General features: G+C 71.3%; 111 protein-coding genes and 1 tRNA gene (2 of these 112 only partly in view). 66 read left to right on the top strand and 46 right to left on the bottom strand.

Features of this window, described 5'->3' with window-relative positions; translation table 11 throughout:
• Positions 1-53, top strand: partial view of an NAD(P)H-binding protein gene (locus JAP66_RS06505; protein WP_199430694.1) — the end only. Its footprint begins 598 nt before the window's first position; only the last 53 of its 651 coding nucleotides appear in the window; the start codon falls outside the window, past its left edge; it ends in the stop codon at positions 51-53.
• Positions 54-56: 3 nt separating this feature from the next.
• On the opposite strand, the gene JAP66_RS06510 is transcribed toward JAP66_RS06505, so the two are convergent.
• A complete protein-coding gene (locus JAP66_RS06510; RefSeq protein ID WP_235998826.1) occupies positions 57-515 on the bottom strand; it encodes a GNAT family N-acetyltransferase in 459 nt (152 codons plus the stop codon).
• A 60-nt stretch (positions 516-575) separates the two neighbouring features.
• Here JAP66_RS06510 and JAP66_RS06515 point away from each other — a divergent pair, with 60 nt between their 5' ends.
• Positions 576-1181, top strand: coding sequence for a TetR/AcrR family transcriptional regulator (locus JAP66_RS06515; protein WP_199430695.1), 606 nt, complete (start codon positions 576-578; stop codon positions 1179-1181).
• On the opposite strand, the gene JAP66_RS06520 is transcribed toward JAP66_RS06515, so the two are convergent.
• Positions 1174-2481, bottom strand: a complete 1308-nt coding sequence (locus JAP66_RS06520; protein ID WP_199430696.1) for a D-arabinono-1,4-lactone oxidase — start codon at positions 2479-2481, stop codon at positions 1174-1176. The genes JAP66_RS06515 and JAP66_RS06520 overlap by 8 nt on opposite strands.
• A 103-nt stretch (positions 2482-2584) precedes the next feature.
• Here JAP66_RS06520 and JAP66_RS06525 point away from each other — a divergent pair, with 103 nt between their 5' ends.
• Entirely contained in the window at positions 2585-3754 is a 1170-nt protein-coding gene (locus tag JAP66_RS06525; RefSeq protein WP_199431098.1) for an alanine racemase, read from the top strand.
• 6 nt (positions 3755-3760) lie between these two features.
• Here JAP66_RS06525 and JAP66_RS06530 read toward each other — a convergent pair whose 3' ends face one another.
• Positions 3761-4399, bottom strand: coding sequence for a TetR/AcrR family transcriptional regulator (locus tag JAP66_RS06530; protein WP_199430697.1), 639 nt, complete (start codon positions 4397-4399; stop codon positions 3761-3763).
• 121 nt (positions 4400-4520) lie between these two features.
• Here JAP66_RS06530 and JAP66_RS06535 point away from each other — a divergent pair, with 121 nt between their 5' ends.
• Both JAP66_RS06535 and JAP66_RS06540 read left to right on the top strand, forming a co-directional pair.
• On the top strand, positions 4521-5834 hold the full coding sequence (locus JAP66_RS06535) for a GH1 family beta-glucosidase (protein ID WP_199430698.1): 1314 nt from the start codon (positions 4521-4523) through the stop codon (positions 5832-5834).
• The gene (locus JAP66_RS06540) at positions 5827-7098 is read left to right on the top strand and encodes an MFS transporter (protein WP_307849462.1); all 1272 of its coding nucleotides are present in this window, start codon (positions 5827-5829) and stop codon (positions 7096-7098) included. Before JAP66_RS06535 ends, JAP66_RS06540 begins: the two co-directional genes overlap by 8 nt.
• A 272-nt stretch (positions 7099-7370) precedes the next feature.
• On the opposite strand, the gene JAP66_RS06545 is transcribed toward JAP66_RS06540, so the two are convergent.
• Both JAP66_RS06545 and JAP66_RS06550 read right to left on the bottom strand, forming a co-directional pair.
• The gene (locus tag JAP66_RS06545) at positions 7371-7799 is read right to left on the bottom strand and encodes a hypothetical protein (RefSeq protein ID WP_199430699.1); all 429 of its coding nucleotides are present in this window, start codon (positions 7797-7799) and stop codon (positions 7371-7373) included.
• 13 nt (positions 7800-7812) lie between these two features.
• Positions 7813-8079, bottom strand: a complete 267-nt coding sequence (locus tag JAP66_RS06550) for a hypothetical protein (protein WP_443706206.1) — start codon at positions 8077-8079, stop codon at positions 7813-7815.
• A 390-nt stretch (positions 8080-8469) separates the two neighbouring features.
• On the opposite strand from JAP66_RS06550, the gene JAP66_RS06555 reads away from it, so the two are divergent.
• Together JAP66_RS06555 and JAP66_RS06560 are read left to right on the top strand one after the other, a co-directional pair.
• Positions 8470-9834, top strand: coding sequence for a helix-turn-helix transcriptional regulator (locus JAP66_RS06555; protein ID WP_199430701.1), 1365 nt, complete (start codon positions 8470-8472; stop codon positions 9832-9834).
• 23 nt (positions 9835-9857) lie between these two features.
• Positions 9858-10745, top strand: coding sequence for a phosphotransferase enzyme family protein (locus JAP66_RS06560; RefSeq protein ID WP_199430702.1), 888 nt, complete (start codon positions 9858-9860; stop codon positions 10743-10745).
• A gap of 209 nt (positions 10746-10954) precedes the next feature.
• On the opposite strand, the gene JAP66_RS06565 is transcribed toward JAP66_RS06560, so the two are convergent.
• From JAP66_RS06565 to JAP66_RS06580, 4 genes are read right to left on the bottom strand one after another with little or no spacing between them, the layout of a single operon-like run.
• Positions 10955-11974, bottom strand: a complete 1020-nt coding sequence (locus tag JAP66_RS06565; protein ID WP_199430703.1) for a CopD family protein — start codon at positions 11972-11974, stop codon at positions 10955-10957.
• On the bottom strand, positions 11971-12546 hold the full coding sequence (locus JAP66_RS06570) for a copper resistance CopC family protein (RefSeq protein WP_199430704.1): 576 nt from the start codon (positions 12544-12546) through the stop codon (positions 11971-11973). The genes JAP66_RS06565 and JAP66_RS06570 overlap by 4 nt, the downstream gene beginning before the upstream one ends.
• Positions 12543-13244, bottom strand: coding sequence for a YcnI family copper-binding membrane protein (locus JAP66_RS06575; protein WP_199430705.1), 702 nt, complete (start codon positions 13242-13244; stop codon positions 12543-12545). Before JAP66_RS06575 ends, JAP66_RS06570 begins: the two co-directional genes overlap by 4 nt.
• 46 nt (positions 13245-13290) lie before the next feature.
• Positions 13291-13824 (bottom strand): hypothetical protein, encoded by a 534-nt coding sequence (locus JAP66_RS06580; protein ID WP_307849463.1) that lies wholly within the window; start codon positions 13822-13824, stop codon positions 13291-13293.
• Positions 13825-13963: 139 nt separating this feature from the next.
• Here JAP66_RS06580 and JAP66_RS06585 point away from each other — a divergent pair, with 139 nt between their 5' ends.
• From JAP66_RS06585 to JAP66_RS06605, 5 genes are all read left to right on the top strand, one after another.
• Positions 13964-14611, top strand: coding sequence for an ABC transporter permease (locus tag JAP66_RS06585; protein WP_199430706.1), 648 nt, complete (start codon positions 13964-13966; stop codon positions 14609-14611).
• The gene (locus tag JAP66_RS06590; protein ID WP_199430707.1) at positions 14604-15767 is read left to right on the top strand and encodes an ATP-binding cassette domain-containing protein; all 1164 of its coding nucleotides are present in this window, start codon (positions 14604-14606) and stop codon (positions 15765-15767) included. Before JAP66_RS06585 ends, JAP66_RS06590 begins: the two co-directional genes overlap by 8 nt.
• On the top strand, positions 15764-16543 hold the full coding sequence (locus JAP66_RS06595; RefSeq protein WP_199430708.1) for an ABC transporter permease: 780 nt from the start codon (positions 15764-15766) through the stop codon (positions 16541-16543). The genes JAP66_RS06590 and JAP66_RS06595 overlap by 4 nt, the downstream gene beginning before the upstream one ends.
• Positions 16540-17526 (top strand): glycine betaine ABC transporter substrate-binding protein, encoded by a 987-nt coding sequence (locus tag JAP66_RS06600; RefSeq protein WP_199430709.1) that lies wholly within the window; start codon positions 16540-16542, stop codon positions 17524-17526. The genes JAP66_RS06595 and JAP66_RS06600 overlap by 4 nt, the downstream gene beginning before the upstream one ends.
• 142 nt (positions 17527-17668) lie before the next feature.
• Positions 17669-18601, top strand: coding sequence for a TauD/TfdA dioxygenase family protein (locus tag JAP66_RS06605; protein ID WP_199430710.1), 933 nt, complete (start codon positions 17669-17671; stop codon positions 18599-18601).
• A gap of 7 nt (positions 18602-18608) precedes the next feature.
• Here the strand turns inward: JAP66_RS06605 and JAP66_RS06610 are convergent, their stop codons facing one another.
• The gene (locus tag JAP66_RS06610; RefSeq protein ID WP_307849464.1) at positions 18609-19310 is read right to left on the bottom strand and encodes a DUF6474 family protein; all 702 of its coding nucleotides are present in this window, start codon (positions 19308-19310) and stop codon (positions 18609-18611) included.
• Here JAP66_RS06610 and JAP66_RS06615 point away from each other — a divergent pair.
• Positions 19242-20879, top strand: coding sequence for a TM0106 family RecB-like putative nuclease (locus JAP66_RS06615; protein WP_199430711.1), 1638 nt, complete (start codon positions 19242-19244; stop codon positions 20877-20879). The genes JAP66_RS06610 and JAP66_RS06615 overlap by 69 nt on opposite strands.
• Positions 20880-20947: 68 nt before the next feature.
• Here JAP66_RS06615 and JAP66_RS06620 read toward each other — a convergent pair whose 3' ends face one another.
• Positions 20948-21706, bottom strand: coding sequence for an SDR family NAD(P)-dependent oxidoreductase (locus JAP66_RS06620; RefSeq protein ID WP_199430712.1), 759 nt, complete (start codon positions 21704-21706; stop codon positions 20948-20950).
• A 135-nt stretch (positions 21707-21841) separates the two neighbouring features.
• Between JAP66_RS06620 and JAP66_RS06625 the strand changes: the two genes are divergently transcribed.
• Together JAP66_RS06625 and JAP66_RS06630 are read left to right on the top strand one after the other, a co-directional pair.
• Positions 21842-23149 carry a UDP-glucose dehydrogenase family protein gene (locus tag JAP66_RS06625; RefSeq protein WP_199430713.1) on the top strand — a complete coding sequence of 436 codons (1308 nt, stop codon included), beginning with the start codon at positions 21842-21844 and terminating at the stop codon, positions 23147-23149.
• Between the two features lie 33 nt (positions 23150-23182).
• A complete protein-coding gene (locus tag JAP66_RS06630; RefSeq protein ID WP_199430714.1) occupies positions 23183-24958 on the top strand; it encodes a gamma-glutamyltransferase family protein in 1776 nt (591 codons plus the stop codon).
• Positions 24959-24999: 41 nt separating this feature from the next.
• Here the strand turns inward: JAP66_RS06630 and JAP66_RS06635 are convergent, their stop codons facing one another.
• Genes JAP66_RS06635 through JAP66_RS06645 form a run of 3 tightly spaced genes read right to left on the bottom strand, consistent with a single transcriptional unit; the run spans position 25000 to position 26793 of the window.
• Positions 25000-25362, bottom strand: coding sequence for an ester cyclase (locus tag JAP66_RS06635; protein WP_199430715.1), 363 nt, complete (start codon positions 25360-25362; stop codon positions 25000-25002).
• A 20-nt stretch (positions 25363-25382) separates the two neighbouring features.
• Positions 25383-26276 (bottom strand): VOC family protein, encoded by an 894-nt coding sequence (locus tag JAP66_RS06640; protein WP_199430716.1) that lies wholly within the window; start codon positions 26274-26276, stop codon positions 25383-25385.
• The gene (locus tag JAP66_RS06645) at positions 26269-26793 is read right to left on the bottom strand and encodes an RNA polymerase sigma factor (protein ID WP_199430717.1); all 525 of its coding nucleotides are present in this window, start codon (positions 26791-26793) and stop codon (positions 26269-26271) included. Before JAP66_RS06645 ends, JAP66_RS06640 begins: the two co-directional genes overlap by 8 nt.
• 74 nt (positions 26794-26867) lie before the next feature.
• On the opposite strand from JAP66_RS06645, the gene JAP66_RS06650 reads away from it, so the two are divergent.
• The 7 genes from JAP66_RS06650 to JAP66_RS06680 all read left to right on the top strand — a co-directional run bounded on the left by JAP66_RS06650 (position 26868) and on the right by JAP66_RS06680 (position 34685).
• Positions 26868-28973, top strand: a complete 2106-nt coding sequence (locus JAP66_RS06650; RefSeq protein ID WP_199430718.1) for a molybdopterin oxidoreductase family protein — start codon at positions 26868-26870, stop codon at positions 28971-28973.
• 78 nt (positions 28974-29051) lie between these two features.
• Positions 29052-29963: a hypothetical protein gene (locus JAP66_RS06655; RefSeq protein WP_199430719.1), complete on the top strand. Its 912-nt coding sequence runs from the start codon at positions 29052-29054 to the stop codon at positions 29961-29963.
• A 21-nt stretch (positions 29964-29984) separates the two neighbouring features.
• Positions 29985-31100, top strand: coding sequence for a sensor histidine kinase (locus JAP66_RS06660; protein WP_307849465.1), 1116 nt, complete (start codon positions 29985-29987; stop codon positions 31098-31100).
• Complete coding sequence (locus JAP66_RS06665; protein WP_199430720.1) at positions 31097-31762, top strand: response regulator; 666 nt, start codon at positions 31097-31099, stop codon at positions 31760-31762. Before JAP66_RS06660 ends, JAP66_RS06665 begins: the two co-directional genes overlap by 4 nt.
• 255 nt (positions 31763-32017) lie before the next feature.
• A complete protein-coding gene (gene gmd / locus JAP66_RS06670; protein WP_199430721.1) occupies positions 32018-33013 on the top strand; it encodes a GDP-mannose 4,6-dehydratase in 996 nt (331 codons plus the stop codon).
• The gene (locus JAP66_RS06675) at positions 33010-33948 is read left to right on the top strand and encodes an FkbM family methyltransferase (protein WP_199430722.1); all 939 of its coding nucleotides are present in this window, start codon (positions 33010-33012) and stop codon (positions 33946-33948) included. The genes gmd and JAP66_RS06675 overlap by 4 nt, the downstream gene beginning before the upstream one ends.
• Positions 33949-33959: 11 nt before the next feature.
• Positions 33960-34685 (top strand): class I SAM-dependent methyltransferase, encoded by a 726-nt coding sequence (locus tag JAP66_RS06680; protein ID WP_199430723.1) that lies wholly within the window; start codon positions 33960-33962, stop codon positions 34683-34685.
• 12 nt (positions 34686-34697) lie between these two features.
• Here JAP66_RS06680 and JAP66_RS06685 read toward each other — a convergent pair whose 3' ends face one another.
• The 6 genes from JAP66_RS06685 to JAP66_RS06710 all read right to left on the bottom strand — a co-directional run bounded on the left by JAP66_RS06685 (position 34698) and on the right by JAP66_RS06710 (position 44663).
• A complete protein-coding gene (locus JAP66_RS06685; protein WP_199430724.1) occupies positions 34698-37049 on the bottom strand; it encodes a glycosyltransferase family 4 protein in 2352 nt (783 codons plus the stop codon).
• Positions 37040-38188 carry a class I SAM-dependent methyltransferase gene (locus JAP66_RS06690; protein ID WP_199430725.1) on the bottom strand — a complete coding sequence of 383 codons (1149 nt, stop codon included), beginning with the start codon at positions 38186-38188 and terminating at the stop codon, positions 37040-37042. The genes JAP66_RS06685 and JAP66_RS06690 overlap by 10 nt, the downstream gene beginning before the upstream one ends.
• Positions 38189-38238: 50 nt before the next feature.
• Entirely contained in the window at positions 38239-39498 is a 1260-nt protein-coding gene (locus JAP66_RS06695) for an alginate O-acetyltransferase AlgX-related protein (protein WP_199430726.1), read from the bottom strand.
• A complete protein-coding gene (locus JAP66_RS06700; protein ID WP_199430727.1) occupies positions 39485-42283 on the bottom strand; it encodes a glycosyltransferase in 2799 nt (932 codons plus the stop codon). Before JAP66_RS06700 ends, JAP66_RS06695 begins: the two co-directional genes overlap by 14 nt.
• Positions 42276-43487: a flagellar basal body protein FliL gene (locus JAP66_RS06705; RefSeq protein WP_199430728.1), complete on the bottom strand. Its 1212-nt coding sequence runs from the start codon at positions 43485-43487 to the stop codon at positions 42276-42278. The genes JAP66_RS06700 and JAP66_RS06705 overlap by 8 nt, the downstream gene beginning before the upstream one ends.
• A gap of 144 nt (positions 43488-43631) precedes the next feature.
• On the bottom strand, positions 43632-44663 hold the full coding sequence (locus JAP66_RS06710) for a hypothetical protein (protein ID WP_199430729.1): 1032 nt from the start codon (positions 44661-44663) through the stop codon (positions 43632-43634).
• A gap of 92 nt (positions 44664-44755) precedes the next feature.
• On the opposite strand from JAP66_RS06710, the gene msrA reads away from it, so the two are divergent.
• Complete coding sequence (gene msrA / locus JAP66_RS06715) at positions 44756-45430, top strand: peptide-methionine (S)-S-oxide reductase MsrA (RefSeq protein ID WP_199430730.1); 675 nt, start codon at positions 44756-44758, stop codon at positions 45428-45430.
• Between the two features lie 46 nt (positions 45431-45476).
• On the opposite strand, the gene JAP66_RS06720 is transcribed toward msrA, so the two are convergent.
• Positions 45477-46082, bottom strand: a complete 606-nt coding sequence (locus JAP66_RS06720) for a lytic polysaccharide monooxygenase auxiliary activity family 9 protein (protein ID WP_199430731.1) — start codon at positions 46080-46082, stop codon at positions 45477-45479.
• 218 nt (positions 46083-46300) lie between these two features.
• Positions 46301-46373, bottom strand: a tRNA-Gly gene (locus JAP66_RS06725).
• A gap of 185 nt (positions 46374-46558) precedes the next feature.
• On the opposite strand from JAP66_RS06725, the gene JAP66_RS06730 reads away from it, so the two are divergent.
• From JAP66_RS06730 to JAP66_RS06775, 10 genes are all read left to right on the top strand, one after another.
• Positions 46559-48265, top strand: coding sequence for a sigma-70 family RNA polymerase sigma factor (locus JAP66_RS06730; protein ID WP_199430732.1), 1707 nt, complete (start codon positions 46559-46561; stop codon positions 48263-48265).
• Between the two features lie 76 nt (positions 48266-48341).
• Complete coding sequence (locus tag JAP66_RS06735) at positions 48342-48782, top strand: DUF983 domain-containing protein (RefSeq protein WP_199430733.1); 441 nt, start codon at positions 48342-48344, stop codon at positions 48780-48782.
• A gap of 3 nt (positions 48783-48785) precedes the next feature.
• Positions 48786-49655, top strand: coding sequence for an Fpg/Nei family DNA glycosylase (locus tag JAP66_RS06740; RefSeq protein ID WP_199430734.1), 870 nt, complete (start codon positions 48786-48788; stop codon positions 49653-49655).
• Positions 49656-49773: 118 nt separating this feature from the next.
• Entirely contained in the window at positions 49774-51063 is a 1290-nt protein-coding gene (locus JAP66_RS06745) for a sensor histidine kinase (RefSeq protein ID WP_199431103.1), read from the top strand.
• Between the two features lie 31 nt (positions 51064-51094).
• Positions 51095-51931, top strand: coding sequence for a S49 family peptidase (locus JAP66_RS06750; protein ID WP_199430735.1), 837 nt, complete (start codon positions 51095-51097; stop codon positions 51929-51931).
• A 52-nt stretch (positions 51932-51983) separates the two neighbouring features.
• Positions 51984-52814 carry a LytR/AlgR family response regulator transcription factor gene (locus JAP66_RS06755; protein ID WP_199430736.1) on the top strand — a complete coding sequence of 277 codons (831 nt, stop codon included), beginning with the start codon at positions 51984-51986 and terminating at the stop codon, positions 52812-52814.
• A 6-nt stretch (positions 52815-52820) separates the two neighbouring features.
• Positions 52821-53324 (top strand): hypothetical protein, encoded by a 504-nt coding sequence (locus JAP66_RS06760; protein WP_199430737.1) that lies wholly within the window; start codon positions 52821-52823, stop codon positions 53322-53324.
• 7 nt (positions 53325-53331) lie between these two features.
• On the top strand, positions 53332-55095 hold the full coding sequence (locus JAP66_RS06765; protein WP_199430738.1) for a sodium/solute symporter: 1764 nt from the start codon (positions 53332-53334) through the stop codon (positions 55093-55095).
• 66 nt (positions 55096-55161) lie between these two features.
• Entirely contained in the window at positions 55162-55515 is a 354-nt protein-coding gene (locus JAP66_RS06770) for a rhodanese-like domain-containing protein (RefSeq protein WP_199430739.1), read from the top strand.
• A 54-nt stretch (positions 55516-55569) separates the two neighbouring features.
• Entirely contained in the window at positions 55570-56484 is a 915-nt protein-coding gene (locus JAP66_RS06775; RefSeq protein ID WP_235998854.1) for a DUF4328 domain-containing protein, read from the top strand.
• A 70-nt stretch (positions 56485-56554) separates the two neighbouring features.
• On the opposite strand, the gene JAP66_RS06780 is transcribed toward JAP66_RS06775, so the two are convergent.
• Positions 56555-57721: a cytochrome P450 gene (locus JAP66_RS06780; RefSeq protein WP_199430741.1), complete on the bottom strand. Its 1167-nt coding sequence runs from the start codon at positions 57719-57721 to the stop codon at positions 56555-56557.
• A gap of 86 nt (positions 57722-57807) precedes the next feature.
• On the opposite strand from JAP66_RS06780, the gene JAP66_RS06785 reads away from it, so the two are divergent.
• The 4 genes from JAP66_RS06785 (at position 57808) to JAP66_RS06800 (ending at position 60542) form a co-directional block, all read left to right on the top strand.
• Positions 57808-58683, top strand: coding sequence for a DUF5926 family protein (locus JAP66_RS06785; RefSeq protein WP_199430742.1), 876 nt, complete (start codon positions 57808-57810; stop codon positions 58681-58683).
• Positions 58680-59039, top strand: a complete 360-nt coding sequence (locus JAP66_RS06790; protein WP_199430743.1) for a DUF952 domain-containing protein — start codon at positions 58680-58682, stop codon at positions 59037-59039. Before JAP66_RS06785 ends, JAP66_RS06790 begins: the two co-directional genes overlap by 4 nt.
• 163 nt (positions 59040-59202) lie before the next feature.
• Positions 59203-59712, top strand: coding sequence for a SigE family RNA polymerase sigma factor (locus JAP66_RS06795; protein WP_199431104.1), 510 nt, complete (start codon positions 59203-59205; stop codon positions 59710-59712).
• Positions 59709-60542, top strand: a complete 834-nt coding sequence (locus tag JAP66_RS06800) for a hypothetical protein (protein ID WP_199430744.1) — start codon at positions 59709-59711, stop codon at positions 60540-60542. Before JAP66_RS06795 ends, JAP66_RS06800 begins: the two co-directional genes overlap by 4 nt.
• Before the next feature lie 84 nt (positions 60543-60626).
• Here JAP66_RS06800 and JAP66_RS06805 read toward each other — a convergent pair whose 3' ends face one another.
• From JAP66_RS06805 to JAP66_RS06820, 4 genes are all read right to left on the bottom strand, one after another.
• On the bottom strand, positions 60627-61178 hold the full coding sequence (locus JAP66_RS06805) for a ferritin (protein ID WP_199430745.1): 552 nt from the start codon (positions 61176-61178) through the stop codon (positions 60627-60629).
• Positions 61179-61345: 167 nt separating this feature from the next.
• On the bottom strand, positions 61346-62590 hold the full coding sequence (locus JAP66_RS06810) for an arginine deiminase (RefSeq protein WP_307849467.1): 1245 nt from the start codon (positions 62588-62590) through the stop codon (positions 61346-61348).
• A gap of 254 nt (positions 62591-62844) precedes the next feature.
• Positions 62845-63039, bottom strand: a complete 195-nt coding sequence (locus JAP66_RS06815) for a hypothetical protein (protein WP_199430746.1) — start codon at positions 63037-63039, stop codon at positions 62845-62847.
• A gap of 89 nt (positions 63040-63128) precedes the next feature.
• The gene (locus JAP66_RS06820; protein WP_199430747.1) at positions 63129-63941 is read right to left on the bottom strand and encodes a CPBP family intramembrane glutamic endopeptidase; all 813 of its coding nucleotides are present in this window, start codon (positions 63939-63941) and stop codon (positions 63129-63131) included.
• 146 nt (positions 63942-64087) lie between these two features.
• On the opposite strand from JAP66_RS06820, the gene JAP66_RS06825 reads away from it, so the two are divergent.
• On the top strand, positions 64088-65797 hold the full coding sequence (locus JAP66_RS06825; protein ID WP_199430748.1) for a BCCT family transporter: 1710 nt from the start codon (positions 64088-64090) through the stop codon (positions 65795-65797).
• A 98-nt stretch (positions 65798-65895) separates the two neighbouring features.
• On the opposite strand, the gene JAP66_RS06830 is transcribed toward JAP66_RS06825, so the two are convergent.
• Positions 65896-66684: a DUF2470 domain-containing protein gene (locus tag JAP66_RS06830; protein ID WP_307849468.1), complete on the bottom strand. Its 789-nt coding sequence runs from the start codon at positions 66682-66684 to the stop codon at positions 65896-65898.
• A gap of 83 nt (positions 66685-66767) precedes the next feature.
• Here JAP66_RS06830 and JAP66_RS06835 point away from each other — a divergent pair, with 83 nt between their 5' ends.
• The 3 genes from JAP66_RS06835 (at position 66768) to JAP66_RS06845 (ending at position 69002) form a co-directional block, all read left to right on the top strand.
• Complete coding sequence (locus JAP66_RS06835) at positions 66768-67403, top strand: LysE family translocator (RefSeq protein ID WP_199430749.1); 636 nt, start codon at positions 66768-66770, stop codon at positions 67401-67403.
• Between the two features lie 115 nt (positions 67404-67518).
• A complete protein-coding gene (locus JAP66_RS06840; protein ID WP_307849495.1) occupies positions 67519-68373 on the top strand; it encodes a hypothetical protein in 855 nt (284 codons plus the stop codon).
• The gene (locus JAP66_RS06845) at positions 68370-69002 is read left to right on the top strand and encodes an IclR family transcriptional regulator (protein WP_199430750.1); all 633 of its coding nucleotides are present in this window, start codon (positions 68370-68372) and stop codon (positions 69000-69002) included. The genes JAP66_RS06840 and JAP66_RS06845 overlap by 4 nt, the downstream gene beginning before the upstream one ends.
• Before the next feature lie 11 nt (positions 69003-69013).
• On the opposite strand, the gene JAP66_RS06850 is transcribed toward JAP66_RS06845, so the two are convergent.
• Positions 69014-69619: a TMEM165/GDT1 family protein gene (locus tag JAP66_RS06850; protein ID WP_199430751.1), complete on the bottom strand. Its 606-nt coding sequence runs from the start codon at positions 69617-69619 to the stop codon at positions 69014-69016.
• 245 nt (positions 69620-69864) lie between these two features.
• Between JAP66_RS06850 and JAP66_RS06855 the strand changes: the two genes are divergently transcribed.
• From JAP66_RS06855 to JAP66_RS06870, 4 genes are read left to right on the top strand one after another with little or no spacing between them, the layout of a single operon-like run.
• Positions 69865-71364 carry a cytochrome ubiquinol oxidase subunit I gene (locus JAP66_RS06855; RefSeq protein ID WP_199430752.1) on the top strand — a complete coding sequence of 500 codons (1500 nt, stop codon included), beginning with the start codon at positions 69865-69867 and terminating at the stop codon, positions 71362-71364.
• A 12-nt stretch (positions 71365-71376) separates the two neighbouring features.
• Positions 71377-72387, top strand: coding sequence for a cytochrome d ubiquinol oxidase subunit II (gene cydB, locus JAP66_RS06860; RefSeq protein WP_199430753.1), 1011 nt, complete (start codon positions 71377-71379; stop codon positions 72385-72387).
• Positions 72384-75728 carry a thiol reductant ABC exporter subunit CydD gene (cydD, locus tag JAP66_RS06865; RefSeq protein ID WP_199430754.1) on the top strand — a complete coding sequence of 1115 codons (3345 nt, stop codon included), beginning with the start codon at positions 72384-72386 and terminating at the stop codon, positions 75726-75728. Before cydB ends, cydD begins: the two co-directional genes overlap by 4 nt.
• A 14-nt stretch (positions 75729-75742) precedes the next feature.
• Positions 75743-76942: a GAF domain-containing sensor histidine kinase gene (locus tag JAP66_RS06870; RefSeq protein WP_199430755.1), complete on the top strand. Its 1200-nt coding sequence runs from the start codon at positions 75743-75745 to the stop codon at positions 76940-76942.
• On the opposite strand, the gene JAP66_RS06875 is transcribed toward JAP66_RS06870, so the two are convergent.
• Positions 76939-77724: an NAD(P)-dependent oxidoreductase gene (locus JAP66_RS06875; RefSeq protein ID WP_199430756.1), complete on the bottom strand. Its 786-nt coding sequence runs from the start codon at positions 77722-77724 to the stop codon at positions 76939-76941. The two genes, JAP66_RS06870 and JAP66_RS06875, sit on opposite strands and share 4 nt — an antisense overlap.
• 93 nt (positions 77725-77817) lie before the next feature.
• Between JAP66_RS06875 and JAP66_RS06880 the strand changes: the two genes are divergently transcribed.
• The 7 genes from JAP66_RS06880 to JAP66_RS06910 all read left to right on the top strand — a co-directional run bounded on the left by JAP66_RS06880 (position 77818) and on the right by JAP66_RS06910 (position 83502).
• Complete coding sequence (locus JAP66_RS06880) at positions 77818-78495, top strand: GntR family transcriptional regulator (protein ID WP_199430757.1); 678 nt, start codon at positions 77818-77820, stop codon at positions 78493-78495.
• An 87-nt stretch (positions 78496-78582) separates the two neighbouring features.
• Entirely contained in the window at positions 78583-79536 is a 954-nt protein-coding gene (locus JAP66_RS06885) for a DUF6282 family protein (protein ID WP_199430758.1), read from the top strand.
• Complete coding sequence (locus JAP66_RS06890; protein ID WP_199430759.1) at positions 79533-80249, top strand: PIG-L deacetylase family protein; 717 nt, start codon at positions 79533-79535, stop codon at positions 80247-80249. Before JAP66_RS06885 ends, JAP66_RS06890 begins: the two co-directional genes overlap by 4 nt.
• Positions 80246-80875, top strand: a complete 630-nt coding sequence (locus JAP66_RS06895) for an RraA family protein (protein ID WP_199430760.1) — start codon at positions 80246-80248, stop codon at positions 80873-80875. Before JAP66_RS06890 ends, JAP66_RS06895 begins: the two co-directional genes overlap by 4 nt.
• The gene (locus tag JAP66_RS06900; protein WP_199430761.1) at positions 80872-81636 is read left to right on the top strand and encodes an ABC transporter ATP-binding protein; all 765 of its coding nucleotides are present in this window, start codon (positions 80872-80874) and stop codon (positions 81634-81636) included. Before JAP66_RS06895 ends, JAP66_RS06900 begins: the two co-directional genes overlap by 4 nt.
• Positions 81633-82481, top strand: coding sequence for an ABC transporter permease (locus JAP66_RS06905; RefSeq protein WP_199430762.1), 849 nt, complete (start codon positions 81633-81635; stop codon positions 82479-82481). The genes JAP66_RS06900 and JAP66_RS06905 overlap by 4 nt, the downstream gene beginning before the upstream one ends.
• Positions 82474-83502 (top strand): ABC transporter substrate-binding protein, encoded by a 1029-nt coding sequence (locus JAP66_RS06910; protein ID WP_199430763.1) that lies wholly within the window; start codon positions 82474-82476, stop codon positions 83500-83502. The genes JAP66_RS06905 and JAP66_RS06910 overlap by 8 nt, the downstream gene beginning before the upstream one ends.
• Here JAP66_RS06910 and JAP66_RS06915 read toward each other — a convergent pair.
• Positions 83489-84139, bottom strand: a complete 651-nt coding sequence (locus JAP66_RS06915; RefSeq protein ID WP_199430764.1) for a response regulator — start codon at positions 84137-84139, stop codon at positions 83489-83491. The genes JAP66_RS06910 and JAP66_RS06915 overlap by 14 nt on opposite strands.
• Positions 84140-84325: 186 nt before the next feature.
• Here JAP66_RS06915 and JAP66_RS32015 point away from each other — a divergent pair, with 186 nt between their 5' ends.
• The 4 genes from JAP66_RS32015 (at position 84326) to JAP66_RS06935 (ending at position 90308) form a co-directional block, all read left to right on the top strand.
• Positions 84326-84823, top strand: coding sequence for an excalibur calcium-binding domain-containing protein (locus tag JAP66_RS32015; RefSeq protein ID WP_307849469.1), 498 nt, complete (start codon positions 84326-84328; stop codon positions 84821-84823).
• Positions 84824-84828: 5 nt separating this feature from the next.
• Entirely contained in the window at positions 84829-85470 is a 642-nt protein-coding gene (locus tag JAP66_RS06925) for a class F sortase (RefSeq protein WP_199430765.1), read from the top strand.
• 64 nt (positions 85471-85534) lie between these two features.
• Positions 85535-88627 (top strand): DEAD/DEAH box helicase, encoded by a 3093-nt coding sequence (locus JAP66_RS06930; RefSeq protein WP_199430766.1) that lies wholly within the window; start codon positions 85535-85537, stop codon positions 88625-88627.
• A gap of 172 nt (positions 88628-88799) precedes the next feature.
• On the top strand, positions 88800-90308 hold the full coding sequence (locus JAP66_RS06935; RefSeq protein ID WP_199430767.1) for a 3'-5' exonuclease: 1509 nt from the start codon (positions 88800-88802) through the stop codon (positions 90306-90308).
• Between the two features lie 84 nt (positions 90309-90392).
• Here the strand turns inward: JAP66_RS06935 and JAP66_RS06940 are convergent, their stop codons facing one another.
• From JAP66_RS06940 to JAP66_RS06965, 6 genes are all read right to left on the bottom strand, one after another.
• Positions 90393-91124 carry an ESX secretion-associated protein EspG gene (locus JAP66_RS06940; protein ID WP_199430768.1) on the bottom strand — a complete coding sequence of 244 codons (732 nt, stop codon included), beginning with the start codon at positions 91122-91124 and terminating at the stop codon, positions 90393-90395.
• Entirely contained in the window at positions 91124-92473 is a 1350-nt protein-coding gene (locus JAP66_RS06945; protein ID WP_199430769.1) for a PPE domain-containing protein, read from the bottom strand. Before JAP66_RS06945 ends, JAP66_RS06940 begins: the two co-directional genes overlap by 1 nt.
• On the bottom strand, positions 92473-93108 hold the full coding sequence (locus JAP66_RS06950) for a DUF3558 domain-containing protein (protein WP_199430770.1): 636 nt from the start codon (positions 93106-93108) through the stop codon (positions 92473-92475). Before JAP66_RS06950 ends, JAP66_RS06945 begins: the two co-directional genes overlap by 1 nt.
• Positions 93109-93540 (bottom strand): PE domain-containing protein, encoded by a 432-nt coding sequence (locus tag JAP66_RS32020; protein ID WP_199430771.1) that lies wholly within the window; start codon positions 93538-93540, stop codon positions 93109-93111.
• Positions 93541-93584: 44 nt separating this feature from the next.
• Complete coding sequence (locus JAP66_RS06960; protein ID WP_307849470.1) at positions 93585-95075, bottom strand: carboxylesterase/lipase family protein; 1491 nt, start codon at positions 95073-95075, stop codon at positions 93585-93587.
• Positions 95076-95165: 90 nt separating this feature from the next.
• Positions 95166-95486 (bottom strand): nucleotide pyrophosphohydrolase, encoded by a 321-nt coding sequence (locus JAP66_RS06965; protein WP_199430773.1) that lies wholly within the window; start codon positions 95484-95486, stop codon positions 95166-95168.
• 102 nt (positions 95487-95588) lie between these two features.
• Between JAP66_RS06965 and JAP66_RS06970 the strand changes: the two genes are divergently transcribed.
• From JAP66_RS06970 to JAP66_RS06980, 3 genes are read left to right on the top strand one after another with little or no spacing between them, the layout of a single operon-like run.
• Positions 95589-97850 carry an AAA domain-containing protein gene (locus tag JAP66_RS06970; protein WP_199430774.1) on the top strand — a complete coding sequence of 754 codons (2262 nt, stop codon included), beginning with the start codon at positions 95589-95591 and terminating at the stop codon, positions 97848-97850.
• Complete coding sequence (locus JAP66_RS06975; RefSeq protein ID WP_199430775.1) at positions 97847-99013, top strand: DUF6880 family protein; 1167 nt, start codon at positions 97847-97849, stop codon at positions 99011-99013. The genes JAP66_RS06970 and JAP66_RS06975 overlap by 4 nt, the downstream gene beginning before the upstream one ends.
• Positions 99010-100566, top strand: coding sequence for a hypothetical protein (locus tag JAP66_RS06980; protein ID WP_199430776.1), 1557 nt, complete (start codon positions 99010-99012; stop codon positions 100564-100566). Before JAP66_RS06975 ends, JAP66_RS06980 begins: the two co-directional genes overlap by 4 nt.
• A gap of 113 nt (positions 100567-100679) precedes the next feature.
• On the opposite strand, the gene JAP66_RS06985 is transcribed toward JAP66_RS06980, so the two are convergent.
• The 4 genes from JAP66_RS06985 to JAP66_RS07000 all read right to left on the bottom strand — a co-directional run bounded on the left by JAP66_RS06985 (position 100680) and on the right by JAP66_RS07000 (position 103621).
• A complete protein-coding gene (locus JAP66_RS06985; protein WP_199430777.1) occupies positions 100680-100838 on the bottom strand; it encodes a hypothetical protein in 159 nt (52 codons plus the stop codon).
• 152 nt (positions 100839-100990) lie between these two features.
• Positions 100991-101806 (bottom strand): alpha/beta hydrolase, encoded by an 816-nt coding sequence (locus tag JAP66_RS06990; RefSeq protein ID WP_199430778.1) that lies wholly within the window; start codon positions 101804-101806, stop codon positions 100991-100993.
• A 16-nt stretch (positions 101807-101822) separates the two neighbouring features.
• The gene (gene coaA / locus JAP66_RS06995; RefSeq protein WP_199430779.1) at positions 101823-102755 is read right to left on the bottom strand and encodes a type I pantothenate kinase; all 933 of its coding nucleotides are present in this window, start codon (positions 102753-102755) and stop codon (positions 101823-101825) included.
• Between the two features lie 251 nt (positions 102756-103006).
• Positions 103007-103621 (bottom strand): macro domain-containing protein, encoded by a 615-nt coding sequence (locus JAP66_RS07000; RefSeq protein WP_199430780.1) that lies wholly within the window; start codon positions 103619-103621, stop codon positions 103007-103009.
• A gap of 89 nt (positions 103622-103710) precedes the next feature.
• On the opposite strand from JAP66_RS07000, the gene pheA reads away from it, so the two are divergent.
• The 3 genes from pheA (at position 103711) to JAP66_RS07015 (ending at position 106006) form a co-directional block, all read left to right on the top strand.
• A complete protein-coding gene (gene pheA / locus JAP66_RS07005; RefSeq protein WP_199430781.1) occupies positions 103711-104619 on the top strand; it encodes a prephenate dehydratase in 909 nt (302 codons plus the stop codon).
• Positions 104616-105239, top strand: a complete 624-nt coding sequence (locus JAP66_RS07010; RefSeq protein ID WP_199430782.1) for a histidine phosphatase family protein — start codon at positions 104616-104618, stop codon at positions 105237-105239. The genes pheA and JAP66_RS07010 overlap by 4 nt, the downstream gene beginning before the upstream one ends.
• A gap of 107 nt (positions 105240-105346) precedes the next feature.
• The gene (locus JAP66_RS07015) at positions 105347-106006 is read left to right on the top strand and encodes a DUF4232 domain-containing protein (RefSeq protein WP_235998828.1); all 660 of its coding nucleotides are present in this window, start codon (positions 105347-105349) and stop codon (positions 106004-106006) included.
• A gap of 73 nt (positions 106007-106079) precedes the next feature.
• Here the strand turns inward: JAP66_RS07015 and JAP66_RS07020 are convergent, their stop codons facing one another.
• The 4 genes from JAP66_RS07020 to JAP66_RS07035 form a co-directional block, all read right to left on the bottom strand.
• Positions 106080-107330, bottom strand: coding sequence for an MFS transporter (locus tag JAP66_RS07020; RefSeq protein WP_199430783.1), 1251 nt, complete (start codon positions 107328-107330; stop codon positions 106080-106082).
• Positions 107331-107413: 83 nt separating this feature from the next.
• On the bottom strand, positions 107414-108379 hold the full coding sequence (locus JAP66_RS07025) for an SDR family NAD(P)-dependent oxidoreductase (protein ID WP_199430784.1): 966 nt from the start codon (positions 108377-108379) through the stop codon (positions 107414-107416).
• A gap of 47 nt (positions 108380-108426) precedes the next feature.
• Positions 108427-108777: a metallopeptidase family protein gene (locus JAP66_RS07030; protein WP_199430785.1), complete on the bottom strand. Its 351-nt coding sequence runs from the start codon at positions 108775-108777 to the stop codon at positions 108427-108429.
• Positions 108777-109868 carry a septum formation family protein gene (locus tag JAP66_RS07035; protein WP_235998829.1) on the bottom strand — a complete coding sequence of 364 codons (1092 nt, stop codon included), beginning with the start codon at positions 109866-109868 and terminating at the stop codon, positions 108777-108779. Before JAP66_RS07035 ends, JAP66_RS07030 begins: the two co-directional genes overlap by 1 nt.
• Before the next feature lie 83 nt (positions 109869-109951).
• Here JAP66_RS07035 and JAP66_RS07040 point away from each other — a divergent pair, with 83 nt between their 5' ends.
• The 4 genes from JAP66_RS07040 to JAP66_RS07055 are packed head-to-tail and all read left to right on the top strand — an operon-like array spanning position 109952 to position 113184.
• A complete protein-coding gene (locus JAP66_RS07040; RefSeq protein WP_199430786.1) occupies positions 109952-110539 on the top strand; it encodes a hypothetical protein in 588 nt (195 codons plus the stop codon).
• A gap of 21 nt (positions 110540-110560) precedes the next feature.
• Entirely contained in the window at positions 110561-111727 is a 1167-nt protein-coding gene (locus JAP66_RS07045; RefSeq protein ID WP_199430787.1) for a glutathionylspermidine synthase family protein, read from the top strand.
• Between the two features lie 42 nt (positions 111728-111769).
• Positions 111770-112219, top strand: coding sequence for a DUF350 domain-containing protein (locus JAP66_RS07050; RefSeq protein WP_199430788.1), 450 nt, complete (start codon positions 111770-111772; stop codon positions 112217-112219).
• A 53-nt stretch (positions 112220-112272) separates the two neighbouring features.
• Positions 112273-113184 (top strand): haloalkane dehalogenase, encoded by a 912-nt coding sequence (locus JAP66_RS07055; protein WP_199430789.1) that lies wholly within the window; start codon positions 112273-112275, stop codon positions 113182-113184.
• A 39-nt stretch (positions 113185-113223) separates the two neighbouring features.
• Here JAP66_RS07055 and JAP66_RS07060 read toward each other — a convergent pair whose 3' ends face one another.
• On the bottom strand, positions 113224-113407 hold the 3' portion of the coding sequence (locus tag JAP66_RS07060; protein WP_199430790.1) for an ArsR/SmtB family transcription factor. Its footprint extends 161 nt past the window's final position; 184 of the gene's 345 nt are visible here — the last part of the coding sequence; its start codon lies off the right edge, out of view — the gene reads right to left on this strand; it ends in the stop codon at positions 113224-113226.

Raw genomic sequence — 113407 nt, forward strand, 5'->3', positions numbered from 1 at the left:
TCGAACTGACCTCCGGCAACACGCCGATCGACGAGGCCCTTTCGCGTCTCTAGCGTTCAGCCGAGGTGCCGCGCGAAACAGCGCGACAACGGTTCCCTGCGGTACACACCGAAGTTCGCGATGCGCCGGTATCCCTCGCGCTCGTAGAACCGGATGGCGTCGGGTTGCGCGGGGCCGGTCTCCAGTTTCAGGATGCGGACACCGAGCCGGAGCGCCGCCGCCTCCAGTTCACGGAGCACGGCGACCGAGACGCCCGCCCCGCGTGCCTCCGGCACGACGTACATCCGCTTGATCTCGGCGGACGCCGCGCCGAGCAGGCGAAGACCACCGCAGCCGACGGCTCGCCCGCCACGGTCCCGCGCGACGAGGAACACGGCGATGTTCTCGGCCGAAGGGCCGGCACCGGGCTCGTGATCGTCGCAGCCGTACCGGGCGTCGAGTTCGGCTCGCTGCTCCTCACGCAGCCGCATGCCGTCGGCCGAGTCCCAGTCCTCGATCTTCACCTCGATGAGCAACGCGCCTCCCAGTGGCCGTAACAGGTGTTACCGTAACATACGTTACGGGAGGTGTGTCCTATGTCGAGGACCGCGGACAGGGCCGCGCAGGCCGAACGGATCTCCGAGGCCGTGTGGCGGATCATGGCCGAGTCCGGGCCACAGGGCCTGACGCTGCGGGCGGTAGCCGCGGAGGCAGGCTGCACCACCGGTCTCGTGCTGCATCGCTTTCCCGGCAAGCGGTCCCTCCTGGCCCACGCGCGGGACCTGCTGCACGAGCGAACGGGCGAGGTGATGGACCGGCTCGAGGCGGGTGACGGGGCTCCGGCCGACGTGCTACGGGACGTGCTCGCCCACGCGGCCTCACTCGATCCGGTCAAGCGTCAGGAGGCCCGCGTCTGGCTGGGGTACCTGGCCGCCGCGCTGGCGGACGAGGATCTCGCGGTGCGGCACACGAGGGCGAACCGCTCGTTTCTCGCCAGGGTCGGGCGGCTCGTCGCGGCTGTCCGGCCGGACTGGGACGGGCGGGAGGTCGCTGTCGTGAGCACCGCGCTCGTGGCGCTGGTCGAGGGGGTGAACGCCCTCGCCGTCGCCGACGCGGAGACCTACTCCGCCGAGGCTCAGGGCGCGGTGCTCGACCGCGCCCTCGGCTCGTTCGGACTTGCCGGAAGGGCCGCCGCTACCTGACCGGGCCGAGTACCCGGTCCAGGTAGGCGTTGGTGAAGACCCCTTCCGGGTCGACCTCGGCGCGCAACCGCAGGAAGTCGCCGAAGCGCGGATACCGCTCGCGCAGCACGGCGGCGTCCAGCCCGTGCATCTTGCCCCAGTGCGGCCGCCCGCCGACGGCACCGGCGATCTCCGCGAACGCCGCGAAGTACTGCCGGTACGGCATCCCGGCGTACTGGTGGATCGCGATGTATGCCGAGTCCCTTCCGTACGCCGTGGAGAGCCAGATGTCGTCGGCCGCCGCCACCCGCACCTCGACCGGGAACGCCACCGGACACTCCAGGCGGGGCACGAGCGCGCGCAGTTCGGCGAGCACCTCGTGGACCGACTCCCTCGGTACCGCGAACTCCGACTCCACGAACCGCACCGCCCGCCGGGTGACGAACACCCGGTGCGAGGTGTCGCTGTACTCCCGCGCGGACAGCGCCGCCGCCGAGATCCGGCCGAGTGCGGGCACCAGCCGGGGCACCGTCCGCCCGAGCCGGCACAGCGCGCCGAACGCCACGTTCTCCGTCACCGTGTAGTCGAGGAACTGCCGGGCTCTCGACAGTGGGCGCGCCGCCGTGCCCACCGGCACCCGGTTGTTGCGCTTGACCAGCGCGTCGCGGCCGTAGGGAAACCAGTAGAACTCGAAGTGATCGGATCCGGCGGCGAAGTCGTCGAAGCCGTCCAGTACCTGCTGCAGCGGCTCGGGCCGTTCCTGCGCGGAGAGCACGTAGGCAGGCTCGCAGCGCAGCGTCACCGTGCTGAGCACGCCGAGTGCGCCGAGGCCGACCCGCGCGGCGGCGAACAGGTCTGCTCGCCGATCCGGCGAGCACGCCACCACCGAGCCGTCGGCGAGCACGATCTCCAGCGCCGCGATCTGGGTGGCGAGGCCGCCGAAACGCGCGCCGGTGCCGTGCGTGCCGGTGGAGACCGCGCCCGCGATCGTCTGCGCGTCGATGTCGCCGAGGTTGGTCATCGCGAGGCCCAGCGCGTCGAGTTCGGCGTTGAGCGCCCGCAGCGTGGTGCCGGAGCGCACCGTGACCAGTCCGGTGTCGATGTCCGCCGAGACGATCCCGGTCCAGCGACCGAGGTCGATCGCGTCGGAGTCGGCCACCGCGATGGCGCTGAACGAGTGGCCGCTGCCGAGGGGGCGCACGCGGCGCTCCCGCACGGCGGCGTCCGCGACGATCTTCGCGATCTCGGCGGCGCTGCCCGGCCGGTGCAGCCGGCGCGGCGTCGCCGACTCGGTACCGGCCCAGTTGGTCCAGGTAGCCACGGCGGTCCCCCACACTGGTAGTCGTCCGGAAACAATAGGTGAATGTAATTCGCGTTTCAAGCCAGGCTGACGTACCGTACTGCTTGTGACCTCTGTGAACGCGATGGCGTACGACGTGGCGACCAAGGATCTCGACCCGCCACTGGCCATTGTCGACCTCGACGCCTTCGACGCGAACGCCGCCGATCTGGTGCGCCGCGCGGCGGGCCGGCCGCTGCGGGTGGTGAGCAAGTCGGTGCGCTGCCGGGCGTTGCTGGAGCGCGCGCTGGAGCGTCCCGGTTTCGCCGGGCTGATGTGCTACTCGCTCGCCGAGGCGCTGTGGCTGTTCGAAGAGGGCACCAGTGACGACATCGTGGTGGCCTACCCGACCGTCGACCACGGCGCGCTGCGCGCGCTGGCGGCTGATGACGCCGCCCGCGCCGCCATCACGATCATGGTGGACTCGCCCGAACACCTGGACGTCGTCGACGCGGCGCTCGGGCTCGGCCATCCGGAGATCCGGGTGTGCATCGAGGTCGACGCGTCGTGGCGGCCGCTGCCCGGCGTGCACGTCGGCACCCGGCGGTCTCCGGTGTTCACCCCGAGGCAGGCGGGCGCGCTCGCGCGCACGATCGCCGCGCGGAGCGGGTTCCGGGTGGTCGGTGCGATGGCCTACGAGGGCCAGATCGCCGGGGTGCCGGACGCGGTAGGCGGCCTGCGGGGCGGGCTGACCCGCTGGATGCAGCGCCGGTCCGCGGCCGAGCTGGCCCGGCGCCGGGCGGCCGCTGTGGCGGCGGTGCGCGCGGTGACCGATCTGGAGTTCGTCAACGGCGGCGGCACCGGCAGCCTGGAGTCGACGCGGGCCGACCGCGCGGTCACCGAGATCGCCGCCGGATCCGGGTTGCTCGGCCCGGCGCTGTTCGCGCGGTACTCGCGGTTCACCCCGCGACCCGCGGCGCTGTTCGCGCTGCCGGTGGTGCACAAACCGGTGCGCGGCATCGCCACCCTGTTCGCGGGCGGGTACATCGCCTCCGGGGCCGCGGGACCGTCGCGGCTGCCCTCGCCGTACCTGCCCGAGGGACTGCAACTGCTCGGCGTCGAGGGTGCGGGCGAGGTGCAGACACCGGTCACCGGCAAGGCGGCCCGTGCGCTGCGCCTCGGCGACCGGGTGTGGTTCCGGCACGCCAAGGCGGGCGAGCTCGCCGAGCGGTTCGCCGGCTACCACCTGATCAGTGGTGACCGGGTGGAACGCACCGTGCCCACCTATCGCGGTGAGGGCAAGGCGTTCGGCTGAGCCGCCCTACTCGCCGAGCCTGCTGGCGAGGTAGCCCTTGATCAGGTACTTCGTCTCGGCGACCACGTCCGGGTCGCCCTGCGGGTTGCGGCGGAAAGCGAGGTTCAGCAGGCCGTCGGCGGCCTGCACCGCGATCGTGATCGGCAGCGCCACCTGCTCGGCGGAAAGGTCGAGCCGGCTCGTGATCAGGCTCGTCAGCGAGTCGGCGATCACGCGGTTGTTGTCGCGCCGGTCGTCGAGCAGCCGCACGTCCACCACGTCCCCGAAGTGCACCTTCGAGAACCCGGGCACCTCGCGGTGCATCCGCAGGTAGATGTCGAGCAGCGAGTCGACCACGTCCCACCAGTGCTGGTGGTCGATGCCGCCCAGCCGCTCACCGACCCCCGCCATGAACCGTTCGAGGTTTCGCTGGGTCAGCGCCTGCACGACGGCGCGCTTGTCCGGGAAGAACTGGTAGAGCGAGCCCACGGCGACGCCGGCGCGCTTCGCGATCAAGGTCGTGGTGAGCGACTCGTAGCCCACCTCGTCGAGCAGTTCGGCGGCCGCGTCCAGCATCCGCTCGACGCGCTGCGCGCTTCGCTGCTGGACGGGCTGGCGGCGGAGGGGGGTCGCCTCCGGCGAGGCCGGGGCTTGGTTCTCGGACACGTCGTGCTCCTTGCTGTGCAGGTCAGCGACTTTATCGTGTCGATGACCTTCTCCCCTGTCGAGTGACGGCCTAGTATGTGAGAACTATTCATATTTTTCGGATGTCGAGGGAGAACCGCCGGTGCACAGCCTGAACTTCCCGCCCGGCTTCCGCTGGGGAGCCGCGACGTCCGCGTTCCAGATCGAGGGCGCCACCCGTACGGGTGGGCGTGGCCCCTCCATCTGGGACACCTTCACCGCGACCCCGGGCAAGGTCGCGCGGGGCGAGCACGCCGACGTCGCCGCCGATCACTACCACCGCCATGCCGAGGACGTCCGGCTGCTGGCCACGCTCGGTGCGCACGCCTACCGGTTCTCCCTCGCGTGGCCGCGCATCCAGCCCACCGGCAAGGGCGCCGCCAACCCCGAGGGGCTCGCCTTCTACGACCGCCTCCTCGACGAGCTGTGCGCGGCCGGGATCGAGCCGGTGGCCACCCTGTACCACTGGGATCTGCCGCAGCCGCTCGAGGACGCGGGCGGCTGGCTCGCCCGCGACACCGCCGAGCGCTTCGCCGAGTACGCCGCGATCGCAGGGGAGCACTTCGCCGACCGGGTGGCGATGTGGATCCCGGTCAACGAGCCGATGGTCACGACCGTCTACGGCTACGCGACCGGTGAGTACGCCCCGGGCCGGGCATTGCTGCTCGGTGCCGTGCCGACCGCGCACTACCAGCACCTCGCCCACGGCCTCGCCGTGCGGGCACTGCGCGCGGTGGGGGCGCGCAGTGTCGGCACGGCGAACAACCACAGCCCGGTCTGGCCGGTCACCGAGGCCGACCGCCCGGCGGCAGGCAGGCTCGACGCACTGCTCAACCGGCTCTACGCCGATCCGGTACTGCTCGGCAGCTACCCGGACGAGTTCGCGGAGTACCTTCCCCAAGGGCACGCCGACGACCTGCCCGTCATCTCCGCGGCGATCGACTTCTACGGCGTCAACTACTACGAGCCGCAGGCGGCCGCCGCACCCGGCGAGGGCAACCCGTTGCCGTTCGAGCCGCGACCGGTCGAGGGGTACCCGATGACGGCGAACGGCTCGCCGATCGTGCCGGACGCCTTCCGCGAGCTGCTGGTGTCCCTCGATGGCCGCTACGGTGCCGCGCTGCCGCCTGTTTACGTGACGGAGAACGGCTGCGCCTTCGCCGACGAGGTCGGTGCCGACGGCGCGGTGCACGACCGGGCCCGCATCGACTTCCTCGCGAGGCACCTCGCGGCCCTGCGCGAGGCGATGGAAGCGGGCGTCGACGTGCGCGGCTACTTCGTGTGGTCGCTGCTCGACAACTTCGAGTGGGCCAAGGGTTACGGGCCGCGCTTCGGCCTGGTGCACGTGGACTACGAGACGCAGCGCCGCACGCCGAAGGACTCCTTCGCCTGGTACCGCGCGGTGATCCGTGGATAGCCGGGAGGGTGCCAGGCGGGCCGGTGTTCCGCTGCCGCCCGCGCTCGCCGAGCCGGTCGTCCCGGTGCGCCCCGGCTGGACCACGCTGCTGTTCCTCACCAACCTCGGGCTCTGGCTGGCGATCTACGCGCCGATCCAGGTGCTGCTGCCCCGGCAGGCGGCGCTGCTGGACGCGGCGGACAAGGAGGTGGTCTTCGGGACTGTCACCGGAGCCGGAGCGCTCGTGGCGCTGGTCGCCAACCCGGCGATCGGCCTGCTCTCGGACCGGACGTCGTCCCGGTTCGGCCGCCGCCATCCCTGGACGGTCGCCGGTGCGCTGCTCGGCGCCTGCGGGCTCGGCATCCTCTCGCTCGCCGGTGACGTCGTGGTGATGACGCTCGGCTGGTGCCTCGTGCAGGCGGGCCTCGGCGGCATGCTTGCCACGCTGACGGCCGCGCTGCCGGACCGCGTGCCGGTCCGGCAGCGGGCGCGGGTCGGCGGGTTCGTGGGGATCAGCCAGATGCTGGGCACCGTCGCCGGGGCCGTGCTCGTGACCGTCGTGGTGACCAGCCTGTCCGGCGGCTACCTCGCGTGCGCGTTCGTCGTGCTGACCGGGGCCGTGGTGTTCGCGGTCCGCACGCCCGATGCCGTGCTGCCGAGGGCGTTCCGCCCCGCCGGCCGGTGGTGGACGGCGATCGCCGGTCTCTGGGTGTCCCCCCGGCGGCAGCCGGACTTCGCGTGGGCCTGGGGCTGCCATTTCCTGATCGGTCTCGGCAACGCGCTCGGCACGCTGTACCTGCTGTTCTTCCTCGGTGACGCCGTCCGGCACCCCGATCCGGACACCGGCCTGCTGGTGCTGATGGGCCTCTACGGCGCCGCGCTGACCGTGGGCGCCCTCGTGACCGGCCGCCTGTCGGACTCCTCGGGGCTGCGTAAGCCCTACGTGCTGGTGTCCTGCGGGCTGATGGCGACGGCGGCGCTGCTGCTGGTCGTCTCGCAGACCTGGACTGCGGCTCTCGTGGCGGCACCGCTGCTGGGAGTCGGCTTCGGTACGTACTGGGCGGTGGCGCTGGCGATTCTCACGCAGGTGCTGCCCGCCGCCGCCGACCGGGGCAAGGATCTGGGGGTGGTGAACGTCGCGAACGCCCTGCCGCAAGTGGTGGCGCCGCTGCTCGCGACGGTGATTCTCGCGCGGACGGGAGGCTATCCGGGCCTCTTCACCGCCTCCGCCGCCGCGACCCTGTGCGCGGGTGTGCTCATCACGCGGGTGCGTTCGGTGCGGTGAGTTCGCTCTGGTTGGGGACCGCGGACCGGTGCCGGTCGGGGGAGGGGGAGTGCAACGGCACCGGCCCGCGGGGTATCGGGGCCGCACTGCGGGCGGGGATCTTCCACAGTTCGCGATCTGCAGTTATGCGGCTTGCTTCGTGATCAACCTAACGGCGGATTAGCGCTCCCGCTAGGGGTTGAGTCACATTTATTCGATTAATCGGAGTAGGCCGGCGGTTGGCTCGTCACGCTCGGGGGTACGCACGAGCCAACCGCCGACGTCCGGGGCCATTACCGGGCGGGGGTCCCGGCAATGGCTCGGTGTGTGGCAGGCGGGGGGACCAGGGCGTGTTTGCCTGCCTGCTGTTGGGGGACCGGCTGGGCCTCGGCCGGCTCGGTGGCCGCGGACCGGCGGCGTCCCAGCCGCCGGGTGTTCTGCTGAGGCGCCAGCCCTCCGGCGACGAGGTGCTCGTGCGCGACCTGCCATACGGAGCAGGGCGCCTTGCACCGGTGCCATCGGGTGGAGCAGGTGGGGCAGTCGCCGCGCTCGTCCGGTTCGTGAGCGCGGAGCATGGCCCGCCAGCCCTCGGTCAACCGGGGGAGTTCGGAGCGGGCCACCGACACCAGCGATGCAGAGTCCGCACGTTCGGCCAGGTCGGAGAGCATGTCGAGGCGTTCCCATACCGCGTTGCGGAGGACCTGCCCGAGGATCTGATCCACTTGAAACTCACCGTCACCTTTCCGCCAGCCTGGCGGCTTCGTTGAGTGCGGCCCTGAGCTGGCCGAGCTGGCCGCCCGTCAGCCGCGCGGTCTCACCGGGGGGACCGACGAGGACCACTTCGCCCTCGTCCACGAACACCGTCACGCAGCGCTCTCGGCTGATCATGTCGCCGCACTGCACCCGCCACACCGGCTGCCCGCCCTCGTACCTGCGGACGTCGCTGGTGGCGCGAGGGTCGATGGCCGACGATGACGACGATGACGACAGTGCCGAGCGCACCTTTCCGGTGACCGGCGACCGGCGCACGGACGTCGTGCCGGTCGTGCCGGTCGCAGCACGCTCTGCTGTGATCGAGTGCACGAACTCCACGTCGTTCTCCGCTCTGTCCGGGCGGCTGTGCGCCGGGGGAATCTCAAGCCTGTCTTCGGTTGCTCTCCGTGACTGCGGACCGTGTCGGTGCGGCCACGGAGATCTGCGAACTACATTGCGACGAAAAGAACGCGGAAAGAAGCCTCGGTGGCCGTCATAGCGGCGACCGGCGCGGGTTCCACGTTAAACGGTCACGCGAGTTCGCCCGGGCCGATCAGGCGGCACAATCGGTGTTTCGCGCGGTTGAATGGAAGTTGCCTACGCTGCTGATCGACGCCCGATGGACTGTGGAGGGGCGCAATGGACACAGGCGATACCAAGCAGGGTCGCATCCCGCTGAAGACCTGGGACGACCGGGAGATGCGGGACGCGCTCGCGAACCGGAACGTCAGCGAGGTCTACCGGCAGCTGCGCAAGCACGGTGTCTCCCAGCGTCAGATCGCCGCGATGACCGGCCAATCCCAGTCCGAGGTGTCGGAGATCCTGAAGGGTCGTCAGGTCATGGCCTACGACGTCCTCTCCAGGATCTCCGAAGGCCTCGGGATCCCCCGCGGGTACATGGGCCTCGCCTACGACGAGGCCACGGAGATACAGGTCGTCGGCGCGGCCGACGAGCAGCAGGCTGAGGAGGACGAGTCCGTGAAACGGCGGAAGTTCCTCGCGCACGCCGCGCAGGTCACGATGGGGGCCGCGGTCTTCGGGCCGGCCTCGGAGGCCTGGGCGGCAAGCCCCGCGAGGACGCCCGCACCTGGGCGGATCGGGGTGACCGACGTCCGGCAGGTGGAAGCGGCGACCAGGGCGCTACGCGCGCTCGACTACCAGTACGGCGGTGGGTTCTGCCGGGACGCCGTCGTCGCGCAGCTCTCCTGGGGACAGCAGATGCTCCAGGCGAGCGGTACCGAACCGGTGCGTTCGCGGCTCTACGTCGCGCTCGCCGACCTGCACAGCCTCGCCGGGTGGACGTCGTTCGACATCGGTCTCATCGACTCGGCCCGCGGCCATTTCGCCAACGCTCTCGACCTGGCCAAACAGGGCGACAACCACCCGCTCGTCGCCAACGTGCTGTACCGGATGGGCCGCGTCTACCTGCACCAGGAGGCGCCGAACGACGCGCTGAAGCTCTTCCAGCTGGGCCAGATCGCGGCGCAGGAGTCCGGCTCCGAGCTCGCCGTGGCCGTGCTGTGCGCCAACGAGGCCTGGGCCTACGCGATGATGGGCAACAGCGAGCAGGCCGTGAAGCTGCTCGGCCGGACCCGCGACGAGTTCCAGCGCGCGGACCTCGCCAACGCCGAGTCCTGGGTGCGCTTCTTCAACGAGACCGACGTCTACGCGATGATCGGCACCGTGCACACGGCGCTCGCGCAGCACGACGCCACGCACACCAAGTACGCCATCCCGGCGCTGACCAAGGCCGTTGACGCCTACGGTGACGACATGGCCCGCAGCAAGACGTTCAACCTCAGCGCGCTGGCCACGAACCACCTGCTCGAAGGCGACATCGACCACGGGGCCAAGGTCGGCGGCAAGGCGCTGGATTGTGCGGAGGGCCTCAAGTCGGCCCGTGTCGAGGACCGGATGCGCCCGCTCAAGGACGAGGCGCGCCGTCGCAGCAACAACGCCGACGCCCGTGAGCTGGTCGAACGGATGAACGCGTTCTTCGCCTGAGCACCCCCGGGAGCGACATCATCTTGGATGGCCGGTTCACCAGGGAAAAGCTCGACCGGGTCCTCCACGAGGTGTGCGCGCGGCTCGGCCTGGACGCGGCCGGTGCCACGCTGCTGCGGTTCACCAACAACGCCGTGTACTCCCTGTCGGCCGATCCGGTGGTCGTGCGGATCGTCGGCTCGCGGACGCTGCGGCACCGGGCGTACAAGGTCGTCGCCGTCGCGCGGCACTTCGCCAGGCACGGCGTGCCGGCGATCCGGCTCGTGGACGGGTTCCCCCAGCCGGTCGAGGTCGGTGAGCACGTCGTGACGGTGTGGGAGAAGGTGCCGGACGCCGGACGGCGGGCGAGCACCGCGGAGCTGGGCAGGTTGTTGCGCCGGGTGCACGCCCTGCCGCCGGTCGAGGGGGTCGGGGACTGGGCGCCGCTGGACGACGTTCGTGCCAGGGTGGCCGATGCGGAGGAGCTCGACGCCGACGACCGGCAGTTCCTGCTGCACCGTTGTGCCGAGGTGGACGCGGCGCTGGCGGAGCTGAAGTTCCCCCTGCCGACAGCGCTGGTGCACGGTGACGCGCACCCGGGCAACGTGATCGTCGGCCCGGAGGGGCCCGTGCTGTGCGACTTCGACTCCGCGTGTTCGGGGCCACCGGAGTGGGACCTGACGCCGCTGGCAGTCGGCAGGGAGCGCTTCGGCGACCCGCGCGGCTGGTACGACACACTGGCGCGGACCTACGGCTTCGACGTGACCTCGTGGGAGGGTTTCGCCGTGCTGCGCGCGGCGCGAGAGCTCAAACTGACCACGAGCGTGCTGCCGATCCTGCGCAGCCACCCTTCGGTCCGGCACGAGCTGCGCCGCCGACTGCACGACCTGCGGGCCGGGCGGACCGAGTCCCGCTGGGTCCGGTACCGCTGAACAGCCTCATTTCACCGACATTTGGCGACAGGAACTGACCGCTCGTCGTTTGGCTGAATTGCAGTGGCCCGGGGTGACAATTTCGGTTCGACTAATCACCCCGGATGAACCATTCCCAGGTCACGATGTGCAACTTGCATGCACTCAGCGTCACCAAGTGCGGTGGTCGCCTCGTGAGTGGCTACGCGAGTTAGAACTCGCGTAGCCACTCACGAGACCGGCGCGCGGCTCAGGACGGCCGCGAAGCCGAACGCCAGCCCCATCACGGCGAGCTCCAGCGTCGCCCAGCCCGCGAGCGCCGTGTGCTCGTGGCGCGCGATCCGCGGCAGCAGCCGCCAGCGGGTGTAGCCGCCGATCGCTGCGATCAGGACCAGGCACAGCAGCTTGAGCAGCACCAGCCGCCCGTACGCCGTGCCGAACAGCCCGGTCCAGAAGTCGGTCGACGGGTTGAGGCCGACCTCGCCGAGGCCGTTGAACAGCCCGGTCGCCGCCGAGAGCAACAGGCAGACGGTCGCCAGCACGGAGAACCGCGGCAGTGCCCTGGCGAGCAACGTGCGGTTGCCGATCAGCAGCACGGTCATCGCGCCGAGGCCGCCCACCCAGGCGGCGGCGCTGAGGACGTGCAGCTCGATGGACACCATCGCGAGCTCGCCGAGCTCCCAGTCCGAGGCGTGCCCGGTGACCGGCAGCGGCAGCAGCCCGAACAGTCCGAGGCCGACGAGCACCTCGGCGGGCACCCGCTCGCCGAGGCGCACCCTGAGCAGGCCGAGTCCGGCGAAGGCGACCGCGAGCGCCAGGACGATCAGCAGCGCCTTGCCTGCGTCGACCGCGGCGACGTAGCCACGCACGTCGCCGAGGCCGATCGTCGCGGTGGGCCGGAACTCCGCGGTCTGCAGGACGAGCAGCACGAACGCGGCGGCCGCCCACACCAGCGCGGCGGCCACCGCGGCGAGCCGTGCCCGCGCCAGCACGGCGTCGCCTCGCCGCGGTTTCTCGTGGCCGATCAGCACCGGCAGCAGGGCCAGCCCGATCGCGCCCACCGCGGCGAGGTGGAACACCGCCCGTGCGAGGGGGATGCCGACCGAGACCGCCCCGCCGACGTCCGAGACGCCCGCGACCGGCCCGGTCGCACTCAGCGCGACACCGGCGAGCACGCCGACGACCGCCGCGGCGACCAGGCCGACCACGGTGACGTAACGGACCCGCGAGGCGGCCCCGGCCGGGTTCACGACCGTTTGTCCTGCGTGTTCCCCATCCGCATCGCCACGACGATGCCGATACCGAGCAGCACGACGGCGGCCACGATCCACACCCAGACCGGCACCCCGGAGGAGTCCGCCTCGGCCCGCTCTCCGGTGTCCTGCCCGGCGGCCGCGGACTGCTCCGTGCCCGGTGCCGCCGACGCGGCGGGATCCCCGGCCGGTGTGCCGGTGCCCGCCGTCGTCAGGGTGAACCGGAGTTCCTCGGACACCGAGTGGCCGTCGGCCGACAGGATGCGGAACCCGATGACGTACTCGCCTGCCGGGCCGAGCGGGCGCAGCGGAGCGGTCACCTCGTTGCCGTTGACCTGGACCAGCCCTTCGGCCCACTGCCCGCCGTCGGGGCCGGTGACCGCGACCTCGTTCGTGCCTGCGTCCTGCACCTCCTGGTCGAAGGTCAGCGTGACCGCCTCCGGCGCGGCCGCGATCTGCTCACCTTCGGCCGGATCGGAGGAGATGAGCACGTTGTGCGCCGACGCCGGTGCGGCGATGCCCAGCAGTGCCAGTACCGCCACCCCGGCGAGGACCAGCAGCCGCCTCACGCCGAGGTCCGCTTCCGCGCACGCACGGTCGCACCCGCGCCGACGCCGAGGCCCAGCGCGCCGACCACGAGCCCGGCCCCGCCGAGCCAGCGCGCGGTGTCGTCACTGGCCGGGGCGGCCTCGGCACCACCCGCGGCCTCCGTCTCGGCCTCGTGCGCACCGCCGCTGTGCCCTTCGCCCGATGCCTCGGCGAGCTCGACCACCGGTGCCGGGTGCTCCGGCTCCTCACCGTTCTCGGCGGGCGGAGCGTCCCAGTTCACCACTTTCCCGTCGGAGTACGTCTGCGCCGCGGCCAGCACGAGTGTGTCCACGTTCTCGGGCAGCTTCCCGAGGGTGAACGGGAACTCCTCGTACGAGGTGGACCCGGCGGCGATCTGGTTGCCCTCCTGCGCCGTCCAGGTGATCTTGCTGACCACGTCGGTCTTGATGACCTCGGCGGTCCAGCCGGGCACCGGCTTGGTGCGTGCGGAGCTGATCGCGTACTCCTCCGGGATGGTCACCTCCAGCTTGGTGGTGCCCACCTTCTCCTCCTCGTTCGGAACGCGCAGGACGATCGCGCCGTAGCCGCCCTGCTCCGGCTGGTCGCCGTAGACGTTCGCCGTCACGTGTGCCGAGGCGGCACCGGCGGCGAGCAGGCCGGTGAGCCCGGCGGCGCCCGTCAGGACGACGGCACGCAGGAAGTATCGATTTGTCGACATGTAAAGAGGTCTCCTGAACTTGTTCGGAGTGGTCTGAGGCAAGGGTTCAGGAGGGCAGTGGCGGGCCTCGGCGCCGGCACACCCGGTGCAGCATCACCTCGACGACGAGGGTGCCGATCGAGGCGCGGACCACCGCGTGCCGCGGTTTCGGTGCGGGGACCGGCGCCGACGTCCACGCCACCGGCAGCAGCATGCGCAGCGAGGCGACCGCGACGGCCAGCATCGTCTCCGCGTGGGTCAGCGCGAGCGCCGTCAGCAGGGTGGCGACGGCATGGGCCACCGGCATCGTGATCCCGTGGCCACCGCCGCCCTCGTGCGGGGCGAGCCCGGCGAACAGCCAGTGCATGGCCGCCTGTGCGCCACCGAGCACCAGCAACGTGCCGAGCACCCCCCGGGTGTGCTCGGCGACCGCGACCGAGAGCCACCCGATCAGGAGGGTGAGCGTGAGCGTCACCGAAACCTGCGGCAGCCGACCGTCGGCGAGGGTGTGCGCGGAGACCGCCAGTGTGGCCGAGCAGACAGCGAGCAATGTCGCACGGCCGGCGCCGGGTGCCCTGCGCTGGTGCGAACGCCTGCTCACGTGCACAGATTAGGTGACGCGGGTGGCCGGCTTCGAGCGCCGGGGGTGGGTTGTCCGGACGTGCACGGTTGCCGACTGGCGAAAGATCGGTAACTGTATGTCCACTCTTGACGAGCGGAAGACGCCGAATGGGTGGTCCATGAACTTGTTCGACTACGTGGCCGACCGCTGGGACCGGCTGTCCCTGCAGGCCTGGCTGCACGTGAGCGAGGTCGTGCAGTCGACGATCATCGCCGCGGTGCTCGGGGTGCTCATCGGTGTCGCCGTCTACCGCAGCCCGATCGGCTCGGCGCTGGCCACCGCGCTGGCCTCCACGATCCTCACCGTCCCCTCGTTCGCCCTCCTCGGCCTGCTCATCCCGGTCGTCGGGCTCGGCGCGACACCGACGGTGATCGCGCTCGTGCTGTACGCGCTGCTGCCCATCACGCGGAACACGATCGTCGGGCTGGGCGGAGTCGACCCGGCGATCCGGGACGCCGCGCGGGGAATCGGCATGAGCCGCGTGGGCGTGCTGGCCAGGGTCGAGCTGCGGCTCGCCTGGCCCGCGATCCTCGCCGGGATGCGCGTGGCCACACAGATGCTGATGGGCATCGCCGTGATCGCCGCCTACGCGAAGGGTCCCGGCCTCGGCGGCGAGGTGTTCTCCGGCCTGGTCCGCGCGGGCAGCGCCAACGCGACCAACCAGGCGCTCGCCGGAACGCTCGGCGTCGTGATCCTCGCCCTCCTGCTGGAGGCCGTCTATTTCCTCATCGCCCGCTTCACCGTCTCAAGGGGTATCCGTGGCTGACACCGAGAACGTGAGTGGCGTCGAGATCCAGCTCGACAACGTCACCAAGCGCTACCCGGGCAGCCGGGAGCCCGCCGTCAGGGACGTCACGATGACGATCCCGGCGGGCAAGATCGTGATCCTGGTCGGCCCTTCCGGATGCGGCAAGACCACCACGATGCGGATGATCAACCGGCTGATCGAGCCGTCGTCGGGCACGATCACGATCGGTGGCGAGGACGCGCTGCGGCTCAACGCCGACACGTTGCGCCGCAAGGTGGGCTACGCCATCCAGCAGGCGGGGCTGTTCCCGCACTTCACGGTGGCGCAGAACATCTCCGTGGTGCCCGGCCTGCTCGGCTGGGAGCGCGGGCGGATCAACGACCGCGTCGACGAGATGATGGACCTGGTCGGGCTCGACCCCGCGCAGTACCGCGACCGTTTCCCGCGCCAGCTCTCCGGTGGCCAGCAGCAACGGGTCGGCGTGGCCCGCGCACTGGCCGCCGACCCTCCGGTGCTGCTGATGGACGAGCCGTTCGGCGCGGTCGACCCGATCACCCGTGGCAACCTGCAGGACGAGCTGCTGCGGCTGCAGACCGACCTGCGCAAGACGATCGTGTTCGTCACCCACGACTTCGACGAGGCCGTGAAGCTCGGCGACAAGATCGCGGTGCTCGGCGACCAGTCGACGATCCAGCAGTACGACACGCCCGAGGCGATCCTCGCCAATCCGGCCAACGACATGGTCGCCGGCTTCGTCGGCGCGGGTGCCTCGCTCAAGCAGCTCACCCTGCTGCGCGTGCGCGACGTCGACTACGAGGACATCGCGCTGACCGCTCCCGCCGACGAGTCACCGGCCACACTGCGCCAGCGGATGATCGAACAGAACCGGACCTACGCGCTGGTGCTCGACCAGCGGCGGCGCCCGCTGCGCTGGGTGCACGTGCGGGCGCTGTCCACCGCGAGCTCGCTGACCGGCGCGGGCACGCCGGTCGGTGACTCGGTGAGCACGCAGTCCACACTGCACGACGCGCTCGAGGCGATCCTCGCCGAAGGCGGGCACGCCGTGGTGACCGGCACTCGTGGCGAGTACGTCGGCATGATCGACATCACCACGGTCACCGACACCATCAAGCAGCTGCGCGAGGAGCACGAGGCGGGGAGCGCGGCGTCGTGAGCAGCACGACGAAGCCCCAGGGTTTCTCGACCGAGTCGGGTTCGCGCCGGGCCGACCGGATCCGCCTGCTCGCGCAGCCCGCGGCCGTCGTCGTCCTCGTCGGTGCCGTGCTGGTGTGGGCGTTCACGAGGAACAACGACGCCATCGAGGCGGAGTCGATCAATGCGGGCGTGCTGCTCACCAAGACCGGGGAGCACCTGCTGATCACGGCCGTCGTGGCGGCGATCGTGACCGGGATCGCGGTGCCGCTCGGCGTGCTGCTGACCCGGTCGTGGGCAAGGCCGGTGGCGCCGCTGTTCATCGCCATCGCCAACATCGGCCAGGCCGCTCCCGCGCTCGGTGTGCTGGTGCTGTTCTTCCTGTGGACCGAGTGGGAGGGCCTGTGGTGCGCGGCGCTGCCCATCGCCTTCTACTCGCTGCTGCCGGTGCTGCGGAACACGATCACCGGCATCGAGTCGGTCGACCCGGCGCTCGTCGACGCGGGCCGCGGTATCGGCATGTCGTCCTCCGGGGTGCTGTTCCGGATCGAGCTGCCGCTGGCGGTTCCGCTGGTCCTGGCCGGCCTGCGCACGGCACTGGTGCTGGCCGTGGGTACGGCGACGCTGGCGTTCTTCGTCAACGGCGGCGGCCTCGGTGAGCTGGTCGACACCGGCTACAAGCTCAACCGGGTCCCGGTACTCGTGGTCGGCGCCGTGCTGGCGGTCGGGCTGGCGCTGATCGTGGACTGGATCGGTGCCGTGCTCGAGGAGTACCTCGGACCGAAGGGACTGGCATGAAACGCAGGTTGCGGGCGGCCGGGGCGATGGGCGCCGCCGCGCTGCTGGCGGTTTCGGCGACCGGGTGCGGGCTCGACGTCAACGCGGCTCTGCCGTTCGAGGTGGGGCCGGGATCGATCCGCCCGGTGCCGGAGCTGGAAGGCGTCGACGTGACGGTCGGCTCCAAGGACTTCACCGAGCAGATCGTCCTCGGCTACCTGGCCGAGCTGGCGCTGGAGGCGGCCGGTGCGGACGCCATCGACCTCACCAACATCAGCGGGTCGAACAGCTCCCGCTACGCACTGCTGGACGGGCAGGTCGACCTGCAGTGGGAGTACACCGGCACGGGCTGGCTGTCCTACCTCGGCTACGATGAGGCGATCCCGGAGGAGCGCGCGCAGTACGAGGCGGTGCGCAAGGCGGACCTGGAACGCAACGGCGTCGTCTGGCTGCCGTACTCGGAGGTCAACAACACCTACGCGTTCGCCACCACCGAGGCGTACGCGGAGAAGCACGGCCTGCGGACCACCACGGACATGACGAACTTCCTCAAGGAGAACCCCCGGGAGGCCGTGTTCTGCCTGGAGACCGAGTTCGTCAGCAGGCCGGACGGGATGCCGGGCGTGCGGAAGGCATACGGCTTCCCGGTCACCACGACGAAGACGTTCGGCATCGGCACGATCTACAGCGCGGTCGACAGCGGGAGCTGCAACTTCGGGGAGGTGTTCACCACCGACGGCCGGATCAGCGGGCTGAACCTGCGCGTGCTCGAGGACGACAAGCAGTTCTTCCCGCAGTACAACGCCGCGGTGACGCTGCGAAAGGAGTTCCTGGACCAGTACCCGCAGATCCGCGACGTCGTCGCGCCGATCGCGGAGGAACTCGACAACGAGCAGATCATCGAGCTGAACAAGCAGGTCGACGTGGACGGCCGCGATCCGGCGAAGGTGGCAAGGGACTGGATGGTGGAGAAGGGCTTCATCACCATCCCTGGCGCCGGGTAGGCGGTTGCTGGAAACATGCCGGACATGCCTGTCATCTGGGATCACACCGGTGTCGTTGCCCTGCTGCTGCGGCGCGGCCGCCTCGGCTCCCCGCCGGGGCAGGGCAACTCGACGCCCTGATCCTCGACAGGTTGGAAATGGCATGACACTCGAATTGTCCGATCGGTTCACCCTGCGCGAAGCGACCGTGCCCGCGGACGGAATCCTGGAAGGCACCCGCGTGCTGCGCCGGCTGCCCGAAGGGGTCGAGTCCCGGCCCTACGAGCTGTTCGACCTGCGCCCCCTCGGGCGCGTGATCGGCGCCGAGATCCATGGCGTCGACCTCGGCGAGCCGCTGTGGCCGGAGCTGCGGGCCGAGCTCAACCGGGCGCTGCTGGAATGGAAGGTGCTGTTCTTCCGCGACCAGGACATCACCGCCGAACAGCAGCGCGCGTTCGCCCGGAACTGGGGTGAGCTGGAGACGAACCCGTTCATTCCGCGCGGCGACTACGCCGAGGTGACCCGGTTCGCGCGGGACGCGTCGATGCCCGCGTTCGAGAACATCTGGCACACCGACGTCACGTTCCGCCCGGAGCCCGCGCTCGGCTCGGTGCTCCGGCTGGTCCAGGTGCCGCCGGTCGGCGGGGACACGATGTGGGCGGACATGGCCGCCGCCTACGACAACCTCCCCGCGGAGGTCAAGTCCCGGATCGAGGGCCTGCGCGCGGTGCACGACTACGTTCCGGGCTTCGAGCGGTTCTCCGACCGGGAGTTCCTGGCCGGCTGGCAGGAGGAGTTCCCGCCGGTCGAGCACCCGGTCGTGCGCAGGCACCCGGAGACCGGCCGGCGCACGCTGTTCGTCAACCAGGCGTTCACCACGCACATCGTGGGCCTGGACCGGGTGGAGAGCGACCGGCTGCTGCACCTGCTGTTCACGCAGGCGCACGTGCCGGAGTACCAGGTGCGCTTCCGCTGGGCGGCGAACTCCGTGGCGTTCTGGGACAACCGAGCGACACAGCACTACGCGGTGAACGACTACCAGCCGCACGTGCGCATCGCCGAGCGGGTGGCGATCGCGGGCGACCGGCCGGAGTAGCCGGGCGCTAGACGCCGAGGCGGTGCAGCAGCTGACCCTCGATGTGCTCGAGCTCGGCTGCCACCGCCTTGTGCGCCGCCTTGCGGCGGGCCGCAGGCATCCGCTCCGAAGCGCGCACCGAGGCGGCCAGCTGTTCGAGAGTGCCCTGGCTGCGCTCGGCGAACGCCTGGTCGTCCTCGGTGGCCTTCGGTGCGGACCGTAGCTCCGCCAGCCCGTTCGCGGCGCCTGCGACGCGGGCGAGCAGCGCGCCACCGCGCCCGGTGAACTCGCTGAGCTGCTCGATGCCGACGCCCATCCGCCGCGCCTGGTACTGGTCGTAGGCCTCCCGTGCGGCACCCGCGGCCCGCACGGCGAGCGGGATCAGGGCGGTGCCCGCCGCCGGGACGATCACCTTGGCCACCCGTACGGCATTGCGCGCCTTCTTCGGCGTCAGCCCCTCTTCGGCCTTGGCGGCCTTCTTCGCCTTGCTCGCGGCCTTGCTCTCAGCCTTGCTTTGGGCCTTCTCGGCCTTCCTCGCGCTGCGCGCCATCGCCCGCTCACCTCCGTGCCGTGCCGGTCGGCGTCGAACATACTTCCCGGTCGCGGGCCGGGCACGTCGGCCAGCCACGTCACTGTCGGTGCGCTCTCTTACAGTGAGCACATGACCAACGAGGTGTTGCTGGACGCGGGAGCGGTCACTCGCTGCCGCCGACGAGTGCACCTCGAACACGACCCGACCATGCGGGACACCCCGCTCGCGCCGCCCGACCCGGCCGCCGAGCAGCGCATCGCCGACGCGCGGGCGCACCGGGCGGAGATCGCGCGTCGGCTGGAGGCGGCAACCGAAGGTCCATGGGTGACGGTCCCCGCCGAGCTGCCCGCGGCGGAGCGCGTCCGGCTCACCGGCGAGGCACTCGCGGCCGGTACGGCCTACATCTGGGGCGGCCTGCTGCCTTCCGACGAGGAGGGCGGCAGGCGCGGCGGCGCCGAGCTGCTGGTGCGCACCGATGCGGGCTACCTGCCGCTCATCGTGGTGCGGCACCGCGTCACCGACCCGGGCGAAGGCGCCCGTACCACGCCCCCGACCGACCTCGATCCCGCCAACTTGCGCACCGACCCGGAGCGCAAGGTCCGCTCGCAGCCGCGGGACCAGCTCCGCCTCGCGCACGTCCGGCGGCTGTTGCAGCGCGCCGGTCACGCCGAGCCGGGCCGCGCGCTCGGCGCCGTCATCGGGCTGGACGCCGACGTGGTGGTGTGGCACGAACTGGACGCCGCGACGTGGCCGGGCGGCCGTAGCACGCTGGCCGAGTACGACTCGCGCTTCGCCGACCGGCTCGCCGTCGCCCGCGCCGCCGCCACCCGGTCCCCTGCGCTCGCCGAACCCTCGCGGATCCTGGAGTGCAGGCGCTGCCCGTGGTGGCCGATCTGCGAGAGCGAGCTCAACCGTGGCCGCGACGTCAGCCTCGTCGTGCGCGGCGAGGACGCGATGGAGCTGCGCCGGGCGGGGGTGTCCACCGTCGACAAGCTGGCGGCCCTCGATCCGGCGGACGAGCCGCCAATCCAGTGGACGGGCACCACGTTCACCGACGCGGTGGCGCTGGCCAGGGCCTGGCTCGCGGACCTGACCGTGGTGCGCCGGGTCGAGAAGGTGACGGTGCCCCGCGCCGACGTCGAGGTGGACATCGACATGGAGAGCTTCGGCGACTCCGGCGCGTACCTGTGGGGCTGCCTGCTTGGCGGCACCGACATCGGCGTCGAGCGCGGCTACCACGCGTTCGCCACCTGGGACCCGCTGCCGACCACCGATGAGGCGCGCTCCTTCGCGGAGTTCTGGGCCTGGCTCTCCGACGTGCGCGCCCGGGCCACCGCGGCCGGGCTCACCTTCCGCGCCTACTGCTACAACGCGCTGGCGGAGAACCGCTGGCTCTTCGGGTCCGTCGAGCGCTTCGCCGGCATGGACGGCATCCCGACGCGCGCGGAGCTGAGCTCCTTCGTGGAGTCCGACGAGTGGGTCGACCTCTTCCGCAGCGTCACCGACCAGTTTCTCTGCTCACACGGCAAGGGGCTGAAGGTGATCGCGCCGGTCGCAGGTTTCCGGTGGCGCGACGCGGAGGCGGGCGGCGAGGCGTCCATGCGCTGGTACCGCGACGCGGTGGGCATGGACGGCACGGCTCCCGACCCCGCCCAGCGCGAACGTCTGCTGCGGTACAACGAGGACGACGTGCTGGCCACCCGCGCGCTGCGCGAGTGGATGAGCGGCCCCGCCCGCCATGAGGCCCCCTACATGCACGACCTCTGAACTGCCATGAACGACCCGTTACTGGCATTTTCTGCCAGTGACGGGTCGTTCATGGCAAACGGCGTGGGTCAGCGGGGGGCCATGCGGAGGGAGCCGTCGAGACGGATCACCTCGCCGTTGAGGTAGTCGTGCTCGACGATGTCGATGGCGAGTTGCGCGTACTCGTCCGGCCTGCCGAGGCGCTTCGGGAACGGTACGCCCGCGGCCAGCCCGGCGCGGATCTCCTCGCCGACCGTGGCGAGCATCGGGGTGTCGATGATGCCGGGGGCGATCGTCATCACCCGGATGCCCTGCGAGGCGAGGTCGCGCGCCGCGGGCAGGGTCATCCCGACGACACCGCCCTTGGACGAGGAGTAGGCGACCTGGCCGATCTGCCCGTCGAACGCGGCGACCGACGCCGTGTTGATCATCACGCCGCGCTGGTCGTCCGCAAGCGGCTCGGTCTTCGCGATGGCTTCCGCGGCGAGCGTGACGACGTTGAACGTGCCGATCAGGTTCACCTCGACCACCTTGCGGAACAGGTTCAGGTCGTGCGAGCCCTTCTTCGACAGGATGCGCGCGGACGGCCCGATGCCCGCGCAGCCGACGACGATGCGCAGCGGCACGCCCGAGCCGGCGGCCTGGTCCACGGCTCGTCGCACCTGCTCCGGGTCCGTCACGTCGGCCTCGACGTAGGTGACGCCTTCGACCTGCTCGGCCTTCTCGATCGAGCCGGCCAGGTCCACGGCGAACACCCGCGCCCCCTTCGCGGCGAGTGCCTTCGCGGTGGCGCCGCCCAGCCCGGAGGCACCCCCGGTCACGATTGCCGCGGTGTCGGTGATCTGCATGGTCGTCCTTTCTCGATCGGCGAAACCCAGTACAGGTTAACGCTCGTTCGCGCGGGTCATTCGTCGACCAATGGCCGCCCGCCGGTTCCCCCGGTGTTCGCCCGCAGGTCAACTGCGGCTGCGACCTTCGGGGGCATGAGCGCAGCTCGGATCGTCGTTGTCGGAACCGGGTACGTGGGGCTCACCACGGGTGCCAGCCTCGCCAGCCTCGGTCACCGCGTCACCTGTGTCGACGTGGACAGGGCGAAGGTCGCCCGGCTCGCGGCCGGCCGGGTGGACATCATGGAGCCGGGGCTCGCCGAGCTGGTGGCGCGCGGGCTGACCGGCGGCCACCTTTCGTTCGTCGTCGGAGCGCGGGAGGCGGTCCGGGGCGCCGAAGCCGTCTTCCTCTGCGTGCCGACCCCGATGGGCGCCGGTGGCGAAGCCGACCTGCGGGCGGTGGAGTCCGTCGTCACCGAGGTCGCGGACGTGCTGCCCGCCGGATGTGCCGTGATCACCAAGTCGACGGTGCCGGTGGGCACGGCACGGCGGATCCAGAGCCTGCTCGGGCGCCCCGACGTGCCCGTGGTGTCGAATCCCGAGTTCCTCCGCGAGGGCACCGCGGTCGCCGACTTCCTCGGCCCCGACCGGATCGTCGTGGGCTCCGACGACCCCGACGCCGCGCACCGGGTGGCCGGGCTCTACCGGCAGTTGCGCGCGCCCAGCGTGATCACCGACGCGGCCAGCGCCGAGCTGGTCAAGTACGCGGCCAACTGCTTCCTCGCGATGAAGCTCTCCTATGTGAACTCGGTGGCCGAGCTGTGCGAGCGGCTCGGCGCGGACATCGAGGCGGTGACGGAGGGGATGGGCCACGACCGCCGGATCGGCCGGTCGTTCCTCAAACCGGGCCCCGGCTGGGGTGGCTCGTGCCTGCCGAAGGACACCAGCGCGCTGCTCAGGGTGGCCGAGGCCGCCCGGTTCGACTTCGGCCTGCTCGCCGCGGCGGTGCAGGAGAACTTCGCCCAGCGCGACCGCGTCATCGCCAAGATCGCCGGGGCGGTCGGCGGCCGGCTCGCGGGCGCCCGGATCGGGCTGCTCGGCCTCACGTTCAAGGCAGGCACTAACGACCTGCGCGACTCGCCCGCGCTCTCGGTGGCCTCGATGCTGAGCGCGCACGGGGCCGACATCGCCGCCTACGACCCGGCGGTCGACGGGGAGCTGCCCGGAATGACCGTGTTCGGCGACGCTTACCGGGCGGCGCGAGGTGCGGACGCCGTGGTGTTGCTCACCGAGTGGCCGGAGTTCCGGCAGCTCGACTGGGCGTATCTGGCCGGGCAGATGCGGGGCGACGCGGTGATCGACACCCGTAACCTGCTCGAACCGCGCGTCGTGCTGGATGCCGGGCTGAGCTGGCAGGGGATCGGCCGGACCCGCGTGCACGTACTCCCTGCTTCCGTTAGTTGAGCGAACGAACCGTTCGCCCGTAGGGTCGGTCCCGTGTTCACGACTAGACCCGAGCTCGCCGGTACGCACGGCATGGTCGCGTCAACCCACTGGCTGGCCTCGGCAACCGGCATGGCCGTGCTGGAGGACGGCGGCAACGCCTTCGACGCCGCCGTCGCGGCCGGTTTCGTCCTCCAGGTCGCCGAGCCGCATCTCAACGGCCCGGGCGGGCAGGTGCCCGCGATCCTCGTCAACGCCGGCGACCCGAAGCCGAAGGTGCTCTGCGGACAGGGTGTCGCGCCGGCCGCCGCGGCCCCGGGGCACTTCGCGGACCTGGGTCTGGACCTCATTCCCGGCAGCGGGCTGCTCGCCGCGACCGTGCCGGGCGCGTGGGACGCGTGGCTGCTCCTGCTGCGCGATCACGGCACCAAGACGCTGCGCGAGATCCTCGGCTACGCGATCTCCTACGCCTGGAAGGGCGTTCCGGTGGTCGGCCGCATCACCGAGACGATCGACACGGTGTCCGATCTGTTCGCCCGGCACTGGCCGACGTCGGCGCAGCTGTGGCTGCCCGGCGGTGAGGCGCCCGCGCCCGGCTCGCTGCACCGCAACCCGACCCTCGCGCGGACGTGGCAGCGGTTGCTCGGCGAGGCGGAGACGGTGCCGGGCCGCGAGGCGCAGATCGACGCCGCCCGCCGCGCCTGGTCCCAGGGCTTCGTCGCCGAGGCCGTCGAGGCGTTCAGCAGGCAGGCCTTCCGCGACGACTCCGGGCGCGACCACGCCGGGCTGCTCACCGGCGCGGACCTGGCCGGCTGGGAGTCCTCGTACGAGGACGCGCTCGTCACCGACTTCGGCGAGTGGAGCCTGGTGAAGTGCGGGCCGTGGACGCAGGGCCCCGCCCTTGCGCAGCAGTTGCGCCTGCTGGAGGGCTTCCGCGACGAGCTGTCGTACGTGGACGGCAGGCCGACCGCGCGGACCGTGCACCTGGCCACCGAGTGCACGAAGCTGGCCTTCGCCGACCGGGAGGCCTGGTACGGCGACACTGGTGACGTGCCGCTGGAGTGGCTGCTCTCCCGCGAGTACGCGGAAAAGCGGCGCGCCCTCGTCGGCGACGAGGCGAGCGGCGAGCTGCGGCCGGGCGGGCGGGACCCGAGACTGCCGAAGATCCTGGCGCAGACGCGGGGCCGCCGGGCGGGCACCGGCGCGCTCGGCGAACCGACCGTCGGCCCGGAAGGGCAGACCCGCGGCGACACCGTGCACATCGACGTGGTGGACGCCGACGGCAACATGGTGTCGGCAACGCCGTCGGGCGGCTGGTTGCAGTCGTCCCCGACGATTCCGGAGCTCGGCTTCTGCCTCGACTCGCGGGCGCAGATGTTCTGGCTCGAGGAGGGCCTGCCGAACTCGCTCGCGCCGGGCAAACGGCCGCGGATCACGCTTTCGCCGTCGATGGCGCTGCGCGGGGGCGAGCCGACGCTCGCCTTCGGCACGCCGGGCGGCGACCAGCAGGACCAGTGGCAGCTGTGCTTCTGGCTGGCGCACACGCTCGGTGAGCTGAACCTGCAGGAGTCGATCGACGCGCCGGCCTGGCACACCACGGCCTTCCCGAGCTCGTTCCACCCGCGCTGGTGGATGCCGCGTGAGCTGGTGGTGGAGTCGCGGATCGGCGAGGCGGCGATGGCCGAGCTGCGCGAGCGCGGGCACGACGTCGTCGACGCCGGGGCATGGGCGCTCGGCCGCCTCTCCGCGGTCTCCCGCGACCCGGTCACCGGCATCCTGCGCGCCGCCGCCAACGCCAGGGGGATGCAGGGCTACGCGACGGGCCGGTAACGCTCGTGAGTGCACACGCGAGTTAGAACACTGTTACGCACTCACGAGGCGGGCGCGGTCGGGTCCTCCGCGATCACCCAGTACTCGGCGAACGCGTCGCCCGCGCGGCGCAGCAGGTCGTGCCCGCGGAACTCGACCGGCTCGCCCGCATGGCTTCCCCTGGCGAGCCAGCGGGCCGCCACCAGGTCGCCGTCGGCCACCGGGCCGACCTCGACCTCGAACGCCAGCTCGTCGAACATCTCCCTGCCCTGGCGGATGACCGCGGCGAGCTGGTCCGGGCCGCGCACCAGGGCGGGCCGGCCGGGCCAGTTGCCCACGAAGTCCTCGGTCACCACCCCGCGGGCGAGGCGTTCGAGCTCACCGAGCTCACCGTTCCACAGTTCGTGCAGCCAGCGGTCGTACACGTCGCTCCTTCCGGTCGCCGTCACTGCTGCCAGAGCCAGAACTCCACACCCTGGTCGTCAACGCAGTCCGCGGTGCGCCCGTACGGCTCCTGCCGCAGCTCGCGCACCTCGCCGCCTCCCGCGCGCACCCGCGCGGCGGCCGCCTCCACGTCGTCCACGGCGTACATCATCTTCCAGCCCGCGTACGGCTGCCCGCCCCACAGACCGGAGTCGGGCAGCCCGGTGCCCTCGACGCGCCACGCCCTCGGCACGCTGCCCGCGCCGAACTGCCAGCCCAGTACCGCACCGTAGAACGCCTTGGCCCGCTCGTCGTCGGGAACGGTGAACGTGAAGTACCCCGCCTCGCCATGCCGGGGCGCGGGCATTCCGGCCTGCGCGGGCCGGGCCGCCTGGGCCAGCAGCCAGCGCTGGCCGAACGGGTCGCGGATGCTCCCGGTCAGACCGTGCCCGCGGTCCTCCACCGGGCCTAGCCGTTCCGCGTCCAGCGCCACGGCCCGCTCCACGGCGGCGGCCACGTCGGGCACCTCGACCCGCAGCGTCGCGCCGCCCGAGGGCGCCACCACGTGCCCGATCTCGGGGAACTCCTCGGCCAGCATCAGCACGGAGTCGCCGATCGCGACCTCGGCGTGGCCGATCTTGCCGTCGTCCATCACGATCGGCTCACCGCGCCGCCGCGCGCCGAACACCTCGACGTAGAAGTCCAGCGCCCGCCGGGCGTCCTGTACCGCCAGGTACGGGGTGAGCGAGTGCATCTCGGCACCCGCGGGTGCCTCGGTTGTCGTCATTTCGTCTCCCTCGTTCAGGACCGAGGCGCGCAGCGCCTCCCGCAGGTCGGCGGCGAACACCGGATCCGGGTCGATCGGCTGGTGCGGGCGGCGCAGGGCGTCGAAGGCATCCCTGGACGGGTCAGTCATCGTCGCCCTCCTTCCCCTCGTACCGGCGTCTGAACGCGGCCCTGGCGCGCACGAGCAGCGCCTCGGTCGCGTGCACGGTGCGCTGCAGGTGCTCGGCCACCTCGGGCACGCTGAGCCCGTCCACGTGGCGCAGCGTCAGCGCGGCGCGGTGATGCGGACCGAGCAGCGCGAGCACCTGTCTGGCCCGCAGCGCTTCGAGCTCGACGTCCCACGGATCGACGACGTCGGGCTCGCTCCCGTGCACCAGCCGCAGTCCGCGGTCCTCGCGGGCCTGCCTGCGCCAGTGATCGGCGAGCTTGTGCCGCGCGATGCCGATCAGCCACGCGATGCTCACCGGCGGCGCGCCCGGCCTGCGGCAGCTGCCGACCGCGCCGAGAAACGTCTCCGAGGTCAGCTCCTCGGCCAGCGTGCGATTTCCGCAACGGGACAGCAGGTAGCCGTACACCTCCGGCAGGGCGTCCTCGTACAGGCTGAGCAGCGCGAATGCCGGATCCGGTCGTATCCGTGGCTCCGTCACGCTCCCATCGTCGTCCGGGACGATCGAACTCCGACGCCTTCACCCGGACTTTTCACCCGGCGTAGCTTGTCGGCATGGCCACCACGCATCACCACAGCTGCACCCTCTGCGAGGCCACCTGCGGGATCACGGTGACCGTGGACGGTGATCGGGTCACCGGCATCCGCGGCGACAAGGACGACCCGTTCTCCCGCGGCTACATCTGCCCGAAGGCCACCGCGCTGGCCGACGTGCACCACGACCCCGACCGGCTGCGCCGCCCGCTGGTCCGCTTCGGCGACGAGTGGATAGAGACCAGCTGGCCCGCCGCGTTCGAGCTGGTGGCGAGCGGGCTGCGGGAGGTCCGCGACCGGCACGGCAAGCACGCGCTGGCCGTCTACCAGGGCAACCCGAGCGCCCACAACCTCGGCCTGATCACCTACGGTCAGCCGTTCTTCCGCGCCCTCGGCACGCGCAACCTGTTCTCCGCGACGTCGGTCGACCAGCTACCGCACATGCTGGCCGCGCTGGAGCTGTTCGGCCACCAGCTGCTGATGCCCGTACCGGACATCGACCGCACCGACCTGTTCCTGTGCCTCGGCGGCAACCCCGCCGTGTCCAACGGCAGCATCATGACCGCCCCGAACGTGCGGGCGCGGCTGAAGGACGTCCGCCGGGTCGTGGTGGTCGACCCGCGCCGCACCGAGACGGCGGAGCTCGCCGACGAGCACCTGTTCATCCGTCCCGGCACCGACGCGCTGCTGCTGTTCTCGATGGTCAACGTGCTGTTCGCGGAGAACCTGGTGTGCACCGGCAGGCTCATCCCGCACCTGGTCGGCACCGGCATCCTCGCCGAGGTCGCGCGCGGCTTCCCGCCGGAGCGCACCGCGCCGGTCACCGGCGTCGACGCCGACCGCGTCCGGGCGCTGGCCAGGGAGCTCGCGGGCACGTCGCGGGCCGTCGTCTACGGCCGGGTCGGTGTCTGCACGCAGGAGTTCGGCGGCCTGGCCGCGTGGCTCGTGGTGGTGCTCAACGCGCTCACCGGGCACCTCGACGAGCCGGGCGGCGCGATGTTCACCACCCCGGCCGTCGATGCGATCCCGCTGGCCGCCCTTTCCGGCAACCGTGGCAGCTTCGGCCGCTACCGCAGCCGCGTGCGGGGACTGCCCGAGTTCGGCGGCGAGCTGCCGGTGGCCGCGCTCGCCGAGGAGATCGAGACGCCCGGTGCGGGACGGATCCGCGGGCTGATCACGTCGGCGGGCAACCCGGTGCTCTCCAGCCCCAACGGGGCGCGACTCGACGCGGCGCTGGACGAGCTGGACTTCATGGTCTCGATCGACCCCTACCTCAACGAGACCACCCGGCACGCCGATGTCATCCTGCCGCCGACCACCCACCTCGAGCGTTCGCACTACGAGCTGGCGCTGGCGAACTACTCGGTGCGCAACGTCGCGAAGTACTCGCCGCCGGTGTTCCGGCGCGGGCCGGACCAGCGGCACGACTGGGAGATCATCCTCGAGCTCGCCACCCGCGTGCTGGGCGGCGGCGCCCCGGCGCGGCTGCTCGCCGGGCTCGGCCCCGAGGCGCTGCTGGAGCTCGGCCTTCGCGCCGGGCCGCACGGGCTGCGCAAGCTGCACAGGGGGCTGTCCCTGCGGAGCCTGAAGCGGCAGCCGCACGGAGTCGACCTCGGACCACTGGAGCGCCGCCTCCCGGGACGGCTCGCGACACGGCGCGGGCAGATCAACCTGGCGCCGCGGGTCTACCTCGACGACGTGCCCAGGCTGCGCGACCTGCTCGACGAGCCGCCCGGCGGTGAGCTGGTGCTGATCGGCAGGCGGCAGCTGCGCAGCAACAACTCGTGGATGCACAACAGCGAGCGACTGGTGAAGGGCAGGGACCGCTGCACGCTGCTCGTGCACCCGGACGACGCGCGTGAACGCGGGCTCGCCGACGGCGACCGGGCGGTCCTGTCCTCCGCCACCGGCACGATCGAGGTGCCGGTGGAGATCACCGACGCGATCATGCCAGGCGTGGTGAGCCTGCCGCACGGCTGGGGACACGGGCGCACGGGCACACTGCTGCGCGTGGCGGCGGAGCATCCGGGTGTCAGCGCGAACGACGTCACCGACGAGCGGCGCGTCGACGCGCTGACCGGCACCGGCGCCCTCTCCGGCGTGCCCGTCCGGCTCGGCGGCGCGTAGCCGGCTCCCTCCCGAGCGGGAGGGAAACCAACCTCGCGCGGGAGCCGGCGAAGGGCCGCGCCCGCGAGCCTGGAGAGCATGACAACGAACGGCACAGTGCACACCGGGCGGCTGCGCAAGATCCGTTTCCTCGTCGGCTACGCGGCGATCGTCGGCACCCTGCCCTACCTGACGCTCAAGCTGGCCTGGCTCTCCGGAGGCACGCTGGGCCTGCGCGAGCCCGAGTTCGTCGACACGCCGACCATGTACGCGGCGAACCTGTTCACCGGCGGGATGGTTCTCGTCGCGATCCTGCTGGCGCTGACCTTCACGCACGCGTGGGGCCTGCGGGTCCCCGCGGGGCCGCTGCTGTTCCCGATCTGGGTCGGCACCGGCTACCTCGCGCCGATCGCCCTCGGCATCCCGGTCATCGGCCTCAGCTTCTTCACCGACGAGGGCGGCGGTGGTGCGATGCCGCTGGAGGCCTGGGTGACGCCGCTGGTCTACGCCAGCTTCGCCTGGCAGGGCTTCACGCTGCTCACGGCGTTCGCCCTGTACGCGCGGGTCCGGTGGGCCCGGCTGTTCACGGGTTACGCGGCGCCCGGCCGGCTGGGGCTGCTCGGTGGCACCGGGGCACTGGTCGCCGTGGTCACCGGCGCCGTGCAACTCGGGCGGGTCGTCGTGCCGGACGGGGACGCCTCGGCCGCGATGCGGTTCATGGACGGCGTGGACGGGGTGCTCGCGTTCGCCGCCGCGGCCGCGATGCTGGTGATCGCCAGGGGCAACGTCGGCTTCCGGCTGCCGATGGTGCTGGTGTGGGTCGGCTCGGCCGACCTGTTCGCGTGGGGACTGTGGAGGCTGTTCAGCTCGCTGGGCAACGGTGAGATCGGCGTGCGCATGATCACCGAGCAGGGGCAGGTGCTCGGTGGGATCCTGCTCGCGCTCGCGCTGCTCGCTAAGGCACGGGTCGTAACGCAAGAGCCGCTTTCCACCGGACGCGCCGCCGGGTGATCCGGGGGTAGCTTTCAGGGCGTGTTCGCAGCCAGGAAGCCAGTGGGCGACGTGCTCCTCACGCTCGGCCTGCTGGCGTTCGTCCTGGTCATCACCACCGTGGCCGCCGGGCAGCAGGACGCGGCCCGGTCACTCGACGTGCTGGGTTACGGCTGGCTCGTCGCCGCCGCGTTGCCGCTGCTGCTGCGCAGGCGGTTCCCGCTCGTGGTCTTCGCCGCGAGCACCGCGCTCACGCTGACCTACTACTGGTCCGGCTACCCGGGCGGGCCCGCGATCGTGCTGCCGGCCGCGGCACTGTTCACCCTCACCACGATCCGCGGTCCGATGGTGGCCGGGATCGTCGGGGGCGTCCTGCTCGCCGCGCTGTACGCGGCGCACGTCGCGGCCGGGTTCGGCTGGCTGCCCGGCGCCGGTGCGGCCGGGTTCGTCGCGGGCGTGGCCGCCGTCATCGGGATCGGCACGGCCGTGCGCAACCGCGTGGACGCGGTCACCGCCGCGCGGGAGCAGGAGGCGGAGCACCAGTACCGGCTGGCGGAGCAGGAGCGGTTGCGCATCGCCAGGGAGGTGCACGACGTCGTCGCCCACAGCCTCGCCATGATCAATGTGCAGGCGGGTGTGGCCGCACACGTGGCCGACCGCAGGCCGGAGCAGGCCAGGGAGGCGCTACGGGAGATCAAGGAGGCCAGCGCGATGGCCCTTGCCGACCTGCGCGCCACCCTGGCGGTGCTGCGCTCCGGCGAGCACCGCGCCCCTGCGCCGAGCCTGCGCCAGCTCGACGAGCTGCTCGACCACGCCAGGTCGGCGGGACTCACGGTGAAGGTGCGCGGGCGGCCAGGGGAGTTGCCCGCGCCGGTGGACGCCGCGGCGTACCGGATCCTGCAGGAGTCGCTTACCAACGTCGTGCGGCACGCCACCAGGGCGAGCGAGGTCGACATCCGGTTCGGGCGGCGCGACGGCGGCCTGGAGATACTCGTGCGCGACGACGGCATGGGCGCGGAGCCTGCCCAGTCCGGCAACGGGTTGCGCGGGATGCGGGAACGGGCCGAGGCGCTGGGCGGGCGGATCGACGCGGGCCCGGTGCGGCACGGCGGCGGCTTCGAGGTCAGGGCCCTGCTGCCGATGGAGGAACGGACATGACGATCCGCGTGGTGCTCGCCGACGACCAGTCGCTCGTGCGGGCGGGGTTCCGGGTGCTGCTGGACACCGAGGACGGCTTCGAGGTCTGCGGCGAGGCGGGCGACGGCGAGCAGGCGGTGGCGCTCGCCAGGGATCAGCACCCGGACGTCGTGGTCATGGACGTGCGCATGCCCGGCGTGGACGGCCTCGAAGCCACCCGGCGGATCACCGCGGACCCGGAGCTGACCGGGGTCAAGGTGCTCGTGCTGACGACGTTCGACATCGACGAGTACGTGTACGAGTCGCTGCGGGCCGGAGCCAGCGGGTTCCTGCTGAAGGACACCGACCCGGTGGAGCTGCTGCGGGCGCTGCGGGTGGTGGCGGCCGGTGAGGCGTTGCTCGCGCCGACGGTGACCCGGCGGCTGATCGCCGAGTTCGTCGCGCGGCCGGGCAACCGCCGCATCGACACCGGCGCGCTGCGGGAGATCACCGACCGGGAGCGGGAGGTGCTTGCGCTCGTCGCGGGCGGGCTGTCCAACGACGAGATCGCGACCGAGCTGGTGATCTCGACGGCGACCGCCCGCACGCACGTCAGCCGGATCATGACCAAGCTCGGCGCCAGGGACCGCGCGCAGCTGGTGGTGCTCGCCTACGAGTCCGGGCTGGTCCGGCCGGCCCGCTGATCAGCGCAGGCCGCGGCGGGCGCGGGACACGCTGCGGGTCGCGCGCACCACGAACACCAGCGCCAGTACCGCGACGAAGGTGATCTGGAGCCACATGATGCCCTCCCTTCGGACCCGATGCTGCGACCCTGAGCGGGCCCGGCGGGGGACGAGGCCCGGCAACACGGCCGATCTCACTCGCCAGGGTGACGGCCGCCGGACACCGAGAGTCGGCACAGTGGACGGAGCCGAAGACGTTGTCGCTATCCTCGGCGGGTGCGACGTGCGTTGATCACCGGTATCACCGGCCAGGACGGCCGGTATCTCGCCGAGCTGCTGCACAGCAAGAACTACGAGGTGTTCGGCCTGATCAAGGGGCAGAACAACCCGCGGATCGAGCTGGTGCAGGCCGAGCTGCCGTTCGTGGAGCTCGTCTCCGGCGATCTCCAGGACCTCTCCAGCCTGGTCGCCGCGCTGGAGCAGGTGCAGCCCGACGAGGTCTACAACCTCGGCGCCATCTCGTTCGTGGCGCTGAGCTTCAAGCAGGCCGAGCTGACCGCCAACGTCACCGGGCTCGGCGTGCTGCGCCTGCTGGAGGCCATCCGCATGGTCGGGGGCAGCTCCGGCAACCCGGTGCGCTTCTACCAGGCGTCCAGCTCCGAGATGTTCGGCAAGGTCCGCGAGTCGCCGCAGATCGAGTCGACCGCGTTCTACCCGCGCTCGCCGTACGGCTGCGCGAAGGTGTTCGGGCACGACATCACGGTCAACTACCGCGACAGCTACGGGCTGTTCGCCTGTTCCGGGATCCTGTTCAACCACGAGAGCCCCCGGCGCGGCATCGAGTTCGTCACCAGGAAGGTGACCAACGCCGTGGCGCGGATCAAGCTCGGCCTGCAGGAGACGCTGGTCCTCGGCGACCTCGAACCGCGCCGGGACTGGGGTTTCGCCGGTGACTACGTGCACGCGATGTGGATGATGTTGCAGCAGGACCGCCCGGCCGACTACGTCGTGGCCACCGGCCGCACCCACAGCGTGCGGGATTTCGTCGACGCGGCGTTCCGCCATGTCGGCCTCGACGACTGGGAGCGCTATCTCAAGCAGGACGCCCGGTTCTTCCGCCCGTCCGAGGTCGACCTGCTGGTCGGCGACGCGACGAAGGCCCGCACCGAGCTGGGCTGGAAGCCGGAGGTCGACTTCGAGTCGCTGGTCGCGATGATGGTCGACCACGACCTGAAGCTGGAAGCGCGGAAGGCGGGAATCCGGCAACCGTGATCTCCTACGCGCAGAACGCGGAGGACGTGGTGCTCGCCAGGGTGTTCGCCGGGCAGGGCACCGGCCGCTACGTCGACATCGGCGCGGGCGACCCGGTACTGGCTTCGGTGACCAACCACTTCTACGAGCAGGGCTGGTCCGGTGTCAACGTCGAGCCCATTCCGGCGAAGGCGCAGGAGCTGCGGCAGGCCCGGCCGCGTGACGTCACCGTCGCGGTGGCCGTCGGGGCGGAGCCGGGCAAGGCCACGCTGCACGTGGTCGCCGACGAGTGGGGCTGGTCCACCCTGGACGGCGAGCTCGCGCGGGAGTACCGCCGGGACCGGCGGTGGCGCGTGGACGACGTCGAGGTGGAGGTCGTCACGCTGGCCGACCTGCTCGGCGAGCATCCCGGCGAGGTCGACTTCCTGAAGATCGACGTCGAGGGTGCCGAGCGCGAGGTGATCGCCGGAGCCGACTGGACCCGGCACCGGCCGAGGGTGCTCGTCGTCGAGGCCACGCGGCCGGGTTCGCCTGTCCCCGCCCACGAGCAGTGGGAACCGCTGCTGCTGGAGGTGGGCTACCGCTGCGCGCTGTTCGACGGCCTCAACCGGTTCTACGCGCGGGCCGACGACGCGGAGGCCCTCGCCCGGCTCGCGGCTCCGGCGAATGTCTTCGACGAGTTCGAGCCCCACGAGGTCGCGCGGCAGCGCGCCGTGCTGGAGCGGCTGCCGACGGCGCGGGCGGCGGAGGTCACCTACATCCAGCGGCTCGAACGCAACGTCCGGGAGGCGCAGCAGGTGGCCGAGCGGCATGCCGAGCACGCCGCGAAGCTGGAGGCCGCCGTCGCACGGGAGCGCCAGGGCGCGGCCAGGACGGCCCGCTACGTCGCCGCGCTGGAAAGCCGCATCGCCGAACTCGAAAGCCAACTCAACCAGGGCGAGCGCCCACCGTCGTGAGAGGAGCCCAGGTGTCGATCCCCGGTTCGGCCCAGAAACCCCGGAAAGCCCTGAAAGTCACCGATGCCGCCCGGCGGCTGGTCGAGCAGGTCAACGAGCAGGGCGGTACCTACCACCGCCTCGACCTCGGTGACGGCCTCGTCGTCGAGGGCGACTACGACATGGACACGTACCTGCCCTACTACGGGCTCCCGGAGAGCCTTGACGGCAAGAGCGTGCTCGACGTGGGCACGTCCTCCGGGTACTTCGCCATCGAGAGCAGGCGGCGGGGCGGGCAGGTCACCGCGATCGACATCTGGCCCGACACGAACCTGCTTGTACAGCTCTCCCGTGCCTTCGACCTGGGGATCGACTATGTCAGCAAGGACGTCTACGACCTCGACTCCTCGTTCGGCGAGTTCGACCTCGTCATCTGCGGCTCGCTGCTGCTGCACCTGCCGGACCCGCTCGGCGCGCTGCGCGCCCTGCGCAGCGTGACCCGCGAGCGGCTGATCGTGTCGTCGGCGGCCACCGAGGACAGCGCCGAGACCGACCAGCCGGTCTGCCACTTCTTCGGTGCGCGCGCGACGGAGGCCGACTACTGGGCCTACTGGGGGTTCAGCGCCTGCGGGCTGGAGCGGCTGCTGCTCGCCGCGGGCTTCTCGCGGGTCGGCGAGGTGCGGCACTTCGACCTGCGCTCGGAGCCCGGCCGAATGGAGTTCATGACGCCGCACGTCAGCATGTCCGCCTACGTGTGACGCCCGCGCCGGTCAGGGCGTGATCCGGTCCAGCCGTCGCATCATCGCGGCGGCCACGGCTTCCGGCCCGCAGGTCGACCGGACGGCCTCGGCGGCGCGAATGCCCATCGTGCGCCGCAGTTCGGGCGAGCCTGCGAGCCTGCGCAACCAGCGGGCGGCCTGCTCGACATCCGGCTCCGCCCAGAGCTGACCGGGCCGGTACCAGTAGGCGAACTCCGCGCCGAAGCGGTGGTCGTGCTCGTTGATCGGCCGGATGTCGTATCCCACGAGCGCGGCCGCTTCCGGCGGCATGAAGTCCACGTTGCCGCCGTAGCCGGTCGCGATCACCGGCTTGCCGAGCGCCATCGCCTCGGCCATGCCGAGGCCGAAGCCCTCCGACCGGTGCAGCGACAGGTAGATGTCGCAGGTGGCCAGCAGGCAGTCCATGTCCGTCCGCGACATCTCCGCATCGAGCAGCGTGCCGTCGACCCCGGCGACCGCCTGCCGGAGCTGCCCGGCGAGTTCGGGGAAGCGGTGCAGGTCGTTGACCTTGAGCACCAGGTGCGCGGTGCTGCCCCGCTCCGCCGGGGAGAAGGCCCGCCGGAACGCGTCGATCACCGCCCACGGGTTCTTCCGGGAGTCGCTGGACGACGCGCTGAAGGTGAACAGCACGACGAGGCCCTCATCGGCCAGGCCGAACCTCGCGCGGTCGCCGGCGACCCCCGGCCGCTGGGGAACGATGTTCGGGATCACCGTGATGGGAATGTCCGTGGCGGCGCGGAAGGCGTCGGCGACGAAGGACGACACCACCCACAGCTCGTCGAGGCGGGCGAGCTGTGCGCGCGCCACGGCGGGCGCCTCCGGCAGCTCCCACGCCCACAGGCCGATCGTGTACCGGTCGAGCGCGTGCTCGGGCACGAGGTGGAACTCGTTGACGTTGACGAACCACAGGTCGATCGGATGGTCCTTGCCCCGCGGCAGGTCGGCCAGCTCGCGCGGTACCGGCAGGGACCGGTCCGGCGCTCGCGTGTTGAACTCGGTGAACGTCGGCCGGGCACCCGCGTCGACGAGGGCGAGCAGGTGCCGGCGTGCCGACTCGGCCAGCCCGGTGGTCGCCCTGGCATCGGCGAACACGTTCACGCCGCGGCGGGCGGAGACCTCCTGCCCGGCCGGTGTGGTGCCGTCGTGCACCGATTCGAGGGCTTCCCGGTACCTGTCGGCGACCACCGGCCAGGAGGCGTGCTTGCGCACGTACTCGCGGGCCTGCCTGCCCGCGTCGCGCGCCTCTTCCGGCCAGCACGTCGCGTGTTCCAGCAGGCCGATCATCCGCTCCGCCTCGGCGGCCGGGTCGGTGGGCACCGGCCAGCAGAAGGTGCGGTCGAGGTGCCGGTGCTGCGGGAGGTCGCTGGTGATGACCACCTTGCCCGCGCCGAACGCCCGCATCATCACCGCGCTGGTCTCACCCGCGGTCGGCCAGCGCAGGTTGACCACGACGTCGGAGGCCATGATCAGGTCCTCGAACTCCGGCTTGGCGGGGGAGAGGAAGATGCGGACCGAGTCCTGCACTCCGAGCTGCGCGACCGCCTCGCGGATCTCGCCGAGGATCTCCCGCGCGTCCGCGTGCCCGGAGATCAGCAGCCGTGCCTGCGGCCATCTCCGGCGCACCTCGGCGAAGGCCAGTACCGCGACCATCACCCGCTTGATCCGGCCGAGCCCGCCGAAGACGCCGAACACCACGTGATCGTCACGCAGGCCCAGCCTTGTGCGGATCCGGGCGCGGTCGGTGTCCTCCCGTACCGCGGCGCCGGACGGCACGACGTGCACCGGCAGCCCTGGATACCGCTCGCGGAGCAGGCCAGCCGAGAACGGATCGTGCACGAGCACCCCGCGGCTGGCCGAGACGATCCGCCTTTCCAGGCTCAGCGCCTGCCGGTCCAGGGTCTTGACCCCGTCCACCTCGATCGCAGGCCATCCCTCGAGCAGAGCCGGGTCGTCCTCGGCGCCCCAGATGGGACCGTGCGCGAACCGCACCTCCTCGCGGAACCCGGACGAGTCGAGCTCTCCGAAGTAGCCGACGTGGAAGTCCAGCAGGAACGGGTCGTGCAGCACGACCAGTCCCGGCTCGGCGAGCGCCCGGTGGTAGATCCACGAGTGCGCACCGGCGTGGTTGCCCATCTGGTAGGTGTGCAGCGTGCCCGGCGCGAAGGACCCGTCAGGGCCGGACACCGGCACGCCGGGGGGAGCCTGGGCCTCGCCGGGGTTCCTGGCGACGGCCGCCACGTCACCGAGCGCCTCGAGGAGTTCGTAGCTGTAGTCGGCGATGCCGCTGCGCTCGGGCGGCAGCGGTGTCCACATCGCGTGCCGCACGCCGTCGTTCACCGCCATGCGACCAGCGAGAACCGGCCGGCCACCTCCGGGACCGTGTCCGCCTGCCGGATCTCCGCGGTGGCGAACCCCGCGGCCTCGGCGAGGAACCGCAGGAAGTCCGGGTGTGCGGGCCTGCGGGCGAACGGATCGAGGTGGAAGTCCGGGCTCGCGGCCCGGGTCTCGGCGACGAGGATGCCGCCTGGCTGCAGTGCCGTGGCCGCCAGATCCACGAACCGGGCGAGTGCCGTCGGCTCCAGGCGTTCGACGTAGCGGAAGGCGGTCACCGCCCCGAGCGAGCGCTGCGCGCTTCCGGCGAGCAGGTCAAGCGGATCGCCCTCGCTCACGGTCAGCCCGAGCCCCGCGCAGTGCCCGCGGACCAGTGAGTTCTCCGATGCGGCCACGTAGGGCAGGCCCGCCCCGCGGAGCACCTCCAGCCACTCGCCCCGGCCCGGTGCCATGTCGAGCACCGGCCCGGTCACGCCGTTGTCCCTGGCGGAGGTCAGTAGCGGCAGCCGGGACCGGTGCCAATCCCGGACCCGCTCGGCCGGACCGTCGAGCAGCTCGCAGGCCGCGAGTTCGAGGAAGGAGTCCCGGTCGGGAACGCGCTCGGCGACACCGGAGTCCGGACGGCCTGGGCGGGCCGAACGGAGCTCGTCGAGGAACAGATCGAGCTGCGCGTGCCGCAGCCGCACGTCCCGCGCCGCCGCGTTGAGCTCCGCGACCTGGCTCTCCAGCGCCTTCAGGCGCTGCTCAACGGCGGCATCCTGCTCGGTGGTCTCGGCGAGCTGGAGCCGCAGATCGCTGAGCTGGGACTGCACCCGGCCCATCGAGGAGTACAGCCGCTGGTTCAGGCCCGCGACGAGGTTCTGGTCGCTCTGCCGCAGGGACTCCAGCTCGTCGCGCAGCTGCTGCGTGGTGGCCAGCTCGCCGCCGCCGGTGAGCCGCTCGATCCGGGAGCGCAGATCCCGGTCCGCCTCGGCCATCGCCTCCAGCCCGTCGCGCACCGCCAGGTTCGTCTCGATCTGCCACTTGAGCTGGCGGCGCCACAGGAAGCGCAGCGCCAGCCGCCCGAGCAGGTCGCTCCGCCGCAGCGGCAGGTGCAGCTCCTGATGCGCGGCCATCCGGGCCAGCGCGTCGGCTACGCGAGTTTCAGGCATCGTTCGTCCATCGGTAGGCGGGGTGTTCGGTGTGCCGCTCGCGGCGCGGGTCACGGGGACAGCTCCGCGAGGATGTTGTCGACCGCGGGCGCGCGCAGTACGGCCAGCCCGCCCCGCACGAGCGAACGTTCGGCGACCTCGAGCACGACGACGCTGTTCTCGGCGAGCATGGCACCGGCGGCGGCCCCGTTGTCCTCCTGCGCCGTGCCGTGGTGCAGGACGGTCATGTCGCTGAACGCGGCCGCCAGGTACCGGAGCGCGCGGATGGTGAAGGAGTCGGCGAGCAGGCCGACCTTCAGCCCGTAGGTGCCCGGGCCGGAGGCGGTGTCCAGCGAGAGCGGGGTGCGGTACTCGGTCCGCACGGCCCGCGTCTGGTCGCGGCCCCCGTCCGGTGCGACGGAGTAGTGCCTGCCGACCGTCTCGCCGGATCGGCCGGTCAGTGGGGGCAGGTCGGCCGGAACGCGCCAGGTCTCACCAGGGCCGACCTGCCAGCCGTCGGTGATACCCGGGCGCAGCTTCTCGGCCAGCGCTCGCGCCATGAGCACGCCGCCCTCGTCGGACCAGTGCGCGTCCTCCGGGCCGTAGACGGGTTCGCCGAGCCGGTCGCCCCAGGCACGCAGGCCGTCCCTGAGGTCCACGACGTAGTCCTCGGCGGTGACCGCTTTCCAGAACTCGCCGACCATCCGGCGATGGCACTCCTTGCCGACGTAGTCGTCCGGCAGCTTGCCGGGCACCATCGTCGCCTTGTCCGGGGCGATGACCACGACGAACTCCCGCCCGGTGGCCTCCACCCCGTCGTGCAGCCGGCGCAGCTGCGCCATCGTCTCGCCGAGCGGCTGCACCTGCTCGCAGTGACCGGCGATCTCCTCGCCGAGGTACAGCCAGCCGTCCCTGCCCTCGACCACCGGCGGGAACCGGAGGTCGTCGGGTTCGTCCGGGGTCGTCTGCAGCGGGCCCGACCGGTCGCCGCCGCCGAGCGGCAGCGGCTCGGCGAACACCCCGCGGCTGACCGCGTCCGCGGCGCCGACCGCCTGCTCCCGGAACACCAGCTGGTCGGTCGCCCAGGGCGCCAGCTGGGTGAAGAACGACCAGCCGTCGGCCGGGCTGGGAAACTCGGTCAGCGCGCGGTTCTCGAACTCGGTCGCCCGCCCGCCGAGGGCGAACGTGGCGAACGGCGTCAGGAAGAAGATGGCGGCGCACATCAGCGCGACGGTCTGCCTGCGCGCGTGGCGTGGCCGGTGCAGCACGTGCTCGCGGGGCAGCCAGGCCTCGTGTACCGCAGGCAACGCTCGCTGGTTACCCGTCGCCATCCCGGCGCCCTTCGGGGTCTTCGGTGTCTTCGGCGTCGGTGTGGCGCTGAAGCCGCTCGACCCGGGCGGCAAGGTCGGCGAGCCGCCTGCTCGACTCCAGTTCGAGCGCGTCCAGCCGCCGCTCCTGCGCTTCCGTTGCCCGCGCGGTCCGGTCGATCCGGCGGGCCAGCACGTTCAACGCGTCCCGCGCGCCGTCGGTGAGCCTGCCGAGCACCCTGCGCTGATGCGCGTCGTGGTGGGAGAGCGCCCTGCCGACGAGCCTGCGCAGCGCCGGGGCGAACGGCGCCCGGGACGGCGCCCGTGGGTCGGCGGTCCAGTGCAGGGCCTCGCGTGCCTCTTCGAGCGGTAGCAGTGCCTCGTCGGGACGCGGCTCCTCCCGGCCGGCCTTCCACCGGTCGTAGGCGGCACTCAGCTCGGCGCGCAGCCAGTCCGCCGCCGTCGCCATGGAGCGGGTGCGCAGGATGTGCTCGCGGGCGGCCTTGCCGCGCCTGCGGGCTTCGGCCGGATCGTCGGCCACCGTTCGCATGGCCACGGCGGCCTCGTCCAGGTCGGGCTCCGCCCACACGCCGTCCTCCTGGTACGGCACCCAGCCGGGGCCGACCTCGGTCAGCTCGTACGGGATCGGCCAGCCGACGGTCTCGTCGAGGAACTCGGTGGTGCCCGAGTAGCCGGTGGCGATGACCGGCAGGCCGCGGACCATGGCCTCCGCGACGGTGAGCCCGAACCCCTCGCTGCGGTGCAGCGACACGTAGGCGTCGCTGCCCGCGTAGAGGGCGTGCAACTCGGTGACGCTGAGGTAGTGGTCCAGCAGCTCGATGCGCGGATCGTCGCCGATGACGTAGTGGAGCCGCTCCCGAGCCGCGGCGTGCAGGTGCCCGTTCGTGGCCTTGATCGTCAGCCGGACGTCCTCGCGGTCCGGGAACGCCCGCTTGAACGCGGTGACCACACCCCAGGGGTTCTTCCGCTGCCCGGTGCTGTTGAAGTCGAACGCGAACAGGAACTCCACGGGCGCGTTCGGCCGGCGTGGCGGGCGCGCGATCTCGCCGGGGTCGAGCACCGGGACCGGGATGACCTTCACCGGCACCGGCGAGTGCGGCCTGATCGACCTCGCGCAGAACTCACTGACGGTCCACACCTCGTCCACGAGCGCGAATCCGGCATGCAGGTGCTCGGGGAAGTCCTCGAGTTCCCACGCCCAGAGACCGATCCGGTAGCGCTCGTGGCCGACCTCGGGATGGCTGTCGAGGAGCAGTTCGGTGTAGTCGGAGTTCACCGCGAGGATGCTCACCGGGAAACGGGGCCTGCCTGCGGTCTCCGGTTCGTCGAGCCCGGTGCGGCAGGAACGGGAGAGGGAGTGCTCCTCCACGACGGAGGTCACCGGGACGCCCGACTCCTGCACGGCCCGCTGCACGACCCTGGCCATCTCGCCGAGCCCGAGTTCGGCGGTGAGGTATCCCGCGATGTTGACGCCGAACTCGTCGGCGGGTGCTTCCGCGGCGACCGGCTCGCGGGGAAGTGCCCACCGCGGGAGCAGTCCCTCCGCGGCGCCGTGCGTCCGGCACCAGTGCCGGAAGGCCGCGCCGTCACCGTGGCCCGGCCGGGGGAACACGGCCTGCAGGTCGATCCGCTCGGCCCAGAGCTCCATCGCGAGCCTGCTGAGCCCGGCGGCCCGCTCGACGGGGCCGGCCGGTGCGGCGAGCCAGTGTCGGAACGCCGTGCCACCGTCGTCGCCGAACGGATGCGGCGGCATCGGTTCGGCGGTCCGTCCGAACGGGGCCGGATCGGGCCCGGTACCGGTGGACTCGAGCCAGGCACGGTGGAACAGCTTGCGCATCTCGGCGGTGAGTGGTGAGCCGTCCGGCAGCCGCCCGAAGCCGTACCCGGCGGAGCCGTTCGAGTCGGTCGAGCCGGTGGGCTCCCGGTGCCCCGCGGCCAGCAGCCGGTCGCGGTAGGCGTCGCACAGCTCACGCAGTTCCGGTTCCCGGGAGAGCAGTACCCGCGGGCGGTCACGGCACCGGTCACTGAGCATCCACGGCTCCTCCGGCCGGTAGCCGCTGAGGTGGATCATCCGCAACGGTGCGCCTGCCGCCGTGTGGCCGCCGGCCGCGTCCCTGCCCAGCGGCCGCTCGTGCAGGTTCCAGTACGCCACGCCGAAGCCGGGGTCGCGCACCAGCGTGTGGGCGAACCGGCCGGGGACGTGCTCCGGCCAGGGCCGCCCCGATCCCGGCTCGCGGCGGCGGGACCGCTCGGCCCAGAAGTCCAGGAACGGCATCCCGTCGCGGCCGACGCAGACGAAGCCGTCATCGAAGGCGGGCTGCCCGGCGCCGGGTTCCAGGTTGTCGTGGCTGTCGTGGTCGTCGTGCGGGGCCGGCGAGAGCAGCCGTGGCGCCAGCACGATGCCCTGCTCGGCGCCGAGCGTCGCGACGTCCGCGAACGGGGCGTGCACCTGCGTCTCCGCGTCCAGGTAGACGGCGGCGTCGAAGCGGCCGAGTAGCTGCCGCAGCAGCAGCGGGGTCACGGCGTCGGCGAGTTCGGCCGGTGAGAAGCAGGTGGCCAGGTTCAGGTACTCGGCAGCGTCGATGTCGAGCCACCGGTAGCCGGCGAGCCGGTAACCGGACGGCTCGTCTTCGGCGGGCCGGGCCTCGTCCAGCACGAGGACGACGAACTCGTGGCCGGGGTGCTGGTCCAGGTAGGACCGGGCCAGCACGCGCGCGGCCGGTAGCTGCCGTCCGGTGACCACCGTGCAGGCGGCCACCGAGCGCATCGGGGTGACGCGCTCAGCCATCTGCCGAGAGCGCCTGCAGCTGTGCTGCGATGATCTCGTCGAAAACCTTGCCGAGCTGGTCGAGGTCGGCCGCGGCGACCTGCACCCGGACGACGGTCTTGTCGTGCGCGTAGTGCGCCCGGATCGCGGCGGGGTTGCTCTCGCTCTTGTCGATCTGGGTCACCTCCACCCCTTCCGGGGTGGTGCCCGCGTACGGCTCCATGCCGTACTCCTCCTGCAACGCGACGAGGTCCTCCACAGCGGTCCCGGCGGAGTCCGCCGAACCGGTCTCCGTGGTCAGGACCAGCACCTCGGCGCCGGAGGGCAGGGTGGAGACGAACATCCTGCTCCGGTCGGCTTCCGCGTCCATGTAGACCCGGTTCTCGTCATCGGTGAGGTAGGCGTTGGTGACCACATCGTCGAAGGTCTCCACCTGTTCGACCTGGGTCGCCATGCCGGGCAGCTGGGCGATGTAGAGATCGTCCTGCGGCTGGGCCGGCGAGGTCGGTGCCGCGCTGGTCTGCGGCGCCGGGCCCGGGTTGGCCTGGTTGTCACCGTTGTCGGAGCCGCTCGTGGTGAGCAGCCACCCGACGACGCCGATGGCGGCGGCGAGCAGCACCACCGAGACGATCACGAGCACCTTCTTGCCACTCCCTGAGGACGTGGTCTCGAAGGTCTCGGGACCCTGGCTCGCCCATTCCTGCTGGGCAGGAGCGGTCAGCGGCGGGAACTCCGAGCCACCCCATGGCGGGGTCGGGTCGGGGTTGGGGGCGTTCCAGTACTGGCCGGGGTGCTGGCCCTGGCCGGGCTGCTGGGCGGGGAAGTCGCCGGACTGGGGGCCGGGCTGTCCCGGCGCACCCTGCCCCTGCTGGGGCGGCGGGTAGCCCTGGACGACCTGGGTCCGCTCCGAGCCGCTCTGCGCGGTGGGCGGCTGGGCCTGCCAGCCGGGCTGTGTCACCTGCGTGCGCTCGACCCCGTTCGCGTCGGCGCCCTGCGCCTGGTTCCCGCCGGGGGGCTGTTGCGGCCCCGTGCCGGGGTTGGGCATGTTGACCGGTGCCACGATCTGCGTGGCCTCGGACTGGTCCGCTCCGGGCGCGGGCTCCTGGGCGCCGACGTTCACGGCCGAGGACAGCACCTCGTCCCGCCGGACCCGGTAGTCGTCTGCCGAGATGCGGCCGGCGGCCAGCTCCTCGTCCAGCCGGCGAAGTTCCTCCTGCCAGGACAACCCTGGCCCCCTTCCCTACTTGCCCGCCCCCGGGCCCCCGTTGTTCACGCACATTGTGCACGCTGCGCACCGCACGCCGGATTTCGAGGGTCGTTTCGTAACACTGCCGCGATCGCGCGCCGTGCTGTCATCGTGTTGTCGTCGTCATGCCGGTGGCAGCACCGCCCTCAGCGAGTCGACCACCTGGTCGAGCCGTTCGGTCAGGGTGTGTTCCGGCAGGTCGGGTGCCTGGGACAGCAGGAGGGCCACCGCGTACTCGCCGGAGGTGTACCACGCTCCGGTCACCCGGTTGTCCCCGCTGACGCCGGTCGCGGTCCGCAGCGGGGCGTCGACGGCGGTGAAACCACCGGAAAGCGTGGTCTGGTACAGGTGCTCGACCACCTCGCGCGCTTCTCCCGCGCTCGCCGCGGGCAGGATCATGACCAGGTAGTTCGTCGATCCGTCCTGCGAGCCGCGGGTGATCACCTCGCCGACACCGCGCTCGGCGAGGAACGTGGCCGCCTGCGCGGAGTACAGGCCGAACTCCACCCCCTTGTCCACCGACATGGTGGAGTTGTTCGTGCTCTGCTCGCCGGGCAGGGCAGGCAGCCGGTGCTCGAGCGCCACCTCCGAGGCAGGCGGTGCCGACGGTGCTGTTGTCGCCGTGCCGCCGGCCGAACCGGCCGACGTGTCCGTGCCGCGACCCAGCCACCACGCGCCGCCGACGATCAGCACGAGCACCAGCAGCACGCCCAGCGCGAGGAACAGCCAGGTCAGCTTGCGGCCGCGGTTCACCGGCTCGGGTGGCGGCGCCGGAACCGGAGGCGCGGCGGGTGGCCGCGCGGGACTCGCCGGGACCCGGGCGATCGGTGTGGTCAGCTCGGCCGGTGCCGGTGGTGGCACGTTGGGGTACGGCATCGAGTCCGTCGGCCGCTCGTCGGCGGGGCTGGGCGCGGTGGTCGGCCACCCGTTGGCCAGCAGCGGGTGCGGGGCGGGCGGTGCCGGTGGCTCCTGGGACGACTGGGACGACTGGGACGCCGCCGGGTTGGCGGTCTGCCAGCCGGCAGCGGGCCGCTGCGCAGGGAAGCCGGACTCGACGGCGAGGATCTCCTCGCGCTGGCGGCGATGTTGATCATGGGTGATGCGGCCCGCGGCCAGTTCGGCGTCGAGGCGACGCAACTCCGCCTGCCACGTCATCACGGACCCCCTGACCCACGGTGCCCCGGTAGAGCTCGTAGGAGAGTATTGCGTCACCTGTTCGTGTGCCATCCACTCGGTACAGTTGAAGCATGTCGTGGTTCGGTCGAGACAAGGCCCGGTTCGTCACCGCCGAGGACGCCCTGCCCGGGCGCGCCCAGCCGCTGGTGGTGCCCGAGCACCACGCGGTGTACCCGGATCGCCGCATCAAGCCACCCTTCCCCGAGGGGCTGCGGACGGCGGTGTTCGGGCTCGGTTGCTTCTGGGGCGCGGAGCGCCTGTTCTGGCAGACCGGCGGCGTCTACTCGACGGCGGTGGGCTACGCGGGCGGATACACGCCGAACCCCACGTACGAGGAGGTCTGCACCGGGCGGACCGGGCACACCGAGGCGGTGCTCGTGGTCTTCGATCCGCGGCAGGTCTCCTACGAGACGCTGCTGAAGGTCTTCTGGGAAGGGCACGACCCGACGCAGGGAATGCGCCAGGGCAACGACATCGGCACCCAGTACCGCTCGGCGATCTACTACGCCGACGACGAGCAACGGGCCGAGGCGGAGAGCTCGCGGGAGACGTTCCAGGCCGCGCTGCGGGCGGCCGGGCACGGGGAGATCACCACGGAGATCGCGCCGCTCGGTGAGCTCTCCGCGTTCTACTACGCCGAGGACTACCACCAGCAGTACCTCTACAAGGTGCCGAACGGCTACTGCGGCTTGGGCGGCACGGGTGTGTCCTGCCCGGTCGGCCTGCCCACCAACCAAGACTCGTGAGTGCGCACGCGAGTTAGAACTCGCGTGCGCACTCACGAGGGTGGGGCTAGCGGAAGTTCACGTCCGCGCACGAATAGAAGGCGTTACCGGTGTCGGCGATGTCCCATACGGCGAAGATCAGGTGCCTGCCGCTCTTTCCGGCGGGCAGTGTGCCGCTGTGCCGCACGGTGAACGGTGGCCGCTGGCCGCCCATGTCGACGGTCAGGAACGGAGCGGGTTCGAGCTGCGCGCGGGTGAGCGCCTGGTTGGGGTTCCAGCCGTTGCGGGTGACGAAGTAGCGGAACGACGTGGTGGCGTGCGCCGCGGTGAGGTTCCACGTGAACTCGTAGTTCCGGCCGCTGGTCATCGATGTCTGGGGCCACGGCTTGCTCGGGTCGTCGAGCTGGGCGAACCGGCCGTTGCCGCCGGCGCAGAGGGTCCCGTCGGCCGGGCCTCCGGACGGGAAGCCCTTCGGACCCTCGACGCTCTGTGGCTCCCACTGGATCGGCCCGCAGTCGCTCACCGCGCCCTGCTGGCAGTGCAGGGACCGGCTCGGCGGGTTCTGCGTGTAGCCGTGGGCCGACGCGGTGCCCTGGAACACCACGGGTGCGGCCAGTGGTAGCAGGCCCAGCACGGCGACGCCCAACGCGCGGCGCATGCGCTTGCGAAGCATGGTCACTCCTCTCGCAGGTTGTGTGACCGAGTGTGACGCGCCGTGGTGATTGGTGTAGACCACTGACCGGACCAATCGGAGGCACGGGATCTTCGTCGTATTGGTCCATACCACTGGCGAACGGAGTAACGCGTTGCGTCATTTGCAACCGAGCCGGGCGCCCGGGCGGACAAGAAAAATGCGGCGCATCCACCTGGGGAGCGCCGCATCGACAGAAGAGCGGACGACGGGATTCGAACCCGCGACCCTCACCTTGGCAAGGTGATGCGCTACCAGCTGCGCTACGTCCGCGTACGCTGCCCAACCGGGCCGCGCATGGCACAGTCTATACACAAGCTTCACGGGACTTGTGAGCCACCCGGAAGATGGGCATTTGGTTACGTCAGCCGCACAAGGGGTGACGGCACCTGCCCGGCTCCGTATGGTGTTCAACGTTCAACCGAAAGGGCTACGGCCCGGAGGGGGTGCCTGGCTGGATGGACCATGTGGTCTCGAGATCCGACGAGCCGGCACTGCTGGAGCGCCTGCGGGTGGGTGAGGACGCCGCGTTCGGCGAACTGTTCGAACTCCATGCGGGTGCGGTGCGGCGGCTCGCCCGCGGGCTCGCCTCCGACAGTTCGGAGGCCGACGACATCACGGCGGAGACCTTCTTCCGGGTGCTGCAGGCGCTGCGCCGCGGGAACGGGCCACGCGACAACGTCCGGGCCTACCTGTTGACCGTCGCGCGGCGAGTGTCCTGGGAGTGGCACGGCGCCCGGCGCGACGTGCCCGTGACCGACGACGAGCTCACCACCAGGGCCGGCGCCGGAGGCGACTCGCAGGCCAGCACGGCCGAGGCGACGCTGATCACCCGCGCCTTCTCCAGCCTCCCGGAACGCTGGCGCACCGTGCTCTGGCAGACGGAGGTCGAGGGCGAGCAGCCCGCGGTCGTCGCCCCGCACTTCGGCCTCAGCGCGAACGCCACGGCGGCACTCGCCCGGCGTGCCCGGCTCGGCCTGCGGGCCGCGTACCTGCAAGCGCACCTGGCGGTCAACCGGAGTTCGGACGGCTGCCGCACGGTGATGGAGAAGCTGGGCGGCTACACCGCGGGAAGCGTCACCGGCGCCGAGGCCCGCAAGGTGCAGGCGCACCTGGTCACGTGCTCGTCGTGCCGGTCCACGCACGACGAACTCCGGCAGGTCTGCTCCTCCCTGCGGGCCCACGCCGGGGTGGTCGCCCTGCTCGTGCCTGCCACCGGCCTCGCGCTCGGTGCGACGACCTCGGGCACGATCGGCGCGGGCAGCGCGGGTGCGGGCGTCGCGGGATCGTCGACGGCCGTCGGCACCGTCGGCGTCGGCGGCGCCGGTGGACTGGCCGTCAGCAGTGGTGCCGGAGGGGTGGCGCTGGCGATCGGCACCAAGATCAAGATCGGGATGGCGATCGCCTCGACAGCCGCCGTCGGAGCCGTCGGTGTCGCCGGCACGGCGTATCCCGGCGGTGACGAGACGATCGGCCTGCCCTCCGACGGCAGCGCACAGCTGCGGATCGCGGCGCCCCAGTCGAGTTCCGCCGAACCATCCGAGGCAGGAAGCTCGGGCGCGATGCCCGAAGAAGGCCTCGGGCGAGAGCTGCCGGAGCAGCCCGGAGCCGCCGCCGAGCCCGCGGCCGACGCGCAGCCACCGGCGAACCGGTACTCGGTTCCGCCCGGGTTGGAACTCGCCGGCGAGGCCAGCCGCGGCAACCCGCCCGCCGCCGGGACGGAGCTGCCCGGGGTCCACGAGCCACCCGGCCAGGCGGTGGGTAACGGCAACGCCGGTGGCAACGGCAACGGCAATGGGAACGCCGGTGGCAACGGCAATGGCAACGGTGGTGGGAACGGCAATGGCAACGGCAATGGCAACGGCAATGGCAACGGCAATGGCAACGGCAATGGCAACGGTGGTGGGAAGCCGCGCAGCGATGTCGGCGGCACTTCGGCCACCCGCACCCCGATGAGTTCGAGCACCACGTCGAACCCGGCCTCGTCGTCCACGACGACATCACGTCCGTCGGCCACCCGGCCCACGCCGAAGGGGAAACCGGCGACGACAGGGAAGGCGGTGTCCTCGGGCAAGCCCGCGCCGTCCGCCGCCACGACCGAGTCGGACGACTGCCGCCACGGGCCGCCCGCGCAGAGTCCGGCGATCGCCGCGATGTGCCGTTGATGACCGGTACCGCCGTGCCGATGATCACGGTACCGTTACGGTCGAACGTGCTCGGGGCGGTTTGCGGAGGAAAGCGATGAACCGGCTGGTCCAGGGTTCTGACGGCCGGGAATGGGTCGTTCGCGGCCAGATGGAGTGGCGCAGGCCGGCCACGGCCGACGACTTCGAACACGACGTGGCCGCCAGCTACGCGCCGGGCGTCGCCATGATGATCGTGGCGATCGTGCTGGCCATCGTGCTCGTCGTGTGGATGCCCGAGGACGTGCTGGTGCCCGCCTGGATTCCGCTCGCGCTGCTGCTGCTCGCGCTGTTCTTCCCGCTGCGCTGGATCCTGCGCAGGCCGTGGACGATCGTCGCGGAGACCGAGGGCGACGTCACGGGCGAGCGGCCCTCCGAGCGCTGGGTGGGCACCGTGCGCGGCATCTTCTCGGTACGCAGTGAGGTCAACAAGGTGGCCAAGTCGATCCAGAAATACGACCTGCCGGACTTCGAGGGTCCGCTGCATCCCGTCGAGTAACCGATGCCCGAGCTACCGGAGGTCGAAGCTCTCGCGCACCATCTGCGCGAGCACGCTGTCGGCCGGACGGTGACGAGGGTGGACGTCGTGTCGCTGAGCGTGCTCAAGACCGTGCGCCCGCAGTGGACGGAGCTGCACGGCCGCGAGGTGACGGGCGCGGGCAGGTACGGCAAGCATCTCGATCTGCAGTGCGGCGATCTGCACCTCATCACGCACCTCGCCAGGGCGGGCTGGCTGCGCTGGTCCGACTCGCTCTCGCCTGCGCCGCCCAAGCCCGGCCGCGGGCCGCTCGCGCTGCGGGTCCACCTTTCGGGCGCCGAGGCGGCGGGCGGTCCGGGCTTCGATCTCACCGAGGCCGGGACCAAGAAGGGCCTCGCGGTGTGGATCGTGCGCGATCCCGCGGAGGTGCCGAGCGTCGCCCGGCTCGGTCCCGACGCGCTGTCCCTCGACCGCGCCGCGCTGGAGAAGGTGCTCGCCGGCCGCACCGCGCGCCTGAAGACCGTGCTGACCGACCAGTCGGTGCTGGCCGGGATCGGCAACGCATACTCCGACGAGATCATGCACACCGCACGGCTCTCGCCGTACGCGACACCGGCCAAGCTGCCGCCCGAGGCGCTGGACCGGCTCGCCGCGGCGCTGCACGACGTGCTCAGGGGGGCCGTGCAGCGCTCGGTGGGCCAGGACGCGGCACGGCTGAAGGGCGAGAAACGCTCCGGCCTGCGGGTACACGGCAGGACGGGGCTGCCCTGCCCGGTCTGCGGGGACACCGTGCGGGAGATCTCCTTCGCCGACAAGTCGTTCCAGTACTGCCCGACGTGCCAGACCGGGGGCAAACCGCTGGCCGACCGGCGGCTGTCGCGGTTGCTCAAGTAACCCGGACAACCTGAACGCCCCCCAACAAACACTGCCGCCTGCGGAAACACCGCTGCGCACTCACCGGTGTGCGGAAAGTAGGCGCTAGGCCTTGCACCTGGTCCCGGAAGCGCAGAGCATTGACGCCGTGTCCGGGCTACTGACCACGCCGATCTTGCCCTGGAGTATCGCCGGGGTGTGTGTGATCGCGCTCGTCGTGGCGCTCGTCCGCGTCCGGAAGCCGGGCAACGCGGTCGACGACGCCGTCCTCGAAGCCGTCTACCTGATGGCCAAGGCGCCGCTCGAACTGCGGGAGGGTCTCGACCAGGCGGCGGCCGACAAGGTCGCCGCCCGCCTGCTGCAACTGCTCAAGTGCCTCGCGGTCGGCATCACCGACGGTGAGGGCACGCTGCTGTCCTGGGACGGCGAGGCGAACGAGCACTACGCCGACCTGGTCGATCCGATCGGCACGTCAATCCGCAAGCACCGGCGCGAGGTGGTCTCGCACGACAAGATGCCCTGCAACCACCGCGGGACCTGCAAGATGCGGACCGCCGTGATCGTGCCGCTGATCGTCGAGGACCGCACCGAGGCCGCGCTGATCGTGGTCGGCCGCACACGCGGCAAGCGGATCGTGCACATGGCCGACGCGGTCGCGCGGTTCGTCGGCACCCAGCTCGAGGCGGCCCGGCTGGAGGAGACCAAGCACCAGCTGCACCAGGCGGAGATCAAGGCGCTGCGCGCGCAGATCTCGCCGCACTTCGTCTACAACGCGCTCAACACGATCTCCTCGCTCATCCGCACCGACCCGGAGGAGGCGCGCGAGCTGCTGCAGGACTTCGCCGACTTCACCCGGTACTGCTTCCGCACCGAGGGCACGTTCACCACGCTCTCCGACGAGATGCGCAACGTCGACCGCTACCTGACGATCGAGAGCGCGCGCTACGGCGGCAGGCTCAACGTGCGGCTGCGGATCGCGCCGGAGGTGCAGTCGGTGGTCCTTCCGTTCCTGCTCATCCAGCCGCTGGTGGAGAACGCGGTCAAGCACGGGATCGCCAACAAGCCAGGCGGCGGCACGGTGACGGTCACCGCGCAGGACCACGGCACCGAGGCGGAGATCAGCATCGAGGACGACGGGCTCGGGATGGACCCGGCGCTGCTGGACGGGATGCGTGACTCCCGCAGCAGCGCGCACATCGGGCTGACCGGCATCAACCGCCGGATGAACCAGGTCTACAGCAACCGGTACTCGCTGATGGTCGAGACGGCGCCCGGCGCCGGCATGAAGGTCACCATGCGGGTGCCGAAGTTCGTGCGTGGCGTCCGGCCGGACATGCTGAACTTCGCCGCGGAGGTGCCCGCGCAGGGTCCGCGCCGGGCCGCCGGACCGCGCGCCGGGCTGCCGGACGGCGCCCCCAACGCGAGCTGAAGGCGGCCCTTGCCGTCAGTAGGCTGGACGCATGAACGTGACCGACAAGCTGACCTCCCGCATCCCGAAGATCGGCGACCGGGGCGACCGTGACGTCGTCGCGGTGGTGAAGCTGCACGGGGTGATCAGCCCGCAGCCGTCGCCACTGGCGAGGGGAACGATCAACCTCGCGACGGTGGAGACGGCGCTGACGAGGGCGTTCGGTCACGACCGGCTCAAGGCTGTCGCACTGCTGATCAACTCGCCCGGTGGCGCCCCCACGCAGTCGGGCCTGGTCGCGGAACGCGTACGGCAGCTCGCGGACTCCAAGGGCGTGCCGGTGCTCGGCTTCACCGAGGATGTCGCCGCTTCCGGCGGCTACTGGCTGGCCTGCGCGGCGGACGAGATCTACGCGCACCGCACGTCCGTCGTGGGCTCGATCGGCGTGATCAGCGGTGGCTTCGGCTTCACCGGACTGCTGGACCGCTTCGGCATCGAGCGCAGGCTGCACACGGCGGGTGAGAACAAGGCCAGGCTGGACCCGTTCAGCCCGGAGAAGCCCGAGGACGTCGAATGGCTCAACAAACTGCACAGCCAGTTGCACGAGCAGTTCGTCGGCTGGGTGCGCGAGCGCCGTGGCGACCGGCTGATGGAGAGCGAGGACCTGTTCAACGGGGACGTGTGGCTGGGCTCGAAGGCACTCGAACTCGGTCTGATCGACGGCGTCGGCAACCTGCGCGAGGTCATCGCGCAGCGCTATCCGGACGCCGAGGTGATGTTCGCCGAGCCGAAGCGGCCGCTGATCGCCCGGCTCGGGCTGGGCGCTCCGGCCGCGGCGGTGCTGGACGCCGTCGAGCACCGGGCGACGTGGTCGCGTTTCGGCCTGTGACACCGATAATCCCTCCTCGCGGGTGTGGACAGACACGCCGTCTACGGGCAAGATGCATGTCACTGTGAGTGCTCACGACGACACCAGAAAGCTCCTCGTCCTGGCGGTTGACGACGAGTTGCCGGGTCTTGACCAGCTGAGGCACTGCCTCGAGTCGAACCCGCACATCGGCCGCGTGGTGCCCGCGGTCGACGCCTCCGAGGCACTGCGCCTGCTGGGCTCGGAGGACGACGAGATCAGGATGCGCAAGGAACGGGGCCTGCCCCCGGTGGACGCCGTGTTCGCCGACATCAACATGCCCGGTCTTTCGGGAATGGAGATGTCGCGGGTGTTCGCCTCGCTCAATCCGGCACCCGTGCTCGTCTTCGTGACCGGCCACGCGACGGAGGCGGTCAACGCGTTCGACCTCGGCGCGGTCGACTACGTCCTCAAGCCCGCCCGGCAGGACCGCATCGACAAGGCGGTCGCCCGGGTCATCGAGAAGATGCAGGCCACGCCGGTGCGCGAGACCGCGCCCGGCGAGCAGGACATCAAGGCGGACGAAGAGGTCATCCCGGTCGAGCTCGCGGGCACCACCAAGCTCATCCCGCGCTCGTCGGTGCGCTGGGTGGAGGCACAGGGCGACTACGCACGGCTCTACACCAGCGAGGGCAGCCACCTGGTCCGCATCCCGCTGGCGCAGCTCGAGGAACGCTGGGAGAAGGCGGGCTTCGTCCGCATCCACCGCTCGTTCCTCGTCGCGTTGCAGCTGATCACCGAGCTGCGCATGGGACAGGGCGGCTACCAGGTCGTGATCGGCAACGAGGAGAAGGTCCTGCCCGTCAGCAGGAGGCACACCCGGGAGCTCAAGGACAGGCTGGTCGGCTCGTCCCGGGCGGGGTAGCCGAGGATGACCGACGACTACTACCGAGACACCGGCGGCATCCGCCAGCCGGACCCGACGCTCGGTAAGAGGGTCCCGGTCACCCCCGAGCCGTCGCCGCCCCGGCCCGCGCGGCAGCCCGCGCCGCCGCCGAGCGAACCTCCTCCGCCGCCCCGGGTGCGCCGCCAGCGGGTCGTGCTCGCCGAGCCGACCAAGTCCACGAACTCCCTGCGTGCCCGCGTCGAGCTGGAGGAGCAGACCAGCTGGGGCGAGATGCTGATCAAGGATCTGATCAAGGCGCAGCTGCGCAGCGGGCTGCTGCTCGCCGGAATCGTCCTCCTGCTGCTCGGTGCCCTGCCGGTGGCGTTCTACTATTCACCGACGTTCGCCACCATGCGCCTCGTCGGCATTCCACTACCGTGGCTGCTGCTCGGAGTGGCGCCCTTCCCGCTGCTGTTCGGGGCGGGCCTGTGGTACAACCGGCTGGCCGAGCGCCATGAGCGAGATTTCGTGGACATGATCGAGAACTGAGCCGCCGATGAACCCGTGGGCCCTCTCCGGCATCGTGCTGGTCGCGGCCATGACGTTCTACCTCGGCCGCCGGTCGTCCCGGTTCGCGAGCACCACGCACGACTTCCTCGTCGCCCGCCGTACGGTGCGCTCCCGGCGCAACGCCGCCGCGATCTCCGGGGAGTACCTCTCGGCGGCCTCGTTCCTCGGTGTCGCCGGTGTCGTCCTCAAGGACGGCGCCGACGCGCTCTGGTATCCGATCGGGTTCACCGCGGGTTATCTGGCGCTGATGCTGTTCGTCGCCGCGCCGCTGCGCCGCTCGGGCGCCTACACGCTGCCCGACTTCATGGAGGCGCGCCTCGCCTCGGAACCGCTGCGCCGGTTCTGCACCGTGGTCGTGGTCGTCATCGGTGTGCTCTACATGCTCCCGCAGCTACAGGGCGCGGGCCTCGCGGTGGCGACGATCTTCCCGGCGCCCGCGTGGATCGGCGCCGCGGCCGTCACGGTCGTCGTCGCGGTCAACGTCATGGCGGGCGGCATGCGTGCGATCACGGTCGTGCAGGCGTTCCAGTACTGGCTCAAGCTGTTCGCGCTAGCCGCGCCGACGTTCGTGCTGTGCATGGTGTTCCTCGGCACCGGGGGCACGGGCGGCGCCGGCTCGCTCGGTGAGCCTGCACCGCCGGTGTTCCGAGAGGACACCACCGTCTCGGTCGAGACCGATGTCACGCTGGAGGTCGGCGGGGAGACGCCGGTGTGGTCACCGGCCGCGTCCGGCGGCGAACGAGTGTGGTTGCCCGGCAGGCAGTACCGGGTCGAGGCGGGCAGCACGCTGCGCTTTCCCGAGGGTGCGCCGGTACCGGTGGTCGCCGGCGGCGCGCTCGACAACGCGAGCTGGCTGCGGCCGACCGAGGACGCGAGCGACCTGCTCGGCACCTACTCGCTGATCTTCGCCACCTTCCTCGGCACGATGGGCCTGCCGCACGTCCTGGTGCGCTTCTACACCAATCCGGACGGCAAGGCGGCCCGGCGCACGACCGTGCAGGTACTGCTGCTGCTCGGGCTGTTCTACATGTTCCCGATACTGATCGGCGCGCTGTCGCGGCTGTACGTACCGGAGCTGCTGGTGACCGGCCGCACGGATGCGGCCGTGCTGCTCGTGCCGACGGCCGTGCTGCCGGGGGTGCTCGGCCAGATTCTCGCCGCGGTGGTGGCGGCAGGGGCGTTCGCGGCATTCCTGTCCACGTCGTCGGGCCTGCTGGTGAGTGTGGCGGGGGTGGTCGCCACCGACTGGCTCTCCGGCAAGGTGCGCGACTTCAAGATCGCCACGGTCGGCATGGCCGCGGTTCCGGCGGTGCTGGCCGTCTCGCTGCCGGTGGAGGATCTGTCGCTGAGCGTCGGCATGTCCTTCGCCCTCGCCGCCTCCACGTTCTGCCCGGTGCTGCTGCTCGGGATCTGGTGGCGCAGGCTGACCTGGCCGGGTGCGATGGTCGGGATGACCGTCGGCGGGGGCCTGGTGCTGGTCGCGCTGGCGCTCAACGTCGTCAGCGAGTACACCGGCGGATGGGCGCCGTGGTTCGTCGAGCAGCCCGCGCTGCTCACGGTGACGGCGGCTTTCCTCACCACCATCGTGGTGAGCCTCGGCACCGCGCGGCGGGTGCCGGACGACGTCAACTCCGTCATGCTCCGGCTGCACGCGCCCGACCCGCTGGGCTTCATGCGTGACCGGGCGGATGCGCGGTTCGGCAAGGCCGACGAGCGGACCAGGATGAAGCGCGGCAGGCACCGCAAGTAGCGCCGCGCTCGTTCGCCGGGAGGGCGCTCACGCGCGCTGAACGGGCCGACATGCGACGATGGGGCCGTGGTAGAGCCTCCTGAAGTGCCCACGGCCTCGGTCACCGACCTGCCGTCGGAAGGTCTCGTGTTGCTCGATGTGCGAGAGGACGACGAGTGGGCCGCCGGGCACGCCCCCGAAGCGAAACACGTTCCGCTTGGCGAACTGCCCGCGCGCGTGGGTGAGCTGGCCGAACTGCCCGACGACCGGCCGGTCTACGTGGTCTGCCGTTCGGGTGGCCGCTCCGCCCGCGCCGCCGCCTGGCTGAACGCGGCCGGCGTGGTGGACGCGGTCAACGTCGCGGGTGGCATGAAGTCGTGGCAGACCGAGGGCCGTGCGCTGGTCGGCGAGCGCGAGGGTGCCGCACCCGAGGTGCTCTGACCCATGCAACCCGGCCGGCCTTACCCGCCGCCCCAGCCTGCGCCGCATCCCACGATGCACCGCCAGGGGCAGCCGCGCACCCGGTCGCGGGTGCGGTGGGTGGCCACCGTTCCGCCGGGCACGCATGTACGACGGCGTGGTCCCGCGCCCGAGCGCTATACCGGGCCGCCGTCGTATCCGGTGGTGCCGCGCTGGGGCTTCCCGAGCGTGGTCTGGCGCTGGCCGACCGCGGTGCCGGGCACGGCTTCCGGCGGGCCGGTGTCGCCGCAGCGGCTGCACATGATCACGCGCAACGTGGTGACCGTGCTGTGGACGCTGGCCGGGCTGACCGCGATCGCGGCCGGGGCGGAGATCTGGCGCTACGTGCTGCTCGTGCGCAGCCGCGACTCGGCGCTGGACCGGGGCACGGTCGGTGTGTCGGACGCGTTCGTGCTGGCGTTCTCGCTGCTGGCGTTCGTGCTGGCGTTGTTCGCCGTCGCGGGGACGGTGTGGTGGCTGTTCGCCGCGCGCTCGGCCGCCGCGGACGCGGCGGGCCAGGATCCGCCGCGCTCCACGTGGCAGGTGCTGCTCGGCACGCTCGTGCCTGGCCCGAACCTGGTGCTGGCCGGGCCGGTCCTCGCCGAGCTCGAGCACGCGGTGCTGGGTCGCCGGGCGGATCAGCGCCCCCGGCCGTCCCGGCTGGTGCTGTGGTGGTGGGCCGCGTGGATCGTGAACGGTGTGCTGCTGGCACTGACCGTCGGCTGGCGAATGCGGGACGGTGTGCAGGCCGACGCCGACGGCGTGGTGCTCAGCGCGCTGACCGACCTGGCCGCGACCGTGCTCGCCGTGCTGACGGCGCGTGTCGTCAGCCGGCTGACCCGGCTGCTGGCACCGGCCGACGAGGGGCTGCCGCGCCCGCCGAGCGTGGTGAACGTCGAGGGCGCCCCTGATCCGCCGCGGCGCACTCGCCCGGCCACTGCCCCGCGCTGACCCGCGAGTCCCCCGTTCCTGCCCGCGAGTCCCCCCCCGTCCGGGCCGGCGAGTTCTGCACTCCGTTCGCTCAGCAGGTCACCGGCAGCGTGCGGAGGCCACGGATGACGAACTCCGGCCGCCGCCGCGGGGTGCCGCCAGGCCGCAACCCGGGCAGCCGCGTGGTGAGCGCGCCGAGTGCGGCGGCGATCTCGATGCGGGCGAGCGGCGCGCCGACGCAGTAGTGGATGCCACCGCCGAAACCGAGGTGCGGGTTCGGCGTGCGGCCGATGTCGAGCGTGTCCGGATCGGGGAACACGGCGGGATCCCGGGCGGCCGCGCCCAGCAGCGCCGCGATCTTGTCTCCCTCGGCCACGGGGTGCCCGGCGATCTCGACGTCGCGCGTCGCGGTGCGCTCGAACAGCTGTAGCGGCGAGTCGAACCGGATGAGCTCCTCGGTCGCCGCTTCCAGCAGGGCGGCGTCGGCGACGAGCCGGTCCCACTGGTCGCGGTGGGTCAGCAGGGCATGCGTGCCGTTGCCGATGACGTTGACCGTCGCCTCGTGCCCGGCCATGAGCAGCAGCACGGCGGTGGCGACCACCTCGTCGCCGGTCAGCTCGCTCGCGACGAGGTGGCTCACCAGGTCCTCACCCGGACGCGCGGCGCGAGCGGCGGCGACCTCCCGCAGGTAGCCCGCGAACTCCCCGGCGGCGAGCTCCGCCGCCTGCCGCTGTCCGGCCGGCAGCCCGTACTCGTACATCTTGACGATCGCGTTGCTCCAGGCCACCAGCTTCGGTCCGGCGTCCTCGGGGATGCCGAGCAGCTCGGCGATCACCGCCACCGGAAGCGGCTGCGCCAGGTGCTCGAGCAGGTCCGCCGCGCCGTCCTCGGCGATCCGGTCCGCCAGCACGCCGACCATGCGGGTGGCCAGCGCCTCGACCGTGGGCCGGAGCCGTTCGACGTGGCCGCGGGCGAAGGCGGAGGAGACGAGCCTGCGCAGCCGGGTGTGCGCGGGCGGCTCGTTCTCCAGCAACGAGTTCCGGTGCAGCATGTTGAACGACGCGAAGCGCTCGGCGGGCGCGGCATCGGTCCAGATCCGGCCGAGCGAACGGTGCCGCAGCACGGCCGAGGCGGCGGCGTGCGACACCGCGATCGACAGTCCGAGCCCCTCGTGCCGGTGCACCTCGCCCCGCGCGCGCAGCTCCGCGAAGGCGGGATAGGGATCGGCGAGAAAGCCGGGGTCACCAGGATCGAACACCCACGAATCCTAGCCGCGCCCCACCGGTCCTAGGCTGGACACGGGTCGAGTAGCGTCGGCCGGAACTGACCGCAGGAGGCGAGAACGTGGGCAAGGGCGCGCGGAAGAAGGGCCCGAAGAAGGACAGGCAGCCGAAGGTGCGCGAGATCTTCGTGGCGCGGCCTTTCGAGGGCCTCGCCGCCGAGCCCGAACTGATCGCGCTGCGTGAGTTCGTGCCGTCGGCCACCGCCCGGCTCTCGCTCGCGGACGGCGGGGACCGCACCGTCACGCTCGGCACCGTGCTCCCGATGGCGGCGGCCGCGTTCGTGCGCTCCGATGGCGAGGTCTTCCTCGGCATGCAGGTACAGACCCGCTCCTCGGACATCAGCCGCGACCTCGGCCGGTCGCTGCGGTGGGCGCTCGGCGCCGAGCCGGGCGACGTGCTCTCCGCACCCGACACGACGAGCGAGCCGGTCGGGGGCGAACGGTTGCAGGACCTGCTCGTCCCCGATGCCGAGCTGGACGTCCAGCTGCACGAGGACTTCTCCTGGTGGCTGCCGGAGGACAGCGAGGCGAGCGGCGAGGTCGCGATGTCGCTCGAACGCGCCAACGCCGCCATCATGCCGACCGAGCGGCTCGCGCCCGGCGCGTACTGGGTGCTCGCCGGGGAGAAGGCGCACCTGCGCTGGGTCTGGCCCGCGGAGGAGAACCGCCTGTTGCAAGCGCTTGCGCGGCTGTCCGCGGCCGGTGAGCTCGGGCTCGGCGAGGGAACGCGCTTCGCCGGCTCGTTCCGCGCGCACGGCTTGCTCGTGCCGGTGTGGGACCTCGATCCCGAGGCGCATGCGCGCGAATGGGCGGAGCCCGCACGCGAGCTGGGTGTCCGGCTGGACGCCGCGCTGAAGTCACTGGACGCCGAGCCGCTGAACGCCGCCGAGCGACGGTCCAGGGACGGGCTCATCGGCCGGCAGCTCACGCTGCGGTGATCCTGCACATCTGCCCGGCGGCCGGCTGGACCGCCGTCCCGGAGGGCGAGCCGTACCGGGCGGAGTCGCTCGCCGGCGTCGGCTTCGTGCACTGTTCGGATCCGGGGACGGTCCACCTGCCGGCGAGCCGGCTCTACGCGGGCCGTACCGACCTGTTGCTGCTGCGGATCGACCCCGCGCTGCTCGACGTGCCGCTGCGCTGGGAGCCCGCCGTGCCCCCCGAGCCGGGCGCGCCCTGGTTCCCGCACGTGTACGGCCCGATCCCGCGGGCCGCGATCGTCTCCGTGCACGACTTCCCGCCCGGGCCGGACGGCTCGTTCCGCTTGCCCGCCGAGCTCGCCACCTTCACCGCCTGACGAAAACGGGTCGAACCGGGCAACCCCCGGCCCCTCCGCGGCGTGCAGATGTCGGCCAGGTACGAAGAGGCAGGCAGGAGGCGCTACGGTGACCGCATTCGTGCCTGCCGTCCGGTGCGGGGATGGCAGGGCGGCCGTCGTGCGCCACGAGAGGGGATCGGCCGTGCCTGGCGACCTCACGGACTTCGGTGAGTTCGTTGAGGCCAGCCTGCCCGGACTGCTGCGCTACGGGCACGCGCTGACCGGTAACCCGCACGACGCCGCCGACCTCGTGCAGACGGTGCTGGAGAAGATCGGCTCCCGCTGGACGCACGTCCTGCAGAAGACCGGCGATCCGCTCGCCTACATCCGGCGCTCGATGGCCAACGCGCACATCAGCCGGTGGCGGCGGCTGCGCAGGGAGAACCTGGTCGCCGACATCCCCGACGCGCAGCCGCTGCGCCCGGTGGACCCGTTCGAGCACGAGCCGCTGTGGCAGGCGCTGCGCGGGCTGCCGCCGAGGCAACGCGCGGTCATCGTGCTGCGTTACTACGAGGGACTGTCCGAGGCGGAGATCGCCGAATCACTCGGCGTGAGCCCGGGCACCGTGAAGAGCCAGGCCAGCAAGGCCATCGCAGCACTGCGGACGAAGCTGAACCGGGACGAGGGTACCGAGGGGAGGGAGGCGGTGTGACCGGAAGGGACGACGAGCTCGACCTCGAGTTGCAACGGCTGTTCGCCGATGAGCGGCTCGACGTGCGGCCCATCGCGGGTGCCCAGGAGGCCATCGTCGCCGGGGCGAGGCGGAGACGGCGCAGGCGCACCGCGGCCGCAGGAGGCGGCGGCGCCCTCGCCGTGGTCGCGTTCGTCGTCGGCGGGATGCTGCTGGCCGGTGGGCGGCCTCCGGAGCAGCGTCACGACCACCACGTCGCCGCGCCCGCCGGTACCGAGCGCGTCACGACCACGAGGGCAGGCTCGCCCGCACCGAGGAGCGAGTCGGAGACCGTGCGGTCGTCGCCCGTGCGACGGACTTCGGCGGCGCCGCGATCGTCCACCGGCAGCCTCTCGCGGCCGAGCGCGCCGCCGTCCGTGAGCGTGCCGACGTCGAAGCAGGGCCAGATCATGTCCGTGGCGGTGCTCGGTCCGGACGGCTACAAGGCGCTGAAGCTGAACATGCCCTACGACAAGGCGGCCGGCACGGGAATGCTGGCGGCCGACAGCTCCGCGCCGGCCGCGGAGTCGTGCACCAGCTACCGGCTGGCGGAGGGCGCCGACGCGATCCGTGCGGTCGTGATCTCGGGCGCACGCGGCGTGGTGGCGTTCAACGCAGGCAGCGCCCAGACCGCCGAGGGAATCGCGGCGGGGTCGCCGGTGCGCGACCTGGAATCCGCCTACGCCGAGCTGGCCCCGGAGCCGTCCGGCGGTTATTCCGCGCCCGCCGGTTCGGGCGCGCGGTACTACTTCGGGACCGCCGATGACACGGTCACACAGGTGCGGCTGGCCAACACCGAGACGGGCTGCTGACCGCGCCCCCGAAACCGAAAACCCGGGCTGCTCCACAGGGGGAGAGCCCGGGTTTTCCCTTTGCGGGAGGCGAGGTGGAACGCCTCAGAGCTTTCCGCCCGCGACGGGCGGCATCGTCGGGTCGTCGTCCGTGGCGCCGGCCGACTCGCGGTTGAGGAACTGCTCGATCTCGAACAGGTTGCCGTTCGCGCGGTCGACGACATTGAGCAGCGTGGTCATCTTGGAGATCTCCTCGACCTGCTCCTTCAGGAACCACTGGATGAACTGCTCACCCATGTAGTCTTCCTCGTCCCGGGCCGCCTTCGCGAGCGTCTTGATGTCCGCGGCGACGCCCTTCTCCTGTTCGAGCGCCAGCTCGACCAGCTCACGCACGTCCGAGAAGTCGTTGCGCACGTCGCCCGTTCCGGGGATCTCGACGTGGTGGTCGGTGTCCATCATGTACTGCACCAGCGCGAGGGCGTGGTTGCGCTCCTCGACGGCCTGCTCGTAGAAGTACTTGGCGAGCTGGGGCAGGTCCTCGTTGTCGAACCACACGGCCAACGCGACGTACTGCTGCGACGCGTTGAACTCGTTGTGGATCTGCGCCTGCAGCAATTCGTAGAACTTGGAACGTGGTTGCTTCTTCGTGGTGGCCATGTATTCGAAGATACGCGTCGGCCGGGCTCGATTTCCAGTCGAGACTGGTGATGTGAACCCCATTTGCGTACAATTAGTGAGCCAAGGTTGAGCTAATTTTGTTTAGCCTCACCTAAGAAATAGGCGGAATCTTAGGCAAGGCTTTCTTTTGTATTGTTGTGCGTGCATCAGTCGCCATCCGGAATCGGCTCCCGCACGATGGGGCACGACATGCAGCGCGGGCCGCCCCGGCCGGAGCCGAGTTCCGAACCCGCGATGCGGAGGACCTCGATGCCCGCCTCCTCGAGCCGGGCGTTGGTCTCGACGTTGCGCTCGTAGCCAACGACCACGCCGGGGGCCAGGGCCAGGGTGTTGTTCCCGTCGTCCCACTGCTCGCGTTCGGCGGTCACCGGATCGAGTCCGGTGTCGATGACCCGCAGCCGGTCGATGCCCATGGCCTTCGCGGCGGCTGTCAGGAACGGGGCAGGGCCGTCGACGAGCAGTCCACCGGCCTCGTCGGGCCGCAGCGTGTACGCCACCAGTGAGTCACGGGCCAGCGGGTACATCACGACGGCGTCGCGGCCGACCATCGTGCAGACGGTGTCGAGGTGCATGGTCGCCCTGTTCTGCACGATCGGCACCGCCAGCACGGTGTGCGCGATGTCGTCGGAGAACGCCGACCGGGCGAGGGACTCGACCCCGGCGGCCGTGGTGCGCTCACCGACGCCGACGGCCAGTACACCGGAGGCGAGCAGCAGGACGTCGCCGCCCTCGATCGGCGCCGAGTGGGCGCCGTACGCGCGCACCGCGCCGTGGAAGCGTGGGTGGTAGGCGTAGACGATGTCGAGCAGCGCGGTCTCCCTGCGGCGCGCAGGCATCGCGAGGGAGGAGATGGCGACCCTGTCGGCGATCCACACCGACGAGTCCCTGGTGAAGAGCAGGTTCGGCAGCGGGTCGACCGCGAAGTCGTGCTCGTGGTGCATCTTGCGCACCAGGGAGGCCCCCTCGGAGGCGGGCAGTTCCTCGAACGTCATGCCCGACATCAGCACCTCCGCCAGTGTCGCGGGATCGGTGCCGGAGAGATGCGAGCGCAGCGAGTCCGCCAGGTCGGTGCCGAGTCGCCGGTCGTCCACCGCGGCGTGCACCCCGGCGGCGTGCGCCCGCGGGTCGTTCAGCGCGTGCCGCAGCACGTCCGTCAGGAGCAGCACCTCGACGCCGCGCCCGCGCAGCACGTCGGCGAACGCGTCGTGCTCTTCCTGTGCCCGGTCCACCCAGGGAATCGAGTCGAAGAGCAACTGGTCGTTGTTGCGCGGCGTCAGGCGCTTGAGCTCGTTGCCGGGCCGGTGCAGCAGGACGGACCGCAGCGGATCCACCTCGGTGTCCACCCGGGGACGCGCCGCCGCGAGCACGTCGCCGGGGCTCGGTTCGTTCACGGATGTCCCTTTCGCGTGGTGTACGGGCCGCCCGCACGCGAGCGTAATGAGTCGGCGACGCCGCCGCGGGGTACGAAACGACGCGGCGCGGCGGCGTCACGGATGCACCGCCGACGGCGCCCGGAACGGCCGAATGAGCGGGTGGACGCACGGATCGTTGTCGGTACCGCGGCGACCAGGACATCAGGACATCAGGACATCAGGACATCAGGACTACGCCATCCCCGACGCGAGGGTCATCCGGTGTGACCGGTTCAACGTGGCGTGCGGCCCGGTTCCGATGACCCCGACGACACGGTGGCCGCCCGTGTCGGCTCCGCGGCGGGCACGGTGTTGAACACCCAGTTGTGCACGCCGCCGCCCATGATCTCCGCGTACCGCTCGGCGGCGTCACGGTTGGCGAAGCGGATCTGCTGGTCGTTCACCCGGTGCGTGATCTTGCAGGCCATCAAGGTCCCCTCCTCGTGTGCTGGGCCGGCCCTCGCGTCCCCTGCGAACCGGCGCCGCTATTAGAACATACGTTCGATCCGCGTGCCAGTCATGGCAGCCACGAGACATCATCCCGCAACACTGCGTAACCGACGAACGCCACGACGTCGAGCAAGGTGTGAGCCACGACAAGTGGCCACAGCCGGTTGGTGCGCTGCCACACCCGTCCGAAGAGCAATCCCATCAGGACATTTCCGACGAATCCTCCGATGCCCTGATACAGGTGGTAGGAACCGCGCAGGACCGCCGCGAGCAGCAATGCCCGGTTCTCTCCCCAGCCGAGCTGGCGCAGTCTCGTCAGGACATAACCGACGACGAGCATCTCCTCGGCGAAGGAGTTGCCGAACGCGGCGAGTGTCAGCGTGACCGGCCGCCACCAGCTGTCCCCCAATGTGGACGGTTGGACGGCGAGGTTGAAGCCGAGCCGCCACGCGGCGAAGTACAGCACCAGGCCCGGGATGCCGATCAGCGCGGCCAGGCCGGCGCCCCAGGCCAGGTCCTGCCGTGGCCGTGACCTGTCGAGGCCGATCGCGGCCAGCCGCATGCCGCCGCGCCAGAGCAGGTACACCCCGAGCGCGCCCCAGCCCAGGAGCTGCACCACGGTCAGCAACTGCTTCAGCAGATCGATGAGTTCCGTCGTAGCCTGGGAGGCGTTGATGGCCACCCGCTGCTCGTTCAGCGGCTCCGGGCGCAGGAGGGAATCCACAAGGGACAACAGGCTGCGCAGGCCCGAAAGGCCCAGAGTGATGGAGAAGACGAGAACCAGTTCGAGCGTGAGCGCCCGCCGCTGCGCAGGGTCGGTGACGACACCCGGCTCCGTCGGCTTGGGCGGGGCGAGCCAGCGGCGCAGGCGGTAAGGCACTGTGGCAAGTTACATCAGCCGGGCAGCCGCGCAGGTCAGCCGCCTCCTGACGGTGCGACAGAGATGCGAGTCGGGAACTTCCGACATGATCGTCCCACTTCGGCACTAGGGTGCTGTGGACGCAAATCGAAAAGGAGGAGAGCCTCGTGACGGAAACGTCAGACACTGAGGCCGTGACGCCGCCGCCTGGTTCGCGACAATCCTGGATGAAGACGGTGGACCCGAAGGTCTTCGTGCCCGCCGCCGTCATCATCGTGGGTTTCGTGCTGTTCACGGTGATCTTCCCGGACACCGTCGGGGATGCGATGAGCGCCGCGCAGGAGGCGGTCATCGGTACCTTCAGCTGGTACTACATGTTCATCGTGTCCGCGTTCGTGGTGTTCGCGGTCTGGGTCGGCCTCGGCCACTTCGGCGACATCAAGCTCGGGCCGGACGAGGAGGAGCCGGAGTTCGGCCTGCGCTCCTGGTTCGCGATGCTGTTCGCCGCCGGCATGGGCATCGGCCTCGTCTTCTGGGGCGTTGCCGAACCGCTCAACCACTTCGCCGGGATCCCGAACCGTGCGTCCGGCATCGGTGCGTCGGACGCGCAGGGTGCCCAGGCGTCCATGGTGCAGACGTTCCTGCACTGGGGGCTGCACCCCTGGGCCATCTACGTGGTGGTCGGGCTCGCGATCGCCTATGCGATCCACCGCAAGAAGCGCCCGGTCTCGATCCGCTACGCGCTCGAGCCGGTGCTGGGCAGGCGGGTGCACGGCTGGATCGGTGACGTGATCGACATCGTCGCGATCGTCGGGACCCTGTTCGGGGTCGCGACCTCGCTCGGGCTCGGTGTCATCCAGGTGGCCTCCGGACTGGACTTCCTCGGCATCGTGAGCGATCCGGGGAACCTGACCTATGTGGTGCTGATCGGCGGCATCACGCTGCTGGCCGTCATCTCGGTGGTCACGGGCCTGAAGCGGGGCATCAGGTACATCTCCAACCTCAACATGGGGATCGCCTCCGTGTTGCTGTTGTTCGTGCTGATCCTCGGCCCGACCGTGTTCATCTTCAGCGAGCTGGTGCAGTCCATCGGCAGCTACTTCCAGAACCTGCTGCGGATGAGCTTCAACACCACCGCCTACCAGGGCGACACCGGTACCGAGTGGCAGAGCTGGTGGACCGCGTTCTACTGGGGCTGGTGGATCTCGTGGGCGCCCTTCGTCGGCGTGTTCATCGCCCGCATCTCCCGCGGGCGCACGGTGCGCGAGTTCGTCGCGGGCGTGCTGCTCGTGCCGACCGCCGTCACGTTCCTGTGGTTCAGCGTGTTCGGTGGCACGGCGCTCTTCCGGGAGCTGTTCGGCGCGGGCGGCCTCATCGGCACCGACGAGACCGGCGCGGCGTCGGTGGACACCGAGAGCACGCTGTTCGGCCTGCTCGACGGACTGCCCGGTGGCACCATCGCGGTGGTCGGCGCGATCATCCTGATCGTGCTGTTCTTCGTCACCTCGTCCGACTCCGGCTCGCTGGTGGTCGACATGCTGTCCTCCGGTGGCGACCCCGACCCGCCGACCTGGAGCCGGGTGTTCTGGGGTGTCATGGAGGGTGCCGTCGCCATCGCCCTGCTGCTGGCAGGCGGACTGGAGGCCCTGCGGATCGCGGCGATTCTCATCGCGTTGCCGTTCAGCGTGGTGATGATCTTCATGTGCGTCTCGATCTGGAAGGACTTCCGATCGGAACGCAGGACGATGCTGCGCGTCCAGCGGCGGCTGCAGCGGCAGGAGCTCACCGAGCACGTCTCGCAGAGCCTGATCGACGAAGGTCTAGTGGAACCGAACGGTTCCGGTGATGAAGAGACGGCGAGGAGTTCCTCGCGCTGAGCGACACCGATGAAGGCGCCCCCGGGAGACCGCTCCCGGGGGCGCCTTCGTACCTGGTCACCTCTCGTGAGTGCGCACGCGAGTTAGAACTCGGTTCCTCACTCACGACCGGTGACCTGCGTAAACGGGCAGCCGACGAGCCTGCGCAGCTCCATCGCGAGCTGCGGAGGACTGTCGACCGAACGCGAGAACGCCAGCCGCACGTCGTGGTCGCCGCCGGCACACTCGACCCGCAGCCGCAGGCCGAAGCGGTCCAGCCCCAGCGGCCGGATGCGGCCGCCCCGTAGATCGGGCGGGACGTGCCGGGCCAGGCCGTCGATCACGTCGGCGTGGGTGCGTTCCAGGTGCCGTAGCCAGTCCGTCTCGTACGCGCAGAACGGGTCGGGGCTCGCGGCGGCGAACATGTGCGGGCGCAGTGAATGGGTGCCCTCGGGGTCGGCGAGCACCAGCGCGGCCGGGCTCAGCCGCAGCAGGCTGAACCCGTGCCCCACGTCGAGCAGCCGTGGATCCGGGCGGACGTCCGCGATGGAGACGGCACGGGCGCGGGCGGCACGCTCGTCGAGGGCGCGCAGCCAGCCGGTGATCCAGAGCAGGCCGCGCACCGGTTCCCGTAGCTCCACCGGGGCGTGGTCGGCCAGTTCCAGCATCACGGCCACCTCACCGCGCCGGGCCCGCCCGGCGGCGGCGAGCGGGTCGTCGTCGGGCAGCAGGATGCTCACGTCGGCGCCGGCGTGGACGTGATGCAGTGCCGGAGTGACCCGCTGTGCGGCGCTCGCCGGGTGCTCGGTGGACGGCATCAGCGCGGCCGGGGCGCCGCGGGCCGCGATCGTCTTCGCACGCTCGGCCGGGCTCGGCACGGGCGGGCGGCGGGGCTGGGTCTCGGTCACCACTCACCTCCAACTTAGGTGAGGCTAACCTAGTTCTCGGTTATCTGAAAGCCTTCGCGTGCCGGGACGAATAGGGTGCTCTCATGGCGTCCTGGTCGCAGCTCGTCCCGTTCGGCGGAGTGGTCCTCCTCGGTGCGATGTCGCCCGGGCCGGACTTCGCGGTGGTGCTGCGCCATGCGGCGACATCCGGCAGGCGGGCCGGGACGGCCACGGCGCTGGGCATCACCGCGGGCATCCTCGTCTGGTCGGTGGTGGCGGCGTTCGGGGTGGCCGGTGTCCTCGCGGCCTCCGCGGTCGCGTTCACCGCGGTGAAGCTGGCGGGCGCGGCGTATCTGGTGTTCCTCGGGGCGAAGGCGCTGCTGGCCGCACGCCGCGGCGGTGAGCTCGCCGTCGGTGCGGCCGGCGCTTCGGTGACCGCCGCGCAGGCGTTCCGGGAGGGCCTGCTGTGCAACGTGCTGAACCCCAAGTGTGCGGTGTTCTTCGTGGCGCTGCTGCCCCAGTTCCTGCCCGCACATCCTTCGCTGGCCGACACGGTGCTCATCTCGCTGGTGCCGGTGCTGCTCACGGCACTGTGGTTCGGCGTCGTGGCCAACGTCGTCGGCGGCCTGCGCCGCCTGTTCGCGGTGCCGCGCGTGCGGCGGACACTCGACGCGCTCACCGGGGCGCTGCTGATCGCACTGGGGGTCCGGCTGGCGGCGCAGGCCCGGTCGCTGACCTGAAGACAGAGGTCACAGATGTGCGGCAGGGTAAGCGATGGCGGTCGACGGTGTTCGACTGGTGGGCACTTTTGTCCTGATTTCGGACGCTACTAGCGTGTGAGGCGTGTCAAGCGCTGTGGAACTCACGCCCCCCGGCCCCCGGGGAATTCCTCCCCTGTTCGCGCGGCTCGTCGACGACTCGGCGCTGTTCCCGCCCAGCGAGGTCCCCATGTCCGAGGCGCTTCGCGTGCACTTCGAGAACCGTGCCGGTGAGCACGCCGGCATGCTCGGCGTGTTCCTGTGCCAGGCGTCGCGGCTGCCGGAGCTGATCACCGAGCTCATCAAGATCCGGCCGAAGGACCCGTTGCCCCTCTCCCTGATCATCGACACTGGCCTGGGCGGCGTGCCGAAGGCGATCTCGATCGTCGAGTCCCGTAACGAGCTGCTGGCGCTCCGGATGGTCGAGATGCCCGCGCCCTCGGACGTGGACGAGGTGTGGCTGGAGCGCGTCTCGGAGTTCGTGCCGGAGGACGTCGTCCGGGTGGTCGAGCCGCGGCGAGGGGTCGGCTGGCTCGACGGCGTGCGCAAGGTCATCGAACACGGCAGCTGGCCGAAGATCCGCTGCGGCGGGGTGTCCAGCGAGAACTTCCCGAGCGTCGACGAGGTCGCGGACTTCCTCTCCGTGGTCTGCGGTGTCTCCGGTGCGCAGTTCAAGGCGACCAACAGCCTCCATCGCGCCGTGCGGCACACGGACGCCGGTTCCGGGTTCACGCATCACGGGTTCCTGAACCTGCTGGTCGCGTCGGCGCACGCCCTCTCCGGCGGCGACGTGCGCGAGGCGCTGGAGTCCACCGACGGGGAGGCGCTCGCCCGGGAGGCGGGTGCGCTGCACGAGCCGGCCGCGAAGGCGGTCCGCTCGCTGTTCGCCTCGTACGCGTCGGCCACGTTCGACGAGCCGGTCGCGGACCTCAAGGGACTGGACCTGTTGTGAGCAGGGAGGGCTCGCTGACGCTGGATCGCGGGCTCGCCCTGTTGCAGGCGGTGGCCGACGCCGGTGGCGATGCGGCCACGATCTCCGAACTCGCCGCCTCGATCGGCGTGAGCCGGGCCGCGGTGTACCGGCTGCTCGTGCCGCTGTCCGAGCGCGGGCTGGTGTGGCGGGACGGCAGCAAGGTACGCCTCGGCGCCGGAGTGCTGTGGCTGGCCGAGCAGATGCTCCCGCAGCTCCGGGAGGCGGCGCGCCCGGTGCTGCGCGGGCTGGCCGAGTCGGCGGGCAGCACCGCACACCTTTCGGTGGCCGATGGCGACGAACTGCACGTGATCGCCGTCGCGGAGCCGTCGTGGACGTCGTTCCACGTCGCCTACCGGGTGGGCAGCAGGCATCCGCTCTCTCGCGGAGCGGCGGGCAAGGCGCTGGCCCTGCGCCCGCGCGGCAGTGGCTGGGCCGTGGCGAAGGGGGAGCCGCAGCCGGGTGCCTACGGCGTCGCCGCGCCGGTGCGCGGGGTGGTCGGCGTGCGGGCGAGCGTCGGAGTGGTCTCGCTCGAACCGCTGGACAACGCCGCGTTCGGGCCACGGCTGGTGGAGGCCGCCGCGGCGCTGGCCGAGGTCCTGCGCGGCTGAGGCTCGCGTTCTCAGAGCGCGAACAGGGCACTGCCGAGCGCGAACGCGGAGAACCCGGCGAACACGAACCCGGAGACGCGCTGAAGCAGCCGCGGGCGCAGCCTGCCGCGGATCTTGTGGCCGATGAACGTCGCGAGCCCGGCAACGCAGACGAGTCCGAGGAACGCCCCGAGCCCCACGGCGAAGGGTTGCGCGTAGCGAGCGGCCAGTCCGGCGGTGGCCAGCTGCGACGCGTCACCCCACTCGGCGGCGAAGAGCACACCGAAGGACGTCATCGCAGAACGCAGGAACGTCACCGGCCGCGGGCCCGAACGGGCGGCGTCGTGCGCGCCGTCCTCGGCCCGCCGGAAGCCCTCCCGCAGCAGCAGCACGGCTCCCGCGCCGAACAGCACGGCGACGACAGCGGAGACGAGTGGCTCGGGCAACAATGTCAGTGCACTGCCGAACGCGACCGCGACCACGGATTGCACGGCGAAGGCCGCGACAACGCCGGTGAATACCGCCAGGACGCGGAAACGAGTGGTCAGCACGAGCGTCGCCACGAACGTTTTGTCCGGCAGTTCAACCGCCATGACCAGGGCGAACGTGGCGACGAGTGCGAGCAGTGCGGATGACATCGGAAGCGGCGCACCCCCTTACGCTTCAACGATAAAGGCGACTTTCCCGAATGCCTAGTGGATGGGAAATACGAATCGGCGATTTTGGCGCCCGCATATGCATTTCGGTGGCGCGCCGGACAATTAGTTGAGGCGTGCCGAAATCATTTTTTGTGCGGCCCGTTCATGATCGGGACCTTGGTCCTGGGTACTTCGGGACCACGGGACCTGCCGAAGGACCCCTGCGCGGAGCGACCGTAGGAGACGTGGACGTCCTGGAGCTCGCGCGCTGGCAGTTCGGCATCACGACCGTCTACCACTTCCTGATGGTGCCGCTGACGATCGGCCTCTCGGTCCTGGTCGCGGGCATGCAGACGGCCTGGGTGCGCACCGGCGACGAGCGCTACCTGCGGATGACCAAGTTCTGGGGCAAGTTGCTGTTGGTCAACTTCGCGATGGGCGTGGTGACCGGAATCGTCCAGGAGTTCCAGTTCGGAATGACCTGGAACGCCTACTCGCGCTTCGTCGGTGACGTGTTCGGGGCGCCGCTGGCGATGGAAGGGCTCGTGGCGTTCTTCGTCGAGTCGACGTTCCTCGGGCTGTGGATCTTCGGCTGGGACCGGCTGCCGAAGCGGGTGCACCTGGCGTGTGCCTGGGCGTTCTCGCTGGCCACGGTGGCGTCGGCGTACTTCATCCTCGCCGCGAACTCGTGGATGCAGCATCCGGTGGGAGTCGAGTTCACCGACGGCAGGCCCACGATGAACTCGATCTGGGCGGTGCTGACGAACAACACCGCGCTCGCCGCGATCCCGCACACGATCGCCGGTGCCTTCTCGGTGGCCGCAGCCTTCCTGGTCGGCGTGGCCGGCTGGCAACTGTGGCGCAGGCGTGGCGAGCCGGACCGGCACCGGGCGGTGTGGCGGTCGTCGCTGCGGCTCGGTGCCTGGGTCGGCGTGCTCGCGTTCACCGCGCTGGTCGTCACCGGTGACGCGCAGGGCAAGCTCATGTTCGAGCAGCAGCCGATGAAGATGGCCTCGGCGGAGGCGCTGTGCCACACCGAGCGGCCGGCGAGCTTCTCGATCGTCGCGGTCGGTGACGTGGCGGACCCGGACTGCGAGGACGTGAAGACCTTCACCGTGCCCGCGTTGCTGTCCTTCCTGGCGCACGGCGACCTGAGCACCGAGGTCCGTGGTGTCGAGGACCTGATCGGCGAGTACCAGGCGCGCTACGGCACGAACTATCCGGACGATCCGGCACTCGGCGAGCTGGCCGGGAAGCCGATCGACTACGTGCCGAATCTGCCGGTGACCTACTGGGGGTTCCGGATCATGATCGGCTTCGGCGCGCTGTCGGCCGCCGTGGGCGTGCTCGCGCTGTGGCTCACGCGCGGCGGGCGCATCCCGGACGGCCGGTGGTTCCCGCGGATGACGTTGCTCGGCATCGCGCTGCCGTTCGTGGCGAACAGTGCGGGCTGGATCTTCACCGAGATGGGCCGCCAGCCGTTCGTGGTGGTGCCGAACCCGACCGGGATCGACGGGGTCTGGATGTTCACCGCGCAGGCCGTGTCGAGGCTGTCCACGGGGGAGGTGTGGGCCTCGCTGATCTCGCTGACGACGGTCTACCTGGCGCTCGGCGTGATCGAGGTGTTCCTGCTCCGCAAGTACGTGCGCGGCGGGGTGGACGGGGTCATGCCGCCGGAGCGGTCCGGCACCGGTGACTCCGGTGACCCCGGTGACACCGACGACGCGCTCGCGTTCGCCTACTGAGGAAGGTGCCTGATGGATCTGGCGACCGTCTGGTTCTGCGTCATCGCGGCCTTCTGGCTCGGGTACCTGTTCCTGGAGGGCTTCGACTTCGGCGTCGGCATGTTGCTGCCCGTCCTGGGCAGGGACAACACCGAGCGCCGCGTTCTGGTCAACACGATCGGCCCGGTGTGGGACGGCAACGAGGTGTGGCTCATCGTTGCGGCCGGGGCGATGTTCGCGGCCTTTCCCGCCTGGTATGCGGCCCTGTTCTCGGGCGCCTACCTGCCGCTGCTCGTCGTGCTGCTCGCGCTGATCGGCCGCGGTGTCGCCTTCGAGTACCGCGGCAAGGTGGACTCCGATCGATGGCGGCGGAACTGGGACCGGGTGATCGTGTTTGGCTCGTCGGTACCGCCGCTCGGTGTCGGCCTGATCCTCGCCACCACCGTGCTGGGCCTGCCGCTGGACGCCGAGGGAAACCGCGTCGGCTCCGCGTTCGAGGCCGTGCGGTGGGACACCGTGCTGGGTGCGCTGGCGGTGGCCGGGTTCTCGCTCGTGCACGGTGCGGTGTTCCTCGCGCTGAAGACCGATGGTGAGCTTCGTCTTCGGGCGAGGACACTTGCCCTGCGTGGCCTGCCGTTCGCGCTGCTGCCGCTGGGGCTGTTCCTGCTGGTGGTCCAGTGGCGCACAGGTGCACAGTGGACGGTGCTGCCGCTGCTCGCGGTTCCGGCGGCCGGTCTGGTGGCGTGGTGGCGGCTCGCCGCGGGGCGCGAGGGCCAGGCGTTCGCCGCGCTCGGGACGGTGATCGCCGCCGCCGCGTTGACGATGTTCGGCTCGCTCTACCCGGCGGTACTTCCATCCACAATGGACACAACTTACTCGCTGACGGTCGCGGACGCGTCCTCGGGCCCGTACACGCTGTCGGTCATCACGTGGGTGGCGGCGTTCGGTGCTCCCGCCGTGCTCGTCTACCAGGGCTGGACCTACTGGGTGTTCCGCAGGCGGATCGGGGTCCGGCACATTCCGGAGGTGCATGTTCCGCGATGAGTCCTCCCGCCCGCGATCCCCTTTCCGCCAAGGCGTCCGGAGTGGACGCGGCGCGGGCGGGAAAGGGCCCGCTCGGCGCGCTGCCGGTGCTGCCCGCGTCGGCGCGCCGGGCGCTGGCCCTCACCGGTTTGCTGGCACTGCTCAACGCGGGCACGCTGGTCGCACAGGCGTTCCTGCTGGCCTCGGTGCTGGCGGACGTCGTCGACGGTCGTACCGGCGGGCTAGGCCCGCGGCTGGCCGCACTCGCCGGCGCGGTGCTCGCCCGCGCGCTCATCGGCTGGGCGACGCGCGTGGTGGCCGCCCGCGCGGCCGCCGGAGCCAAGGAGGAACTGCGGGCGAAGGCCGTCGACCAGGCGCTGCGACTCGGGCCCGACTGGATCGCGGCGCGCGGTCCCGGTGAGCTGACCGCGCTCACCACGCGCGGCCTCGACGCGCTCGACGGCTACTTCACCGGGTACCTGCCCGCTTTGGTCACGGCGGCCGTGGTGCCGTTCGGCGCGGGGTTCGCGGTGCTGCTCGCCGACTGGCCGTCCGCGGTGATCATCGCGTTGACCGTGCCGCTGCTGCCGATGTTCGCCATCCTCGTCGGCCGCTACACCGAGGACCGGGTGTCCGCGGCGACCGACGCCGTGCACCGGCTGTCGGGGCACCTGCTCGAACTCGTGCGGGCGTTGCCCGTGCTGACCGCCTTCCGCCGGGCCGAGGCCCAGGCCGACGCCGTGCGCCGCGTCTGCGACCGGCACCGCCGCGCCACGCTGTCGACGTTGCGGATCGCGTTCTCCTCGGCATTCGTCCTGGAACTCGCTGCCACGCTGTCGGTGGCGCTGGTCGCCGTGGTGATCGGCGTCCGGCTGGTCTCCGGCGACCTCTCGCTGGCGATCGGCCTGGGCGTGCTGATCCTGGCGCCGGAGTGCTTCCAGCCGCTGCGCACCGCCGGTGCCGCGTTCCACGCCGGGCAGGACGGGGTCGAGGCGGTGCGGCGGGTGAGTGAGGTGCTCGCCGAGCCGGTGGCCGGGGCGGGCACGACGGTCCCGCGCCGGGGTGAGGTGCGGGTCAGCGGCCTGCGCGTGCGGCGCAGGGGCGGGTTCGCGCCGGACGGCGAGTCGTTCACGGCCGCTCCGGGCCGCACAGTCTGGTTGCGCTCGCCGAGCGGTGCGGGCAAGAGCACGACGCTGTCGGTACTGCTCGGCTTCGCCCGGCCGGACGGGGGCACGGTCACCGTTGCCGGAACTTCGCTGGACGACATCGACATGTCGACATGGCGGGAGAGCGTCGCGTGGGTCCCGCAGTCACCGGCCTTCACGGGCGGGACCGTGCGGGCCGAACTCGAGCTGGCCGCTCCCGGCGCACCCGATCCGGGGGACGTGCTGGCGCGGCTGGGACTCGCCGAGGTGGTGGACGAGCCGGTCGGCCTGCTGTCCACCGGCCAGCGGCAGCGGCTCGCCGTCGCCCGCGCGTTGCTGCGGGTCCGGGCCGGTGCGTGGCTGCTGCTGCTCGACGAGCCGACCGCCCACCTCGACGCGGCGAACGCCGAACGGGTGCTGGCCGCCGTAAGGGAGGCCGAGCGGGCGGGTGCGGCCGTGGTGATCGCGGCACACGAGCGCTCGGCAGGCGAGCCCGGCGCCACGACGGTGGTGCCGCCCGCGCCGGGCCGGGTTCCATCGCGGGAGGAACGCCCGGCGACACCGCTGCCGCTGCGGGACCTGCTGAACCGCCGGTTCGTCGCCGGGGCCGCGCTCGGCGCCGCCGCCCTGCTCGCGGGGATCGCGCTGACCGCGACGTCCGGCTGGCTCATCGCGAAGGCGTCGCAGCAGCCGCCGATCCTCACTCTCACCGTCGCCGTCGTGGGGGTGCGCGCGTTCGGCCTGGCTCGCGCCGGCCTGCGCTACGCCGAGCGCCTCGTCACGCACGACGCGGCGTTCCGGATCGCCGGGCACCTGCGTGTGCGGCTGTGGCGTGCGCTGGTGCGGCTCGGTCCGGCGCACCCGCCGAGCCCGCATGGCGGCGAGGAACAGCGGCGCCTCGTCGACGACGTGGACACCGTGCGGGATCTGCTGCCCCGGGTCCTCACGCCGCCGCTCGTGGCCGCGGCCGTGGCGAGCGGCGCGGTCGCGGTGCAGGCGGCGGTGCTGCCCGCGGCCGGGTACGCGCTGGCGCCGGCCGTGCTGGTGGCCGTCGTCGCGGCGCCCGCGCTCGGGCTGTGGGCGGAGCGGCGGGCCACGTCCGTGCTCGCCACCGGCAGGCGCGAGGTCGCGGCGCGGGTGCTCGGGCTGTTCGACGCCGCGGCCGAGCTCATCGCGTTCGGCGCCCACCGTGCGCGCAGGGCCGAGCTCGCGGCGGCCGACGAGCGGCTGGCGGCCGCGGCCCGCGGGCAGGCGTTCGGCGCGGGTGCCGCGGACGCCGTGGTCACGCTCGCCACCGGGCTCGCCGCTGTGGCGAGCGGGTGGTCGGCCGCGGAGGCGGTCGCGGCCGGCACGCTCGATCCGGTCCTCGCGCCGCTGCTCGCGCTCGTTCCGCTGGCGCTGGCGGAGGCGCTCGGCCAGCTGCCGCCTGCCGCGCAGCACTGGGACACCCTGCGCGCCGCCAGGACGCGGCTCGCCGGCACGTTGAGCGCCGGTACGCGCATCCAGGGCCGGTTCCATCGCGACGGGCGGGTGGCGCTGCGCGGCGTCGACGTGCGCTGGCCGGAGGGGGCGGCGCCGGTGCTCAGGGACGTCGACATCGAGATCCCGGCCGTTAGCCACGTCGCGGTCGTCGGCGCTTCCGGAGCCGGGAAGTCCACGCTGCTCGCGACGCTGCTCGGGTTTCTCGTGCCGGAGCGGGGAGAGGCGCACCTGCCCGAGCGGGTCGCCTGGGCGCCGCAGGAGCCGGGGCTCGTCTCGACCACCGTCGCGGAGAACCTCCGGCTCGCCGACCCGCACGCTTCCGACGAGGACCTGACGGGCGCACTGGCGCTGGTCGGACTGCCGGAACTCGGCCTGCGCACGGTCCTCGGCAGCGCGGGTGCGGGGCTCTCCGGCGGGCAGGCACAGCGGGTGGCTCTGGCGAGGGCGCTGCTCGCGGCAAGGGACGCCGAGCTCGTGCTGCTCGACGAGCCGACCGCGCACCTCGACGAGGCCACCGCGCACCGGCTGCTGGACGGCATCCGGGACGCGCTCGCCGGCCGGACGGTCGTGCACGTCACGCACCGGCCGGAGGAGGCGGCCGCCGCCGACCTCGTCCTGGAGGTGCAGGAGGGCCGTGTACTGACTCGTGAGTGCGCACACGAGTTAGAACTCGGCTCCGCACTCACGAGGCCCGACCAGGCACAGGAGGCGGCCCGCGCGGGTGGGGGCGCCTAGAGTTGGCACTGCTCATGGAACCGACCCTTGCCGCGCGGGCACTGTCCGCGGCCACCGAGATCACGACCACCGCGCTCTCCGGCGACGACCCGGGCGCCGTGCTCGGTCTGGTCGTGCGCCACGCGGCCGAGCTCGCCGAGGCCGAGCTCGGGCTGGTGATGGTGCGTGGCGACGACGGTGACGACGGCAGGGTCACCGTGGAGGCGGCGCACGGCGAGTCGACCACCGGTCTGCTCGGGCTCGTGCTGCCCGCCGAGTCGGCCGCGGGCCGGGTCGCCGCGGGTGGCGAGCCGGTGGTCACCGACGATGTCACCCGCGATCCGCGCACGTCCCGGTTCGTGCCGCCGGAGCTGGGCGCCTACGGCCCCTTCGCCGCGGCGCCGTTCGGCACGGGCGGGCGCCTGCTCGGTGCGCTGACCGTGTACCGCTCGGACGGGGCGGAGCCGTTCTCGCCCACGGCGGTCGAGGTGCTGACCGCGTTCGCCGGCCAGGCCGGGGTCGTGCTCGCGCTGGCCGAGGGGGCGAGTGCCCGGCACCGCGTGACGCTGTACGAGGAGCGGGAGCGGATCGCGCGGGAGCTGCACGACGTGATCGTGCAACGGCTGTACGGCGCGGGGATGCAGCTGGACCGCGTCCGGCGCCGGATGCGCAAGCGGTTCGCGCACGCCGACATGGCGCGGCTGGGCGAGGCGATCGACCAGCTCGACCAGACGATCGAGGAGATCCGCGGCACCGTGCGCGCGCTGCGCTCGCCCGAGCCCGAGCCGCACGAGCCGGACGGCGCCGCCACCGACCTCGCGGAGTCGGCTCGTGCCGAGGTGCGCATCGCGGGCGAGCTGCTCGGGTACCCGCCGACGCTCGAACTGTCCGGCGAGCTCGCGGACATCCCCGCCGAGCGGGCCGACCACATCCGTGCCGCGCTCCGCGAGGCACTGTCCAATGTGGTCCGGCACTCGGGGGCCGGGGAGACCAGGGTGACGCTGCAGCGGGACGCGAGCGGCGTGCGGCTGCGCGTTCGGGACAACGGCTGCGGTGTGCCGAGGGACGTGGCCAAGCGCGGGCTGCGCCACCTCGCCGAGCGCGCCGAGGCCGCGGGCGGCCGGTTCTTCGTCAACTCCTCGCCCAGCCTGGGCACCCTCGTCGCGTTCGACCTGCCGCTGGACCGCGAGTCCCCCGCCCAGGCCCGCGAGTCCCCCGCCCACGGGCAGAGCTAGGTGCGCCTGTCCTGTGCCAGCCGCCGCAGCAGGTCACGGCTGGCGGCCGCGATCGCGGGCGGCACGCCCAGCTCGTCGAGCATCTCCGTGACCGCGCTCATCTCGGCCGCCCGCCGGACGGCGTGCTTGTGGGTTCCGTCGACGAGCCGGTCCACCGTCGACTCGCCGGCCTGGACGAGCTCGGTGACGATGTTGTTCCGGAGCCATTCCTCGCATCCCGCCGCACGGCCTGCCTCCAGCGCTTCCACCACCGCGGCGGCCAGCCCCTTGAAGAAGACGCTGCGCAACAGCTTGCGGCTCGCGGCGAGCCCGGCCGGGCCGTCGAGTACCTCGACCGGTGCGCCGAGCGGCGTGAGGATGGCGGCGACCCGGTGCGCGTCGGGCCCGCTGGCGAGCATCGGCACGCTCAGGCCGCGGCCGGGGACCGGGGCCATGATGGCGATGTCGGTGCACGACCTGCCGTGTTCCCGCGCGAGGCGGTCGAGCGCCTCCTTGGTGCCGGGCGAGGCGGTGTTCAGATCCGCCCACAGCGCGCCGCCGTCCAGGGCGCCGATCCCGGCGCCGAGTGCGCCGGCCGCCGCGGCCGAACTGTTCACGCTGAGCACGAGATCGGCTCCGCCGGCCGCGTCCGCCTCGTCCACCGCCCGTACGATCCCGTCGCCGCCGGGCACCGCCGGGTCGTAGCCGCGTACCAGCGCGCCGGCCGCGACGAGGTCCTGGGCGATCGCGCCGCCCGCCTCGCCGAGGCCGAGCACCGCGATGGTGGGTCGTCCGGTGGGCATCCGTCACTCCTCTCACAGCCGGGCCCGGCAGCGGAACGCTACACTAGCTGACAAAATTGGCGACAATATTCGTGTCAGGCTAGGGGTGTGGCGGTGACTGAAGGCGACGCGGCGCGTCCGGCCGGGGGCCGGACGGTGGCGGAGGCCATCCGGGACGCGATCGTGCACGGGGAGTTCGTGCCCAATCAGCGGCTGGTCGAGGCGGACCTGTCGGCGCAGTTCGCGGCGAGCCGGGCGAGCGTGCGTTCCGCGCTGCTCGAACTCACCAACGAGGGCCTTGTCGAGCGGGTGCAGAACCGGGGCGCGCGGGTACGGGCGGTCTCCCTGGCCGAGGCGGTGGAGATCAGCGAGGTGCGGATGGTGCTGGAGGGTCTCTGTGCCGCGAAGGCGGCAGAGCGGATCACCGCCGAGGAGATCGGCGAGTTCACCACGATCGGTACCGACATGCGCGCGGCCGTCGCGAGCGGGGATCTTCTCGGCTACTCCCGGCTCAACCAGACCCTGCACCGCAGGCTGCGCGAGATCAGTGGCCAGCACACCGCGTCGCGGGTACTCGAACGGCTGCGTGCGCAGAACGTGCGCCACCAGTTCAAGCTCGCCATGCATCCCGGCCGTCCGTCGGTGTCCCTGCCCGAACACCTGGCGATCATCGACGCCGTCTGCGCGCACGATCCGGACGCCGCCGAGCGCGCGGCGCGCGCGCATCTGCGCAGCGTGATCGATGCTCTGCGCGAGGTCCACGAGGCCGGACCGCCGGTGCGCGGCCTCTAGTTTCCCTGGCTCGACGCTCCTGTCTTGACGTGTGGCTACCAGATTGTTAACAATCTCGGTCAAGATTATGGCCGCAAAGGAGCGACATTGACTGAGCATCCGCAGCCGTCGGCCCACGCCCGGGAGCTCGTCCGCGGCGCCTACGACGTGCACATCCACGTCGCGCCGGACGTGATGCGCCGCCGGATCGACGACGTGACACTGGCCGAACGCTTCGCCGACGTGGGGATGGCGGGATTCGTTCTCAAGTCGCACTACGTCCCGACGGCCGAGCGGGCGGAGGTGGTCCGGCGTGCCCGCACCGGCGCCACCGCCCTCGGTGCGATCACCCTCAACGCCGCCGTCGGCGGGATGAACCCGATCGCCGTCGAGATCGCGGGCCGTGGCGGCGCCAGGTTCGTCTGGCTGCCCACCGTGGACAGTGCCAACCAGCGGCAGTGCCAGGCCGCCGAGCCCGAGGGCGCGACCCCGCCGATGTGGGCCAAGCTGCAGGCGGAACTGCGTGCCGAGGGCATGGCGGCCGATCCGGTCGACGTGCTCGACGCCGACGGCGAGGTGCGTGAGGTCACCAGGCAGGTGCTCCGGCTGGTCGCCAAGCACGGCATGGTGCTGGCCACCGGTCACCTGCACTCCGACGAGATCGCGCGGGTCGTGGACGCGGCCGCCGAGGAGGGCGTCGAGCGGGTGGTGGTGACCCATCCGGAGTTCACCTCCCAGCGGGTCGAAGCCGAGCGGCAGCGGCGGCTCGCGGCGAGGGGCGCCCTGCTGGAGCGCTGCCTCACCACCCCCTACACCGGCAAGGTCTCCTGGGACGTCTGGCTCGGCAACATCCGGGAGGTCGGTCCCGAGCATTCCGTGATCTCCAGCGATCTCGGCCAGCCGTTCAACCCGCCCGTCGAGGACGGCCTCGCCATCGCCGCCGACCGGCTGCTGGCCGGCGGCTTCACCGACGACGAGGTGCGCCTGATGACGGTGCACAACAGCAGGTGGCTCGTCGGCGCCGAGCCGCTGGCAGGCGCGCCCGCGAGGGGAGTGGCATGAGCAGGCGGAGGTTGCTGGTGGTCGGCGCGCACAGCGCCGACTTCGTCTGGCGGGCCGCCGGTGCCCTTGCCGCGCATACGGCGGCAGGCGGCGAGGGGCTGGTCGTCGCGCTGTCCTACGGCGAGCGCGGCGAGTCCGGCGAGCTGTGGAAACAGGAGGGGCAGACCGAGGACAACGTCAAGCGCATCCGGCACGAGGAGGCCACGAAGGCCGCCGCGGCGGTCGGTGCGGGCTTCGAGGCGTTCGACCTCGGCGACTATCCACTCCGGATCGGCCAAGGGCCCGTCGACCGGCTCGCCGAGCTGATGCGGGACTTCGCGCCGCACGTGGTGCTCACCCACCCGGACAGGGACCCGTTCAACCCGGATCATCCGGTGGCGCACGAGGCGGTCGCCAGTGCGCGGCTGCTCGCCTCCGGGGCGGGCGTGGCCAGCGGTTTCCGCACCGCGCCGCCCTCGGAGCTCCTCGTGTTCGAGCCGCACCAGCCGGAACTGTGCGGGTTCGTCCCCACCGTCTACGTCGACATCACGGCGGTGTTCGAACGGAAGGTCGAGGCCATGAACAAGATGGCGGCTCAACAGTACCTGCGGGAGTACTACACGCAGCGGGCGGACCAGCGCGGCAATCACGCCCGCAAGGTCACCGGCGACTCCGGCATCCGGCAGGCCGAGGCGTTCCAGCGGCTGCTCCCGCACGTGGTCGGTGCATTGTGAACGCCGCGTACGAGGAGCTCGCCGCGGCCGGTGTCGCGACGGTGTACGAGGCGAGCGGCCGCCGTGGACTGCTCGACGTCGAGTGGCAGCCCCTCGTCCCCGGGCGCAGGGCGGCCGGACCCGCCCGGATCGCACTGTGCGGTCAGGGTGACAACCGGGCGGTGCACGAGGCGATGACCCGGTTGCGGCCGGGTGAGGTGCTGGTGCTCACGATGCCCGAGCCGGAGCCGGTCGCCCTCCTCGGCGACCTGCTCGCCACGCAGGCGCTGGTCCGGGGCGCGGCCGGTGTCCTGGTCAACGCCTCCGTGCGCGACAGCGCCGAACTGGCCGCGATGGGCCTCGCCGTGTGGACCCGCTGGCGCCGTGTGCGCGGGGCGACCAAGAACGTCCGCGGCGAGCTGGACGTCCCGGTGGAGATCGGCGGCACCACCGTCGCGCCCGGCGACGTGCTCGTGCTCGACGACGACGGAGCCACCGCGGTCGGACGGTCCGATGTGGACCGGACGGTCGAGGCGGTACGGCAACGACTGACCAAGGAGGAGGGCCTGCGGGCCAGGTGGGAGGCGGGCGAGCTCAGCTACGACGCCTACGGAATGCGTGCCGAGGACGAGAAGGTGCCGCGATGACCGCACTGTTGCAGACCAAGGAACTGACCAAGCAGTTCGCCAAGGACGACGTGGCGACCGTGGCCCTGCGGGATTTCACACTGAGCATCGAGGAGGGCAGCTTCGTCACCGTGCTCGGCCGCAGCGGTTGCGGCAAGTCGACGATGCTCAACCTGCTCGCCGGGCTGACCGAACCGAGCGCGGGCGAGGTGCGCTACCGCGACCGGCGACTCACCGGCCCGGACACCGAGATCGGCTACCTCACCCAGTCCGACACGCTGATGCCGTGGCGTGGCGTGCTGCGCAACGTCGAGATGCCACTGGAGATCCGCGGGGTTCCGGCGGCCGAACGGCGCGAGGTCGCGGCCGCGCTGGTGGAGCGCGTCGGGCTCGGCGGGTTCGGCGACCACTACCCGCGCGAGCTTTCCGGCGGCATGCGGCGCCGGGCCAGCCTTGCCCGGACACTCGCCGGGAACCCGTCGACGCTACTCATGGACGAGCCTTTCGGCGCGCTGGACGCGCAGCTGCGCAGGGAGCTGCAGGAGGAGTTGCTCGCTCTCGTCCAGGACGGCGGGCAGACCGTCGTCTTCGTCACGCACGACATCGAGGAGGCGATCCTGCTCGGTGACCGCGTCGTCGTGCTCGGCGGGCTTGGCCGCATCCTGCTGGACCACCCGATCGAGCTGCCCAGGCCGCGCTCGGCCGATGAGCTGCGCGTCGACCCGGTGTTCGTCGCACTGCACACCGAGTTGGCCCGGACACTGAAGGAGGCAGCGCGATGAATACCGCCGAAGGAGTCGTCGCCCCGGCCGGAACGGAATCCGGTCCCGTGCGGGTCGCCGTGCCCCGCACGTGGTGGCAGCGGCACGGGACCACGGCGACCGTGTGGTCGCTGCGGCTCACCCTGGTCGTCGCCGTGCTGGCGCTCTGGGAGGTCGCCGCCGACCGCTGGGTCGACATCACTTTCATCAGCAAACCGAGCGACATCGTCGAACGGCTGGCCGAATGGGCCGGTGACGGCACGCTCTGGCTGCACAGCTGGATCACCGTCCAGGAGATCGTCTACGGCTTCCTGCTCGGTGCCGCCGCCGGTGCGCTGGCCGGGTTCGTACTCGCCTCGCTGTCGCTGGTGTACCGGGTGCTCGATCCGTTCGTGATGGCGCTGTACTCGATACCGAAGGTGGCGCTCGCGCCGCTGTTCATCGTGTGGTTCGGCATCGGCATGCACATGAAGGTGCTGCTGGCGGCGGCGACCGTGTTCTTCCTGGTCTTCCTCAACACGGCGGCCGGTGTGCGTGACGTCGACCGAGGGCTCGTCGACGCGGTCCGGCTGATGGGCGGCAACCGCTGGCACGTCGCCCGCAAGGTTGTGGTTCCCGCGTCGATGACCGGCGTACTCACCGGGCTCAAGGTCGCGATCCCCTACGCGCTGATCGGCGCCGTGATCGGTGAGCTGGTCGCGTCCAACCGGGGCCTCGGGTACCTCATCAACGACGCCGCCGCGCAGTTCGACACGGCAGGCGTCTTCGCGACCCTGGTGGTGCTCAGCATCATCGCCGCCGCACTCAACCTTGTCGTCGGCCTGATCGACAAGCGAGTCAACCGATGGAAGCCGATCGATGACTGACCACAGTGCTCACCGTGCCCATTTCGGACGCCGGACGTTGCTGAAGACCTTCGCGGCGGCACCGCTGCTGCTCGCCGGCTGCGCCACCCGGTACTCCACGACCCCGGCCGGGGTGCTCAACATCGGCCAGATCAGCAACTCCGTGGCGTTCTTCCCGCTGTTCATCGCCGAGGAGCAGGGCTTCTTCACCGATGAGGGGATCACGATCGGCGACCGGCCCCGGCTCGGCACCGGCGCGAAGGTCGCCGCCGCGCTGAAGTCGGGAAGCGTGGATCTCGGTGCGGGTGTGCTCACGGACGCGTTCAACCTCGCCAAGATCGACGACGGCACCCGGCTGGTGTCCAGCCTCGTCACCGAGTACTACGTGGACATCATCGTGTCCCCTTCGCTCGACGTACCCGGTCCGGATGCCAGCACCGAGGACAGGACCGCGGCGCTCGTCGGCAGGCGCATCGGCATCACCGGTCCAGGCAGTGGCACCGAGGCGCTGGTGAACTACCTGTTCTCGCAGATCGGTCACAACGCGGCCGTGGACTCCACACTGGTCAACCTCGGCAGCGCCGCGACCTCCGCCATCGGCGCCCTGAAGTCCGACCGGGTGGACGCGCTGGCCTTCTTCCAGCCCATCGGGCAGCAGGCCGAGGCGTCCGGCACCGGGCGGATCTTCATCTCTCCCGCGCGGGGCGACGTGCCGAGCATGCGGGGCGCGCTGCACGGCGTGGTGATCAGCACGACGAAGCTGCTGGAACGGAAGAAGGAGGAGGTGGCGGGCTTCCAGCGGGCGATGGGGAGGGCGCTGGAAGTCGTCCACGGCGACGAGGGAGAGGCGCGGCGGCTGCTCGGGAAGTACCTGAGCAAGTCCGATCCCGCCGCGCTCGACGCGTTGCTGCCGATCCTGCGCGCGGAGGTTCCGCCCACACCGGCCGTCGCCCGGGACGCCTACGAGACGGCAACCCGGTTCAATCTCGAGAGTGGGCTGATCAAGAAGGCGCCGGACTACCGTTCGGTCATCCTCGGCTGACGTCCCCGCCACGGCGAGCGACCCAGGCGGCGGCTTGCGTACGGCGCTGCATGCCGAGCTTGCCGAGCAGCGACGTGACGTGGTTCTTCACGGTCTTCTCGGCGAGGAAGAGGCGTTCGGCGATCTCGCGATTGGACATTCCCTGCCCGATGAGGTCGAGCACGTCGCGCTCCCGCTCGCTGAGCCCGGCCAGCAGGTCGGGCTCAGCGGGGTGGCGCATCTTGTCCAGCAGGCGCGCGGTCGTCACCGGGTCGAGCAGCGAGCGGCCCGCGGCGACCTCGCGCACCGCGTTGACGACGTCCTGGCCACGAACCTGCTTCAGCAGATAGCCGGACGCGCCCGCCATGATCGCGCCGATCATGGCCTCCTCGTCGTCGAACGCGGTGAGGACGAGGCAGCGGGGTGGGTTGCGCCGCGACCGCAGCTCCCGGCACAGCGCCACGCCGTCGGTCTCGCTCTCGCCGAGCCGGACATCGACCACGGCCACGTCGGGTTCGAGGTGCAGGGCCACGGCGAGGGCCTCGTCGGCGCAGCTCGCCTCCGCGACCACCTCGATGTCGGGCTCGTCGCCGAGCACTTCACGCAGCCCCCTGCGCACCACCTCGTGATCGTCGACGAGCAGCACCTCGATGGCCATATCTCCAGGTTACGTGGCCGCGGGCGGGCACCAACTCACCCGGCTCTCTTTTCGTTGAACATTTCCGGTGATCAAATTCGTTTTTCTCGTAACGCGCGCCCGGGTGTATATCGATATGAGGAGACATATGCGCGCTGAATAGCGCGGGACATATGCCAATTCCGCCTGCCTTGGGAAAGGTCTATCGTGTCGTTACTGCGTCGTACGCTCGTGGTCGTTGCCGCGTTCGCCATAGCCGGATTCACTTATGTGGGGACCGCCGGTGCTGAAGGAGACCTGAACTGCCTGGAGGACTTTACGTATCAGGAAGAAGCGCAGGCGGTCTACGACGCGGACCCCACCGATCCGCATAACCTCGATGGTCATCCCGAAGACGGTGTCGCCTGCGAGAGCCTGCCGAACCGGCCCGTTGTCGCGCCGGAGCCGGAAACGTCCGCTCCGGAGGCGCCGAAGCCCGCGGTGACCGACACCGACAAGGACTGCAAGGACTTCGCGAGCCACGCCGAGGCGCAGGCGACCTACGACGCCGACCCCAGCGACCCGCACCGGCTCGACGGTGACAACGACGGCATCGCCTGCGAGGATCGCTTCGGCGCCTCGGACGGGGACGACGACCAGCAGGTCGCGGTCTACCCGACCGGTGGCGTGGCGACCGGCGGCTACAGCGCCGGCGGCCGCGCGTGACCCGAGTGCCTCGACGGTGGCTCCGGTGGCGGCCTCGCGCCGCGGCCGGGGCCGCCGTAGCGGTCCTCGCCCTCGTGCTGGGTGGCTGCGCCGGGGAGCCCGCGCCGCCGCCACCGGTCACGGCCGCCGCGCAGGAGCCTTCGACCTCCGCACCATCGGCCACCCGGCAGGCGGGCACCGAACCGCTTGCCAGGTCGGAGCCGGCGTGGCTGGAGATCCCGGCGATCGGCGTGCGCACCGACGAGATCATCGAGCTCGGGCTGGAGCCGGACGGCGCACTCGAGGTCCCGGAGGACGCGGTGACCACGGGCTGGTTCGAGCAGAGCCCGACACCGGGTGAGACCGGTCCGTCGATCATCGCGGGGCACGTCGACTACGACAACGTGCCCGGTGTGTTCCACCGGCTGCACGAACTGCCCGTCGGCGCGGACGTCACGGTGCACCGTGCCGACGGAACGAGTGTCGTGTTCACCGTCGACGAGGTCGAGCGGTATCCGAAAGCCGAGTTCCCGACCGAACGGGTCTACGGCAACACGACCGAGCCCGAACTGCGGCTGATCACCTGTGGCGGCGCGTTCGACAGCTCGTCGGGAAACTACCTCGACAACGTCATCGCCTTCGCGACGATGACCGGCGTGAACGGTTAGAGCGGTGACTGTCCCGGCCGCGAATGACCGGGGATTGCGGCACCGTCTGGCAGGGTGAGCGGCCATGGAGTCCTTGGCCGACGGCGTGTACGAGACCGTCCGCACGGTGGGCGTCGATCGTGCCGTGGCCGGACTCCGGCATCGGTCGAGCGCACGGTTCGCCGATGTGGAAGCCGCGGAGGCGCCCGAGGTACTCGCCCGGCACGTGGCGGAGGTGGTGCGCCGCACGCTGGCCGCGCAGACCGACACCGGCCGCCGGTTCGCGCTGTCCAACGAGCTTCTCGCGCTGCTCGACGCACCGGAGGACAAGCTGCCCGGCGTGCTCGAACAGCTGATGGCGCTGACCGATGCCGGGCGCCCGGGCACGGCTCCGCCCGTGCGTCCGGTAACGCCGCTGTCACAAGCCGCGTTGCTGACCAATGCCAAGGAGGAGCCGTCCCTGTCCGCGGAGCTGCGTGCGGAACTGGCGAGCGCCGATCGTGTCGACCTGCTGTGTGCGTTCATCCGCTGGCACGGACTGCGGGTGCTCGAAGAGGCCCTGCACGAGCTGCGGGAGCGCGAGGTCCCGTTCCGGGTACTGACGACCACCTATGTGGGCGCCACCGAACGGCGCGCGATCGACGAGCTGGTGCAGCGTTTCGGCGCCGACGTCCGGATCAGCTACGAGGATCAGTCGACCAGGCTGCACGCCAAAGCCTGGCTGTTCCGCCGGGATTCCGGCTTCGACACCGCCTTCGTCGGCAGCTCCAACCTGTCACGTTCCGCGCTCGTCGACGGGCTGGAGTGGAACGTGCGACTGTCCGGCGTCGCGACTCCCGAACTCCTCCGAAAGTTCTCCGCCACCTTCGACACCTACTGGGAGTCCAGCGCGTTCGCCACCTACGATCCGGAAGCGGACGGCGAGCGCCTCGGCAAGGCGCTGGCGCGGGCGGGGCAGCGGACGGGCACGTCCGCGCGGATCAGCCTGGCCGGGCTGGAAGTGCATCCGCTGCCGCACCAGCAGGAGGTTCTCGAAGCCCTGGACACGGAGCGGGAGCTGCACGACCGGCACCGCAACCTCGTGGTCGCCGCGACGGGCACCGGCAAGACCGTGGTGGCCGCGCTGGACTACCGCAGGCTCGTCCGGGAGGTGTACGAGCGCGACCTCAGCCTGTTGTTCGTCGCGCACCGCAAGGAGATCCTGCAGCAGTCGCTACGGACCTATCGGGAGACGATGGCCGACGGGGCGTTCGGCGAGATCTACGTGGCGGGATCTCGACCGCGGCGCTGGCGGCACGTCTTCGCCGGGATCCAGTCGCTGTCCTCCTACGACGTGCGAAACCTGCCGGCGGATCATTTCGACGTGGTGGTCGTCGACGAGTTCCACCACGCTGAGGCGGCCAGCTACCGCCGGTTGCTGGATCACGTGCGGCCGAAGGAGTTGCTCGGTCTCACCGCGACTCCGGAACGGTCCGACGGTGTGGACGTACGCCACTTCTTCGATGATCGTGCGGCCTACGAACTGCCGTTGTGGGAAGCGTTGTCGGCCGACCTGCTGGTGCCATTCCACTATTTCGGTGCGGCCGACGACGTCGACCTCTCCGGAATCGAATGGAAGCGTGGTGCCTACGATGTCGCCGGGCTGGACCGGGTCTACACCGGCAACGACGCGCGTGCCGCCAAGGTGCTGGCCGAGCTGCGGGACAAGGTGACCGACGTCGGCCGTATGCGCGCGCTTGGTTTCTGCGTCTCGGTGTCGCACGCCCGGTACATGGCGAGGGTGTTCCGTGATGCTGGCGTCCCCGCGCTCGCCGTGTCCGGTTCCACGTCGCCGGGCGAACGTGCCGAGGCGGTGGACTCGCTGCTGCGGGGCGGCGTCAACGTCCTGTTCGCGGCGGACCTGTTCAACGAGGGACTCGACATCCCCGAGGTCGACACCATCCTGCTGTTGCGTCCGACCCAGAGTGCGAACGTCTTCCTGCAGCAGCTTGGGCGCGGTCTGCGCCGGGCGCCGGGCAAAGCCGTGCTCACCGTGTTGGACTTCATCGGCCAGCAACACCGGGAGTTCCGTTTCGACACGCGATATCGGGCGCTGACCGGTACGAGCCGCGGCGGGCTCGAGCGGCAGATCGAACAGGGCTTCCCCTTCCTGCCGTCCGGTTCGCAGGTGGTACTGGATCGGGTCGCGCAGCGGCTGGTGCTCGAAAACGTGCGCACGCAACTGCGGATGACCCGCCGGGCGCTCGCCGCTGACCTCCGGTCGCACGGTGACCTGCCGCTCGCGGCGTACCTCGACGCCGCCCGCCGCGATCTCGTCGATGTCTACAAGAGCAACGGCTCGTGGACCGCGCTGCGGCGAGCCGCCGGACTGCCGACGCCGGTGGCCGGGCCCGATGAGGACGCATTGCTGCGGCGTGTTTCGGCGTTCGCGCACGTCGACGATGCCGAGCGGGCGCGAGGCTATGCATTGCTGGCGAACCCGGACGGGCCGGGCTACGCCGACCTGGACCGGCGGGAGCAGCGGCTGGCCAGAATGCTGCTGTTCACCCTGTGGCCACAGCGGGGCGCGCTGTCGTCCTTCACCGACGGGCTGGCGCGCCTGCGCCGCCACCCCGCGGTATGCGCCGAGATCTGTGAGCTGATCGCACTCGGGCTCGATCGAGCCCGGCACCTGCCCGGGCCACTCGGCGAAGGGCTCCAGCATGTTCCGCTCGCAACCCATGCCAGCTACCGGCGGGAGGAAATCCTCGCCGCCCTCGGTTATGCGTCGCTGACCAGGTTCGTCGCCAATCACGTGTCCGGCGTCGCGTGGGCCGAGGACACAAGCACCGATGCTTTGCTGATCAATTTGCGGAAGACGAAGCGGGAGTTCTCGCCGACGACGATGTACCGCGACTACGCGATCAGTCCCGAACTTTTCCACTGGGAATCGCAGAACGCCACATCGACCGATTCACCCACCGGTCAGAGATATCTCCGGCACCGGGAGCGGGGTAGTCATGTGGTGCTGTTCGTGCGCGAGACCCGCACCGACGACCTCGGTGCCGCGCCGTTTCGTTGCCTCGGCGCGGCCTCATACGTCGATCATCGTGGGGAACGACCGATCGCCATCACCTGGCGACTGCGCCGGCCGATGCCCGCCGACACGTTCGCGACGGCGAGCGTGGTCGCCGGCTGATCCGGCGGGCTCGGTTCGCCCGATGCGCAGCGGCGTTCGCGTTGCGGCCAGCCGCGGTGCAACAAACGGGTGATTTTGCACTCTGCAACGTGACTTTCGATTTGACTGTTGATGCTGGGAGGCGCCACGCCTCTGCCGCGTCGTCGACGCCGATCGGAAGGACCACCGCGCCATGTCCGAGTTCGTCGATGTGCTGCGGTTGTCCCGGCAGGGCCGGTACCAGGGCGATGGTCTGCAGTTCACGGCGATCGGTGCCACGACCACCGGCCTGCGTCCCGGGCATCTCGTCGAACTGGCCGCGGTGCGCGTGAGCACGGACGGAACCGTGCACGGCGAGGCGTCCACGTTGATCGACCCTGGCCGGGACGTCGACCCCGATCCGGGCCGGGTACACGGCATCCGTCGCGGGCAACTCGACACCGCGCCGGCGTTTCCCGAGGTGCTCGGGCGGTTCGTCGAGCTATGGGCGGGCAGCGTGCTGGTGGCGCACAACCTGGCGTTCGTCGAGCGGTTTCTCGTCCGGGAACTCGACCGAAGCGGCGTGCGGCTGCCGCCAGCGCCCGGGGTGTGCACGGCCACGGCGGCGAAACGGGCGCTCCGGCTGCCGAACTACCGGCTGGCCACGGTCGCCGAGGCCATCGGGGCGCCCGACGCCGGTGGGCGCGGCGCGCTGGCCAACGCGCGGAGCAGTGCGCGGGTGGTGTGCTCGCTGGTGACCACGCACCGGCTGCGTTTCATCCGGAAGCCCCGGTTCACCGACGCGCCACGGCTGCGCGCGGGCAGGCTTGCGCCCCGGCCCGGTGACGGCCGCACCGGGCAGCCGTACTACTGGATGGCGCGGCTGGTTGACCGCGCCTCGGCGGGCCTGCTGGCCGAGGGTGACCGGCCGCTCGAGGACGCCTACCTCGACCTGCTGGCGGGAGTGGTCGCCGACCACACCGTCTCGCGGAACGAGGTCCGGGCGCTGGCCACGATGGCCGTGCGGGCCGGGATACCCGGTGCGGAGGTCCTGCGCGTGCACCGCGGTTTCATGACCGCGATTCACGTGGTCGCCAGTGGTGAAGGAGGTATCGCGCCCGAGGAGCAACAGGACCTGCGCAACGTCGCCGAGGCCCTCGGTGTGCCGGAGGCGGTCCGCGACCTTGCACCTGGAGTGCCGCGGCAGCGAGCGAGCCCACCGCCGGTGTTTGTGCTGGGGGACACGGCGGAGGTGGATGAACTTCGCGCCGCGGTGCTCGGCTCGGGGTTGCGGCTGGCCGGAGAGTTCGGGCCGGGGATCACGCACCTGGTGGTCGACGACGCGGCCGCTGACGAGCCCGGCGTGCGGCTTGCGCGCGAACTCGGCGCGGTGGTGCTGCCGGCACGGGTCGCGCGGGAAGTGCTCGAACTGGCACCGGGCAAGGCCGGGCCGCTCCACGACTCCGCGGTGGACATCCCGGCGCCCCGCGTCTCCGAACCGCCCGCGCGCTACCCGGTCGAAATGGTGGTCGGCAGGCCCGTGCGGGAGCGGGCAGGCCGGGCACTGAAGGTCCTCGGCGGGACGTTGCTCGTGGCCGCCCTGGTCTGCCTCTTCTGCGGTTTGCCGCTCGCCATCTGGATGCTCATGACCGTGCTCGGCGCTGCCGCGTCGGGCTGCGGCTGGTATCTGGCCGGGCACAGTGTCGATGTGGTGCGCATCTAGCCCGAGTCGCCTGGTCACCGCTCGTGAGTGTTGACCCGAGTTCTAACTCGGCTCAACACTCACGAGGCCTGACCAGCACAAACACTAGCGGCCGCCGTTCGTCGGCAGGTCGCGCAGCTTCGTCTCGAAGGCGTGCTGGGTGGCCGGCGTCGCGGTGACCCAGCGGTCCGGCCCGCTGGTGTCGAACCCGAGCAGCCAGCGGCCGTCGGCGGTGTCGAGGTAGGTGAGCGGTGTCGCCGCCCGCTGCCGCCCGTTGGCGGAGCGGATCGCGGCGTGTATCTGCCCGCCGCCGAAGCGCGGGAGTTCGAGTAGCCTCTTCAGCTTGCGCCCGTCCGGCGTGCGGGGATGGTCGAGGATCCACGGTGCGTCGGACTCGGGCAGGTTGAGGCTGGTGTCGCCGCCTGCGGGCCGGTGCGGGATCTGCTCGATCCAGGTCTCGGCCATGCCATCCGGATCAGCAGGCATGAGCCGCACCCAGTCACCACGGCGCAGGAGCAGCACGCAGTCACGGCCGGTCCGCGACACCGAGACGGCGTAGTTGCCCAGCTCGTCGTCCTGGACCCAGCCGAAGAGTTCCACGCCCGGCCGGGTGAGCAGGACGAGAGCGTCGTAGAAGTCCTCCCGCGGCCGACCGCCGGTCAGCAGGCGCTGCCCGGCGAGGTCCTCGGCCACGGCGTCGTCGAGGCGGGCACGGGACTCGGGCGGAAGCCACACGTCGTCGCCGGCCAGCACCTCCGGCGGCTCCCCGATGCGGTGTTCTTCCAGCGAACGCAGCACCGAGACCCGGTGCAGGGTCACGTCGTCACGCCACGCCATCACTGCCCGATGACTGGTGGCGTGGTGCGATCGAGCTTGCCGACGAACACCCCGTCCGGGTCACGCTCCTGCAGGTAGGACGGCCGCTCGTGCTCTTCGTCCTCGCCGCCTTTACCTTGGCCGCGGCCGGGGGCGCCGCCCAGCATGCCGCCCGCACCGCCACGGGCGCCGCCTGCCGGGCTGGACCCGCCCGCGGCGGGGCCACCAGGTCCGCCGGTCGTGCCCACACCGGTTCCCCTACCGGCGCCGAGCGCGCCGCGCGCGGCGTCGTTGCCCGAGCCGCCGCCCGCGCCAACACCGGAACCAGGTCGTCCCGCGCCGTATGGGGTGCCGGCGGCGGTGCCGCGGCCGGTGCCGTAGGACGAACCCGGCCCACGGGAGCCGGCGGAGTCCGCCGATCCACCCGGGCCGGAACCCGAGCTCATGCCAGCCCGGTAGCTCCCTACCGGACCGAATCCGGTCCCGGCCGGCGAGTTGCCGCTGTTCCCGCCGACCGGCGAGTACGGGGTACTTCCCGGCCCGTTCAGCGAACCGCTCGTGCCGCCAGGCGGGATATAGCTCGCGCTGCGCGTGGTGTCGTCCGCTCCGCTCGCCGCGGGCAACTGGGCTCCAGGTGTGCCGGTTACCGCCGGCCCGCCGGTCGAGGTACCCGCAGTGGGAGTACCGGTGGTGGAAGGACCGGTTGTGGGCGTGCCGGTGGCGCTGCCCGCGGGTGGACCGCCATAGGTTCCGCCGGGCTGCGGCGGCCCGCTCACCGGCTGCCCGTCCGCGCTACCTGGTGTGCCCGACCGAAGCGTGATGTCCATGCCGTCGGCCGCCGCGAGCAGGGTGCCGTAGTCGGTCGGCATCGTTTCGCCCACCTTGCCGGTGTTGCCGTGATAGGCCTCGTAGACCCGCTTGTTCGTCTCGGCCGCCTCGCGGTAGGCGGCGGCCTGCTCGGCATGGTCGGTGAGCATCGGGAACGCCGTGCTGACGAAGTCGGGCTGGCCCGGGTTCGGCGGCATGGGCACGACGTTGTTCCGGGTGTGGTTGTAGACGTCGGACTGCATGGCGAGCAGGTCGTGGGACATGGTGAGCTGCTGGGTCGCCTGCTGCGCGACGTGGGTCACCGGGGTCGCCGCGTTCCTCGCGGCGTCGCCCGCTCCGCCCTGCCAACCGGTGGCGATGTCGGCGTGCTGCTCGGCGATCAGGTCCACGATCTCCTGGTGGAGGCTCGCCTGGTTGTTGGCGGCGTCCTTGGCGGCGAGGACGGTGGGATCTCCGGGACCCGTGGTCATGTCGTCGTAGATCTGCTCCGGCGACCGCCCGGTGCCGAAGATATCTCCGATGAGTGCGCCCACATCGCCCATCACGAGCCCCCTCGCATCGTTTCGAGCATCATTCCGGCGACCGTATGGGCGACCTCGCAGGGATCAGTGGTGCCCACCTTGGAACGGGACTGGCCGATTGCCGTTTGGAAGACCAATTCGTCGGTCGCGCCGACCAGTACCTGGCAATCGCCGAGGTCACGTGTGTCGTCTCCGTACGCGAGGACCGGATTGCCATCAATGGGCGGCATCTCGACGAATAGTTCGTAGTTGTCGCGGTTCGCGTACGCACCGGTCAAACCCCGCTGATTGGCCTTGACCCATTCGATGTCGACGCTGGCGCTTGTATCCTGTTCATACCAACGACAGGCAGAGCCGGTGGAACCGTTGCGCTTCTCGCCTTCCTTGGGAACGCCCAGCTGGCCGAGTTGCTCGGCAGTGAGCACTGAACAGGGATCGTCCTGGAATCGCTCAGTGTCGTTCAACGCGTTCTCAACTGGCGGGGCGCCGAAACCGGGTAATGCGGAGCTATCGCCGGACTCCGGTGGTGTGGTGGTTGGGTCGCTTTGCGGTGCGCCGCTCGGCGCCGCGGTTCCATTGGTCGTCTCTGAGCATCCGGTGACCGCAAGAATCAAGAGTGCGAGCGACGTGGCGATGAGGGGAGGACTACTGCGCATCTAGAGGATTCCGCCTTGTCTCTGTTCATCGGGGAAAGGCGTGAATTTCTTGACCCAGCTGGCGTTGTCGTGCTCGTTCTCGATGTAGGTGCCCAAAGCCTTGCGGCAGTGATCAGCCTGTGCTTGGCAGTAACGTTGCACGCTGGTCAACGACTGCAGGTAAGCCCGGCCTGAGTCATTCACCTTGGCGGCCATGGTGATGCTGGCCGGGTCCAAGCCGGGGCCCGTCACCGTTGTCATCGGATAGGCGGCCTGTCGTCCCTCCTGGCACCTGTCCGCGATGCGCTGCCAGCGGTCGGCGATGCGGCTGAGGGTCGGTTCGTCGTAGGCGAAGCTGCCGCTCTGCTGCGTGCGCTGGACGAAGTCGTTCACCCACTGAAACGGGTCGTCCGATCTCTCGGGTTCACCGTTCGCGCTCTCGTCGACCCACACCGGTTTCGCTCCCCAAGTCCTCGTGCCGGGTTCGACGGGTGATGCTACCGGCCCGGTTCCCGTGTGTGTCCGTTATTCCACGGAAAGTGGCGTTCCCAGATACGCCGGGACGCGGCCTCCGGGTCGGCGGCGACCTCGACGGGGAGGTCCCAGATGCGAGTGAGCGCCTCGCCGGGCCGGTAAGCAGGCCAGCCGGGGTCACCGGTGGTCGCGAACGATGTCCACGCCTTGCGGATCTCCTTCGACAGGTACTCGGCGTCGGCGGGCGGTGAGTCGCCGAGCACCAGGCGACCGAGCGGACTGTCGAAGTTGCCGAAGGTCAGCGGCACGTCCAGGGCGTGACAGGCGCCGAGCAGACCTTCGAAAGCGGGAGAAGCCCACGTCAGCTCGTAAAGGTAGGTGCTGCCGCCCGCCTCGGCGTGCGCGTCGGCGCACCACGTCGATGGCATACGGAAGATCGAGTCCGAGAACAGCAACGTGTACAGGTCGGAGTCGGAGATGCCCGGGCGAGCCGCGCGGTAGTCGGCGAGCGCGGCCGGATCGAGGCCCACCGCCGCCGCGACCGCCGCCGGATCTCGGCCGAGCCGGCCCGCGCCGAGCGTGAACAGCCGGTACTCGTCCTGGTTGTACCCGCAGACTAGATCGACGTCGCGGCCCGCGCCCTTGCGCATCGCCTGCCAGGGCGGCTCGGGGATCAGTTCGTCGAGGACGGGGGAGTACGGCGTAATGCCCTCGGGAACGGAGGAAGCCGCCTCGCCGGACCTGCGGAGCGGCGCGTTCTGCACCTCGTGGATCGCCTCGGGCGGCACTTCCGCGAGTGCCTCGGCCGTCGCGGGAACGCCGAGCTCGCCGGTGATCCGCTCCCCGATCCGGCGCGCCTCCTCCTCGCGGAAGAAGCGGCCGGCGAAACTCTGGGCGATGGCCCGGCGGAACAGTCCGCGTGCGGCACGGGCGGCTACCAGCGTCGCTACCGCCGTGGCGCCGGCGGATTCACCGAACAGCGTCACGTTGCCGGGGTCACCGCCGAAACCGGCGATGTTCGCCTGGACCCAGCGCAGCGCCGCGATCTGGTCGAGAAAGCCGCGGTTGGCCGGGGCGTCGGGTAACCAGCCGAAGCCCTCGTACCCCACCCGGTAGTTCATGGTCACGACCACGACGCCGCCGCGCGCGAGATTCGCGCCGTCGTAGACGGGCTCGGAGCTGCTGCCGATGACGAAAGCGCCGCCGTAGATCCACACAAGCACGGGAAGGCCCGAGCCACCCGGGTCGGGCGTCCAGACGTTCACGCTGAGGCAGTCCGTACTGTCACCGGGGCACCAGCTCGACGGCATGCCCGGCATCAACGTGGACTGCGGAGGCGCGGCACTGTAGGCGGTCGCGTTCCGCGTGTCCTCCCAGCGTTGCGGCGGCACCGGCGCCTGGAACCGCCGCTCACCGTCCAGTGGCGCCGCGTAGGGAATGCCCTCGAACACGCTCACGTCGTCGCCCGGAACTCCGCGTACTGCTCCGTACTCGGTCTGCGCAGTCAGGTCCACGGGTCCATCTCCTACCCGAAGGACCATGCCGGGATAAAGGTCTTGTGATCAGGCCGCCATGCACCGCCGGTGAAGCCGGTCCCTACGTCCTCAGCGCCCAGGGGTGGGAAAGCGAAGCTCGTTGCGGTCGATCTTCGCGTTGGCCGCATCGAGCAGATCGACCCCGAGCATGTCGGCGAGCCGCGCGAGGTACAGCGTCACGTCGGCGATCTCGTCCAGCACCTCGGCTCGCAGTTCGGGGTCGCCCATCGCGGCCGCCGACTGCTCCGGCGTCAGCCACTGGAACAGTGCGGTCAGCTCGCCGACCTCCCCGGACAGTGCCATGACCAGGTTCTTCGGTGTGTGGTACGGCTCCCAGTCGCGCGCGTCGGCGAAGTCCCGCAGGCGTTGAATGAGCTCGTCGAGGTTCACCGGCCCTGCCTATCACGACCCGCCCGGTTAACCCGCTTGGCTTACTTTCTGTACGCACACCGCCACCCTTGGTTTACTCGGTCAAGGATCGAGAGGGGTGGTATGGCCGAGTGGCGGCAGGAGGCTGCCCGGGCGGTCGAGTCGGAACTCGAACACGCTCGGCAGACCGGCGAATGGAGCGATCTGGGACCGCTGCGGCGGACCGGCGACGGAACCTTTACGGCCGACCTGCGCGGGCGGCGGATCGACCCGATCGACGAGGTCTGTCTCGCCGGCCGCGACGGTCCCCGGGACGGCCCGGCGGTACCGGTACGCGCGGAGCTGCGCAACGGCGTCCTGCGGATCCGCGACGCCGGCCCGCTGCCACCGGGCTGTGAGCGGGTGTGGGCTCGTCGGCTGCCCGCACGGGACCGGCTCGGCGCGCTCGCGCGAGCCCTGCGCGACCTCGGTCCGGCGCCGCTCGCCGACCGGCTCGCCGAGGGCCGGCTCGACCCGGTGCCGGACGGTGCCGACCCATGGGACACCGCCCGCCGCGCCTGCCGGACGCCGGGCCTGCACCTGGTCTGGGGCCCGCCCGGCACGGGCAAGACACGGCTGGTCGCCGAAGCCGCCGCCGAGCTCGCGACCAGCGGCAAGCGGGTCCTGGTGATCACCGGTGAGCAGCGGGACGTGGGTTGGTCCGGGGACGACGCCGAGCGCCTGGCGATCCAGCGGGATCTCACCGACCTCGCCGCCACGGAGGCCGACCTCGTCGAGCTCGGCGACGCTCTCACCGGTTACGACCACGCCGCCTTCCTTGCCGCGGGGCGGCGCATCGAGAACGCCGACCGCTCGGCGACGCTTGCCGCCGAGTTCACCGACGTCCGAAGACGCCATGACGACGCCGCGGCCGACCTCACCGCCGCCAGGGACCGGCTGCGAGCCGCCCGCGAGGCGTGGGACCGGGTCGCCACCGAACGGGGCCGGCTCGGCGAGGCCCGCGAGCTCGGCGAACGGCTGGCCGAGGTGGACACCGAGATCGCCGTCCGCGCGGAACGGATCGGCACCGCCGCCCGCCGCTACCGGGGCAGGCGGGCGGACCGCAAGGCCCTGCGGGCCGCACAGGCCCGGCGCGACACGCTGCAGGCGGCCATTCAGGACTGCCGCGAGAGGGCCCACCCGCTCACCGACGACGACGTCACGGCACTCGAAGCCGACGTCGCCGCCGCTCACGAATCCCTCGACGCCGCCGCCCGCGCCGAATCCGACGCCCACACCCGGCTGGAGCGGTTGCGCGGCAGGGTCGCCCAGATCCGCTCCGCGGGACTGGCCACCGACCAGGACCGGCGCTTCCACGCCGAATGCCTGCGGCGCGACCTGCCCGGCCTGCACGCCCGGCGCGAGGAGTTGCACCGCGAGGGCGAGCGTCGAGCCGCCCGCCGCGGCCGGCTGGAGGAGCGCCTGTGGTGGCTCGGCGAACGCGCCCGCCGCCGACAGCAGGAGGACGAGGCGACGGCGTGGGAGTCGGCCCGGATCGTCACCACCACACTCGCCCGGCACGTCGACTCGACGCGCCCCTTCGACGTGGTGCTGCTCGACGACGCCGGATCGGCCCGGCTCGCCGACGTGCTGCTCGCCGTGGCACGGGCCCGCGAGACGGCGGTCGTCCTCGGCGACTTCCGCCAGCCCGGCCCCCGAGTTCGCCCCGCAGCTCTCAAGACGGCGCCCGGGGTGCGCGAGTGGCTGCTGGCCACCCCGTTCGGCCACTGCGGCATCCGGGAACCGGCGGACGCCGAGCGGCACCCCGGCTGCACGGTGCTGACCCGGCAGCACCGCTACGGGCCAACGGTCACCGCGCTCGCCAACAGCACCGGCTACCACGTGCTCGAGCACGCCGGGGCAGGCGAAACCGAGGTGCTGCTGGTCGACCCGGCGGGCGCACGCGCCGATCACCCCTCGCTCGCCCGCTTCGCCGCCGGACAGGGTGAGATCGCCGTGCTCGCGCCCAACCAGGTGCGGGCGGGCGCCTGGCTGGCCGCGCTGCGCGACCGGCCCGACGTGGCGGTCGGCACGGCACGGACGCTGCCCGGGCGCGAGTTCGACACCGTGCTGCTCGACCTCACCGAGGACGACTGGAGTAACCGGGTGCGGTCGTTCGGCTCGGGCATCACGCGGGCGCGCCACCGGCTCTACTTGCTGGCCGACCTGGAGGTGGTCAAGGCCGCGCCCATCGGTAGCCCGCTCGGAGCCGTGAACGCGCTGCGACTGCAGGGCGCCATCACCGTCCACCGGCTGGACTCGCTGGGCGTCCCACATCCCCGTCGGCCACAGTCCGCTACCGATCGGCCCGTTCCGGTGACCCCCGATGGCACTATGAGCGGGTGACCCGCCAATCGGACCTGCGCGCGTTCCTCCGTTCGCTCGACGCGGAGACACTGGCCGACCTCCTGCACGACCAGGCCGAGCGAGATCCCGAGCTGCGCCGGCGCCTCCAGGCTCGCGCGGACGGCATCGAGCACGGCGACCTGGCCGAGGTCAGCAGCCGCCTCGACGACGCCGTGCGGGCGGCGGAGTCGGTCCAGATCGCCTCGGTGCTCGACACGCTGCAGCGGCTGCTCGACGCCGGAACCCGGGCGGACGTGGCGCCGCTGGCCCGGCGCGCGGTCGACAAGATCACCCAGGCGCTGGCGGACATGGACGACTCCAGCGGGGTGGTCGGCGACCAGCTCGACAGGGCCGTGTCCCTTTACGCGCGGGCCGCCGCGGCGCACCCGCCCGAGCCGGAGGAGCTCGCCGACTGGATCCTGCGCGTGGAGTTCGCAGGCGCCGACCGCCCGCATCTCGCGCTGGCCGAGTTCGCGCAGGCGCTGGGGGAGCGCGGGTTGGCCCGTATAAAGTCCACTGTGGACGAGTTTCTGACTCGGGAGTCCACTGGGGACGACACGGCCGAACGCCTTGCGGCGCAACGGTTGAGCCAGGAGCTGGCCGAGGTCACCGGTGACGTCGACACCGTGGTCCGGATGCTCTCGGAACAGCTGCCCCGGCTCGATGTGAGCCTCAAGATCGTCCGGGTGCTGCGGGCAGCGGGGCGGCATTCCGAGGCGATCGCGCACGCGGCCAAGGCACTCGGCACCGAGAACGGCTCCCGGCGCGGCCCGCTGGTCGCCGCGCTGGAACGTGTGCGCTCGCCGCGGCCCGCCGAATCCGTGCGCCTGCTCCTGGCGCGGCGGAGCTACCCGGAAGCCTGGCAGGCAGCGGGTGACTGCCAGGCCGCGGACCTGATCCCCGTCTACCGTGACCACGTCGAATGGCTGATCGGGCGCAGGGACGCGCGATGCTACGCCGAGGCCGCGCGGCAGCTGCGCAGGCTGCGCACGTTGCACCGGCGCGCGGGCAGCAGCGACGAGTTCACCGCCTACGTCGCGGAACTGGTGCAGACGCACAAGCGCAAGACCCGGCTGCTCGCCGAGATCCGCAACGCCCGCATCGCCGTGCCGAAGAGGCCCGCTCGGCGCCCTGCGCTCTCCGATGAAAACATGAGCCGATGAGCCCGCAGAGTCGTTCCCGGAAGAAGAAGGCCGCCGGCGGTAAGGCGGAACCGCAGGGAGTGGGCGGATTCTGCAAGGAGATCCTGCGGGATGTCGCGGCGCTCGGCGCCGACCCCGATCCGCTGGACGTCGAGGTGCTCGCCTCCGGTGTACTCGGTGAACTGTGGGACCACCCCGAGGGCGACGAGCTCGCCAAGGACCTCATCGACTACGCCGGCCGCAAGGTGGGCCCCGCCTCCGGCGTGCTGCTGGCCGGGCTGGCGGCGCTGGCGCCCTTCGCGCACCGCGAGCCGGCGGCCGCCGCACTGCGCGGACTCGTCGCCCGTGGCCTCCCCGAACCCCGGGTGGCGGCGAAGCTGGGCGCGGCCACGCCGGGCGAGTGCTTCGCGGCAGGCGACGTCTACGGTGATCGTTCCACGCTGTTGTGCACGTTCGAGTACGGCGAGTCCCGGCACGGGTTGCTCGCGGTCGTGGACTTCTCGTACTTCGAACCCATCGTGCTGGATGTCTCGATCGTCGAGAACCCTGACGAGCTGGAGCGGGAGATGCGCGACCAGGCGGCCCAGCACGACGGCACGATCAAGTTCGAGCGGCTTCCGCTCGCCAGGGCACGCCGGCTCATCGAGAAGGGGATCGTTCTCCACGAGAACCTGCCCGAGCCGATCGTGACCGACGACTTCGCCCTTTTCCGGGCGGTGGCGCTGGCGCGCTGCCGGGCGCTGCCCGGGCCGGAGCAGGCCGAGCCCGCGGCCGTGCTGCCGGACTGGGACTCGGTGGTCGACGAGTTCCTGCGGGAGACCGGCGACGTGCCGGATTCTCCGGCGGTGCGGGAGTGCGCGCGGCTGCTCATCGACTTCGGCGTGCAGTCGGAGCCGAACCGGCCGTTGCGGGTCAGCCCGGAGAAGATCGCCACGTTCCTGGAGGACTGGCTGCCGGGCGAGGCCGAGCTCTCGGATGCGGGCGAGGACGTGCTGTCCACCGTGCTGCTCGCCTGGGTGCGCTGGCGTGGCTCGCGGGAAGGGCTGCCGGAGGCCGCCGTGACCGAACTGCTCGAGACCGCCGAGGACCTGCTGGAAGGCGGCGGTGAGGTCCTCGACGCCTATCTCGACGACGTCCCGGACGAGACCGGCTCCGAAGAGGTCGCGGCGATTCTCGATCGAAGGATGTTCGCCGTCCCGACCACGCTGACGGAGCTGGGCGAGGACGAGCTGACCCTGGACCCCAACGATCCGGAACAGCGGCACCTGCTGGTGGTCGGCGAGCACCCGGAGTTCCACGACGCGCTCGCCGAGGGCGGGCCGGACGCTGCCGAGGTGATGGAGTTCCTCGGGATCAAGGCCGCGGTGGTGGACCAGCTGTGGGAGGGCGAGCCGGCCGCGGCGTGGACCGCCGCGTGCCGCCTCAGGGAACAGGGCGCCGAGCGTGACGAGATCCTCGACAAGCTCTCCGCCGTGCTCGCCGGGCAGTTGCAGCCCGCACCGGAGAACGAGCTGCGGTTCGATCCGGCCGACTACGAACGGGCCTTGATCGCACTCGGCGATTTTCGCCCGTGATCAGAGGTGTCCGGCAACGCCGGACGGGGTAGCTGAGATGAAGGTCGCTGCCGTGCCCGGGCGCGGTAGGGACTCAGGCCCCCAGGTTTGAGCACCGAGACCTGGGGGCCGCGTCAAGCGAGCGGGCTGGTTCCCTTCGGCACCTCGGTCGCCTTCTCGGCCCGGTTTCCGCGTGCGTCGTTGTAGTCGAGTACGAACGCGCCGAACGCCATCGCGAGCAGCACCGCGATGCCGAGCATTGCGCCGATCCACGTCAGGATGGCTGAGAGCATCGGCGTGCCTCCCCCTGGTCAGGGTGTGTTTCCTTCTCACAAGGGTCACCGGGGCCGGACACTTGCGGTATCGGCCAACCGGTTAGTGCTCCCCCTCGTCGATCGGCCGTTCGGCTGAGGGAGGTGGCGCTCTGTGTCCGCCGCGGAACGGGTCAGCGCTCCGCCAGAGCCAGCACCGCGCCGATCACCTCCGGGCCGTCGAGCAGCACCGGATCGTTGTGGTCGGCGCCCGGCACCTCCACGATCCGTGCGTCCCCGGCCTCGGCGACGGCCCGGCTCTGCTCGGGCGGCACGATCGAGTCGGCGGTGCCGAACACGACGGTGATCGGCACCGTGCCGCGCGCGATCCGCGCCACGTGGTCCGCGACCGGATAGGTGTCCAGCAGCAGCCAGCGCACCGGCAGGAACGGGTAGTGGCTGCTGCCCACCGCCGCGAGGTCGGTGAACGGCGACCGCAGCAGCAACCCCGCGGGCGGGTGTTCGGTGGCCAGTTCGGTGACCACGCCCGCACCGAGGCTCTCGCCGAAGTACAGCAACCGATCGGGGGACACGTCGGCCTCGCGCACCAGGTACTGCCTGGCGGCCCGCACGTCCAGTGCGAGCCCCTCCTCGGTCGGCGAGCCGGGATTGCCGCCGTAGCCGCGGTAGTCGAGCAGCAGCACCGAGAGCCCGCGTTCGGTGAGTGCCCTGGCGAGCGGTGTGCGCAGTGACCGGTTTCCGCCGTTGCCGGGCGCGACGAGCACGGTGGCCCGCGCGTCCTCCGTCGGGAAGTACCAGGCGTCGAGACGCAGGCCGTCGGCGGTGGCGAGCGCGACGTCCCGTCCGCCTGGCAGCACCTCGGCCGCGCTCGGCAAGGGCCCACCCGAGGGCAGGTAGACGAGCTTGCGCTGGAACGCGAACGCGCTGCCGAACACCACGGCGACGATGGTGACGACCACCGCGAGCGTGAGCAACAGCCGCCGTCGCACGCGGATCACCGCCGGGCTACAGCTTGCGCAGACGGACTCGGTTGATCGAGTGGTCGGCGTCCTTGCGCAGCACCAGCGTCGCGCGTGGCCGGGTCGGGCGGATGTTCTCGATCAGGTTCGGCTCGTTGATCGTCCGCCACAGGTGCCTTGCCTCGTCGCGGGCCTCGTCGTCGGGCAGGCCCGCGAAGTGGTGGAAGTGCGAGGCCGGATCGGCGAACGCCGTGTGCCGGAGCTTGAGGAACCGCTCGATGTACCAGTCCTCGATGTCGGCGGTGTGCGCGTCGACGTAGATCGAGAAGTCGAAGAGGTCCGACACCGTCAGCCGAGGCCCGGGCTGCAGCACGTTGAGGCCCTCGACGATGAGGATGTCCGGCCGCCGGACGACCTGTTCCTCGCCGGGCAGGATGTCGTAGGCGAGGTGGGAGTAGACGGGGGCGCTGACCTCGTCGGCGCCGGACTTCACGTCGGTCACGAAGCGCAGCAGGGCCCTGCGGTCGTAGCTCTCCGGGAAGCCCTTGCGGTGCATGATGCCGCGGCGCACCAGCTCGGCCCGCGGGTAGAGGAACCCGTCGGTGGTCACCAGGTCGACGCGCGGATGGTCGGGCCAGCGGGCGAGCAGGGTGCGCAGGATCCGGGCGGTCGTCGACTTCCCGACCGCGACGCTGCCCGCGACGCCGATCACGAACGGCACCTTCGTGCCGCGCGTGTCCTCACCGAGGAACGTCGTCGTGGCCTCGTAGAGCCGTTGCCGTGCGGCGACCTGGAGGTTGATCAGCCGCGACAGCGGCAGGTAGACCTCGGCCACCTCGGTCAGGTCGAGCTGTTCGCCGAGCCCTCTGAGCCGGACCAGTTCCTCGGCCGTGAGCGGCAGTGGCGTGGAGCGGCGCAGCTCACGCCACTGGTCGCGCTGCAACTCGACATAGGGGCTCAGCTCACGGACCCGTGGCATTCGCTCACTCCTCGCCCTTCGATGGGCCAGTGCCGTACACCTGATGTAACGCGGATCCAACGGTATGCCTTACGCAGAGGAAACGCGCTGTGACGTTCTACACGCCGGCGCTCCGGCCGGGGGCCGCACGCACCCGTAACCGCTGGTCGAGCAGCGCGGCGAACGCGTGCGGGTCGCCGAGCGCGAGTAACACGGTCCGGTAACGGGTCGACACGGCGATCGCGGCGCCGGCCGATGCCGGTCAGTGCCGGTCACTGGCCGCCGAAGACCTCTTCCCAGGCCGCGGCAACCTGACGGGCACAGGTGGCCGGGGACACGCCGCCGACTCCCGTGCCGAGTCCCGGCATCGCGATCGTGTCCACGACCTCGCGTACCTCGGCGCCGTGTTCGAGCCTGGCGTCCCGCCACAGCAGGAAAACCGCCCGCGCCGCGAGATAGGGATGCACGGTGTCTGCGGGCAGCTGCTCGCCGGGCTCGCGCATGGTCGGGGCGCTGATCAGCCACTGTGGAGCCGGTTCACCGGTGTGCACCACCACCGCCTCGCCGATCGGCAGCTCACCGCCGTGATACGCCAGCACGGCGCTGCGCACCTGCTGCTCGACGCCCGGGAACGCCTTCGCGTACACCGCGTCGATGCCGCCGCGCATCCAGCCGAACGAGTTGGCCGGACTCACCACGGCGTGCGCGGGCACGTCCAGCACGGAGCCGTGGTGGACACGGACCTGCCCGGACATCGTCTCGGGGATGGAGCGCCATGCTTCGGCGAGTGGTTCGTCGACGGCACACAGCACCAGCTCCGGGGTGTCCGGCCAGGCTCGTGCCGAGGCACCATGACGCGTCGCGTGCGTGCCTGATTCGGCGGTCACTCCCACAGCATTGCAAAAAATGCCACGCGTGGTAACCGGGCGACCTACCGGCTATGCGAGTGAAAGTCATCTCACCGTAGCCTTGCGTCGTGTCACGGATCGCCTATTTCGGGCCGCAGGGAACCTTTACCGAACAGGCCGCACGCGGTCTGGCGCCGCACGACGAGCTGATGCCGGCCGAGACGATCACGGCCGCGCTCACCGCCGTCCGCAAGGGGGAGGCGGACGGCGCCTGCGTGCCGGTGGAGAACTCCGTCGAGGGACCGGTCGCCGCGACCCTGGACGGCCTTGCCGAGGACGAGCCGCTGGTCGCGGTCGCCGAGGCGCTGTTGCCGGTGCACTTCACCGTGCTCACCCGCACCGACGCCGGTCAGATCCGCACCGTCGCGAGCCACCCGCACGCGCTTGCGCAGGTGCGGCAGTGGCTCGAACGCAACCTGTCCGACGCGCAGCCGGTGGTCGCCTCGTCCACCGCCGCGGCCGCGGTCGCGGTCCAGGCGGGCGAGTACGACGCGGCCGTCACCGCGCCGGTCGCGGCCGAGCACTACCCGCTGCGGGTACTCGCCACCGGTGTCGCGGACGTGCCGGACGCGCGCACGCGGTTCCTGCTGCTGCGCCCGCCCGGCATGCTTCCGGAGCCGACGGGTGTCGATCGCACGTCGATCGTGGCGGCCGCGGAGAACCGCACCGGCGCCCTCGCGGAACTGCTCACCGAACTGGCTTTCCGCGGGATCAACCTGACCCGTCTGGATGCGCGGCCCATCAAGGGCAACTTCGGGCTGTACCGGTTCTTCATCGACTTCGAGGGCCACCTCGCCGAACCTCGCATCGGGGATGCCGTCGCCGCCCTGCGCCGCCGCTGCAACAACGTGCGCTTTCTCGGCTCCCACCCCCGTGCCGACGGGATCGCGGCGACGATCGCCCCTGGCGCGAGCAACGACGACTTCCGCACCGCGGCAGACTGGGTGGCGGCCGTGCGAAGAGGAGAGATGGCATGAGGCTCTATCTGGTCCGGCATGCGCAGAGCACCGCCAACGTCCAGCGGATGCTGAACACGGCCCTGCCCGGCCCGCCGCTGACCGACCTCGGTCACCGGCAGGCCCACACCCTCGCCGAGCGGCTCCGCGAGGAACCCATCGCCGCCGTCTACGCGTCCAGGGCGGTACGCGCACAGCAGACCGCGGCGCCGCTGGCCGCCGCGCTGGACAGCGAGGTGCAGGTGATCGACGGGGTGCACGAGGTGCACGTCGGCGACCTCGAGGACCGCAGCGACCAGGAGGCCATCGACACCTACCTGAACACCGTCCGGCCGTGGACGCGGGGCGAGCTGAGCGTGGCCATGCCCGGTGGCGAGAGCGGTCACCAGGTGCGCGACCGCTATCTCACCGCCATCAACGACCTGCGTGCCAAGCATGCCGAGATCGATCCGGACGGCACGATCGTGCTGGTCAACCACGGTGGCGTGATGCGGTTCGGTGCCGAGTGGCTCGCCGGCAACGTGCGCCCGGAGATCGCCGACAAGGGGCTGATCCCGAACACCGGCATCGTGCGGCTCGAGACACACGGCTACGACGGCTGGCGCTGCATCGAGTGGGCCGGCGTGTCGATCGACGAGTGAGTGATCAACCGGACCGCGGGCCGGTTGGTCACTCACGGGTGAACGGCGCAACGATGTGTGTATCTGACACGTCCTCTGGGTAATCACCTGGAACAGGAGGGCGAGTGATGACCATCATGCGCGGAAGGGTCCCGCACGTGGCGCTCGGCGCGGTGCTGATGTTGGTGCTCGCCAGCTGTGGCCAGGACACGGACAGCGCCGGGAACGCCGAGAACGCCGCGCAGCCGGACACCACCACCTCTGCACCGTCCTCGACAGCCGCGACCGCCGACGACCCACCCGCCACCACGGGCACCGCACCGGCCACCAACGGGCGGGCACCCGCCGACCCGGCCCTGTGCCGGTCGGCCGATCTCCAGCTTGCCCTCGGCCGGGGCAGCGGTGCCGCGGGCACCCACTACCGGCCGCTGCGGTTCACCAACACCAGTGACGCGCCGTGCGTCGTCCAGGGTTTTCCAGGCGTCTCCTACGTGGCGGGCGACGACGGCCACCAGGTCGGGCCCGCGGCGAAACGCGTCGGTGAGAAGGGCTCACCCGTGACGCTTCAGCCGGGCGAGACCGCGCACGCCGTCGTCGGCTTCGTGCAGGTCCGCAACTACGACCCGGCGGAGTGCAGGCCGACGAACGTGCGCGGCATCCGGGTGTACCCGCCGCAGGAGACCGAGTCGATCTACGTCAAGGCGGCGGGCACGGGCTGCGCGAGCGACGACATCCCCGGTGACCAGCTGACCGTCAAGACGATCCAGCCGGGCGCGGGCGGACGCTGAGCCGCCGATCCCGGTCGTGAGTGAGGAACCGCGTTCTAACTCGCGTGCGCACTCACGAGAGGTGACCAGGCACTCAGGCGCTCGATCCGGCGGAGGTGCTCTCCCCGGGACCGGCTGATTCGAGCGCGGCCTGGTAAGGGCGCAGCAGCCAGAACGCCGCACCGGCGAGCGCGAGCAGCAGCGAACCGGAGACCACGAACGTCGCGCGGGGGCGGCCGAGCAGGTCGGTGAGCACGCCGCCGAGCAGCGCGCCGACCGGGATGGCTCCCCACACCGCGGTCCGCCACACGCCGAGCACCCGGCCGAGCAGCTGGCCGGGCACGAGCGTGTGCCGCGCGGTGGCGAGAATGACGTTCACCGTCACCACGGCGGCCGCGAACACGCCGAAGGCCACCGCCGACGGCACGGCCCGCGTGCTGAACCCCATCCCGGCGAACGCCAGCCCGGCGGCCACGATGCCGCCGACCAGCACGCTGTGCCTGCGGAACCTGGCGAGCAGCCGGGACGCGGCGGCGGCACCGGCGAGCCCGCCCGCGCCGCCCACGAACGCGAACGCACCGAACGCGGCCGGTTCCAGGTCCAGATCCTCGAGCGCGTAGAGCACGAGCTGCGCCTGCGCCAGCTCGCTGGTCAGCCCCAGCAGCCCGGCGATGCCGACCAGGCGCAGCAGCAGCGGGCTGTGCCGCAGGAAGCGCAGGCCGTCGCCGAGCTCGCGGCGCAGCGTGGTCGAGGACACGGCGTCCCGCCGGGGTTTGTAGCTGCCGGCCAGCCCGATCAGCAGCGCCGCCGCCACCGCGAACGCGGCCGAGTTCAGCAGGAACGGAAACGCGGCGAACACGGCGAAGGTCGTGCTGCCGACGGGGCCGCCGAGGAAGGTCTGGCCGACGATCTCGGCCGCCTGCAGCTTGCTGTTGGCGCCCGCCAGGCCCTCGCGGCGCACGACCGAGGGGATCAGCACGTTCGCGGCGCTGTCGGCGACCGTCTCCGCGGTGCCGATGAGCAGCGCCGCCGCGTAGATCAGCCAGATCGACATCGGGCCGAACAGCGCGAACCCGGCGACGGCGCCGACGACGAGCGCCCTGGCGAGGTTGGCGACGATGATCGCGTGGCGCCGGTCGACCCGGTCGAGCAGCGCCCCGGTCAGCAGCGCGAACAGCAGCCAGGGCAGGAACTGCGCGGCGGAGAGACCGGCGATCAGCACCGGGTCCCGGGTGATGTCCGCGGCCAGCAGCGGGAACGCGACCTTGCCGATGCCGTCGCCGAGGTTGGAGAGAACGCTCGACGACAGCAGCCAGTTCAGACGGTGATCGGCGTTACGGCGCATCATCCTCAACGTACGGCGCGAGCGCCGGCTCCGAAGGTGCGTGCGGTCGGCGCGCGACTTTCGTCGCAGCTTTCGCGCGGACGCTACCGGGCGACTCCGGTGGCGGTCTCGCAGAAGGTCCACAGCCGGTCCCGCTGCGCCGGTGTCTCGCGCGTACCCGGCAGGCAGTGCTCCGGCCGCGGTGCGCGGTCGTGCCAGAACTGCCCGCTGGCACGATCGCCCTCCGCGGACGCGGCGAGCCAGACGGCGGTGTCCGCGCCCTCGGCGGGCGACCGCAGCAGCGGACCCATCGCGGTCGCGAAGCCCGGCAGCGACGAGGCGATGCCCGGGGTGGCCACCCAGCCGGGATGCATGCTGTGCACGGCGATGCCGTCGCCACCGAGCCGCCTCGCCCACATCCGGGCGAGTACGACCTGCATGCGCTTGGTGCGGGCGTAGGCGACGCCACCGCGATACCGGCCGCGGTTGTACTGCGGATCGTCGTCGCGTAGGCGCTGGGTGTACATACCGCCGGACGACATGAAGATCACCCGGGCGGCGTCCTCGGCGGCCCGCAGAGCGGGTACTAGCAGATCGGTGAGCAGGAACGGGCCGAGCACGTGGGTGGCGAGCGCCAGCTCGTGCCCGTCCGGGCTCTCGGTGCGCCGCTGCGGCAGCACCCCGGCGTTGTGGATGAGGACGTCGAGCCTGCCGTGGTCGGCGAGGAACTTCTCGGCGAACCGGTGCACGCCGTCGAGGGTCGCCACGTCCAGCTCGTTGACCTGGAGATCCGCACCCGGAACTTGATCGCCGATCTCCTCCCGGACAGCGTTGCCGCGGCCGAGGTCACGGACGGCAAGGTGCACCGTGGCGCCGAGTCCGGCCAGTCCCGTGGCGATGGCCTTGCCGATCCCGGAGCCGGCGCCGGTGACGACAGCGCGCCTGCCGTCGAGCGAGCCGGGTTCGAGCGGCCGCCACCACCGCTCGCGCAACCGGAAACCCAGCGTGGTGTATCCCGTGACCAGCGTCCGGTCGGCCACCGTGTCGAGCGTCTCGCGCCAGCCTGTCACTGCTCAACCGTGCCACGGTGGCATCGTCGGCGCAGCTCGCCGCGCGGTCAGCCCCAGCCGAGCTCGTGCAGCCGCGCGTCGTCGATGCCGAAGTGGTGGGCGATCTCGTGCACGACGGTGACCAGGACCTCTTCCACCACGTCGTCCTCGGTGTCGCAGATGGCGAGGATGGGCTCGCGGTAGATCGAGATCCGGTCGGGCAGCACGCCCCCGTAGTCGTGGCTGCGCTCGGTGAGCGCCACACCGTGATAGAGACCGAGAATCTCCGGTTCCTCCTCGTTGCGCTCCTCCACGAGGACGACCACGTTGTCCATCGCCTCGGCGAACTCCCGGGGCACCTCGTCGAGGGCGTCGGCGACCAGCTCCTCGAAGCGGCGCGTCGTCATCGATACCGCCATCAGCCGTCTTCCGCCGACTCCGGCCCGCCGGACGCGGTCTCCTGCCCCGGGGCTTCGGATTCCGCGGCTCCGGGCTCCTGGGACTCCTTGTCCTCCGGGGCCTCCGGGTCCTCCGGGTCCTCCGGCTTGCCGGGCCCCTTCTCGCCGGTGGGCTCCTCGGCCTTGGCGTCCTTGTGCACGCTGCCCCGTACCGGCGCGAGCCCGCTTTCGTCCGGCAGCTTCGCGCCGATCTTGCAGTTCACCAGCGTGGACCCGGCCTCCCAGCTCTCCGGTTCGCGCAGGTCCCAGCTCAGGATCAGCCGCTTCGGCAGCTCCGCGCCGCCGGTGTACTCCTCGGCCACCCTGGAGCACTCCTTGTCCAGCCAGGCCTTCTGGTCCTCAAGCGAGGGATACTCGTCGAACTCCTTCGCGAGGTCGAGCTGGCCGATGATCTCGTAGGAGTGCTCCTCGGCGCAGTCCACTGGGTCGCCGACGGTCTTGCCCGCCAGCCCAAGGCAGGTCCCGGGCTCCCACACGTCCGACTGGTTCACGTCCGCGGCCGGCACCGTCAGCGGTTGCAGCTCGCCGCCGGGCCCCGCCCACTGCAACCCGCAGCGCAGCTTCCGGTCGCCGTCCGCCCACTGCTGCTCGTCCGGATGGAGCACCCCGAGGGTCAGCTTGCCGAATGGATCGAGCGGCTTGTCGAGGTAGGTCTCCGCGACCTCGCCGCAGCGTTCCTCGGTGATCCGGCGCCAGCCCTCGACGTCCGGGGCCGGTGCGCCGGGCCGGAACTCCTTCGCGAGATCGACCACGCCGGCGACCTCGAACAGGTGCCGTTGGTCACACGGGACCAGGTGCGCGTCCGCCGCGTCCGGCTTCGTCCAGTCCAGGCAGCTGCCCGCCGGGGACCGGAACGCCTTCTCGCGCGCCTTGAACTGCGCGGCCTGCTCCGGGCTGGCACCGCCACCGGCCCCGTTCGCTCCGTCGATGTCCCAGGAGAACGCCCAGCTGAACGACAGTGCGAGGATGGCGCCCACGAAGACGCCGACCATCAGCACGCGCGTGCGCAGCGTCTGTCTGGTCGGCGGGAACCGCCTGGCGTCTTCGGACATCGATTCCATGATGCCTGTCCTGTTCGCCGGGTGCCGTAGATAGGCTGGTGCTCAGCGCATGCCCTGCGGTAACGGAGTGCTCGATGACAGATGACCATCCCCCAGAAGGGGAACAGCCACGCAAACCAGGCTCCATGCGGTTTCAGGACCCGGACAGCACGGCGCGGCGGGAGCCGACGTTGGCCGAGCAGCGAGCGCGGCGCCAGGCGCTCGCCGAGGAGCGGGAGCGCAGGCAGGCGGAGGAAGCAGCCGCGCTCGCCGCCGAGCGCAAGGCCGAGACCAGGCGCAAGGTGCTGATCGGCAGCGGCGTGACCGTCGGGCTGGTCGGCCTGGTCGCGGGCTGGTATGTCGTCGCGCAGCCGGAAGAGGTCACGGCCGTGTGCACCGATGCCAGTGGCACCGTCGTGGACGAACAGAACTGCGACGAGGACTACGTCGCCAACCAGGGCGGCTACCACAGCGGTGGCTTCCTGTTCCTGCCCATGCCGGGCGGCGGCATGCAGCAGTACCGCTACAACTACGGCGGCTCCGGCACCGTCGGCAGCAAGGTCTCCGGCGGCTCGTACAGCAAGCCGGCGAACGCCAACATCAACACCAAGTCCGGCAAGACCGTGCAGCGCGGTGGCCTCGGCATCAGCGGCGGCGGGCTCGGCAAGAGCGGAGGCTCGTGACTCTCGGTTCGGGTGGCCGGCGTGCATCGTGATTCCAGCGCCCCCAGGCGCGACTGGCAGCGCACCATCGAGGAACAGGGACTGGTCTTCGGCACCCCTGCGCGCTACGGCTCGGGGCAGTCCCGGCCGTACTGGGACGAGTCCGTGCACTACGTCCTCTCGATGGACGAGGTGCTCTCGCTCGAAGCCGACGTGGAGCTGCTGCACTCGATGTGCCTGGAAGCGGTCGACCACGTGGTGGTGACCGAGCGGTACGCCGAGTTCGGCCTGCCGGAGTGGGTGTGGCCGCACATCGCCGAGTCGTGGAAGCGCCGCGACCCGCACATCTACGGCCGCTTCGACCTGCGCTACGACGGCCGGGGCCCGGCCAAGCTGCTGGAGTACAACGCCGACACCCCGACCTCGCTGCTGGAGGCCGGGGTGATCCAGTGGTACTGGAAGACCGACGTCTTCCCCGACGACGACCAGTGGAACTCGATCCACGAACGGCTCGTCGAGCGCTGGCAGGAGGTCGGCGACCTGCTGCCGGCCAAGGAGCTGCACTTCACCTGGTCGAGCGCCGACCCGACGGGCGAGGACCACATCACCACGTCGTACCTACAGGAGACCGCGGCCGAGGCCGGCCTGGACACCGTGGCGCTGGCGATCGAGGAGATCGGCTGGGACCCGCTGCTCAAGCGGTTCGTCGACCTCGCCGAAGCGCCGATGAGCACGGTCGTCAAGCTCTACCCGTGGGAGTGGGTGGTGGACGAGGAGTTCGGCAGGCATGCCGCCGAGTCGCTGCCGCAGACGCTCTGGGTCGAGCCGCTGTGGAAGATGCTGCTGTCCAACAAGGCCATTCTCGGCCTGCTCTGGGAGAGCTACCCGGGCCATCCGAACCTGCTGCCCGCATTCAACGACCAGCCGGGCCTGCTCACCGAGTACGTGCGCAAGCCCAAGCTCGGCCGTGAGGGTGCGAACGTGCAGATCGTGGCGCCGGGATACGAGACGCAGACCGGCGGCGTCTACGGCGCGGAGGGCTTCGTCTACCAGGCGTTCGACCCGCTGCCCGAGTTCGACGGGTACCGGCCCGCGCTCGGCGCGTGGATCGTCGGCGACGACGCGGCCGGGCTGGGGATCCGGGAGACGCCGGGGCTCGTCACGGACGACGGTGCGGCGTTCGTCCCCCACCGCATCCCCGAGTCGTGATAGACCACGCCCGTCCGTTTTCACCAGAACTGGGAGTTTTTCGTGGCGACCCTTGCGTTGTCTGACACATTCGGTACCGACCTGGCCAGGGGGATCGGCGCGATCGCGCTCTACGCGATCGTCGGCCTCGTCCTCATGTTGGTCGGCTTCTACGCGATCGACTTCACCACGCCCGGCAAGCTGTCCGACCTGGTGAGGCGCGGCCTGCCCAACGCGGTGATCGTCACCGCGTCCGGGATGGTGTCGATGGCGTTCATCATCGTGGTCGCCATCTGGACCTCGGCGAGCGATCTCGCCGGGGGGTTGATCACGGCGCTGGTGTACGGGCTGATCGGGATCGTCGCCCAGGTGCTGGCCGTGCGGCTGCTGGAGTGGACCACTCGCATCGACGTGCGCTCGACGATCGAGAGCGAGACGTACGCGCCTGCCAGCTTCGTCGTCGCGGCCGCGCATGTCGCCCTCGGTCTCGTGGTGGCGGTCGCCATCTCGTAACCAGTCGGTCTCGCGGTGGCCCGTCGCGTCCGGTAACCACTAGCGTGACGGGCGTGCGGTTACTAAGAACGCCAGACGACCGATTCACCGACCTGCCCGGCTTCGACCACCCGCCGTTGTACGCGGACATCGAGGACCCCGAGGGCGGTGTCATCCGCATCGGCTACGTCGAAGCGGGCCCGCCGGACGGGCCGCCCGTTCTGCTGCTGCACGGCGAGCCGAGCTGGTCCTACCTCTACCGGAAGATGCTGCCGGTGCTCGGGGCTGCGGGGCTGCGCGCGATCGCGCCCGACCTGGTCGGCTTCGGTCGCTCCGACAAGCCGGCGGACGTGGCCGACCACACGTATGCCCGGCACGTCGAGTGGATGCGGGTGTTCGCGTTCGACGCGCTCGACCTGCGAGACGTGACGCTCGTCGGGCAGGACTGGGGTGGCCTGATCGGGCTGCGCGTGGTGGCCGAGAACCCCGATCGGTTCGCGGGCGTCGTCGCGGCCAACACCGGCCTGCCCACCGGCGATCAGGGCATGCCCGCCGTGTGGTGGGCCTTCCACGACGCGGTGCAGAAGGCGCAGGTGCTCGACATCGGCCGGTTCGTGCAGTCGGGCTGCAAGACCCACCTGTCCGACGAGGAGCGGGCGGCCTACGACGCACCGTTCCCGAACGAGATGTACAAGGCGGGGCCGAGGGCGATGCCGGAGCTGGTCCCGGCGACGCCGGACAACCCGGCGACCGAGGCGAACCGGGCCGCGTGGGAGACGCTCACGAAGCTGGAAGTGCCGTTCCTGTGCGCGTTCTCCGACAGCGACCCGATCACCGAGGCGATGGGCCCGATCCTGCGCAGGCGGATGCCGGGGGCCGCGGGCCGGGAGCATCCGACGATCGAGAACGCGGGCCACTTCCTGCAGGAGGACGCGGGTGAGCAGCTCGCCCAGGAAGTAGCCCACTTCGTCCGCGAACTGCCATGAACGACCCGTTGCTGGCATTTTTTGCCAGTAACGGGTCGTTCATGGCAAGTCGTGCTCGGCGGCGTGCTTGATGGCGGCCAGGCGGCGGTCCCACTCGCCGGCCAGGGCCGAGAGCCAGCGCGCGGTAGCGTCCAGCGGCTGCGGCCGGGGCGTGTAGCGCACCTCCCGGCCGGTCCGCGCGGCCGTCACCAGCCCCGCCCGTTCCAGCACGGTGAGGTGCTTG

It is taken from the genome of Qaidamihabitans albus, assembly GCF_016464705.1.
GTDB classification, from domain to species: domain Bacteria; phylum Actinomycetota; class Actinomycetes; order Mycobacteriales; family Pseudonocardiaceae; genus Qaidamihabitans; species Qaidamihabitans albus.

Bases quoted from the DNA above. Each gene is read 5' to 3' on its own strand.
- JAP66_RS06515 (WP_199430695.1), top strand. From the start codon at position 576: ATGTCGAGGACCGCGGACAGGGCCGCGCAGGCCGAACGGATCTCCGAG.
- JAP66_RS06525 (WP_199431098.1), top strand. From the start codon at position 2,585: ATGGCGTACGACGTGGCGACCAAGGATCTCGACCCGCCACTGGCCATT.
- JAP66_RS06555 (WP_199430701.1), top strand. From the start codon at position 8,470: ATGGACACAGGCGATACCAAGCAGGGTCGCATCCCGCTGAAGACCTGG.
- JAP66_RS06575 (WP_199430705.1), bottom strand. From the start codon at position 13,244: ATGTCGACAAATCGATACTTCCTGCGTGCCGTCGTCCTGACGGGCGCC.
- JAP66_RS06585 (WP_199430706.1), top strand. From the start codon at position 13,964: ATGAACTTGTTCGACTACGTGGCCGACCGCTGGGACCGGCTGTCCCTG.
- JAP66_RS06600 (WP_199430709.1), top strand. From the start codon at position 16,540: ATGAAACGCAGGTTGCGGGCGGCCGGGGCGATGGGCGCCGCCGCGCTG.
- JAP66_RS06605 (WP_199430710.1), top strand. From the start codon at position 17,669: ATGACACTCGAATTGTCCGATCGGTTCACCCTGCGCGAAGCGACCGTG.
- JAP66_RS06615 (WP_199430711.1), top strand. From the start codon at position 19,242: ATGACCAACGAGGTGTTGCTGGACGCGGGAGCGGTCACTCGCTGCCGC.
- JAP66_RS06620 (WP_199430712.1), bottom strand. From the start codon at position 21,706: ATGCAGATCACCGACACCGCGGCAATCGTGACCGGGGGTGCCTCCGGG.
- JAP66_RS06625 (WP_199430713.1), top strand. From the start codon at position 21,842: ATGAGCGCAGCTCGGATCGTCGTTGTCGGAACCGGGTACGTGGGGCTC.
- JAP66_RS06640 (WP_199430716.1), bottom strand. From the start codon at position 26,276: ATGACTGACCCGTCCAGGGATGCCTTCGACGCCCTGCGCCGCCCGCAC.
- JAP66_RS06650 (WP_199430718.1), top strand. From the start codon at position 26,868: ATGGCCACCACGCATCACCACAGCTGCACCCTCTGCGAGGCCACCTGC.
- JAP66_RS06655 (WP_199430719.1), top strand. From the start codon at position 29,052: ATGACAACGAACGGCACAGTGCACACCGGGCGGCTGCGCAAGATCCGT.
- JAP66_RS06665 (WP_199430720.1), top strand. From the start codon at position 31,097: ATGACGATCCGCGTGGTGCTCGCCGACGACCAGTCGCTCGTGCGGGCG.
- JAP66_RS06685 (WP_199430724.1), bottom strand. From the start codon at position 37,049: ATGGCGGTGAACGACGGCGTGCGGCACGCGATGTGGACACCGCTGCCG.
- JAP66_RS06690 (WP_199430725.1), bottom strand. From the start codon at position 38,188: ATGCCTGAAACTCGCGTAGCCGACGCGCTGGCCCGGATGGCCGCGCAT.
- JAP66_RS06695 (WP_199430726.1), bottom strand. From the start codon at position 39,498: ATGGCGACGGGTAACCAGCGAGCGTTGCCTGCGGTACACGAGGCCTGG.
- JAP66_RS06700 (WP_199430727.1), bottom strand. From the start codon at position 42,283: ATGGCTGAGCGCGTCACCCCGATGCGCTCGGTGGCCGCCTGCACGGTG.
- JAP66_RS06710 (WP_199430729.1), bottom strand. From the start codon at position 44,663: ATGACGTGGCAGGCGGAGTTGCGTCGCCTCGACGCCGAACTGGCCGCG.
- msrA (WP_199430730.1), top strand. From the start codon at position 44,756: ATGTCGTGGTTCGGTCGAGACAAGGCCCGGTTCGTCACCGCCGAGGAC.
- JAP66_RS06720 (WP_199430731.1), bottom strand. From the start codon at position 46,082: ATGCTTCGCAAGCGCATGCGCCGCGCGTTGGGCGTCGCCGTGCTGGGC.
- JAP66_RS06730 (WP_199430732.1), top strand. From the start codon at position 46,559: ATGGACCATGTGGTCTCGAGATCCGACGAGCCGGCACTGCTGGAGCGC.
- JAP66_RS06735 (WP_199430733.1), top strand. From the start codon at position 48,342: ATGAACCGGCTGGTCCAGGGTTCTGACGGCCGGGAATGGGTCGTTCGC.
- JAP66_RS06740 (WP_199430734.1), top strand. From the start codon at position 48,786: ATGCCCGAGCTACCGGAGGTCGAAGCTCTCGCGCACCATCTGCGCGAG.
- JAP66_RS06750 (WP_199430735.1), top strand. From the start codon at position 51,095: ATGAACGTGACCGACAAGCTGACCTCCCGCATCCCGAAGATCGGCGAC.
- JAP66_RS06755 (WP_199430736.1), top strand. From the start codon at position 51,984: ATGCATGTCACTGTGAGTGCTCACGACGACACCAGAAAGCTCCTCGTC.
- JAP66_RS06760 (WP_199430737.1), top strand. From the start codon at position 52,821: ATGACCGACGACTACTACCGAGACACCGGCGGCATCCGCCAGCCGGAC.
- JAP66_RS06765 (WP_199430738.1), top strand. From the start codon at position 53,332: ATGAACCCGTGGGCCCTCTCCGGCATCGTGCTGGTCGCGGCCATGACG.
- JAP66_RS06775 (WP_235998854.1), top strand. From the start codon at position 55,570: ATGCACCGCCAGGGGCAGCCGCGCACCCGGTCGCGGGTGCGGTGGGTG.
- JAP66_RS06805 (WP_199430745.1), bottom strand. From the start codon at position 61,178: ATGGCCACCACGAAGAAGCAACCACGTTCCAAGTTCTACGAATTGCTG.
- JAP66_RS06815 (WP_199430746.1), bottom strand. From the start codon at position 63,039: ATGGCCTGCAAGATCACGCACCGGGTGAACGACCAGCAGATCCGCTTC.
- JAP66_RS06835 (WP_199430749.1), top strand. From the start codon at position 66,768: ATGGCGTCCTGGTCGCAGCTCGTCCCGTTCGGCGGAGTGGTCCTCCTC.
- JAP66_RS06850 (WP_199430751.1), bottom strand. From the start codon at position 69,619: ATGTCATCCGCACTGCTCGCACTCGTCGCCACGTTCGCCCTGGTCATG.
- cydB (WP_199430753.1), top strand. From the start codon at position 71,377: ATGGATCTGGCGACCGTCTGGTTCTGCGTCATCGCGGCCTTCTGGCTC.
- cydD (WP_199430754.1), top strand. From the start codon at position 72,384: ATGAGTCCTCCCGCCCGCGATCCCCTTTCCGCCAAGGCGTCCGGAGTG.
- JAP66_RS06870 (WP_199430755.1), top strand. From the start codon at position 75,743: ATGGAACCGACCCTTGCCGCGCGGGCACTGTCCGCGGCCACCGAGATC.
- JAP66_RS06875 (WP_199430756.1), bottom strand. From the start codon at position 77,724: ATGCCCACCGGACGACCCACCATCGCGGTGCTCGGCCTCGGCGAGGCG.
- JAP66_RS06890 (WP_199430759.1), top strand. From the start codon at position 79,533: ATGAGCAGGCGGAGGTTGCTGGTGGTCGGCGCGCACAGCGCCGACTTC.
- JAP66_RS06900 (WP_199430761.1), top strand. From the start codon at position 80,872: ATGACCGCACTGTTGCAGACCAAGGAACTGACCAAGCAGTTCGCCAAG.
- JAP66_RS06905 (WP_199430762.1), top strand. From the start codon at position 81,633: ATGAATACCGCCGAAGGAGTCGTCGCCCCGGCCGGAACGGAATCCGGT.
- JAP66_RS06910 (WP_199430763.1), top strand. From the start codon at position 82,474: ATGACTGACCACAGTGCTCACCGTGCCCATTTCGGACGCCGGACGTTG.
- JAP66_RS06915 (WP_199430764.1), bottom strand. From the start codon at position 84,139: ATGGCCATCGAGGTGCTGCTCGTCGACGATCACGAGGTGGTGCGCAGG.
- JAP66_RS06930 (WP_199430766.1), top strand. From the start codon at position 85,535: ATGGAGTCCTTGGCCGACGGCGTGTACGAGACCGTCCGCACGGTGGGC.
- JAP66_RS06935 (WP_199430767.1), top strand. From the start codon at position 88,800: ATGTCCGAGTTCGTCGATGTGCTGCGGTTGTCCCGGCAGGGCCGGTAC.
- JAP66_RS06940 (WP_199430768.1), bottom strand. From the start codon at position 91,124: ATGGCGTGGCGTGACGACGTGACCCTGCACCGGGTCTCGGTGCTGCGT.
- JAP66_RS06945 (WP_199430769.1), bottom strand. From the start codon at position 92,473: ATGGGCGATGTGGGCGCACTCATCGGAGATATCTTCGGCACCGGGCGG.
- JAP66_RS06950 (WP_199430770.1), bottom strand. From the start codon at position 93,108: ATGCGCAGTAGTCCTCCCCTCATCGCCACGTCGCTCGCACTCTTGATT.
- JAP66_RS06970 (WP_199430774.1), top strand. From the start codon at position 95,589: ATGGCCGAGTGGCGGCAGGAGGCTGCCCGGGCGGTCGAGTCGGAACTC.
- JAP66_RS06980 (WP_199430776.1), top strand. From the start codon at position 99,010: ATGAGCCCGCAGAGTCGTTCCCGGAAGAAGAAGGCCGCCGGCGGTAAG.
- JAP66_RS06985 (WP_199430777.1), bottom strand. From the start codon at position 100,838: ATGCTCTCAGCCATCCTGACGTGGATCGGCGCAATGCTCGGCATCGCG.
- coaA (WP_199430779.1), bottom strand. From the start codon at position 102,755: ATGCCACGGGTCCGTGAGCTGAGCCCCTATGTCGAGTTGCAGCGCGAC.
- JAP66_RS07010 (WP_199430782.1), top strand. From the start codon at position 104,616: ATGAGGCTCTATCTGGTCCGGCATGCGCAGAGCACCGCCAACGTCCAG.
- JAP66_RS07015 (WP_235998828.1), top strand. From the start codon at position 105,347: ATGACCATCATGCGCGGAAGGGTCCCGCACGTGGCGCTCGGCGCGGTG.
- JAP66_RS07020 (WP_199430783.1), bottom strand. From the start codon at position 107,330: ATGCGCCGTAACGCCGATCACCGTCTGAACTGGCTGCTGTCGTCGAGC.
- JAP66_RS07030 (WP_199430785.1), bottom strand. From the start codon at position 108,777: ATGGCGGTATCGATGACGACGCGCCGCTTCGAGGAGCTGGTCGCCGAC.
- JAP66_RS07035 (WP_235998829.1), bottom strand. From the start codon at position 109,868: ATGTCCGAAGACGCCAGGCGGTTCCCGCCGACCAGACAGACGCTGCGC.
- JAP66_RS07040 (WP_199430786.1), top strand. From the start codon at position 109,952: ATGACAGATGACCATCCCCCAGAAGGGGAACAGCCACGCAAACCAGGC.